Here is a 112377-nt window from a genome sequence, read left to right as displayed (position 1 = left end):
TTTTCGCCCTCAGGGTCGGCACGCGTGCGCTCATCACCGGCGGGATGGCCCTCCTCGCTGGCGGGCTGTTCTGGATGGCGGGAACGCTGGCCGCCGACGCGACCTTCCTCACGCTGCTGCCGGGCTTCGCACTCGCGGGAATCGGAATGGGTGCTGTGTTCGGACCAATCTCGACCGTCGTGCTCGCCCGGATGCCCCAGCACGACCACGCGAAGGCGTCCGGAGCGAACTCCACCCTTCGCGAGATCGGGGTCGCGCTCGGGATCGCCGTCCTCACTGCGGTCTTCACTGGCAACGGCGGCCAACTCACGCCCACCGGGTACGTCGACGCGGCGCAGCCGGCCGTTATGGTCGGTGCCGCCGTGGTCGCGGCCAGCGCGATCATCGCTGTGTTCCTACCCTCTGGGCGAGGAAGCGCATCCAACGGTACCGCTGCACAAGACCCTGCGGCAGCTGCACCGGAGCCCGCTTCTGCTGCCCTGCGCTAGAGCCCGTAGCCACCGAGGTCGAGCCCGCGCAAGTACCAATGGCCGCTAACCAGAAGGCCGACGAGGACCCGCGGCAGCCGCAGGTCGTTGATGATGAACTCCTGCCCGGCCTCCCCGTGGCCCGCCAGGTCGGGCAACCCGCTGGTCGCTGTCGCGCCCCAACTCCACGACGTGGTGGTGCTTTCGGGCCGCGGTTACTGGAGGCGGCAGGAGCGTTCCGCGGAGACCAACGCCGCACGCCTGGACTTCCTCGCCCGCGTCGACGGCCCTGCGCCCCCACGACACTGCGCAGAATTCGCCTGGCTGGGCACGGGTCGGCGGGAGAAGGGCCCAAGGCCCGGGTGCAGGCGGCCATCGAGTCTGGCGGCTTTGCCGTCATCGACCCCTCCTGCGGGCATGGCCACCTCTCCGAATCCGACCGACACCCTTGCCTGCCACCGCGCCGAGCGACGGCATAGACATCCCAGGCGACCGAAGCGACCCAAAACGATCGCCAGCCGCATTCCGTGGTCTTTCCATACAGCTGACCACCCAACCAGATAGGGGAATCACCGATGTCAGAGCGCCATCCCATCCTGATCACCGGAGCCGCTGGCCACGTCGGCGGTGTGAGTCGAACGATCGTCGACATGCTGCTTGACCAAGGCCACCCCGTGCGCGCGTTCGTGCGGCAGGACGACGACCGCGCGCAGGCACTCCGCCAGGCCGGCGCCGAGGTCTTCGTCGGAGACCTGCTCACCATCGCCGACGTGACAGCCGCACTGAAGGGCGTCCGGCGCATCTACTTCAGCATGAGCCTGACGCCGTACTACACCGACGCCGTCAGCCTCATGGCCGCGGCGGCGCGGACCCAGGGCGACATCGAGATCTTCGTCAACATGTCCGAGTACGAGCAGTCGTTCATGACGTTCGAGAAGATGACCGCACCGGAGCAGGAACGACGTGCATGGCTCGGCGGACTCGTCGCGGACTGGTCGCCGCAGCAGCGCGCCCACTGGATCGCCGAGCAGGTGCTGGAGTGGTCCGGCCTCCCGACCGTCAACATCCGGGCGGCCATGTTCGTCGAGAACCCCCTGATGACCTGGCTGGCACTGGAGCCGCTGAGCAACGGTGAACTGCGCCTGCCCTTCGGCCACCACCGGCTCGCGCCCATCGCGGGTTACGACGTGGCGGAGGCGTGCGCGAAGATCCTGGCCGACCCCGCTCCGCACATCTCGAAGTCGTACGAGCTCAACGGTCCGGAACTTAAGGACATGCACGGGTTCGCAGAGGACTTCGGGGCTGTGCTGGGACGCCAGGTCACCTACGTACCCGAAGAGGTCGAAACCTGGAACGAGACCTACGTGGACCCTGCCATGGCAGAGATTCCCCACACCGCGGAGCACATGAAGACCCTGACCCGGCTGGTGGGCGGCGGCGGATACCTCGGCGTCAGCGACCAGCTCCAAACCCTGCTCGGGCGACCGCCAAAGACCGTGCGCTGGGCGCTGGAGAACCATCTGCGCATCCAGAATCTGGCGGCCGGTTAAGAGGTCGTTTTGGCCAAGCAACGGCCTCACGACGTCATGACGTCATGAAGGCGGAGCCATGCGCCGCCGCAGATGCCCATAGGGGCCCTCGTCGGACTGGCCGTCATCCGCGGCGCCCGGATAGGCGGGAGAGTGTGAGCCGAGGGCCCCACGGGCCCGGAGGCCGTCAAGGTCGGGCAGGTAAATCCTGGCAGGGACTGGAGCGGGGCGGCTTCGGTGGCACGGATGTGCGTCAGGTCCTCGGGGCTGGCACCAAGAGGGCCGCGAGCGGTCACGCGGTGCATCGTGCGGGGGCGCTTGGCTCACTATCACGCTCCTGCCCCCGACATCCTGGCAGCGCTCCTCAACGACATCGGCATCCCCACCACCGCCGGTCGCACCGCCGCGATTCGGCAGCACGTGCTGGAGATGGCCGCCCCGGTTGTCGCGGAGGCTCGGAGCTATCACCGGGTCACCACGGCCAAGCTGGCCTCCGAAGCCTGAGGCACCTGGAGCCGATACGCCTCTGGGGACCACTGGCGGTCACCACCAGGCTGGACTCCTCGGAGAACTGGTGACAGTTGAATACGCGAGCCCACCAGTACCGAGGCCGTAGCAGTTCCGTTCGCCGAACGGTCACGGTGACCGCTCTGCGAACGCTTCGGCGAACTTCGCGTTTGGGACACTGGCGGGTTGGCCTGCGGCTTCTGGGTTCAGAAACAGGCACTTAGAGGTCGTTTTCGTCTGAACTGCACAGGTATCCAGCGGTTTTTGTGCTGCCGGGTTGTGGTGCTCGCGATGCTGGCGATTCTTGCTGGTCAGGTGGGGTGACGGATGAGGCGGGCGGTGTCTTGCGCCTGTCTCATCCCAGGACGCCCGGCTTTCGCGGCCGCGTGCTTCCATTGGCGTCGCTGTGCGCCTGGGCGCACTCGGTTCACGGCTGTACGTCTGGAGAATGCCGACGCGACGCCCGTATCCGAGTGATCTGTCCGATGCCCGCTGGGAGTTGATCGAGCCAGTGCTTGCGGCCTGGCGCTTCGAGCGCCGCGGAAGGGCTCTGGACTTCGGCCGGCCGCCGGAACACGACCTGCGCGACATCATGGATGCGGTCTTGTACGTGGATCGCACCGGGGTTCAGTGGCGCTACCTCCCGCACGATTTCCCGCACTGGAACACGGTCTACGGCTACTTCGCCAAGTGGCTGCAGGACGGCGTATTCGCCCAGCTCAACGGTCTGCTCAGGCAACTCCTGCGGGAGAAGGAAGGGCGGAACGGCGAGCCATCGGCCTGTGTGCTCGACGCCCAGAGCGTCAAGACGTCCACCAGCGTCCCCTCCTCCAGCCAGGGCACCGATGCCGGGAAGAAAATCGTGGGACGCAAGCGAAGTATCGTCACCGACACGCTCGAACTCCTGCTCGCGGTGCTGGTCGCCATGACCGACCTCATGGCCCGCCGCCTCACCGGCGAGAACACCGTCTCCTGGCGCGACCCGACAGCACGGACCAAGCACCCGATTCCGGGATGAAACATCGGGCGAAAACGACCTCTTATTACCCACCGGACCATGAGGGCATGACATCGAAGTGCCGCCGAGGCCCGCCAGCGCTGGCCCCGGTGGCATGCTTGCGTGTCATCGCTCAGGCCATGGCAACACCCGAGAGAGTTCCATCACCCAGGGCACCCCGGAGCACGTGGGCGATCTCCTCGGGCTTGAGATCGATACCGTCGATCCCTTCCAAGGACAGCGGGACCTCCTCCAGTGCGTATTCGCCCCGGCCCTCTGCACTGAACTCGGGCCCGATGCGGTCGTCGAAGGACCAGGTGGCGATGCGGGTGAGGTAGAAGAGCTGGCGCTCGTCGTCGGACTCCATCGTGTGCAGAAGGCGGACGATCTCGGCTTTCCCTGCGATCTCCTCGTGGATCTCCCGATGGAGGGCGGCCTCACGGGACTCGTCTTCGGCTTCGACTCCTCCACCAGGAAGCACCCAGTACACGGGAACTCCCGGTTTGGTACGGCGGATGACCAGCATCGTGTCGTGCTCGGTGACGAGGACGGCTCGGACTCGTTCGATCATTCGGCTCTGTCTCCTTGCTTGTTGACGTTCTCAGTGCATCAGCCAGCCGCCATCGACGTGGACTGATTGCCCAGTGATGAACGATGCGGAGGGCCCGACGAGGAAGGCCACGAGCGCCGCCACATCTTCGGGCCGCCCCCGGCGGGGAACACACTGGCGCTTGATCTGGTCCTCCGGGCTGGCGCGATGGCGGGCGGGGATCGCGGTCTCGGCCTCGACCTGGATGGCGCCGGGCAGGACCGTGTTGACGCAGACTCCGTACGGGCCCAGTTCACGAGCGAGGGATCGAGTGAGGCCCAGGAGTCCGGCCTTCGCGGTGCTGTACGCGACGAGGTTGGTCCGGCCGGCGCGGGCGTTGACGCTGCCGATGTTCACGATGCGGCCCCAGCGCCGTTCCACCATGCCACGGGTCACCGCGTGGCAGGCGCGGTAATGCGCGGTGAGGTTCGCGTCGAGGGAGTAGCTCCAGGCAGCCTCGTCGGTGTCCTGCCACGGGACTCGCGGGTAGGCCCCGGCGTTGTTCACGAGGATGTCGATGGGGCCGGCCTCCGCACGGATCCGGTCGGTCATCGTCTGGACGGCATCAGGGTCGGTCAGGTCGGCGTCCATGGCCACGCCAGGGCTTCCGCCGCGGTCGAAGGCGGCGAGAAGTGCCTGTGCCGCCCTCTCCTGACCGAGGTGGTTGATGGCCACGGTCGCTCCTGACATGGAGAGGGCGCGGCCGATCTCGGCGCCGATGCCGGTGGCGCCGCCGGTGACAAGGGCCGTCCGGCCTTGCAGCGGCCGGGCCTGGAGGTGAGTCTCAAGCAGGGGCAGGGACATTGCGGCTCCGTTCGGTGAGGTCGGGATGAAGAGCCGGTGCGGTCGGGAGGAAGGTGCCGAGCTCAGTGCCGGGGTGCTGGCTCTCGGCGAGCTTGACCAGGACGAGCAGCAGGTCGTGGCCGGTCAACCGGGCGGCGGGAATGACGCCGAGGATGCGCAGGGCGAAGAAGGCACGGAGTTCATCCATGCCGATGCCTCCTTGGCCGCAGAGGCCGTGAAGGGCTCCGGCGATGGCGGCATGGCGACCGGGGCCTGTGCTCCAGGTGTACTGGATGTCGATGTGCCGTGTGGTGGCGTCCAGTTCCAGGTGGTCGATGCGAGGACGGGTGTAGGAGGGCAGAGCCAAGCGAAGGGTGCGTGCGTACACGTCGGGCTGGTAACGGGGAACGAGCCAGCCGCCCAGGGCCATGAGGTACCAGAGCAGGTTCGCGGCTTCGCCCGCGATGGTGTTGCGACCGGCGAACTCGAAGTCGAGCCAGCACAGCGGGTCGGCGATGTTGGGCTCCGTGGGATCGCCCTGCGTCAGCCCTGTGGGCCAGCGCCGGTCGGGGCTCAAGGCGTGGCGGACGCTGCCGATGGTTTTGGCGACGTTCAGTGTGAGCGGTCGGCCGTTAGCCGTGACCGTGTAGCTGGCCAGCTCGTGGACAGTGAGCGTCACGGCTGTATGCGGCAGGGTGATCGGCAGATCCCGTCGCGTGTACCAGCGGTCGAGCCGACCGCCGGGCCGGATCCGGTCGAGGTAGAGGTCCGGCACGCACTCGGCGAGCGGAACCACCTTTCCGGTCTCGTCGGCCGCCGCCCGCAGGTCGTGGCAGACGCCGCCCACGAGTCGGGCCAGACGCGGCAACTCCTCCGGATCGCGATCGGCCAAGGCGATCAGGTCGCCAAGCAGCAGCTCGCACCGTCCGCTCGCAAAGACATCCTCGTACGCCAGTAGATGGCGGCCCGGCAATGCCGGACGCCCCCGCAGGGCCGGGACCTCGATCCGGGAGGCGAGCTGCGACCAGCCCCGCACTTCGGCTTCGGCAGCCTCCCGGGTACCTGCCGACGTAGCCGAGGCGTATCAGCGACTCCGCCAAGCCGGTTTCACCAGCCGCCTCCTGCCGAACGATTCGCCCTCTGCTTGACCGCCGTCGAGAGCTGTTACAGGTTTCTCTACCTCATCAAGGCACCCGGCTGCGCTCCGCTCCGCCGGGCGCGCTTCCCGGCTCTGGCTGCGCCCGCGCTCCTGCCTCCGGCCCGCTCGGCGCTGCCGCCGCCGACGCGCGCCCACGAGTTGGTAGGCCCGTTGGGCATGAGACGAGAACCAAGCCCGCGGCTTCAAGAGGATGCCTCCGGCGGGGGCGCTCAGACTCCGGGATGGGAGGGGCGCCGTTCGCGAGTACCGGCGGATTCGTGGTGAGCGTTGTGGGCTCCCATCCCGACCACCTCCGACCCAGGCAAAGCCGAGCAGTCGCGGCCCAGGGCGTCAAGGTCGTTCGTACAGTGGCGCGCTCCACTTTGACGCCCTGAACCACGACCGCTCCACGGAGTGTGGGTCGAAGGCGGACGGGATGGGAGCCGGGGTGAGTGGTGGGTTGAGGAGAGCAAGCAGGCGCGGTAAGCCAGATACTCAGACGAACGCAAAGGATTACCTGCTACCGCGTCAAGCTCACCAGCCCGACGATCACCAACACGGCTCCCATGAATCCGAACTGCAGTCTCATGCGTTCAAGGCTTTTCCAAGGCGTCCCCCATCGAGTCCTGTAGTTCGGTGTGAAGGTCACGTCTGCCCAGTCCCACACCCAGACATCCACGCCGCGATAGCCACAGGCCACTACGGTGAAAGCGCCGCCCGCGAGCAGTGCAAGCACCCCATAGAGAAGCACGCCGTTCCTCCCCGTCTCATGGCCAGCGTCACTGTCGCGGCATTGTCGCAGGAGGCGCGTAGACAAGGGAGGTCCCGGCAGGGTTGAGAGAGTGGCCGCGCTGTCAAGGCTGCGTGCGGTGGCTGACATCAGCAACTGACACCAACAAGTACGAACAGCAGCGGTCGACCTCGGACCTCTGCAGACGATCGGCCGAGATACAAGCCCGGTTGAACGATGCCGACGGTCCCCTGTGGTCGACCTGATAAGGATGACGCCCGAGGCTAAAGTCCTGCGGCCAGCCAGAGGCCCCTAACCAGACACAAGGGGAGCCTCTGGCTGGCCTCGGTACCTCACAGCTTTGCGTTGAGGGTCATGAACGAACGGCGCTCGATGAAGTGCTCAAACGTCGGCTCGGGGGACCCGCCTGACAGGTCTAGGCCGCAAATGTAGAGTTCTGGGCGGTTCGACAGCAGCTCGAAGTCACGGACAGCGTCATCGAAAGCACAGATGACACCGGGCTCGCTTGCAGAGTCGATCACCAGGACGTGGTCATGGGTTCCCAGCGGCGTTGCTCTCGCCCAACGCACTGCCTCATCGTCTGAGACGCCATCGAGCGCGAGGGACCTGCACGGTAGCCCCCGCCAGTCGATGCCTTGGCCCGCCCAGGGGAGGGTGCAGAGATAGGCGTCGAACGCCGCAGCAAGCTCGACTGTGCTCATCAAAGCGTCGCGGTCCGCGATCCAGGTGGAGATCTCTTCGGCGCGCACTCGCGTAGGTTAGCCGAGCCGCCCACCAAGCCAGTGACGTGCCCCTTGCGTGCCCGTTCGGTCGGGAAACAGCGGGGAACAACGGTCGCTGGCGGGCGACGCTCACGAGAACGCCCCTGACCGATTCACCTGGTCAGGGGCCGTTCATCTGCGGTGGGTGTGGGATTTGAACCCACGGTCACATCGCTGCGACGACGGTTTTCAAGTTCGATTAGGTCGCCACCATGCGCTTCGAGAGCGAGCCCGCTTCACCGGTTCGAGCAGCGACGACAGCCAAGGCCTACTGCGTGTCTAATGTTCCAGAGCCGTACATTCTGATCTTCATCGGTGCTCATACTCGGTGGGGTGGACGTACGGGTGAAGACCTTCGTGGCTGAGTCCAGGAGTCGATTTCTCGCCGCCTTGGAGGGGTTGGGGTTCGCCAGCCCGGAAGTGCATCAAACCCAGGACATGTATCCACTGGTGATGCATGTCCGGTACCACCGGGCTGATGTCACAGTCGAGACGTCTTTGGTCTTGGCGTATGCCGGTGAGGAGTACGTGCGTACGTCGCTGCTGTGGGCTGTGGATGCTCCGCCCAACACTCGCCGTGTCACGGTAGGCGAGGACACCGCTCACACCGGGTATCAGATGCGACGGGCTCTTGATAAGCATGCTCAAGCCACTCCCGATCTGATCAGCCACAGGGATCGCGGCGAATGAAGCGACACTTGGGAACACCGGCATGCCGACCCGTGCCACATCCGCGCCAGATCAGGCGGGGAGCTACGGGGAACTGCGGTCGCCAACAGTGCGCGCAGCCTGTGTCGGTCGAAGTCGGCATGCCGCAGGTCAGGCCCCAACTCGCCCCACCTCGCTCCTAAAGCGGGTGTCGCAGGTTCGAATCCTGCCGGGGGCACAGCGCAACAAGCCGCTGACCTGGGGTTTCTCTCCCAGGAAGGCGCTCCACTCGGCCCCGGAGTCGTCGTCCGGGGCCGTTTGCGTGAGCAGGAGGACGTCGCCTTCGCAGTGGGCCGGAGGCTCGGCCGACCCGAGTTGGGGCGACAGACCATGGACATCTGGTACCCACACGTATTCGGGCATGCTCAGGAAGTCCACGCCGCGAGGAGTTCCGCCGGGCCGTACGCAGCGTCGAGGCCCGCGCAGTCGGTGCCGCTGCGCGAGACAGCGATCGCGGGCACGGGCCCAGGCGTGAGCGCGGCGCGGTGTCGGTGCAGCGCCGCAAGATCGTGCCGGTCGAACGGAGAGTTCTCCAGCCACTTCACCGAGCCGACGAACAACAACTCCTTAGCGATCGGCGCGCGATCCGCTCCCACGATGTCGATCTCCACATCGTTGGTACGGGTCCAGTAACCGCCGATGGCGGGGGCAGCGGGGAGGATCGCGTCAGGCAGCAGCCGTGCCAGCGCCTCTCGCACCAGAGGCTCAACGGCCCTACCACGCCAGCTGGTCCAGTTTTCGCGGATGCGCTGGAGTGTCAGGTCACCCCGGCCCCTCTCGATCTCCTCCATCGCGGGCCCCAGAAGCTTCAGCCAGAAGCGGAGGTAGGGATCCGCGACCCGGTAGCGACGATCCCTCGAAGGCCGTGTGGACACGGGAAGTTCCGCCGCGATCACCCGCTTGTCCAAGAGCATCCTCAGCGACCGCTGTAGCGGGGTCGCCCCGATGCCGCCGGCGGCGCGGGCAACATTGGAGAACGTCCGCTCACCACTGCCGATCGCCGAGAGGACGGTGCGGGCTTGGACCTGCTGGGGAAACTCTGCGGCGAGCGAGCGCTCCGCCGACACCAGCAAGGCCGAGACCGGATCGCTGAGTGCCGCCTGCAGGAACTCCCACATCCCCGCACCGTGCGTCCACTCCGCACAGATCAGAGGCAGGCCACCGGTGATCAAGGACGCATCGAAGGCCGAGGGAGGATCGAGGCCGAGCATCTCGCCCACCTCCGCCGGGTTGAGCGGCCCCAGCACCATCTCCCGTCCACGCTGGTGGAACGGACGCCCATAGTTGTTCAGCGCCTCCATCATCGACAGGTCGGAACCGATGAGAACCAGCAGAACCGGCTTCTTCTCCAGCACTCGGTCCCAGGCCCGCTGAAGCATGCCCTCGAAGGCGCCCTCCGCATCCATCAAGTAGGGCACCTCGTCCATGACCACCACGCTCGCCCGGTCGGGCGGCAGTGCCGCCGCGAGTACGTCGAACGCGGCATCCCAACTCACCGGATGGGCCGCGGCCAGCAGATTCGCCAGCGGAAGGCTGGATGAGTGCGCATCCTGGCTGAGTCGCTCCAGGTCCGCCCCCGGCGACGCCCCTGTGGCGGCGTAGAAAAGGAACGGCGCACCGGATCCCTCGGCGAACCGCTCCACCAACCGCGACTTACCCACCCGGCGGCGCCCTCGAAGCATCACGCACCGCCCGGGCCGCTCCCCACCGACCCCGGCCGTAACCTTGGCCAGCTCGCGATCCAGCGTCTCGAGTTCGTGCCGCCTGCCCACGAAATCTGCCATTGCCTCCGCCTCCCCGGTGTCACTTCACACCCCAGAGACTAACATCATAGTTAGTAACATTAACGTTAGTTACAGGAGAGTTCAGTGACGCCACTCCCCCGGTGCACCCGACTGCGTGAGCAGCGCGTGAGCGGACTACGTTCCTCCGATTGCGCGTCTTGGCCATGAGGTCGACGCAACCGACGTCCTCATGGAAACGGGCCGCGACATTCCCGGCCCCTGGGGGTGACGGTCAGGGAGCCGACGACGCCGCCGCCGCCGATGCCGAACACCACGGCCTTCAGCCCGGCGCGGGCAGTTCAGAGCGCGGCGGTGCGACCGGCGGGGCCGGAGGCGGTGGTGGCGACGTCGCCCACCCCGCTCACGCCGTGGCCTCCGGGGCGATCTCGGCGATCAAGTCCTCGACGAGGGCCTTGATCTCGTCGCGGATCGGGCGCACGGCGGCCACGCCCTGGCCGGCGGGGTCCTCGAGCTTCCAGTCGAGGTAGCGCTTGCCGGGGAAGACCGGGCAGGTGTCGCCGCAGCCCATGGTGATGCACACGTCGGATACGCGGACCGCGTCGACCGTGAGGACCTTGGGTGTCTCGGCGGAGATGTCGATGCCGACCTCGGCCATCGCCTCGACGGCGGCGGGGTTGACCGCGTCGCCGGGATTCGAGCCGGCGGAGCGGACCTCGACGCGGTCTCCGGCCAGGTGGGTAAGCCAGGCGGCGGCCATCTGGGAGCGGCCGGCGTTGTGGACGCAGACGAACAGGACGGACGGCTTGTCGGCCATGGTGATCGTTCTCTCCGGTGGCATGACGGCACTCGGCCGTCGATGACTTCAGCCCTCGCTGATATCAGCGAATGGTGACGTGAGAGTATCAGCGCATGCTGACTTCAGTCGATCCTGATGTGATGAGGGTTCTGGGCGATCCGCTCCGCCTGAGAATCGTGACCCTGCTGGCGCGCGAGACGCTCTGCACGACGCACCTGGTGGAGGAGACCGGCGCGAAGCAGACCAACCTGTCCAACCACATGAAGGTCCTGCGCGAGGCCGGAGTGGTGGAGACCGAGCCGTGTGGCCGCTTCACCTACTACAGGCTGTGCCCCGAGGTCCTGGCCGGCCTGTCCGAGCAGTTCGCCGCGCTGGCCGCCTCCGCCCGCGCCGCCGCCGGGAACAAGAGGGCCTGCCCGTGACCTCCGCCGAGCCCACGACCGTCTCCACCGAGGGCGCCGGCCCGGCGGGGGCCGGCTCGATCGTCAGGAAGCTCTCGACGCTCGACCGCTACCTGGCGGTGTGGATCCTGCTGGCCATGGCCGTCGGCCTGGGCCTGGGCCGCATCGTCCCCGGCATGAACGACGCTCTCGCGAAGATCGAGATCGGCGGCATCTCCCTGCCGATCGCCCTCGGCCTGCTGGTGATGATGTACCCGGTGCTGGCAAAAGTCCGCTACGACCGGCTGGACACGGTCACCGGCGACCGCACGCTGATGGTGTCCTCGCTGGTCATCAACTGGATCGTCGGACCGGCGGTCATGTTCGCCCTGGCCTGGATCTTCCTGCCGGACCTGCCCGAGTACCGCACCGGTCTGATCATCGTCGGCCTGGCACGCTGCATCGCCATGGTCATCATCTGGAACGACCTCGCCTGCGGCGACCGTGAAGCCGCAGCCGTCCTCGTCGCCCTGAACTCGGTCTTCCAGGTCCTGGCCTTCGGCGTGCTGGGCTGGTTCTACCTCGAACTGCTGCCCCGGTGGCTCGGCCTCGGCGACGGGCAGGGCCTGGACGTCCCCGTGTGGCACATCGCCCTGAACGTCGTGGTCTTCCTCGGGGTACCGCTGCTAGCCGGGTTCCTCACCCGCCGCATCGGCGAGAAGAAGATGGGCCGCGAATCCTACGAGCAGAGGTTCCTGCCGAAGATCGGCCCCTGGGCCCTCTACGGCCTGCTGTTCACGATCGTCATCCTGTTCGCCCTGCAGGGGAAGACGATCACCTCGCAGCCCCTGGACGTCGTACGGATCGCACTGCCGCTGCTGGTGTACTTCGCGGTCATGTTCTTCGGGTCCTTCCTCCTCGGCAAGGGCCTCGGCCTCGCCTACGACCGCACGAGCACCCTCGCGTTCACCGCGGCGGGCAACAACTTCGAGCTGGCCATCGCTGTTGCCATCGCCACCTTCGGCGTCACCTCCGGCCAGGCGCTGTCCGGCGTCGTCGGCCCGCTGATCGAGGTCCCCGTCCTGATCGGGCTCGTGTACGTGGCGCTGGCCTGGCGCAAGAGGTTCGCCCCCCACGCGGTCACCACCCCCGGAAGGGAAAGCTGACGCACTGTCCGGAACGCCACGCCGGAGGAAGGGGCTGCGCCGCTTGACCCGCGGGCTCCGGCCGGAGGTCAGCTGCGCAGATCGAGCATGGCGGACATGGCCGCCACGACGGACGGCGCGACCTGGTAATAGACCCAGGTTCCGCGCCGCTCCGAGGTCAGCAGGCCGGCCTCGCGCAGCTTCTTCAGGTGGTGGGACACGGTCGGCTGGGAGACACCGACGTCCTGGATGTCACACACGCACGCCTCGCCACCGGGGTGCGAGGCAACCCTGGAGAACAGCCGCAGTCTCACCGGGTCGGACAGCGCCTTGAACATCACGGCCATCTTCTCGGCGTCGCCCTGCGACAGCTCCCCGGCGGTGATCGGCGGGCAGCACGGCACCACCGTTCCAGGATCCAGAACCGGCAGCTCCCCAACCTCTGACTTCGACATGCGTCTATGTTGACACTCATCGATACGAGTGGCAACCTTCGAATATAGACAACAGTCGAAACAGCGACGCGGTACGGTCGCCCGTCCCGGAGGACATCACCGCCATGACCACCTCTGCAAACCTTCCGGTAGTCGTCGTGGGCGCCGGCCCTGCCGGGCTCGCAGCCGCCGCCCACCTCGTCGAGCGAGGCATCGAACCACTGGTCCTGGAAGCCGGGCCCTCCGCGGCAACCGCGGTGCGCGACTGGTCGCACGTACGGCTCTTCTCCACCTGGAACGAACTGACCGACCCCGCCGCCGAGAAGCTCCTGGCGCCGACCGGCTGGACCAAGCCCGCCGCGGAGATCTACCCCACGGGCGGAGACTGGGCCGAGCAGTACCTCCAGCCGCTCGCCGACGTCCTCGGGGACAAGATCCGCTACGGCGCCACCGTCACCGGCGTCTCCCGCCTCGGCCGTGACCGGATCGTCGACGCCGACCGGGACCAGCAGCCCTTCACCATCCGCATCGAGCTCGCCGACGGCGCCGAGGAACGAATCATGGGCCGTGCCGTAATCGACGCGTCCGGTACCTGGTCCACCCCCAGCCCTGTCGGCGCCGACGGCCTCCCCGCTCTGGGCGAACACTCCGCATCCGCCCACGTCTCCTACCGCATCCCCGACCTCAAGGACCCCGCGGTCCGGGCCCGGTACGCGGGAAGGCGCACCGCCGTCATCGGCTCCGGGGCCTCCGCGTTCACCGCCCTGGCCACCCTCGCCGACCTCGCGAAGGACGAACCCGGCACGCACTCCGTGTGGATCCTGCGCCGTGGCATCAGCGGCTCCACCTTCGGCGGCGGCAGCGCCGACCAGCTCCCCGCCCGCGGCGCCCTGGGCCTGGCCGCCAAGGCCGCGGTCGACGACGGGTACGCCGACGCCTTCACCGGCTTCCGCACCGAAGTCCTCGAGCCCGCCGACAACGGCCGCCTGACCCTCGTCGGCGAGGACGGCCGGCGCCTCGACCCGGTGGACGAAGTCATCGTCCTGACGGGCCTGCGCCCCGACCTGACCTTCCTGTCCGAGCTCCGCCTCGCGCTGGACGAGCGCCTGCAGGCGCCGGTGGAGCTCGCACCGCTCATCGACCCGAACCAGCACTCCTGCGGCACCGTCTACCCGCACGGCCACCGCGAACTCTCCCACCCCGAAAAGGGCGTCTACCTCGTCGGCATGAAGTCCTACGGCCGCGCCCCCACCTTCCTCGCCATGACCGGTTACGAACAGGTCCGCTCCGTCACCGCCGCCCTCGCCGGCGACACCGAGTCCGCCGACCGCGTCGAACTCACCCTTCCCGAAACCGGGGTCTGCGGCGGCGCCGGACTCTTCGACGACCCCGCCGCCGGACCGGCCGACGAAGGTGGCTGCTGCGCTCCGGCACCCGCCCTCGTACAGATCGGCACCGGCATCTCCGCTCCGGTCGCAGCCGCCGAGGACACGGCGTCCGGTGGGTGCTGCGGCTCCTGAAACACCGCGCCCCGGTCACTCCCGGCCTGGGCGCTACCGCTCCGAGTCCGGAGGAACGTCATGTCACGCGTACAACTCGCCTTGCGCGTCCCCGACCTCCAAGCGTCGATCGCCTTCTACAGCAAGCTCTTCGGCACCGAGCCGGCCAAACTGCGCGACGGCTACGCCAACTTCGCCATCGCCGATCCACCCCTCAAGCTGGTCCTCGTCCAGGGCGCACCGGGCACCGGCACGCGGATGGACCACCTCGGCGTCGAAGTCGCCACCACCGAAGAAGTCCACGCCGCCACGACCCGCCTCCAGGACCAAGGGCTGGCGACCGACATCGAGACCGACACCACCTGCTGCTACGCCCGCCAGGACAAGGTCTGGGTCCGCGGTCCCGGCCAGGAACCGTGGGAGATCTACGTCGTCAAAGCGGACACCGACTCGATGGCCGAGCAGACGGACAGCACCTGTTGCGCGGACCCGGCCGCCGCGGAAGCAGGCCGCCCGCCGGCCGAGGCCGAAGACCGCTGAGCACGAGAAGCGCACAGTCAGGGCCCCCTGGAAACCGCCGGCGGGCGCGAGGGCCCCTGAGGGCGGGCGGCGGCGCACCGCTCGTTGTGGGTGCCACCGCGGCAGCCACCCGGTGTACGGGGAGTCAGCCCGCCAGGGGCAGGACCGCCGCTATCGCGTTCCGGTCCTTGCGGCCCACCAGCGGGAAGACGACCTTCAGGCCCTGCTCGTTGTCCGGCGCGGATACGACGAAGGACGAGTTGAGCAGGCGCTCCCTGATTTCGGAGCGAACGAGGCCGGCGCGCGGAATCGTCATCAGGTGCTCCTCGGGCCGGGCGAACGTCGGGTTGGCCCGGAAGACGAAGAGGCGGCGGTCGGTCATGGCCAGGTACATGGGGGCCGGGGCCGGGATCACGGCCATGCCTCCACCGCTCATGATCGCCGAGGCTGCCGCGAACGCCGCGGTCCGGCGTACGGAGACCGAGCTCAGGTTCACGATGGTCGTCACCTCGACCTGCTCACCTGGTTCGAGCATGGGATCGATGGCGGCCAGCAGCAAGCGGCGGCGCTTTCCGTTCATGGGTGTTCTCCTGCAGAAGGGGATACGAACCGGGGGACACTCCGCCCGGGACTCCGCTCGGCCGTCTCCGGAGGTCGCTGCGGGATGCCGGAAGCCTGGGAGACGTTCCCGGTCCGACCCCCTCGCGAGGCCGGGCCGGCGTGAGCTGTCGGCACACCTTGCCACACACGGTCCAGGCCCCGCCCGGTCCCCTGGAGCGGTGCGACCGCGGTGCCTTGGCGTGCCGGCGAGACGTCGTCGGACCCGGCCCGGTCCTCAGCCCGCCTCCTCCAGGATCTCGCCGATCACATGCCGTGCCGTCGCCGCCATCACCGGGTTCGACGTCCGGTAGTACGAGAGTTCCATGAGCGCGACCGACAGGGCCCAGCCCCGGCCCCGCGCCCAGTCCGCGGCGTCCGCCCGCACCTCCGTACGGAAGAGGCGCCTCGCCCCGGCCGACAGCAGGTACCAGCCCGCGAGCAGGTCGACGGAGGGGTCGGCCAGACCCATGCAGCCGAAGTCGATGACCGCGCCCAGGCGGCCGCCCGAGACCAGGACGTTGCCCGGCTGGAGATCTCCGTGGACCCATACGGCCGGGCCCCTCGGGGCGGGCGCGCGCAGGGCGTCGGACCAGGCGGTGGCCGCCGCCTTCGTGTCGATGACGCCGTGGAGCGCCTCCAGGGCGTCCCGGGTCGCAGCGTCCCGTGCGGCCAGCGGTTCGCTGCGGTAGGCCGGCGGGGCGCCGGTGGTGTCGGCGCGGCGCAGAGCGAGGACGAACTCCGCGACGTCGGCGGCGAGTCCGGCACCGCCGGAGCCGGCGGCCGGGTTGTCGCCGTCGATCCAGCGGCAGACCGACCAGGACCAGGGGTAGCCCTCGCCGGGCACACCCTGGGCCAGCGGGGCGGGTACGGGGAAGGGAAGGTACTCGGCGAGGTGGGGCAGCCAGCGGTGTTCCGTCGCCACGTCCTTGGATCCGCCTTCGACGCGGGGCAGTCGCACCGCCAGGTCCGGCCCCAGCCGGTAGATCGCGTTGACCGTCCCGTGGGAGCGGACCGGCTCGACGGGAAGATCCGCCCAGGCGGGGAACTGCGCGGCGAGCAGGCGACGTACCAGTGCCGCGTCGGTCTCGGTCTCGTTGGCGTGCATCCGCCCCATGCAAGCCGACCGGGCGCGGGCTGTCGAACGAAATCCGGTGGGCCCGCACGTGCCCGCTGCGGCAGGATCGCTGTCCATGCCCCTCGCACTCGTATTCCCGCCCCGCCTCACCGCCTCCGCCCTGATGCTCCGCGACACCGCCCGGCTGCGGGGCCTGGACACCGTGCGGCTGACCGGCGGCGAGGTGCCCGAGGGGCTGCGCGGCCGGAGCGCGCATCTGCACGCCGGTCCCTCCTTCGCCGACGCCGTGGCCCCCGTACTGGGGATCGCGCCGCTCGAAGCTCCCGCCGACTGGCTGGCCCGGCTGCCCGACGCGTTCGTCCGGCGCGAGATCCGTGCCGTCCCCATCCGTGAGGTGTACGGGCTCCGTCGGCCGGCCTTCGTCAAGTCGCCGAACGACAAGAGCATTCCGGCACTGGTCTACGCGGACGGTTCCCGGCTGCCGGGGCCGGACGCGGTCGACCCGGAGACCGTGGTGCTGGTGAGCGACGTCGTCGCGTTCGACGCGGAGTACCGGCTGTACCTGCTGGACGGGCGGATCCACACCGGCAGCCGGTACGCCGTGTCGGGACGGCTGTCCCCGGCTCCGCTGTCCGCTCCGGCACGTGCGTTCGGCTCGGAACTGCTCGCCGCCGCGGGGCACACGCTGCCGTCCGCGATCGTCGTCGACGTCGGGGTCACCGACGCGGGGCAGTGGGCGGCCGTCGAGGCCAATGCGGCTTGGGCGAGCGGCTGTTACGCCTCCGACCCGGAGCGGGCGCTGGATGTGGTGCTCAGGGCCGCCGGCCCGGCCGCACAACTGAAGGAACGGGACCGCGCGTTCGTCCGGGCGGTGGTGTGAACCCGTGTGAGGGGCCTGCGCGCGGTGCGCGCCGCGTGAACCCGTGTGGCCCCGTGCGCGCGAACGTGCCGCCCGCCCGGAGGGCGGGTTCCCGCACTATTGGCGCAGTTCCTCGGGGCAGGGTGTGCCGGGCTGCAGCTGGTACGGGGCCGCCAGGCGGTAGACACCCGCGCGTGGTGCGAGGAGTTCGGTCCACTCGTCGCCGTCGCCGTCCTCCTCCACCTTGATCAGACAGCCGTGGGCGTTGGTGAAGTCCTTCAGGGCGTCCCCGTCCTCCGCCGTGCGCTTCTTGGACTCCTCGGTCTCCTGCGGCCGCTCCACGCTCTTGCCCTCGCCGTCCACGACGGCGAGCCACCGGGAGTAGGGAATGCGGATCAGGACGCGCCCCGCCGACTGCACGTGGATCGTCAGCTCGTCGGCGCCGGCCCGCTCCACCGTCGCGGGCAGGTCGGCGAGCGGCACCGGGTCCACGACCCGGAACAGCTTCCAGTTCGCGTCGCTCCAGACCTTCTTCAGATACGGCTGGCCCTTCTCGACGAGCGCCGCCTCCTGTTCGGCCCCGGAGTCCGGCTTCCCGGTCGGCAGCACCACGTAGTGCACGGCCCAGCGGTCCAGCCACTCCCGGTAGTTCACCGCGTCGAGGGTGTCGTCGTAGAAGAGCGGGTTGCGCTTCATGTCGGCCTGCCGGTTCCAGCCGCGGGCCAGATTCACGTACGGCGCGAGCGCGGAGGACTCGCGGTGGCTGCTGGCGGGGACGACCTCGACCCGGCCCCGGTCCGCACCCGCCTTCTGCAGCTGGTTGACCAGCGGGGCCAGCTCACGGGTCCAGGACGCGGTGGGTGCGGTACGGACGATGTCGTCGACGCCCTTGAAGCAGATCCAGAAGTTCAGCCCGGCGAAGACGATGACCAGGGCGTACCAGCGCCGGGTGCGTGGCGCCGTGTAGGGCAGCGCGGCGAGCAGGACCACGCCCGCGAACAGCATCGCCATGCGCGACACGTTCGAGCCGATCTGCGAGTCGACCACATAGGTCAGCAGAGTCCCGGCGCCGTAGACCGCGGCGGCCGTCCGCACGGTGTGCCAGTCGCGGGGCACCAGGAAGAACACGAACACGGCGTACAGGAAGGGCAGTGACAGGGTGCCGAGTGCCATCGGCTGGGTGCCGGAGAACGGGAACCACCACGCGGAGAGGACCACCACCACGACGGGGGGCAGGCCGATCGCGTACGCCCCGGGGCGCCGTTTGTTCAGGAAGAGTGCCGCGGCGACCACACCGAGGAAGAGCCCGGCGACGGGGCTGCCCGCGGTCGCGAGCCCGGCCAGGGGCGCGGCGATGACGGCCTTCGCCCAGCGCTTGTACCGCCAGCGGTGGGGCCAGCAGAAGACGGCGGCCACGGCACCGAGCGCGAACATCATGCCGAGCCCGAAGGTGACCCGCCCGGACAGGGCGTTGCACAGATACGCGAAGACCCCGGCGAGCGCGCACGCGACGGGGTTACGGACGGCGGGCACCCGCACCAGGATCAGTGCGGTGAGCGCCGAGGACACGGTGCCGACGATCATCATCGTCGTACGGACGCCCAGCACCGACATCAGGTAGGGCGACACCACGCTGTACGAGACGGGGTGCATGCCCCCGTACCAGGCCAGGTTGTACGCGGTACCGGGGTGGCGGCCGACGAACTCGGCCCAGGCGTCCTGGGCGGCGATGTCGCCACCGCTGTTCGCGAAGAAGAAGAACCAGAGGAGGTGCACGGCCGCGGCGACCGCGGTCGTCAGCAGCACCGGGTGGCGTCGGAGGCGCCTGCGTATCGAGCCGTCGGCGCCGCCGCTGCCTCCGCCGGGCTGGGCCGGGATCCGGACGGAGAGGCTCGGGACGGGCGGGCCGGTGTCCGCCCGTGTCGGCTCAGCCGTGGTCACTGCGACTCTCCCCGTCCTCGCCCGGGCCTGCCGAACCGTCCGTGTACCGCACGGGCCCATCCATACTCGGAGGGACGCCTCCCGGCGCGCCTCCGTTGCCTTCGGGACGCTAGCACGCGGCATTTTCCACGCGCTGCCCTATCGGCGGACGGCCCCCTGCCCCGTGGGAACGGGACAGGGGGCCGGACCGGTCGGTCAGGTGATGCGCGTGAGCTTGTCGCCGAAGGACGGCTCGGCCAGTGCGCCGCTCAGCGTGACCGCGACCTCCACCTGGCTCGCGCCTTCTCCTACGGTCATCGTGCCGACCCTCGTGCCCGCCGGCGCCGTGTTCGGAATCGTCTTGCCGTCATCGGTCAGTTCGAGCTTGACCGTGAGGCCGGGCCAGCCGACCGCCTTCACGTCCTCGGCCACGACTACGTCGGTGGTGTGGCCGAATCCGTCGTCGACGACGCCGACGACCTGCCCCTTCTTCACGACGGCACGGCTCTCCAACAGGCCCTGCGTCGCGATCATGGCTTCCTTGCTCACCGCGTTGACCGTGTCGATGATCGACGGCTTGTGCTGTCCCAGGATCGCGCCGACGATCAGCTGGTCGGTGTCTCCGACCTGCTTGTGCGCCGCGAAGAGCAGGTTGCCACCGGCCTTCGTGGTGGAGCCGGTCTTGATGCCGAGCGCGCCGTCGTACGGGACGAGGGTGTTGTAGTTCCGGTGGAAGTGCCCCGACGGGTCCGTCCAGGACGGCAGCTTGGTGATGTCCATCAACGCCGGGATCTCGACCAGCTTCTCGCCCAGCTTCACCTGGTCCTCGGCGGAGCTCACCGTGGTCGCGTTCAGCCCGGACGGGTCGGTGTAGGTGGTCTTCGTCATGCCGAGTTCCTTGGCGGTGTCGTTCATCTTCTTGACGAACGCCTCCTCGGAACCCGCGTCCCAGCGGGCGAGCAGCCTGGCGATGTTGTTCGCCGAGGGGATCATGATGGCCGAAAGGGCTTCCTGCTGCGTGATCGTCTCGCCGGCCTTGACCGTGTTGAGGGTCGACTCGCCCACCGAGTCGAGCTTGCCCTCCTTCTCCGCCGTCGCGTCGATCTTGACGGCGGGCCCGTCCTCGCCCTTCTTCAGGGGGTGGTCCTTGAGCACGACGTAGGCGGTCATCGCCTTGGCCACGCTGCCGATCGGCACCGCCTTCTGCTCACCGAACGAGTCGACCGTGCCGAGGCCCGTGGCCGCCATGTAGCCCTGGCCCTCGCCCGGCCAGGGCAGGGAGGGCTTGCTCCCCTCGAAGTCGTACGTCTGCTTCGTCGTCAGTTCGAGAACCGGCTCGGGAAGCGGGCGCACACCCTGTGCGATCGCAAATCCGATCAGGAGGAGCAGGACCAGCGGCGTCCAGATCTTGACGCGCCGGACCGCGGTGCGGACCGGCGTCTCCTCGGGCGGCGGGGTGTTCGTGAGCTCGGCGAGCAGGTCGAGCGGCGGCCTGGGCGGCATGGGCTGCTGCCTGGTCCGCTCGGCCTCGGTGAGACCGGCTCCGGGGCTCGCTGGAGTGCCGGGTCCTGCCGCGACGTCCGGGGTGACCGTGGGACCGACCACGGCCTTGGGGCGTACGTCGTCCGAGCGCAACGGCACGAACTTGCTGGTCCGCTCGGCGGAGGCCTTCGCGGCCCAGGACGCGGGCTTACGCGGAGCCTCGCTCTCCTTCGCCGGGAGCTTCAGCGCGGTCGTCGGCTGGTCGAGCTGTTCGGCGCGCGGCGCCTTGAAGACGGCGGTCGGATGATCGATTCCCCGGCCGTCGCTCGCGGGCTCCGGCTCCTTCGCCGGGGAGGCTTCCTCGCGGGTCTTCGGGACGCGGGGGCCGTCGGCGGAAGCGCTGACGGCCGGTACGTCGCCGGTCTCCTCGGGGGCCTCGGTGTCGCTCCCGGCCGGGGCCTCGGTGTCCGGAGCCTCGGTGTCGCTCGCTGTCGGGGCCTCGGTGTCGCCGGTGGCCTTCGCGGCGTCGCGGGTATCCGCCGCCTCACCGTCGGCGACAGCGGCAGCGGAGCCGGTGGCGTCGTCCGACGACGCGTCCCGCGCCTCGGCCGCACCGTCCTGAGCTGCGCTTTCCTCATCGGAATCGGTCGCCACCCACGCCGCCACGGCTGCACGCAGCCGGGAGTCGCTCGGCTGCGCCCCTGCGCCCGGTGCGGAGCCGGAGACGGGCCCGGCATCCGGCTCGGTGCCGGATTCGCCATCCGTGTCGGCCGCATCGGCGCGGGAGTCGGAGCCGGCTCCCGATGCGGTCGGCGCGGCCACCGGGGCCGCCTCGGGAGCATCCTCGCGCTCGGCGCCGGAGGCGGACCGGCCGCCGGACGCGGACATGACCTCCTCGGCGTCGGCGGCACCGGCCTCGGAACCGGGCTTCACATCGGCGTCGGACCGGCTGGACTCAGCCGTGTCCGCGTCGGCATCCGTGTCGGCCTCGGCTTCCGTGTCGGCATCCCTGCCGGTTCCGGAACCGGGCTTGACGCCCGAATCCGCCTCCGCACCGCCCGAATCCGCCTCGGCGCCGCCCGAGGACGGCCCAGCAGGGCCCGCAGACGCCTCAGGCGCCGGCGCGGCCTCCCCGGCCGCCTCCTCGACCCCGGAGGGGCTCTCGGCCCCTTCAGGGCCTCCCTCGGGGCCCTCCGCGCCTTCCGCGCGCCCCTCGGGCGCCGATACGCCCTCGGACGCGGCAGGAGCGTCCGGCATGCGGAAGACCGCCGTCTCGCTGTCGGTCGCGGTGCCGGGGGTTCCGCCCGCCGCATCCGCACCCGCCTCAGCGCCCGGTCCTCGGAACACGGCGAAACGCGGATCGCGTTCCTCGGCCGTCCCCGACGACTTCCGCTGCTCCGACATGTCGGGGGACTCGCCCGCCACCGATACCTCCTTGATGAGCCGCGGGGTCACGCCCGCACTGTCCGAACCATTCACCAGTGTCCTGTGTGAACCCTTGAGCGAACCGCTAGACGAGAACGACATACCTAACGGTTCCCTCACAAAGCACCCAGGCACCCTCGACAGACCATTGTGAGAGGGGTCACCCTGTCACTCATCCACGCGGGGAGGCATGGATGGGCAGGAGCCGCAGAACAATTCCGGAGGAGCTTCTGCTGCTCGCTCTGGACCCGACCACGGGTACCACAGCGCAGCCGCAGTCGCTCGACCTCGGCCTGGCCGGGGCACAGCTAGTGGAGCTGGCTCTGGCAGGACGGATAGCCCCTGACGGGGATCGTATCGCCGTGGTGATGCCACGGCCGACAGGAGATCCGACTCTGGACTCCGCACTGGAACTGCTGCGCCGTCGTGGCAGTCCGGTTCGGGCCGTCCACTGGATCGGCGGACCCCGGCTGGGACTTCGCCAGATCTACCTCGCTCATCTGGAGCGGTGCGGCATGGTTCATGCCGTGGCGGGCCAGATGTGCGGAGTGCTGCCGACGACTCGCTACCAGGCGACGGACACGGCAATCAGCCGGGACATCAAAGCCCGGCTGGACAGTGCGATCCGCACCGGCGTACCGCCGGACCCGCGGACCGCGGCGCTCGCCGCACTGGCCCACGCGGTCGGACTCGGCAAGCACCTGTACCCCGGGAACGAGGGGCGCTCGTCGCGCTCCCGGCTCCGGGACCTGATCAGACACGACCCGATGGGCGGCCTCGTGGCGCACGCCGTGATGGACGTCCAGAACGGTGTGGCCGTCCAGCCACGCCGCACCCAGCAGACGGCGAGCGTGCCGTTGCAGCCGCAAGCACACCGCGGCAGCATGGCGCACACCTCCGTCCACTGACAGCACGACCGCGCGGACACTTGCGCGGGCACCGCACACCGCCGCACCGACGTCCCCATGACCCGGTTCGGGAGCCGCACCAGGCGCGGGGCAGCCGGATCCACCGGCTGCCCCGCGCTCTTGCGTGCCGTCGCTGCGTGTGGCCGTTTTCCAGCGCGGCCGGGTGCTCGGGTGGCAATCTGCTGAGCAGCAGACACACACAGCTACAACAGCTGCATAGCCGGAGGTGCCGTTCCCGTGCCGACCAACGTCAATCCCACTGTCAGGCGACGCCGGCTGGGCCAGGAATTGCGCCGCCTCCGCGAGATCAAGGGCATGACGGCCGAGGAGGTGGCGGAGCGGCTGCTGGTCTCGCAGTCGAAGATCAGCCGCCTGGAGAACGGCCGCCGCTCCATCAGCCAGCGCGACGTACGTGATCTCTGCGGGGTGTACGAGGTCGAGGACCACCGCGTCGTCGACTCGCTGATGCAGATGGCGAAGGACTCCCGCCAGCAGGGCTGGTGGCACGCCTTCGGCGACATCCCGTACAGCGTGTACATCGGGCTGGAAACCGATGCCGAGTCCCTCCGGGTGTACGAACCCCAGGTCATCCCCGGGCTGCTGCAGACCCGGGGCTACGCGGAGGCCCTGATCACCGGCGCGCTGCCCGAGGCGCCGCCGTCCGACATCGAGAAGCGGGTGAGCGTACGGGCCCGCCGGCAGGACCGCGTCAACGCCCCGGAACACCCCCTGCGCCTGTGGGCGGTCATCGACGAGTCCGCCCTCCACCGGCTGGTCGGCGGCAAGCAGGTCATGATCGAGCAGCTCGAGCACCTCGTCGAGCAGTCCCAACTGCCCCATGTGACCGTGCAGGTACTGCCCTTCGACATGGGGGCGCACCCGGGCATCAACGGTCAGTACGCCATTCTGGAGTTCCCCGACGCGGCGGACTCCAGCGTCGTGTACATCGAAGGGGTGACCAGCGACCTGTACCTGGAGAAGGCGAACGACGTGCAGCGCTACAGCGTCATGTACGAGCACCTGCGGGCACAGGCGCTGAACGTGGACCAGACCCGCCAGTTCATCGAGGACATCGCCAAGGGCTACACACGCTGAGCGCCCTCCGGGGCCAGCCGGAACAGGACAGCCCGGCAACGTCTGATGCGCGGGTGATGCCCTGATGTAAGTGAGGTGGGGGCGGGAAGATACACCGCCACCACCTCACAGCGGAAGACCCGCATGGAATATGCCATCCGGTCGAGTGAACGGCCCCACCACCAAGCGATGTTGGCGAGTAGCGTCGATCACGCCAACAGGAACGAAGTTGGTGCCTCTCACATCAACTCTCTGAACCGGAGTGAACATGGCTATTCTTCAGGGCGCTACGGAAAACTGGACGAAGTCGTCGTACTCCGGCGGCAACGGGGCCTGCGTCGAGGTGAAGTCGCCCGTCACACAGGCCATCGCCGTGCGTGACTCGAAGGCTCCCGAGGGCCCCTCGCTCTCCTTCGTGTCCGGAGCGTGGAACACCTTCGTGCGTGACGTCGCATCGGGTTCGATCAACGCCTGACCGGCGACCGGTCACATCCGGCTCTCGCGCGCCGCATGAGTCCGGTTCACCGCGCACGATCGTTCAGGAGCCCTCTCGACCGGCCCGCCGTCCTGGCCGAGGGGGCTTGACCCGCCTCCGGACACACACGTGACCGATCGGCGTGGCACGCCCGTCACGACCTCAGCAGTCGACACCGGCAGCGCAGTTCGGCGCCATCGGTGCGTGAGCGTCACGTCGTGCAGCTTTCCCCCTTCTCCGGCCGCACGGGACCCGCATCCCGTGCGGTCGTTCTGCGTTCTCGGGTACTTTCGCGCGTTCCTGCATTGCGTCGATCCGTGCACAGCCTGACGAAGTGCCCGCTCATCGTGTGGCCGTGGTCACGTTCACGACAACGCCTCGCAAGGTCAAGACCCCGTAAAATCGTTCGCCTTGCTGATCCCCGTTCACATCCCTGATCGCTTAAACCTTGACCGTGGACCCGGACTAGCGGTTCAATCCCCGAAGTCCCGTTCCCGCACGGGGCCCCGCTGAACGGCCGTACTGACGAAGTGCGTTCCCGTTCACAAGGCGGACCCCTGGAGGGGGCACATGAACAGTCTCGACTGGGCCGTGCTCATCGGATACTTCGGTGTGATGGTCGCGATCGGACTCTGGTCGCACAAGCGCGTGGACAATGTAAGCGACTTCTTCACCGCCGGCGGCAAGATGCCATGGTGGCTGTCGGGCATCTCGCACCACATGTCCGGGTACAGCGCGGTGATGTTCACCGGCTACGCGGGTATCGCGTACCAGTACGGCGTCACGTCCTTCGTGACGTGGTCGCTGCCGATCGCGATCGGCATCGGCATCGGCGCGAAGCTCTTCGCGCCCCGCCTCAACCGGCTGCGTTCGCGGCTGCACGTGGCCTCGCCGCTCGAGTACCTCAAGAACCGCTACAACATCCCGACCCAGCAGGCTCTGGCCTGGTCCGGGCTGCTCCTGAAGATCGTGGACGTCGGCGCCAAGTGGGCCGCCATCGCCACGCTGCTCTCCGTCTTCACGGGCATCACCCTCACCCAGGGCATCTTCATCACCGGCGCCATCACTGCCGTCTACTGCACGGTCGGCGGGCTGTGGGCGGACGCCCTCACGGAACTCGGCCAGTTCATCATCCAGCTCTTCGCCGGCCTGGCCATGCTGGTCATCGCCATGAAGGAGCTGGGCGGCTTCAGCTCGCTGTGGACGGTCTGGGACAAGCTGCCCGAGGGCCACACGGACCCGACGGCCGGCCCGTACACCGTGACCTTCCTGCTGGCCTATCTCTTCATCAAGACCTTCGAGTACAACGGCGGCATGTGGAACCAGGCCCAGCGCTACATGGCCACGGACTCCGCCCGCTCCGCTACCCGTTCGGCCCGGCTCTCGGCCGTGCTGTGGCTGGTCTGGCCGGTTGTCCTCTTCTTCCCGATGTGGGTGGCACCGCTGCTCGTCGAGGCGAAGAAGCCGGACGCCTCGGACAGTTACGCGCTGATGACCGAGCAGCTGCTGCCCCACGGGCTGCTGGGCCTGGTCGTCGTCGGCTTCTTCTCGCACACGATGGCCATGTGCTCGTCCGACGCCAACGCCATCTCGGCGGTCTTCACCCGGGACATCGCGCCGGTCTTCTCCAAGGCGGCCCGCACCTGGAGCAACCGCAGCGGCCTGCTGGCCGCACGGCTGTCGACGCTCGCGTTCCTCGGCCTGTCGATGGCCCTGGCCACACAGATCAACTCGCCGACGTTCAAGGACATCATCTCGGTCGTCATCAAGTGGGTGGCCGGACTGATGGGCCCGATCGCGATCCCGTTCATGCTGGGCCTGCTGCGCAGGTTCCGCAGGTCGGGTCCGACGGCGGCGCTCACCAGCTGGGCGGCCGGCCTGATCGCGTTCTACCTCACCAACTACAACTTCGACGGCTCGGTGAAGACGGACGTCGCCCTGCAGTACCAGGTGGCCCTGCCGCTGGCGATCTCCCTCGTGCTCTACATCGTCATCGGGTTCGTCAAGCCCGAGGACACCCCGGAGCGCGACGCCGTCATCGAGATGATCAACACCGACGACGGGGGCCCTGCCGGCGAAGGCGCCGCGGCGGCCGTTCCCCTGCAGAAGCCCGGCCCGGAGAACACGGGGGTCCCGGAGGGTGTGAAGGACTGACGGGCCAGCACACGAGGGCACCTGGGCGGTGGGCGGGCGCGGCGGCGTCCACCCACCGCTGTCCTGTCCTGACGCCCGCTCCGGCCGGGTCCCGGAACGGGGACGGGCCCGTCCCCGTTCAGTCCCGCGGGTAGCGGGCCAGCCACCCCGGCGCGACCGCGGCCGGACTGTGCAGGGCGGGCCCCTGGGTCATCTCCATCGCGAAGTCGTCGGAGAGTTCGAGGAGGGTCGAGCGGCCCTCCAGCTCCGCGAGCCAGGCCGGCGGAAGCGCCGTCTCGCCGTGCAGCGCCCCGAGAAGGGCCCCGCAGACGGCCCCGGTGGCCGCCGAGGGCCCGGAGTGGTTCACCGCGAGCCGCAGCCCGTGGCGTACGTCCTCGCCGACCAGGGCGCAGTACAGCGCCACGGCGAGCACCTCCTCGGCTGAGTCGGTGTCGCCGAGTGCCTCGATGAGGGCGGGCCCGGGGATCCCCTGGCGTACGGAGCCGAGGGCCTGCCGGAGCGCATCGGTGACCTGCTCGCCGCCCGGGCGTTCGGCGAGCAGCGCCAGTGCGTGCTGGACCGCTCCGTCCAGGGTCTCGCCGCGGGCCAGCCCGTGCACCAGGAGCGCGAGGGCCCCTGCCGCGAGCTGGGCGGTGGCGTGGCCGTGGGTGTGGGCGGCGCACTCGACGGCCAGCTGGAGCACGAGCTGGGGTTCCCAGCCCACGAGCAGCCCGAAGGGCGCGGAGCGGGTCAGCGCGGCCGAGTCCCGCGCGGCCGGGTTCTTGGGCACGGCGAGCGTGCCCATCGTGCCGTCACCGAAGCCGGCCAGGCATTCCCTGGTGGGGGCGCGGCGGGTGTACAGCCACTCCTCCCTGGCCAGCCAGCCGTTGTCCTTGCGCCGCTCGTCGGGCCCCCAGGCGCTCTGGGTGGCCGCCCAGCGCAGGTGGGCGCGGTGCACGTCGGTCGGCGGGTGCCAGGCACCGGTGTCACGCCGGACCTGGGCCCGGATGAGCCCGTCGACGGTGAAGAGGGTGAGCTGGGTGGCGGCGGTGACGGCACCGCGTCTGCCGTGCGCGGGGACGAAGTCGGCCACGCCGTCCACGCCGTGTGCGGCGCGTATCGCCTCCAGGGTGAGCCCCGAGACGCCTGCCCCGAGCGCGTCCCCGATGGCGCCGCCGAGCAGGGACCCCCGCACCCGGCCGCGGAAGTCCTGCTGCTGGACACGGCCCCAGACAGCTGTGGTTCCCGTACTCACCGTGCCCCTTCCGTCCGGCCTGCGGTGCGACTGCGCAAGCACTGTAATCGAACCGGAACTGTGGGCTCATGGCCGGAACAATTTGTACGGACTAGCGCGGCGGAGCACTTTTGAACGGCATTCCTCACGTTTTCCGGGACCATTTCGCCTGCGGGTATCCGTACGGAATTCCCGGCCACGGAACCGTCACGGACAGGGGCTCACCCCCGCGTCCGCCAGCACCCCCCGGAGCGTCCGGGCAGCGGACAGGCCGTCAGCCGAACTGACCGGGCCGGTAGTTCCCGGCCGGCTGCCGGATGATGACGTTCAGCCGGTTGTAGGCGTTGATGACGGCGATGAGGGCCACCAGGGCGAGGAGCTGGTCGTCGTCGTAGTGCTCGGCGGCATCGGCCCACGCCTCGTCCGTGACCCCGGCCGTGTCGGCGATACGCGTGCCCTGCTCCGCCAGCTCCAGGGCGGCCCGCTCGGCGTCGGTGAAGACCGTGGCCTCCCGCCAGGCCGCGACCAGGTGCAGGCGTGTCGCGGTCTCGCCGGCCTCGACGGCTTCCTTGGTGTGCATGTCCAGGCAGAATCCGCAGCCGTTGATCTGACTGGCGCGGATCTTCACGAGTTCCTGCGTGGCCGCCGGTACGGCGGAGTCGGTGACCGCTTTACCGGCCGAATTGATGTGCTTGAGGAAGGTGGCCGCGAGCGGGCTGCCGAAGACGTTGAGACGCGCTTCCATCAGGTGCTCCCCTTGTTTCCGCTGGTTGGTTACATCCCTTCGACGGAACGGGCTCGCCCGGATGTGACACGGGCGCGATGTGACCTGCGTCTCCGGTCGCGGGGCGGCGCGCGCGAGGGGCCCGTGACCGCCGGCCGCTCTGAGCCCCGGTCCGGGTCAGGCGTCGGCGGGGAGGGCCGGATAGTCCGTGTAGCCCGTCGCCCCGCCCACGTACATCAGGTACGCGTCCCGGACCTGGTTCACCGGGGCGCCCGTGCGCATGCGGTGGATCAGGTCGGGGTTGGCGAGGAAGGGGCGGCCGAGCGCGATCAGGTCCGCGCCGGAGGCCAGGAGCCGTTCGCCGTGGGCGAGGCCGCCGTCGTCCGGGATGCGGTCGGCGGGCAGGAGCGGGTTGGCGATCAGGGTGCCCGGCCAGTCCTTGCGGATCCGCTGGAAGACGGAGTCGTCGGGGTCGGCACGCACCACGTGCAGATAGGCGAGCCCCCGGCCGGCCAGCGCGCCGAGGAGCGCGGGGTAGAGCCGCTCGGTGTCACCCTCCTCGATGCCGTTGACGGTGCTCCCCGGCGAGACACGCAGTCCCACCCGTTCCGGCCCGATCGCCTCGGCGACGGCGTCGACCACCTCCACCACGAAACGGATGCGCCCGGCCGGGGAGCCTCCGTAGTCGTCGGTGCGCCGGTTGGTCCCCCCGGCCAGGAACTGGTGGAGCAGATAGCCGTTCGCTCCGTGCACCTCGACGCCTTCGAAACCCGCCTCGACCGCGTTGCGCGCGGCGGCGGCGAAGTCGGCGACGGTCGTGCGGATGTCCTCGGGGGTCATCTCGTACGGGACGACCGAGGGCACCCGCCCGGCCGGGGTGTGGATCGTCTCGGGCAGTGCGACCGGGGAGGGGGCGACGGGCGTCAGCCCGCTGTTGTCGGGGTGGCCGACGCGTCCGCCGTGCTGGATCTGGAGGAACATCCGGCCGCCCTCGGCCCGCACCGCGTCGGTGACCTGGCGCCAGCCCTCGACGTGGGCCGGGCTGTGGATGGCCGTGATGTTCGGGTAGGTCTGCCCCACGGGGTTCGGGGTGGAGGCCTCCGCGATGATCAGCCCCGCCGAGGCGCGCTGGGTGTAGTAGGCGGCCATCAGCGGGGTCGGCACGCCCTCGGCCGTGGCGCGGTTCCGGGTCAGCGGCGCCATCACGAGGCGGTGGGGAAGGGTGAGGGGGCCGAGCCCGGCCGGTTCGAAGATCTGCGGGGAAGCCGCTGCGTTCGTCATACCGGCACGGTAAGAATTGACACTGATGTCAGGTTCAAGTCCGGAGGCGAGGAAAGCATGCGGATCGGTGAGCTGGCCCGGCGGACGGGCGTGAGCGAGCGCTCCCTGCGCTACTACGAGACCCAGGGCCTGCTGACGGCCGACCGTACCCCCGGAGGCCATCGCGACTACGCCGAGGGCGCGGTCGACCGCGTCATCCGCATCCAGGAGTTCTACGCCGCCGGCCTGTGCAGCGCGAAGATCGCCGACCTGCTGCCATGTGTGCGCGACTCGGACGGCGGCCCCTCCGAGATCGCCACATCGACCCTGGTCAGAGACCTCTCCGTGGAGCGCGACCGCATCGACAGGAAGATCGAGGAACTGCGCCGTTCGCGGGATGTGCTGGACGACGTGATCGCCACGGCTGCGGGCGGGACCGCGAGCGGCGGCTGAACACGCGACGGCACTCCACCGCGTCCGGAGGATCCGCGTCCCGGGCTCGTGCTCGCTCCGCAGAATCACGACACAAGATGTCGGGATTCTTGTGGAACATGGTTTCACCGGTCGTCATCGATGACACAGGTGGACCGGGACACATCCAGGCACAGGACCTCAAGGGGATTCATGTCCGACACTTCGCCCACTTCGGCATCCGCACTCCACGGAAGGATCGCGCTGGTCGCGGGTGCCACGCGTGGTGCCGGGCGCGGGATCGCGGTCCGGCTGGGCGCGGCGGGTGCGACCGTCTACGTCACCGGCCGCACGACGCGGGAACGGCGCTCGGAGTACGACCGGTCCGAGACGATCGAGGAGACCGCGGAGCTCGTCACCGCGGCGGGTGGAACCGGTATCGCGGTACCGACCGACCACCTGGTGCCCGAGCAGGTCCGTGCGCTGGCCGGGCGCATCGACGCCGAGCAGGGGCGGCTCGACGTACTCGTCAACGACGTCTGGGGCGGCGAGCGGCTGTTCGCGTTCGGCAAGCCCGTCTGGGAGCACGACCTCGACGACGGACTGCGGCTGCTCCGGCTGGGCGTGGAGACGCACGCGATCACGAGCCACTTCGTGCTGCCCCTTCTGGTACGGCGGCCGGGCGGGCTCGTGGTCGAGATGACCGACGGCACCGCCGCGTACAACACGGCGAACTATCGCAACTCCTACTTCTACGACCTGGTCAAGAACAGCGTGCTGCGCATGGCGTTCGTGCTCTCCCACGAGCTGAAGCCGCACGGCGGAACGGCTGTGGCGCTCACCCCGGGGTGGATGCGCTCGGAGATGATGCTCGACGCCTTCGGCGTGGCCGAGGAGAACTGGCGCGATGCACTGACCGAGGTGCCGCACTTCTGCATCTCGGAGAGCCCGGCGTACGTCGGGCGGGCGGTCGCCGCTCTGGCGGCCGACGCCGACCTCGCCCGCCGGAACGGGCAGTCGTTGTCCAGCGGGCAACTCGCCCGGGAGTACGGCTTCACCGACCTCGACGGTTCCCGCCCCGACTGCTGGCGCTACCTGACCGAGGTGGCCGACGCCGGCCGGGCGGCCGACGCGACGGAGTACCGGTGACGGGCCCCGTGCGCCGACCGGTCTGCCTCAGCCCGGCAGCACCGGCAGCAGCTCCGGGAGGTGGCCGTCCGACGCCGCCGCGGCCGTGACGCGTTCCTCCGGGACCTCGCCGTACAGCGTCGTACGCGGCTTCGCGGGACGTCCCGCGAGTTCGGCGATGGCCACGAGGTCCTGGACGGACCGGTACGAGCCGTAACTCGATCCCGCCATACGGGAGATGGTCTCCTCCATCAGGGTCCCGCCGAGGTCGTTGGCACCCGAGCGCAGCATCTCGGCGGCCCCCTCCGCGCCGAGCTTCACCCAGCTGGTCTGGATGTTGGTGATGTGCGGGTGGAGGAGGAGGCGGGCCATCGCGGTGACGGCCCGGTTGTCCCGGTCGGTGGGGCCGGGGCGGGCGATGCCCGCCAGGTAGACCGGGGCGTTGGTGTGGATGAAGGGGAGGGTGACGAACTCCGTGAAGCCACCGGTCTCCTGCTGGAGGCGGGCAAGCGTCCTGAAGTGGCCGAGCCAGTGACGGGGCTGGTCGACATGGCCGTACATCATCGTGGACGAGGAGCGCAGGCCCGTCTCGTGCGCCGTCCTGATGACCTCCAGCCAGGTGGCGGTCGGCAGCTTCCCCTTGGTGAGGATCCAGCGGACCTCGTCGTCGAGGATCTCCGCTGCGGTACCGGGGATCGAGTCGAGGCCCGCCTCCTTGGCCGCGGCCAGCCAGTCGCGGATGGACATGCCGGTGCGGGTCGCGCCGTTGACGACCTCCATCGGGGAGAAGGCGTGCACGTGCATGCCGGGCACGCGCTCCTTCACCGCGCGGGCGATGTCGAAGTACGCGGTGCCGGGCAGGTCCGGGTGGATGCCGCCCTGCATGCAGACCTCGACCGCACCGACGTCCCAGGCCTGGGCCGCACGGTCGGCGACCTGGTCCAGGGAGAGGGTGTAGGCGTCCGCGTCCGTACGCCGCTGGGCGAAGGCGCAGAAACGGCAGCCGGTGTAGCAGACGTTGGTGAAGTTGATGTTCCTGGTGACGACGTAGGTGACGTCGTCTCCGACCACGTCGCGGCGCAGGGTGTCCGCGATCCGGCAGAGCTCGTCCAGTGCGGGCCCGTCCGCGTGGAGCAGGGCGAGGGCCTGGTCGTCGGTGAGCTTCGTGGGGTCGTCGGCGGCCTGGCCGAGGGCCTGGCGCACGTCGGCGTCGATCCTGGACGGGACCATGCCGGGCGCGGCGGCCTCCCGCAGGGCCTCCCAGTCGCCGTACACCTCGTCGAAGTCGTCGCGCCGGTCGCCGGTGCGCCCCTCGGTGTCGATGGTGCGGTGCAGATCGGTGCGACCGGAGGCGCCGAAGCCCTGGTCGGGCTCCTGCCAGGGCAGCCCGGCCGGGATCGCGCCCTCCTTCGCGAGGCCCGTCTCCGGGTCGGCGAGGGCCCGCACGTGCGGGAGGAGACGCGGGTCGAGCCAGGGCTCGCCGCGCTGGATGAACTCCGGGTAGATCGTGAGGCGTTCGCGCAGCTGGAAGCCGGACTCGGCGGTGCGGGCCGCGAGCTCGTCGATGTGCGGCCAGGGGCGCTCGGGGTTCACATGGTCCGGAGTGAGGGGTGATACGCCGCCCCAGTCGTCGATGCCCGCACCGATCAGCAGGGCGTACTCGGCGTCGACGAGGTTCGGCGGGGCCTGGATGCGGGCAGAGGGGCCGAGGATGTGGCGGGCGACGGCGATCGCGGCGGCCAGCTCCTCCAGCTCGGCGTCCGGCATCCCGCGCATCGCGGTGTCCGGCTTGGCGCGGAAGTTCTGGACGATGACTTCCTGGATGCCGTGATAGGCACGGGCCGTCCTGCGCAGCTCGAAGAGGGAGTCGGCACGCTCCTCGTACGACTCGCCGATCCCGATCAGGATGCCGGTGGTGAACGGCACGTTGGACCGGCCCGCGTCCTCCAGCACCCGCAGCCGGACGGCCGGCTCCTTGTCCGGGGAGCCGTGGTGGGGGCCGCCCTTCTCCGACCACAGCCTGGTCGCCGTCGTCTCCAGCATCATGCCCATGGAGGGGGCGACCGGCTTCAGCCTCTGCAGGTCGGTCCACGTCATCACACCGGGGTTCAGGTGCGGGAGCAGTCCGGTCTCCTCCAGCACCCGGACCGCCATGGCCCGCACGTACGCCAGGGTGTCGTCGTACCCCTCGGCCTCCAGCCACTCCCGCGCCTCGGGCCAGCGGTCCTCGGGCCGGTCGCCGAGCGTGAACAAGGCTTCCTTGCAGCCCATTTCGGCACCCTTACGGGCGATGTCGAGGACCTCGTCCGGCGACAGGAACATCCCGTGTCCGTCCCTGCGGAGCTTCCCCGGCACCGTGACGAAGGTGCAGTAGTGGCAGGTGTCACGGCAGAGGCGGGTCAGCGGGATGAAGACCTTGCGGGAGTACGTGATCACTCCCGGCCGGCCGGCGGCATCGAGGCCCGAGTCCCGGACCCTGGCGGCGGACGCGGCGAGATCGGTCAGGTCCTCTCCCCGCGCCTGGAGCAGGACGGCGGCCTCGGCCACGTCGAGGGCGACACCGTCGCGGGCCCGCCTGAGGGCGCGCCGCATGGCGTTGGTCGTGGGGCGCTGAGGATCGGTCATGCTCCGAGCATACGAGCGCCCCACTCCTTCCGGACCAGGGCATCTGTCCGGCGTAACCGCCCGTCCCGCACTGGCGCCTTGGCCGTTATGTCCCACTTGGCCCGTAGGCTCGGAGAGGTGATGAAAACGATCGTCTTCGACATCGGAGAAACCCTCGTCCGCGACGACCGCCACTGGTCCTCGTGGGCCGACTGGCTCGGGGTCCCGCCGCACACCGTCAGCGCGCTGGTCGGCGCAGCCGTCGTACGGGGCCGCGACTGCACCGACGCGCTGCGCGTCCTGCGACCCGACATGGACGTCAGCGAGGCGTACCACGCACGAGCGGCGGCAGGCCGCGGCGAGCACCTGGACGAGACGGACCTCTACCCCGACGTCCGCCCCGCCCTGGCCGAACTCCGCGCTCTCGGGCTGCGGGTCGTCGTCGCGGGCGACCGGACGGCCCGCGCCGGAGAACTGCTGCGGGCCCTGGACCTGCCGGCCGACCTGGTCGTCACCTCCGGTGACTGGGGCGTCGGCAAGCCGGACCGGGAGTTCTTCTCCCGCGTGCTGGAGGTGTCGGGCGCGGCACCGGAAGCCACCCTGTATGTGGGCGACCACCCCGCCGACGACCTCTTCCCGGCGAAGTCCGCGGGGCTGCGGGCTGCCCACATCCGCCGCGGCCCGTACGGTCACTGGTGGGCGGACCACCCGGACGTCGTGGAGACGGCGGACTGGCGCATCAGCTCCCTGACCGAGCTGCCGGGGCTGCTGGGTGGCGCCGGGAGGCGGAAGCCGGCCGCCGGCCCGCGCAAGCTGCACGCACTTCCCGCACCGACCGCCCCGGCCGGACCCGAGCAGTCCGAGCGGCCCGGATGCGAGCGCAAGGAACGGTCCGAGCAGTCCGAGCGGCCCGGACCCGAGCGGACGGAACGGGCCGAGCAGTCCGCCCCGCCCGGACCCGAGCGGACGGAACGGGCCGAGCGGCCCGAGCAGTCCCGGGCCTGATCCCTACTCCCCCTGGCCCTCGTCCCCGCGCAGCGAGAGCCTCAGCCGGTCGCTCGCCAGCCGCATGTGCTCGGCCATCGCCGCGTCCGCGCCCTCCGGGTCGCCCACCCGGATCGCGTCGAGCACGGCAGCGTGCTCGTGGAGCGTCCCGCTGACCGTGCCCTCGATGTCCCGGCCCGCTCCATCCACACCTGGAGCAGGGCCCGGATGGAGTGCAGGATGTCGCTGAGCACGGTGTTGCGGGCGATGTTCGCGGTCTCCAGGTGGAACGCGATATCGGCGTCGATGAACGCCTTGACGTCCGTCCCCGCGTCCCGCATCCGCTCCAGGTGCTCCTCCAGCCGCTCGACGTCGGCCTCGGACGCCCGGTCGACGGCCAGCCGTGCCGACATCCCCTCCATGAAGGTGCGGACCTCGACGAGATCGTGCGTGCGGCGCTGACCGAGCATCAGGCCCCAGTTGATCGCCCGCGGCAGGAACTCCGAGGTTCCTTCACGGACGTACGAGCCCGAGCCCGGCCTGATCTCGATGATGCCGAGGACGTCCAGCGCGGACAGCGCCCCGCGCACGCTGGAGCGCGCGACGCCGAGGGCGTCCGCCAGCTGGCGCTCGGCGGGCAGGCGCTGCCCGGCTTCAGGTTTCCCTCGGACAGATGATCAGCGACTTCACCACCCTGTTCGCCGAGAACTCCCCCCAGGGCCAGGAACTCGTCCGCGAGCTGGGCCGCGAGCTGACGGACAGCGCCGAGCCGCCGCACAGGCCGACGTCGTGATCCTCGCCGTCCCGGACGTCGTCCTCGGCACGGTCTCCGAGCAGCTCGTCCCGGTCATGAAGCCGGGCGCGATCCTGCTGACCGAGGCCCTGCACGAGACGGTCCACACGGTGGGCGTCCCGGAGAAGGCCGCCCGCGCCATGCTGCTCGGCCACACGCAGGTCGCGCCGGCGAACACCCTCAAGGGCTCCAACCCGTTCTCCGACGCGTGCCTGATCGCGATGGACTACGGGCGCGAGTCGATCGTCCGCGACGACTGGAAGAACGTCTTCGAGGACGACGAGCTCGACAAGGTCATCACGCGGATGCTGAAGATCAAGGAGATCAGGCGCTGACCCGGTCCTGACACCGGCACCGACGCTCGGATCCCGCGAAACGGGCCGGGCCCTCCATCAGGGATGGAGGGCCCGGCCTTTCGTCTGCGCGTCGACGGCTCACGGTCTCAGCGGACGACCGCCCTGGTCGCCTTGCTGACGGCGGATCCGTCGCTGTGTCCGGTGCGGCGCGCCGTCACCTTGACCGTGATCTTCTTGCCCTTCTGTGCGGTCTTCAGCGTCAGGGAGGTCTTGGTCGCCCCCTTGATCGCCTTGCCGCCGGCGTACCACTGGTAGGTGTACGAGGACGGAGCGGGCGTCCACGTGCCGCGGGCGACCTTCAGCACCTTGCCCACCTTCGCGGTGCCCGAGACCGAGGGCGCCTTGGTGGCCTTGGGAGCGGTGCCCCTGGCCACGGTCACCGCCGCCGTCGTGACCGCCCCGGCGGTGTGGCCGGTGCGCCGGGCGGTGACGGTCACCGAGATCTTCTTGCCGAGGAGCGACGCCGGGACGGTGTAGGCCGACGCGGTCGCCCCCGCCACCGCCTTGCCGTCCGCCTTCCACTGGTAGGCGTACGAGGTGGCGGCCGGGGACCAGGCGCCCGGTGCGGCGGTGAGCTTGGAGCCGACCTTCACGGTGCCGGTGACCTTCGGAGCCGTGGTGGCCTTCGGTGCCGCGCCCTGGGCGACCACGACTGCCGCCGAGGTGCCCGTGGCCTCCGGGGTTCCGGTCCTGCCGGCGCCGACGGTGACGGTGACCTTCTTGCCGAGCAGCGATGCCGGAAGGACGTAGGCCGACGCGGTGGCACCGGCCACCGCCTTGCCGTCGGCGTTCCACTGGTAGGTGTACGACGAAGGACCGCCCGACCACGTGCCGGTTCCGGCGGTCAGCGTGCCGCCGACCTTCCCGGTGCCGGTGATCGCCGGCGGCGTCAGGTTCAGCAGGGGGGCCGCGGTGACCGTGAAGGAACCCTTGCCGTACTCCCACGCGTTGTGCGTGACGACGCTGAGACTCCAGGTGTCGACGGCGGCCCCGGTCAGGTCGAGGACGGCCGTCAGGGTCCTTCGGTCGGCCGACACCGAGGTGGTGGTGGCCTCGACGATCTTGCCGGACCTCTGGATCTGTACGGTGTCGTCCTCGTGCAGAGCCGTGCCGGTGACCTGGAGGGTCACCTTGCTTCCCGTGGCGCCGGTGGTCGGCGTCACCGTGCCGACGGTGACCTTCTCGGTACCGCAGCGGACGGACGTGCAGACCGCCTCGGCCGAGTAGGACGTCCGTGACGCGGTCTCGGGAAGGGACAGCACCAGGATGCTCGACGTGTCGTCCGCGCCGTACGGTTCGTTGACGTAGCACTGGTATCCGCTCGGCACGAAGCGGATGCAGCCGTTCTCGCGGCTCGCGTCGTACAGCGCCGGGACCGCGGTCGTGGTCGCGCCCGTGGTGTCGCTGATCTTCATGTCGAAGCGGTCGTTGTACGCGGTCGGCAGCGCCGCGCACACCGCGCTGTGCTGCTCGTCCAGCGTGCCGGTGACCGGGCCGTACCCGTAGCTGACGTCGGGCGCCTTCACGCACTCGTCCGCCGGACCGGTCGCCGTGGCGACGCGGAGGGCGTCGAAGCGGTAGGAGGGCGCCGCCTTCAGGCCCGCCCGTACGGTGACGAGCACCTGGTAGCGGGTGGAACCGGTCACCGCGCACGCCTGGTTCCTGTTGCACAGGGCCTCGCCGTCGGCGCCGTAGGCGACGACGTTCGCGGTGCCCAGGTCATCGCGCACGTCGAGGTGCAGGGTGTCCTTCGCGTCGGCCGTGGTGACCTGCCGGCAGACCAGGGTGCCGGGGGCGCCCATGGTGCCGCCCGTGGACGGACCGCCGACCTTGGCAGCGGGGTTCGCGGTGCAGCCCTTGGCGGTCGAGGTGACGTCGCGCCGGGTCAGGGTGTACTCGGCGGCGGTGTCGCGGCCGGTGACGAGCACCGTGTGGCCGACTCCGGGTGCCAGGGCGCAGGTGGTCCAGGTGGAGAGGGAGGAGTAGATCGAGCAGACCTGCTTGCCGTCGGCGTCCAGGACGCTGAACTGAGCTGTGGACGTGGTGCCGGGAGCCGCCTGGAGCTGCAGATTCTCCTGCGCGCTGTGGTCGTCGGCCGGAATGCTCAGGCACCGCGAGAACACGCCCTCGCCGGTCGAGAAGCGCGCAGTGGGGCTGTCTGCGGAGAAGTCGCCCGCCGGAATGGCCGGGCAGCCGCTCGCCGCGTCCGTGCGGTGCAGGGCGAACGTGTAGCTGCCGGTGGGCTTTTCCTCGCTGTCGGTCGAGACCAGGAGCCGGAAGGGCGCCTTGCCCGTCAGCTCACAGGTGCCGCCCGAGAGGTCGCTCCCCTCGCACCGCTGCACGCCGTCGGCGTCCACGGCGGTCACGTTCGCGCGTGGGGAGGAGCCGCTGAGAGGCTTGAGCACGGCCATGCGGGCACCTGCCGGGAACGGCAGCGAGAGGCAGTCGATCTCGCCGACCGCCGTGAACGCGGAGGTGTGGAGACCGGGTTCGGCCGGTACGCAGCCGTCGGCGGAGGACCGGTCGATGATCAGGGTCGAGTCGTCGGTGAGGACGGTGTAGGCACCGGCCGCCGGAAGTGAGCATCCCGACCATGTGGTGCAGACGGTCTTTCCCTCCCGGTCGTACACGGCGAGCGTGGTGCGGCTGGACGAGCCGACCCCGTACACGTCGTAGCGTCCCGCGGCCGGGGCCTGGAAGGTCTTGCACCCGGTGGCCGAGCCCGCTGCCGTGGGCGCGGAGCCGTAGGTGTTGAGCGGGACACTCGCGCAGCCGGCCGGTTCGGAGAGTCTGCGGATCTTGAGGGTGTACTCGGCGGGGAAGCCCTGCTCCGCGTCACTGACCTGCGACAGAACCCTGTAGGGCCCGTCGCCGGGCAGCACGCAGCCCTCGCTGTCGTCCTCGTTGAACCGGGGGCAGATGTGCGCCCCGGTCCCGTCGGTGATCCAGGACCCGCTGCCACCCGACACGGTGGTCCTGATCGTGTGGGTGATCCGCTCGCCGGGCTTCGCGGCGAAGGGCTGGCACTGGATGGCCGTGGGGCCGGCCGCCGCTCCCGTGAGCGGGGCGCTGTCCCAGGCGGTGCCGGTCTCGGGGGAGCAGCCCTCGTCCGTCCGCAGAGGGGTGAGAGCGACGGTGGGCCTGCTCGGGTCCGGCCAGTTGTTGTACAGCTTGAGCGTGTACGCGCCCTTGTGGTTCAAGTCGCACCAGCCGGCGCCCCACTGGGGGTCGTAGCAGTCGACCTCGGTCTCGCCGTCGAAGACGGACGGGTAGGTGTTCTCCGTACCGGATCCGCTCACGATCAGCCGGTGCAGGCCGGGCCGCTCCACGCTGACGGTGAAGCAGACGGCCCCCTCTCCCGGAACCTCCACCGTGCCCTCTGCGGGAGCGGCTTCGCCGAAGGCGGACAGCGGAAGCCGGGTGCAGTCCTCGGCAGCCGCAGTGGTGCCCGGCGTACCGGTGGCGGAAGCCTGCGCCGTCCCCGCGGGCAGTATCAGTGACAGCAGAACCGACAACGTGAGCACAAGGGCGGTAAGGACCGCGGTTCTCGCGGCCGTACCCAGGCGGTGTGGCATTCCGTTCCCCCCGGAGCGGTGAAGTGGGCCGTGCGCCGGAGCCGCCGCGTGCCGGGCGGGCTCGACGACGCCGAGCGCGCACCTGTCATGTGTAGAACATGTAGAGAGCGCATGTGATGATCGCACAGATGCGCGCTCCCCCACCTGCCGATTCCCGTCCACCGGACAGCGCCCGGCGCGCAGGCCGCGGCCGGCCACCACGGGTCGGCGCCACCGTGATCCACGCGTGATCACCGCCCCGTAACCTCCCATCGGCCAGGGGGAATTCACGGGATGCGATCGATTCGGGGGCAGTTCATGACATACGGACGCGCGGCGATACCAGTATTGGCCGGGGCGCTGTTGCTCACGGCACTGCTGTGGTGGGCGGGGGCGAGCGTGAACGCGCTGCATCTCCGGGGCACCGCCGAGGTGATCGGCAGCCAGGCGGCCGGCGATCTGGAGCACTGGCTCACCCCCTGGTCGTACCATCCGCCGGAATCGGTCCGGCTGGGCACCGCGGTGTCGGGCACGACCGTGGGCGCCGGCTATCTCGCCCTGTACGTGACCGCCATGCAGATCAGGTTCGCCGCGGTCTTCGCCTTCTTCGTGCCCGGGGCGCTGCTCCTCGTACGCAGGCTGCCCCCGGTGAACCGCAGGACGCCGGCCACGCTGGCGGCGGTGTGGGCCTGGGGCATGGTGGCCGGGACCCTGGCCGTCACCGTCTCCGCACCGTGGGTGATCGCGTCGCAGGGGCGCGGCAGTTACCGCTTCCTCCCTCAGCTGGCGGGCATGATGACCGCCGGACGGCAGATCCTGGTGCCGGCCGCACTGGTCGCCGCGGTGGTCACCGTGCTGGTCGCCCGGATCACCGCCAAGGGCGCCGGTGACCTGCCCCGGGCGGTCGTCCCCCGGCGCGCCGCGCGGACGGCGGCCACCGTGGGGACCCTCGTCGTCGCACTGTCCCTGGTCGTCCTCTCGTACCAGCCGGTCGCCGCCGAGATCCAGACCGTCTCCCTGTCCGGGCGGCTGTTGTCCGAACCCGGCGACTTCCTGCGCCAGTGGCTGCTGCTCGGTGGCTGGGCCGGGCCGGCGGGCACGTCGATCGGCCACTGGCTGCTGTACCGCGCCGCCGACGGGCTGCTGCTCGCCGTGGTGTGGTGTGCGCTGCGGTGGCTCCCCGGGCTGCTGACCCGTGTCACGATCCCGGCGATGGCGGCCGGGGCGGTCTGCGCGACCGTCACCGGGCTGCTGGCGGGTCAGTTGCTGCGGATCGCGCTGGACTCGACGGGTCTGAGCATGCTCTACGGACCGGTGCACGTGATGTCGGCCATCGGGACCGGAGTCCCCGCCGCCCTGGCCGTCGGCTCGGTGGCGGGAGCCGTCGCGGCCCTGCCCCTGCGGTGGGCGGACAGCCGCACAGAGGACCGCGGCGCCCCCGAACCACCCGCCACGGTGCCGGACCGCCCCGCCGCCGTATGACGCGACCGCCCGCCCGGCGATGCGCCGGGCGGGCGGTCATGGACGAGGGCGGGCCTACTTCCCCAGCACCGACTGCATCACGCTGCGGGCGATCGGTCCGCCCAGGCCGCCGCCCGAGATGTCCGAGCGGGAGATGTCCATCGCGGTCGGGTCGATGAACACCGCGACCGCCACCGACTGGCCGTCGGGGTTCTTGCCGTACGAGACGAACCAGCCGTAGGGGACTTCCTTGCTCACGTCGTCGCCGCGCTGCGCCGTACCGGTCTTGCCGCCCACCGTCACGCCGTCGATCAGTGCGCGCTTCGCACTGCCCTCCGCGGCGGTGAACTCCATCATCTCCTGGACCTTCTTCGCCGTCTCCTCCGAGACCGCCTGGCTCTTGAGCTGCGGTTCGTGCTTCTCCAGGGTGGACAGGTCCGGGCCGCGCAGCTCGTCCACGATGTACGGCTGCATCAGCTTGCCGTTGTTCGCGAGGGCGGCGGTCACCATGGCCATCTGCATCGGCGTGCTGGTGAGGCTGCCCTGGCCCATGCCGGTGAGGGCGGTGCCGGGCTTGTCGAGCTCCTGCGGGTAGAGGCTCTTCGAGGCGAGCATGTCACCGAAGGCGTCCGAGTAGACGTCCTTGTTGAAGCCGAACTTCTCGGCCGTCTCCCTCATCCCCTCGTCCCCGACCTTGAGGGCGGCGTCCAGGAAGACGTTGTTGCAGGAGTACTGCATGGCCGTCTTCATCGACGCCTTGTTGCACGTCGCGTCGCCGGCCTCACTGCTGATCCTGCTCGACGACAGCGGCAGCGGGTACGGGGAGACCGCGTCGGTCCGCGCGTCGACGTCGTCGACGACACCGTGCTCCAGTGCCGCGGCGGCCGTCAGGATCTTGAAGGTGGAACCGGGCGGGAAGGTCTCGCGCAACGGCCGGTTGGCCAGCGGCTTGCCCTTCTCGTCGATCAGGGCCTGGAACTTGTCGCCCTCCTTGAAGGAGTTGCCGGCGAAGACCGAGGGGTCGTACGAGGGCGTCGAGACCAGTGCGAGGACCTTGCCGGTCGCCGGTTCGAGGGCGACGACCGCACCCCGGGCTTCGAGATCGGTCAGGCCCTTGTAGGCCGCCGCCTGCGCCTTCGGGTCGATGGTGGTGACCACATCGCCGGCACGCCGCTCCTCGCCGGTGAGGATGTCCTTGGCGTGCCGGAAGGCGAAGCGCTCGTCCTGGCCGCTGAGGATGCTGTCGTACGTCTTCTCCAGGAGGGACATGCCCTGCGCCTGGGAGGCGTAGCCGGTGACCGGGGCGTACATCGGGCCCTGTTTGAAGGTGCGCTGGTACTTGAAGTCGGTCCCCTCGACCAGCTTCGACCCGGTGACCGCCTTGCCGCCCACGATGATGTCGCCGCGCGGAGTGGCGAACTGGGTGATCTTGACCCGGCGGTTGTGTTCGTGGGTGGCCAGCTCCTCGCGCTGGGCGTACTGGAGCCAGTTGGTCCGTATCAGTAGAGCGAGCATCAACAGCCCGCAGAATATGGCTATGTGCCGCAACGGCCTGTTCATCGTGCTCCCGCTCCCCAGGCAGCCGAGCACACACGCACACGGGCCGCACCATCGATGTCCGGAGGTGATAGATGCGATTTTAGCTCTGCCGGTTGCACCGGAAGATCACCCCGCCAGGTTATCGGCCGGAGGTATCTCACAGATACGCCGCATAGGCGTCCAGCGCGCGCAGCACCTCGGCCTCCGGGGCCGGGGGAAGTTGCAGGACGACCTCGGCGACCCCCAGATCCGCGTAGTACGCCAGCTTCCCCGGAGACGGCACGACGGCGTAGGGAACCACCTGGAGCTGCTCCGGGTCGCGCCCCGCATCCTCCCAGGCGGCTCGCAGCTTCGGCACGGACTCCGGCAGACCGCGCCCGCCGATGGGCAGCCAGCCGTCCGCCTCCTGGGCGATCCGCGCGAACAGCTTCGGCCCGGCCGCCCCGCCGATCAGGGTGCGCGGACCGTTCACCGGACCGCGCGGCCTCTGCACCGGCTTCGGATAGGCGTGGCTCGCCCGCACGGAGGCGAACTCACCCTCGTATGCCGTCGGTTCGTCCGCCCACAGCGCCCGCATCAGGGCCAGCCGGTCGCTGCCGAGCGCGCGGCGTGTCGCCCACTCCACGCCGTGGTCGGCGGCCTCCTCCACGTTCCAGCCGTAACCGATGCCGAGCGTGAGACGGCCGCCGGAGAGGTGGTCGAGAGTGGCGGCCTGCTTCGCCAGATCGATGGGGTCGTGCTGGGCGATGAGCGTGATGCCGGTGCCGAGGGCCAGCCGCTCGGTGACGGCTGCGGCCTGTCCCAGCGCGACGAAGGGGTCGAGGGTGCGGCCGTACTCGGCCGGCAGCTCACCGCCCGGCGGATAGGGCGTCTCCCGGCTCACCGGGATGTGGGTGTGCTCGGGCAGGTACAGCCCGGCGAACCCCCGCTGTTCCAGCTCGCGCGCCAGCCGTACCGGTGTGATCGTCTCGTCGGTGAGGAAGATCGTTGTGGCGATCCGCATGCCAGGCACCTCCGTCGTCGTCCGTGGCGGCTCCACGGTATGCGGTCGAGCGCACCGTGGAGCCCACTCACGCAGAGCCTGCCACTCCCGGGGCCCGGGTCCTCACGCAGGTCCGTCGCCGTGCCGGACCCCCGCCCCGCGGCCGTCGGGGTGCTCGGGCTACTTGCGGTACAGCTCCTCGATCTCCGCGTCGAAGTCCCGCGTGATCGCGTCCCGCTTCAGCTTCAGCGACGGGGTGAGGTGACCGCTCTCCTCGGTGAAGTCCACCGTCAGGACCGTGAACTCACGGATGGACTCGGCGCGCGACACGAGGCGGTTGGCCTCGTCGACCGCGCGTTGCAGCGCGGCGCGCAGCTCCTCGTCGTGGACGAGCTCGCGCAGCGGGACGTCCTCCTTCTTCCGCATCCGGCGCCAGTGCGCGAGGCCGTCCGGCTCCAGGGTGATCAGGGCGCTGATGAACGACCGGTTGTCCCCGACCACCATGCACTGGCTGACCAGCGGATGGGCGCGCAGCCAGTCCTCCAGCGGGGCCGGGGTGACGTTCTTGCCGCCGGACGTGATGATGATGTCCTTCTTGCGGCCGGTGATCGTGAGGTAGCCGTCCTCGTCCAGGGCCCCGAGGTCACCCGTCGCGAACCAGTCGCCCTCCGAGTACGGCACGGCCTCGCCGCGTTCGGTGTCCCAGTACCCCTTGAAGACCTGGCCACCGCTGAGCAGGACCTCTCCGTCGTCCGCGATCCGCACGGCGGTGCCCGGCAGCGGCCAGCCCACCGTGCCCAGCCGCGGTTTGAGGGGCGGGGTGACCGTGGCGGCGGCGGTGGTCTCGGTCAGGCCGTATCCCTCGAAGATCTGCATGCCCGCTCCCGCGTAGAAGGCGGCGAGCCTGCTCCCCAGCGGTGAGCCGCCGCAGATCGCGTACCGGACGTGGCCGCCCAGCGCGGCGCGGATACGCCGGTAGACCAACGGGTCGTAGAGGGCGCGTGCGGCACGGAGTCCGATGCCGGGGCCGGGACCCGTGCCGTGTTCGGCCGCCTCGACCGCCTCGCCGTACCGCTGCGCGATCCGGGCGGCGCGGTCGAAGGACGAGACGCGGCCCATCTTCTCGGCGGTGGCCCGGCCGGTGTTGAAGACCTTCTCCAGGACGTAGGGGATGGCCAGCAGGAACGACGGCTTGAAGCCGGCCAGGTCCGCGAGCAGGTCCTCGGTCCGGATCGACGGCCCGTGCCCGAGCCGGACCCGGGCGCGCATGCACCCGATCGCCACCATCCGGCCGAAGACATGGGAGAGGGGCAGGAACAGAAGGGTGGACGCCGGGTACTTCGACACCGACTTGAAGACCGGGTGGAGCAGTTCGATGGCGTTGTCGACCTCGGCGAAGAAGTTCCCGTGGGTCAGGACACAGCCCTTGGGCCGGCCGGTGGTGCCCGAGGTGTAGATGAGCGTGGCGGGGCTGTCCGGTTCCAGTGAGCCGCGACGAGCGGCGACGACCGCGTCGGGGACGTCCTTACCGAGCGTCTTCAGCCGGCCTATGGCGCCCGTGTCGAACTGCCAGAGGTGGACGAGGTCCCCGAGCTGCTGCCGCTCCTGACTGACCAGCCGGCCCTGTTCCTTCGTCTCCACGGCGCAGGCGACGGCCCCGGAGTCCTGGAGGATCCAGCGCGTCTGGAAGGCCGAGGAGGTGGGGTAGACGGGAACGGTGACCAGCCCGGCCGCCCAGGACGCGAAGTCGAGCAGCGTCCACTCGTAGGTCGTACGGGCCATGATCGCGACCCGGTCACCGCGCTGGAGGCCCTCCGCGATCAGGCCCTTGGCGACGGCCGTCACCTCCGCGGCGAATGCGTCGGCGGTCACGTCCAGCCAGCTGCCGTCCCCCTGCTTACGGCTGAGGACCGCCTCGGAGGGGGCCTCCCGGGCGTTGTCGAAGGGGATCTCGGCGAGCGAGCCCCGCCGCACGGTCGGCGCGAGCGGCGGCACGGAGACCTCCCGTACGGTGCCGTCGGCCGACCGGACCATGGTCGGCTCGACCAGGACGGGAGCGGTGGGCGCGGCGGGTACGGCGGCGGGTTCGGGCGTGGACACGATCGGCTCCTCGACATGGGGTCCGGCGCCGGGCCCGTCCTGGGGTCCGGCGCCGAGGCGGCTGCTGGGTGCGCGGGGTCGTTCACGTTCGGATGTGCAAAGGTGCGGCCGGGGGACGGGTCAGGGGCGTTCAAGGATGGCGGTGACGCCTTGGCCGCCCGCGGCGCAGACCGAGATCAGGCCCCTGCCGGGCGCGCCCCGCTCCGCGAGGAGCTTCGCCAGGGTCGCCACGATCCGGGCACCCGTCGCGGCGAAGGGGTGGCCGGTGGCGAGGGAGGATCCGGCCACGTTCAGCCTGTCCCTGTCGACGGGGGCGAGGCCCTGCCCCTCCCAGGAGGCGAGGGTCGCGAGGACCTGGGAGGCGAAGGCCTCGTGGATCTCGAAGAGGTCGAAGTCCTCCACGGTCAGCCCGGCACGCTCCAGCATGCGCGGTACGGCGTACGCGGGCGCCATCAGTAGCCCGTCCTCGCCGTCGACGTAGTCCACGGCGGCCGTCTCGTAGAGGGACAGATACGCCAGCGGCTCCAGCCCGTGCTCCTCGGCCCACTCCTCGCTCGCCAGCAGCACGGTGGCGGCGCCGTCGGTGAGCGGGGTCGAGTTGCCCGCGGTCATCGTCGCGTCGGGGTGTCCGGCGCCGAACACCGGCTTCAGCGTGGCGAGTTTCTCCACCGTGGAGCCTGGGCGCAGGTTCTGGTCACGGTCCAGGCCGAGGTACGGGACGACGAGGTCGTCCAGGAAGCCCCGCTCGTACGCCGCGGCGAGCCGCTGGTGGCTGGTGGCGGCCAGCAGGTCCTGGTCCTCGCGGGCCACGCCCCACTTACGGGCGGTGACCGCGGCGTGCTCGCCCATCGAAAGCCCGGTGCGGGGTTCGGCGTTGCGCGGGATGTCCGGGACGAGGTGGCTGGGGCGGGCGGCCGCCAGCGCCTTGATCCGGGCGCCCGTCGACCGGGCGCGGCGCGCCTCCAGCAGGATTCTGCGGAGCTTGTCGTTGACGCCGAGTGGAGCGTCGCTCGTGGTGTCGGCGCCTCCGGCGATCGCCGAGTCGACCGCGCCGAGCGCGATCTTGTTGGCCGCGGCGACGACGGCCTGCAGGCCGGTGCCGCACGCCTGCTGGATGTCGTACGCGGGGGTACACGGGTCGAGGGCGGAGCCCAGGACGGTCTCACGGGCCAGATTGAAGTCCCGGCTGTGCTTGAGGACCGCGCCGGCCACGAACTCACCGACCTGCTGCCCCCGCAGGCCGAAGCGCTCGACGAGTCCGTCCAGCGCGGCGGTCAGCATGTCCTGGTTCGACGCCCGCGCGTACGGGCCGTCCGAGCGGGCGAACGGAATACGACTGCCACCGATGACCGCGACCCGGCGCGGCTGCGGAAGTGCGAGGGGAATCAACTCGACCAACTCATCTCGACAACTCCTGACCCTTGAGTAACCTTACTCTGGAGTAAATCTACGACCGAGCAGGAGTCCAGACAATGGCCGATCGCTATCTGCACTTCACCGGCACAGCACCCGGCCGCTTCCTGAGCCGCAGGCTCGGCCTGCCGCAGCCCGCGCCGCTGCGCCGCTGGACACTGGAAACCCCTTCCCTCGAAGGGCCGTTGCTCCACCTCACGGCAGGTGACTCCGACCACTCGGACACCCTCGGCCCGGTGCTCGCCTCGACCGGCCTGAAGGTCACCGGACAGGCCGAACGCCCCGCCGCCGTCGTCCTGGACGCCACCGGCGTCACCACGGCCGCCGGGCTCGCCGACGTACACGCCGCTCTCCACCCTGTCGTACGGTCACTGGCCGGCGGCGGCCGTGTCGTGGTCATCGGCACCACACCGTCCGCCGACGACCACCACCAGGCGGCGGCCCAGCAGGCTCTCGAAGGGTTCGTACGCTCGCTCGGCAAGGAGATCGGCCGGGGTGCCACCGCGCAGCTGCTGCGGCTCGCCCCAGGGGCGAGTGCCGCCTCGGCCGAGTCCACGCTCCGCTTCCTGCTGTCCCCCCGCTCGGCGTACGTCAGCGGCCAGGTCGTCGAGTTCACCGCCGACGCGCCTGGCGAGGTGGCCGACTGGGCGGCGCCGCTGTCCGGGCGCACCGCACTGGTCACCGGCGCGGCGCGCGGCATCGGAGCGTCCGTCGCCTCCGTCCTCGCCCGGGACGGCGCCCGGGTGATCTGCCTGGACGTCCCACAGGCCCAGGAGGAACTCGTGCGCACCGCCGACCGGCTGGGAGCCACCGCCCTGCCGCTGGACATCACCGCACCCGACGCCGCCGACCTGATCGCCGCGGCCGCCCCGGGCGGCCTCGACGTCCTCGTCCACAACGCGGGCATCACCAGGGACCGGCGGCTCGCCAACATGCCGGCCGACCGCTGGGCCTCGGTCATCGACGTCAACCTCGACAGCGTCCTTCGCACCACGGACGCCCTGCTGGAGGCGGGCACCGTGAACCGCGGTGGCCGGATCGTCGCCACCGCCTCCATCGCCGGGATAGCGGGCAACGACGGCCAGACCAACTACGCGGCCAGCAAGGCCGGCATCATCGGCCTGGTCCGCTCCCTCGCCCCCCGCGCCGCGGCCGAGCACGGCGTCACCGTCAACGCGGTCGCACCCGGCTTCATCGAGACCAGGATGACGGCTGCCGTGCCCCTCTTCATCCGGGAGGCAGGACGCCGCATGAACTCCCTCTCCCAGGGCGGGCTGCCGGTCGACGTCGCCGAGACCACCGCCTGGTTCGCCCAGCCCGCGTCCGGCGCCGTCAACGGCCAGGTCGTACGGGTCTGCGGCCAGAGCCTGCTGGGGGCGTGACCATGACCGGCCTGAGCATGTCCCTCGTCCGCGGAGCCGTCACCTCCCCCTTCAAGCGAGCCGGACGCCCCGGCGCCACGCTGCCGGCCGGCCGCGAGATACTCCCACCCGGACGCGTCCCGCCCGGCCCGCTCGCCGCCTACAGCAGGGTCTGCGGCTTCGCCGAATCCGGCCCGCTGCCGCTCACCTATCCGCACGTGCTGGGCTTCCCGGCCGCCATGCGGCTGATGACGGCCCACGACTTCCCTCTGCCGGTTCTGGGACTGGTCCACACCTGGATCGAGATCACCGGGCACCGGGCGCTGCACCCCACGGACGAGCTCGAACTCACCGTGTACGCGGCCGGCTTGTCGCCACACCGCCGCGGCACCGAGGTCACGGTGGTGACCGAGGCGCGCCTCGCGGGCGAACTCGTCTGGGAGTCCCGCAGCGGATACCTGTCCCGCCACCCGACCGGAGCGGCGACGACTCCACCGGCCACGCCCCCCGCCCCACCGGCCGCGCCCCCGGAGCTGCCCGCCGTCGCCGAGTGGCGGCTGCCCGCCGGCCTCGGGCGGCGGTACGGAGCCGCTTCGGGTGACCGCAACCCCATCCACCTGCACCCCGTGACGGCACGCCTCTTCGGCTTCCCCCGGCACATCGCACACGGGATGTGGACCGTGGCCCGCTGCCTGGCGGAGGCCGGAGGCGGGAACGCTGCGGATGAGCCGGGCCGGATCCGTTCCGTGCGGGCGGACTTCAGGGCCCCCGTCCCCCTGCCGTCCACCGTCACCTACGCAGCCGACGGCGTCGCCTTCCAGGTGCGGGGCGGCAGCCGCGTCCACCTCACCGGCCGCGTGACCCGGGAGGTATGAGCCCTCAGTCCCCCCGGGACTGCCAGCCACGCCCGTGCATGAGGTTCTCCAGGCCGGCCCACGAGAAGTTCATCAGGGTGGTGGCGGCCTCCTTGGCCGAGACGCCGGGAGTGGCGTTCGCCCATCCGGCGAGCGCCTCCGCCGCCCCCACCAGCGCCTGTGCGAGCCCCGCCACATCCCGGTCGGGCAGCGTGCGATCGCGGTGCGCCTCACGCGCCGCCGCACCGATCAGACCCGTCACGAACGCAACGATCTCCTTGCGCAGCGCTCCCACCTCGCTGACGAACGGCTCCCCGTGCGAGCTGGCCTGCTGGTGCAGCACGGCCCAGCCGTCCGGGTTCTCCGCGGTGTGCGTGAAGAACGCCCGCAGCCCCGACCACAGTTGCCGATCGGCCGGAAGCCCCGGCTCCACCCCTGCCTGCACGGCTTCCACCAGCGCTTTCGACTCGCGGCGGATGCACGCGGTGAAGAGCTCCTCCTTGGAGTTCAGATACAGGTAGACCAAGGGCTTGGACACACCGGCCAGTTCGGCGATCTCGTCCATCGAGGCGGCCCGGTAACCACGCTGCGCGAACGTCCGCACGGCCGCGTCCATCATCTGCTGCTCACGCACCGCGCGCGGCATGCGTTTGCTCTTCACTGCACTCACGTCAGACGTCCCTCCCACCCCCCGCTGCGAACTCCCCGGTAAGAGTACGGCGCGGCCCACCGTGCGGACGGGAGACGGCGAGGCCCGCCCTGGCCGGCAGTCGTCCCACAGGACCATGGAGCGGCGCTTCGTACATCCCTGGTCCCCTACGGGGGTCACACCTCGGACCGATGCTTTCGCCCGATTCCGCCGTCTAGTGTCCCGTACATGACGATCAGACCACGCGTATCCACGATGGCCGCTGCCGCCCTCACCACCATGCTCCTCCTGGCCCCACCCGTCGCCACCGCCCACGCGTTATCGGGCCCCGCGAGGACATCCGCTCCGACCGCGACCGCCGCCGCACTCGAACTGCCGCACCCCACCGGACCGTACGCCGTCGGAGCCGAGGTGCTGCACCTCGTGGACCGCAGCCGCACCGACCCCTGGGTCCCTGCGGCGGGGGCCCGGGAGCTGATGGTGTCGCTCCACCACCCCGCCCGCCCCGGCAGCACCGGCGCCTCCGCCCCGTACATGAGCACGGAGGAAGCGCGGCTCATGCTGGTGCAGCGCGGGCTGGAGGACGTCGTGCCCGCCACCGCCGTCAGTTCCGCCACCACCCACGCCCGCCTGGACGCCCGCCCCGCCCCGGGCCGGTTCCCCCTGGTACTGCTCTCCCCCGGCTTCGGCACACCGCGCGCCACTCTGACCTCCCTCGCCGAGGACCTCGCGAGCCGGGGCTACGTCGTGGCGAGCGTGGACCACGCGTACGAGTCCACCGGGACCTCTTTCCCCGGTGGGCGGATACTCACCTGCGCCGCCTGCGACGCGGACAACGCCACACCGGACGAGGCGGCGGCACGGGCACTGCGGAAGAGGGTCTCCACCGGGCGGGCCGCCGACCTCGCCTTCGTACTGGACCGGCTGACCGGCCACCGTCCCGTCCGGGACCACGCCCGCATGATCGACCCGCGCCGGGTCGCGGCAGTCGGCCATTCCATCGGCGGCAGCGCGGCAGCCTCCACGATGCTCGCCGACTCCCGCGTGGACGCCGGGATCAACATGGACGGCACCTTCTTCGAGGAGATCCCGGCCACCGGCCTGGGCGGCCGCCCGTTCATGATGCTGGGCACCGACGCCCGCCACAGGCCCGGCACCACGGACACCTCCTGGAACGACGGCTGGAAGCAACTGGACGGCTGGAAGCGCTGGCTGACCGTCAAGGACTCGGGGCACTTCACCTTCACCGACACCCCGTACCTGGCCGAGCAGGCGGGCCTCCCGGTGGACCCCACGGCCCCCCTCTCCGGTGCCCGCTCGACGGGGATCACCCGGACCTACGTCGCCGCCTTCCTCGACCAGCACCTGAAGGGCCGGCACCAGCGGCTCCTGGACGGCCCGACGCCGGGCAATCCCGAGGTGGTCTTCAACAACCCCTGACTCGAACCGGGGCCCGTCCGTCCTCAGACCCGGACAGCCTCGATCACCACGTGCGGATCGCGGAGCCGGACGCGCTGCCCCCGGTCGGTCACGGTCAACCCGAACTGGTCGTGACCGGGCCGGCCGAGGGCCTCGTACTCCAGCCAGGTCTGCTCGATGTCCTCCCAGAGGAGCCCGGGGCCGTACTGCCGGACCTCCCCTCCGGTCGCGGCCGTAGCAGCAGCCCCGTCCGCGCGGGTCACCCACACCTGGGCGCCCTCGGCGGTTCGCTGGTGGGTGAGGCGTACGCCGGGCAGCCGGGCCCCGGCGTACAGCGCGAACCCGAGCGTGAGGAGCCGGGCCGGATCCACGCCCGCGGCGCGAGCCCGGCCCCCCGCTCCGTCGACCTGATGCGGGCCGGCACGGTGGGCCCGCATCGGCATGTACGACGCACCACCGCAGAAGGGCCCGAGCGCGGAGCCGTCCTCCTGGACCTGGAGCCGGACCAGGGCGCCGGACCAGAAGTCCCGCGCGAGCGGGGCGACGACGACGCCGCCGGTCCTGACCTGCCGGACGAGGGCATGTGGGACGTACCGGAGAGCGCAGGTCGCGATCAGCCGGTCCATCGGCCCCGTGCCGGGCCACGGCTGCTCGCCGTCCCCGACACGCAGATGCGGCCGGTACGATCGTGACGACGGATCAGGCGCTCGCCCGGATCAAGATGGGCGATCCCCGCTCGGCCGCCGACCTCCTGCATGAATGCGTGCTGGCGGCGGTCACCACCGGCGGGCGCGTCCCGGCCATCCGCCTGCGCCGCGCGCGGACCGAGCTCCGCCCCTGGCGTCGTGAGAACTTCGTCGCCGAACTGGACGACCACCTCATGGACGTACTGGGCACCTGACCCGGACGCACGAAACCGCCCCGCCCCCGGCGGGAGCCGGGGACGGGGCGGTTATTCGCGCGGGGCGCGGTGTCGCTAGGCCGTTACGGGGACGCCCTTCGGCTCCGCGTCGCGGACCTCGGGCGCCACGACCGGGGAGGCCGACGCGGAGTTGTACGCGTCGTGGTCGAGGATCTTCTCGCGGGCCGCGACGATCACCGGGACCAGAGCCTGTCCCGCCACGTTCGTGGCGGTGCGCATCATGTCCAGGATCGGGTCGATGGCGAGCAGCAGGCCCACACCCTCCAGCGGGAGGCCCAGGGTCGACAGGGTGAGGGTCAGCATGACCGTGGCGCCGGTGAGGCCGGCGGTGGCCGCCGAGCCGATGACCGAGACGAACGCGATCAGGATGTAGTCACCGATGCCCAGCTGGACGTCGAAGATCTGCGCGATGAAGATCGCCGCCAGCGCCGGGTAGATCGCGGCGCAGCCGTCCATCTTGGTCGTGGCGCCGAACGGGACCGCGAAGGAGGCGTACTCCTTCGGGACGCCGAGGCGCTCGGTGACCTGCTGGGTGACCGGCATGGTGCCGACCGAGGAGCGGGAGACGAAGGCCAGCTGGATCGCGGGCCAGGCACCCTTGAAGAACTGCAGCGGGCTGACCTTGGCGACCGTGGCGAGCAGCAGCGGGTAGACGCCGAACATGACCAGGGCGCAGCCGATGTAGACGTCCGCGGTGAAGGTGGCGTACTTGCCGATCAGGTCCCAGCCGTAGTCGGCGATGGCGTAGCCGATGAGGCCGACGGTGCCGATGGGGGCGAGGCGGATGACCCACCACAGAGCCTTCTGCAGGAGCGCCAGGATCGACTCGCTGAAGGAGAGGATCGGCGCGGCCTTCTCACCGAGCTGGAGCGCGGCGATACCGGCGACGGCTGCCATGAAGACGATCTGCAGGACGTTCAGTTCGGTGAACGGCGTGATGACGTCGGTGGGGATGATGCCGGTGAGGAAGTCGAGCCAGGAACCGGCGCTCTCGGGCTTGGCGCCGTCCTTCGGGGTGAGGCCGGTACCGGCGCCCGGGTTGGTGACCAGGCCGATCGCGAGGCCGATGGCGACGGCGATCAACGAGGTGATCATGAACCAGAGCAGCGTGCGGGTCGCCAGCCTCGCGGCGTTGTTGACCTTGCGCAGGTTGGTGATCGAGACCAGGATCGCGAAGAAGACGAGGGGCGCGACGGCCAGCTTCAGCAGCTGGACGAAGATGTGGCCGACCTGGTCGAGCGTGGTGTAGAGCCAGCCGATCTCGAAGCTGCGGGTGATCCAGCCGAGCAGCACGCCGAGTACCAGACCGGCGACTATCTGTATCCAGAACGGAATGCTGGGCAGGCGGAAACCGGAACCGGACGGCTTGCCGGCTTCGGTCTCGGCGGGGGACGCGGAATTCGCGGACACGGACACACTCCAGATGTGACGCATCGGGACGTACGGAGACAGACGTACGGTCGTGCGGTCGAACAGGGGGACGGGGGTGCGGCGCCCGCGTCAGGGGCGGCGCCGCTGCATGATGCCGGTCAGACGCTGCGGCAACAGACCGCGGACATACAGCGGCAGAGATCGATGTGCAGGCGCGCCACGAGCGGGACGCCCAAGGCGTGACGGGTGCGCACTGCGGTCATCATGTCGAATACGTTAACACTGCAACTTTGAGAACCTCAAAGGTCCACTTCTTGATCAACTCTGCCCTCGGGGGTCCCGGACACGCCGAAGCCCCGGTCCGGGAGCGGCTGCTCCGGTCCGGGGCTCGTTTCGTACGAAGTGCGGGTGTGAGGAAGCTTACGCGGCGCCTACCGGGCGACACTGTCCTCGCGGGTGCGGTTCGCCTCGAGCCTGGCCTTGGTCCGGTCGACCGACGAGACGATCTGCTCGGACATCTCGTCGCGCTGCTTGCGCAGCAGGATGAAGCTGAGGGGTGCGGACAGCAGCAGGCCGAGCAGGAGGACCCAGACGACGTTGGATCCGCCGACGCCCGAGGGCAGCACGCCGAAGTGGACCGCCACGCCGGCGACGAAGAAGCAGCCCACGAAAATCAGCAGGCGCATGGCGGTGTACCGGATCGTTGCGCTCGGCTTGGCAGCGGACACGGCTGGCCTTCTCTCTACGTCCGACGTTCCTGCGGTCGTGCAGTCTGGAATCCTGCCCGACCAGTGAAGCATGCCCCGAATTCGATCAGTTCGCTGGGTTGCTCCCCGCACTCCTATCGGAGGCCTACCGGAAGAGCGGGAGCAGCATGATGACGTCGTCGCGGTAGTCGTCCTCGGAGACCCGGATGGCGTTCGGGACCCGGCCCACCTCCTTGTATCCGCAGGAGGCGTAGAAGCGGTCCGCCCCGGTGCCGCCGCGGCAGGTGAGCCGGATGGCGTCGATGCCGTCCAGCCCCTGGGCGGCGTCGGCCGTGGCCGCCATCAGGGCGCGGCCGAAGCCCTTGCCCTGGTGGCGCGGGTGGACCATCACCGTGTAGGCGCCGATCCAGTGCCGCATCAGCCGGTGGGTGTTGTGGATGAGGAAGGCGGTGGCGGCGACCGTGCCGTCCTCGTCGCGGCCGATGACGAGGTGGGTGCGGCCCTCGGCCATCGCGGCGAGGTGTTTGACCAGTTCGGGCCGGACATCGTCCTCGGTGACGGGCGGCACGAAGCCGACGGCTCCGCCCGCGTTGCTGACGTCGGTCCAGAGCGCGGTGATCCCGTCCCGCAGGGGCCGGTCGAATGTGGGGTCCACGGTGAAGGTAAGCGCCATGCACGCAGATTAACTATTACGAGAAGTGCTCTTCAAACCGCGTCCACCACGCGAGAAAGCCCCGGCCCGGGGACGGCGGGCCGGGGCTTCCGGACAACGGGACGCCTCGGGCACCCGCACCCGGTGCCCGACGGGCGGAACCTCAGACCCGCATCGGCTGCGGCGTCTCGCGCCGGCCGGCGTCCGGACCCGGGTACTCGCGCAGGATCTCGTACCGGGTGTTGCGCTCCACGGGCCGGAAGCCCGCGTCCCGGATGAGGTCCAGCAGGTCCTCGCGGCCGAGCTTGTTCGGGGTGCCGTAGTCGTCGGCGTCGTGCGTGATCTTGTACTCGACGACCGAGCCGTCCATGTCGTCCGCACCGTGCTGGAGCGCGAGCTGCGCCGTCTGCACTCCGTGCATCACCCAGAACACCTTGACGTGCGGGACGTTGTCGAAGAGCAGACGCGAGACGGCGAAGGTCTTGAGGGCCTCGGCGCCGGTCGCCATCGACGTCCGCGCCTGGAGGGTGTTACGGACCTTGCCGTCCTTCATGTCCACGAAGTCGTGCTGGTAGCGCAGCGGGATGAAGACCTGGAAGCCGCCGGTCTCGTCCTGCATCTCCCGCAGCCGCAACACGTGGTCGACGCGGTGACGGGGCTCCTCGATGTGCCCGTACAGCATCGTCGCCGGGGTCTTGAGACCCTTCTCGTGCGCGAGGCGGTGGATGCGCGACCAGTCCTCCCAGTGGGTGCTGTGGTCGACGATGTGCTGGCGGACCTCCCAGTCGAAGATCTCCGCGCCGCCGCCGGTCAGGGACTCCAGACCGGCCTCGATCAGCTCGTCGAGGATCTCGGAGGCGGAGAGCCCCGAGATCGTCTCGAAGTGGTGGATCTCCGTCGCCGTGAACGCCTTGAGCGCCACCTCCGGCAGAGCTTCCTTGAGCGCGCTGAGCGATCGCGGGTAGTAGCGCCACGGCAGGGTGGGGTGCAGCCCGTTGACGATGTGCAGCTCGGTGAGGTTCTCGCCCTGCATCGCCTTCGCGAGGCGGACGGCCTCCTCGATGCGCATGGTGTACGCGTCCTTCTCGCCCGGCTTGCGCTGGAACGAGCAGTACGCGCAGGACGCGGTGCACACGTTGGTCATGTTGAGGTGGCGGTTGACGTTGAAGTGGACGACGTCGCCGTTCTTCCTCGTACGCACCTCGTGGGCCAGCCCGCCGAGCCATGCGAGGTCGTCGGACTCGTAGAGCGCGATCCCGTCCTCGCGGGTCAGCCGCTCGCCGGCCCGGACCTTCTCCTCCAGCTCGCGCTTGAGTCCCGCGTCCACTAGGGCGCCTCCCATATCTCCGTGTAACAGATCAGACGGCCCACGTTACTCCCCCGCCCTTCCGGTGGAGGACCCCCGCCCTCCCCCGCGGGGGGACCTCCGCCGCCGCTCCGCGTCACTCCTCCTCGGGGAGCTCCCCCACCCGGTTCTCCCACTTGGTGGAGAGCACCACCGTCGTACGGGTCCGGGACACGCCCCTCGTGCCGCTGAGCCTGCGGATCGTCCTCTCCAGGCCGTCCACGTCACCCACCCGCACCTTGAGCATGAACGAGTCGTCGCCCGCGATGAACCAGCAGTCCTCGATCTCGGCGAGGTCCTTCAGCCGGTGCGCGACGTCCTCGTGGTCGGCGGCGTCGGAGAGGGAGATGCCGATCAGCGCGGTGACGCCGAGCCCCAGCGAGGCGGCGTCGACGGTCGCGCGGTAACCGGTGATGACGCCGGCGGTTTCGAGCCGGTTGATGCGGTCGGTGACGCTGGGCCCGGAGAGCCCTACGAGCCGTCCCAGCTCGGCGTACGAGGCCCTGCCGTTCTCTCTGAGGGCCTGGATGAGCTGCCTGTCCACCGCGTCCATATGACTGGAACCTTCCATTGTTCAACAGTACCGCAAGCTTACGTGTAGAATCTAAGGCGTGACAGGGTCAGACCCTGCAAATGTTCTTCATCATCCAAGAAAAGCTTTCGAATCTTCAGGAGTGACTTCACCGTGTACACGATCGAGATGGCCTACGCCCGGATGCGCGAGATGCAGGACCTGGCCAACCGCTCGCGTGCCCACCAGTCCGCCACCGCCCACCGGGCCGACCGCACCCGCACCCCTCTCCTGGGCCGCAAGAAGCGCTGACCCGGCCGGTTCAGTCCCGGGAGGCGCCACCGAGCTCCCCCTCCCACCGGCGGTACAGCTGGTGCGGCACTCCCGCCGCGTCCAGCACCCGCCCGGCGACGAAGTCCACCAGGTCCTGGATGTGCGTCGCCCCCGCGTAGAACGCCGGAGAGGCGGGCAGCACCACGGCGCCCGCCTCGTCGAGCGCGACCATCTGCTTCAGCGTCGAGCCGCTGAGCGGGGTCTCGCGCACGGTCACGACCAGCTTCCGCCGCTCCTTGAGCGTCACGCTCGCGGCCCGCTGGAGCAGGTCCTTCGAGAGCCCGAGCGCCACCCCGGCCACACACGCCGTCGACGCCGGGACGATCAGCATCCCCTTCGCCGGATACGACCCCGAGGACGGCCCGGCCGCCAGGTCTCCGGCCGCCCAGTGGCGCACTCCGCCGATGTCGGGCCCGAAGGTGTCCGGCTTCCCGTCCGCGCCCCGCGCCAGCCAGTTCCGCAGGTCCTCCTGCCAGTGGGCGTCACGGAAGGCGATCCCCGTCTCGTCCAGCAGCGTCAGCCGTGAGGCACGGCTGACCACCAGATCGACACTCTCCCCCGCGGCCAGCAGTCCGCGTAGCACCGAGGCAGCGAAGGGCGTGCCCGATGCGCCCGATACCCCGACAATCCAAGGCCTGCGCTGCGTCTGACTCATCGAAATCCCGGCTCTCACATCGCCGAGCCTATCCGGCACCCCGCTCCAGGAACCGAGTCAGGGCCCTCGGACGTTGCAACGGATGAGAGAACGGCCATGAACAGGGGGTGACCATGAAGGGCACACGCGCGAGCGCCACCGCACGGGCCGTCACCGCCGGCGCGGTGATGCTCGCCTGGATCGCGCTCCTGTGGCTGCTGGAGGGCATCGACACGGCGACGGGCCACTCCCTCGACACCCACGGCATCAGCCCGCGCGAGCCCGCGGAGCTGGCCGACATCGTGCCGTCGGCGTTTCTGCACAGCGGCTGGGAACACGTGGCGTCCAACAGCGTCCCGCTGCTGGTCCTGGGCTTCATAGCCGCGCTGGGCGGGGCGGCGAGGTTCGCGTCCGTGGTCCTCGTGGTGATCGTGACGAGCGGTCTCGGCGTCTGGCTCACCGCGCCACCGGACACGGTCACCCTCGGGGCATCGGGCGTGGTCTTCGGCCTGCTCGGCTATCTGCTGGTCCGCGGCTTCGTGGACCGCAGCCCGCTGGACATCGTCGTCGGCGTGATCGTGGCCGCGGTCTACGGCTCCCTGCTCTGGGGCGTGCTGCCGACCGACTCCGGCATCAGCTGGCAGGGCCACCTCTTCGGGCTCGTGGGCGGGGTGGCGGCGGCGTTCCTCTTCCGCCGGCCCCGTCGCCCGAAGGAGCCCGAGGGCTACGTCACGGTGTGAGGCCGCGCACCAGCAGGTCGAGCAGGGCGCAGGCGAAGAGCGCGATCCCGATGAAGCCGTTGACCGAGAAGAAGGCGCGGTTGAGCCGGGACAGGTCGTGCGGCCGCACGACCCGGTGCTCGTACACGAAGGCCACGGCGACGATCACCATGCCGATCCAGTAGAAGATCTCCGCGTCCGTCGCCAGCCCGAACCACACCAGCAGCCCGGTCGTCACCACGTGGCAGACCCGCGCACCCCAGAGTGCGGCCGGGATCCCGAAGCGCGCGGGGAAGGAGAGCACTCCGTGGGCCCGGTCGGCCCGCACGTCCTGGCAGGCGAAGATCAGGTCGAAGCCGCCGATCCAGACACCGACGGCCAGCCCCAGGATCACCGCGTCCCACGACCAGCTCCCGGTCACCGCCAGCCAGGCACCGATCGGGCCGATGGCCTGGGCGAGGCCCAGGATCGCGTGCGGGAAGTTCGTGAACCGCTTGCCGTACGGGTAGACGACCATCGGCACCACGGCGACCGGTGCCAGCACCAGACAGAGGGGGTTCAGCAGGGCGGCGGCGCCGAGGAAGAAGGCGAGGGCCACGATCGCCCCCGTCCACGCGGACCGCACCGTGACGGCGCCGGTCACGAGCTCCCGGCCCTCCGTACGCGGATTGCGGGCGTCGATCTCCCGGTCGATGATCCGGTTGGCGGCCATGGCGAACGTACGCAGCCCGACCATCGCGATGGTCACGAGCAGGAGCGTGCCCCAGTGGATCTTCCCGTCCACCCGGAACATCGCGGTCAGCGCGGCGATGTAGGCGAAGGGCAGCGCGAAGACCGAATGCTCGATCATCACCAGCCGCAGGAACGCGCGGGACTTGCCGCGCGGCTGCGGGACAGCCCCCGCCGAGGCCGATGCACTCACAGGCCGTACTCCTTCCACCGGCGGTCGACCTTCGCCGCCGTCTCCGGGTCGGACTCGACCATCTCCGGCCAGCCCCCGTCCCGCGTGTACCCCTCCTCGGGCAGCTTGCGCGTCGCGTCGATGCCCGCCTTGCCACCCCAGAACTGCTGGTAGGAGGCGTGGTCGAGATGGTCGACCGGGCCTTCGGCGACCGTCAGGTCACGCGCGTAGTCGGTGTTCCCGAGCGCCCGCCAGGCGACCTCGTGCAGATCGTGGACGTCGCAGTCGGAGTCCACGACCACGATCAGCTTGGTCAGCGACATCATGTGCGCCCCCCAGATGGCGCTCATGACCTTCTGGGCGTGCTTCGGGTACTTCTTGTCGATCGAGACGATCGCGCAGTTGTGGAAGCCACCCGCCTCGGGCAGGTGGTAGTCCACGATGTCCGGGACGATGATCTTGAGCAGGGGCAGGAAGAAACGCTCGGTCGCCCGCCCCAGCGGACCGTCCTCGGTGGGCGGCCGTCCCACCACGATCGACTGGAGCAGCGGACGCTTCCGCATCGTCACGCAGTCGATCGTCAGCGCGGGGAAGGGCTCCTGCGGGGTGTAGAAGCCGGTGTGGTCGCCGAACGGCCCCTCGGGCAGCATCTCGCCCGGTTCGAGCCAGCCCTCGATGACGACCTCCGCCTGCGCGGGAACCTGGAGCGGGACGGTCTTGCAGTCGACCATCTCGATCCGCTTGCCCTGGACGAAGCCGGCGAAGAGGTACTCGTCGATGTCCCCCGGCAGCGGCGCGGTCGAGGCGTACGTGACCGCGGGCGGCGCGCCGAAGGCGATGGCGACGGGCAGCTTCTCTCCGCGCCTGGCAGCCACCTGGTAGTGGTTGCGGCTGTCCTTGTGGATCTGCCAGTGCATCCCGATGGTGCGCTTGTCGTGGCGCTGCAGCCGGTAGAGCCCGAGGTTGCGGATGCCCGACTCGGGGTCCTTGGTGTGCGTGAGGCCCAGATTGAAGAAGGAGCCGCCGTCCCCGGGCCAGGTGAAGAGCGCGGGCAGCTGGTCCAGGTCCACGTCGTCGCCGGTCAGGACGACTTCCTGGACGGGGGCGCTGTCGGACTTCACCTTCTTCGGCGGCAGGTGGGTCACCGCGCCGAGCTTCCCGAACGCCTCGCGGATGCCGACGAACCCCTGCGGCAGCTCCGGCTTGAGGAGCCCGCCGATCTTGTCGCTGATCTCGGCGTAGGACTTCAGCCCGAGGGCCTTGAGCAGCCGCCGGTCGGTCCCGAAGACGTTCATGGCCAGGGGCATGGACGCGCCCTTGACGTTCTCGAAGAGCAGCGCGGGGCCGCCCGCCTTGTTGACACGGTCGACGATCTCGCCGACCTCCAGATAGGGGTCGACCTCGGCCTTGATGCGCTTGAGATCGCCCTCGCGCTCCAGAGCCCGGAGCAGGGAGCGAAGATCGTCGTAAGCCATAACGTTCAGTATCGGACACCGGCTACCCTGGGCCCGTCACCGGGGGCGGTCAGTGCGCCTCCTCACCTCACCTCGGGAGATCTTGCACCATGCTCAGGGCCCTGATCTTTCTTCTGCCGCTGGCGCTGACGATCTTCGCGTTCATCGACTGTCTGAACACTCCGGAGGACGAGGCCAAGCACCTGCCGAAGGTGGCCTGGGTCTTCATCATCCTGCTGTTCTGGATCGTCGGACCGGTCGTCTGGCTCGCCGCGGGCAAGGTGCGCAACGCGCCGGACGGCGGCCGCACCCCCTCGGAGTGGCACCGCGGGCGCCGCACCACGTGGGTGGCACCCGACGACAATCCGGACTTCCTCAAGTCGCTGAAGGACGAGAGCGAGAAGGACGGGACGAAGAAGGACGAGTCGCTCCTCAAGGACTGGGAGGCAGACCTGCGCCGCCGTGAGGACGAGATCAAGCGTCGCGAGAGCGGTACCGGTCCCGACGACCAGGCCCCGCCCGCGGCTTCCTGACGCCCTCCTCATGACGTCGTGACGTCATGAGGACAGCAGGCGCCCCAGCCGGTCGAGCAGGGGCAGCAGGGCCGTGCGCTCCTCGGGCGTGAGGGCCTCCAGGGCGCCGTGCACCACACGCATCTCGGAGCGGATGCGATGCGCCAGCTCGGTGCCCTCCGTCGTGCGGGAGGCCACCTTGGAGCGGCGGTCGCCGGGGGCCGGGGTGCGCGTCACCAGGCCGCGGGTCTCCATGCGGCCGATGAGGCCGGTGGCGTTGGAGGCGTCGCACACCAGATGACTGGCCAGCGCGCTCATGGGCATGGGTTCGTTGAGGGCGATCAGCGCCCGGGCCTGCGAGGTGCTGAGGCCGTGGCGGCCGGCGACGGCCGTGAGGTCGTCGTGGTGACCGCGGACGACGACCGCGAGGGGTTCCAGCAGTTCGTCCGGCGTAGGGACGGCGCGGGGTGCCGGTTCCTTCGTCATGGTCGGTCATCCTTCGTTCGGTACGCGCGGTCCGGAGGCCCGGACGCTGTCCGCCACACACCCGCATTCATTTGACATGCTCAACTTTAACCCGTTACATGAACAGTGTTGCTTGAGCATATCAAGCTTCATGTTCACGCGTCTCACGTCTCGCGTCTCGTAGGGAGCACCCCGTCATGCCCTCCGTACTCTTCGTCCTCACCGGTGCCGACCACTGGACCCTCAACGACGGCACCGCCCACCCGACCGGCTTCTGGGCCGAGGAGCTCGCCGCCCCGCACCGCGTCTTCGCGCAGGCCGGCTTCGACATCACGATCGCCACGCCCGGCGGCGTCGCCCCCACCGTGGACAGCGCCAGCCTCGCCGCCGAGGCCAACGGCGGCCAGGAGCAGGCCGACGCCGTCGCCTCCTACCTCGCCTCGATCGACGAGACGCTGCGCATCCCGGCCCGGCTGGAGGACGTCGTGCCCACGTCGTACGACGTCGTCTTCTATCCCGGCGGCCACGGCCCCATGGAGGACCTGGCCGTCAGCGAGGTGTCCGGCCGGCTGCTCACCTCCGCCCTGGACTCCGGCACCCAGGTCGCCGTCCTGTGCCACGCGCCCGCCGCGCTGCTTCCCGCCCGCCGGGAGGACGGCAGCTGGCCGTTCGCCGGCTACCGCATGACCGGCTTCAGCAACGCCGAGGAGACCCAGGCCGGACTCGCGGCCAAGGCCCCCTGGCTGCTGGAGAACCGCCTCGTCGAGCTCGGCGCCGACTACACGGCCGCCGACCCGTGGTCGGTGCACACCGTGCACGACCGCAACCTGCACACCGGTCAGAACCCGGCCTCCTCGGAGCAGCTGGCCCGCGAGATCCTGGAAGCACTGTGAGCGCCGCCGAGACCGCGCGGGAAGCCCCGGCCGACGTCGTCGCCAGGCTCCGCGCCACCTTCCGTACCGGCCGCACCAGGGACCTCGCCTGGCGGACCGCTCAGCTGACGCGGCTGCGCGCCCTGCTCACCGAACGCGGCGACGAGCTGGCCGACGCTCTCCGGGCCGACCTGGGCAAGAGCCGCAAGGAGGCCTACCGGACCGAGATCGACTTCACGGTCCGCGAGATCGACCACACCCTGGAGCGTCTGGAGGCGTGGCTCGAGCCCGAGCCCGCCCCCGTACCGGCCGTCCTCGCCGGGGCCACCGCCCACACCGTGCAGGACCCGCTCGGGGTCGTCCTCGTCATCGCCCCGTGGAACTACCCGGTGCAGCTGCTGCTCGCCCCCGTCGTGGGCGCGCTGGCCGGGGGCAACGCGGTCGTCGCCAAGCCGAGCGAGCTGGCGCCCGTGACCTCCGCCACCGTGGCCCGGCTGCTGCCGGAGTACCTGGACACGGATGCCGTCGCCGTCGTGGAGGGTGCGGTCCCTGAGACCACCGCCCTGCTCGCCGAGCGCTTCGACCACATCTTCTACACCGGCAACGGCACGGTCGGCCGGATCGTGATGGCCGCCGCGGCGAAGCACCTCACACCGGTGACCCTCGAACTGGGCGGCAAGTCACCCGCGTTCGTGGACCGGGACACGGACCTGGAGACGGTGGCCGCCCGGCTGGCCTCAGGGAAGTTCCTCAACGCGGGCCAGACGTGCGTCGCCCCCGACTACGTCCTGACCGACCCGGAGACCGCACGAGCCCTGGAGGACGCCCTCGCGACGGCGGTCGAGGGGCTGTTCGGGAACGACGCGTCCACCAGCCCGGAGTACGGCCGGATCGTGAACGAGCGCCACTTCGACCGGCTGGTCGGCCTCCTGGACTCGGGCCGTACGGTGACGGGCGGCGCCCACGACCGGGATCAGAAGTACATCGCTCCGACCGTGCTCGCCGACGTCGACCCGGACTCCCCCGTGATGCGGGAGGAGATCTTCGGCCCGGTCCTGCCGATCATCACCGTGGACGGGGTCGACGGGGCCATCGGCTTCATCAACGACCGCGACAAGCCGCTGGCGCTGTACGCGTTCACCGGCGACCCCTCCGTGCGCGAACGGCTGCTGACGGGGACCTCGTCCGGCGGGGTCGGCATGGGTCTGCCCCTCGCCCATCTGACCGTCTCGGACCTGCCGTTCGGCGGGGTCGGCGAGAGCGGCATGGGCAACTACCACGGCCGGTACTCCCTGGAGACGTTCAGCCACCGCAAGGCGGTCCTGGACGTCCCGCTCGGCTGACCGCGCGTACGACGGGAGGGCGCGACCACGGATGGTCGCGCCCTCCCGTCGTGTGCGGGTGCGGCGGTCAGACTCCCGCGTAGGAGTGCTTGCCGGTGACGAAGATGTTCACGCCGTAGTAGTTGAACAGCCAGCAGCCGAAGGCGACCAGGGCCAGGTAGGCGGCCTTGCGGCCCTTCCAGCCGGCCGTCGCGCGGGCGTGCAGGTAGGCGGCGTACGCGACCCACGTGATGAAGGACCAGACCTCCTTGGGGTCCCAGCCCCAGTAGCGGCCCCAGGCGTCGCCCGCCCAGATCGCGCCCGCGATGATCGTGAAGGTCCAGAGCGGGAAGACGGCCGCGTTGATGCGGTAGGAGAAGGTGTCCAGGGTCTTCGCGGCCGGCAGCCGCTCCATGACGGAGGTCGCGAACTTCCCGGGTGTGCCCCCGCTCGCGATCTTGTTCTCGTAGCTGTCACGGAACAGGTAGAGCAGCGTGCCGACGGCGCCCAGGTAGAAGACGGCGCCGCAGATGATGGCGGTGGAGACGTGGATCCACAGCCAGTAGGAGTGCAGCGCCGGGACCAGCTGGTCGCTGTCGGTGTACAGCGTGGTGGTCGCGATGCCGAGGTCCAGCAGGACGGTGGTGACCAGCAGCAGGCCGATCCAGCGGACGTTCTTCCTGAGAGCCAGGAGGGTCAGGTAGGCACCGACCGCCACGGTGGAGAAGGTGATCGAGAACTCGTACATGTTGCCCCACGGGGCACGCTGCACCGACAGGGCGCGCGCGACGACTCCGCCCGCCTGGACGGCGAAGGCGACGACGGTCAGGGAGACCGCGATGCGCCCCCACAGGTCACCCTTGAAGGTGCCGCCGGCCGCGCCGGGGCCGTCCGGGACGTCCCGGGTACCCGCGGCGGAACGGGTGACGATCTTCGGGCGTTCCAGCACCGTGGTGCCGCCCGCCTGCGCGGCCTTCACCGTCACCGGCGAACCCCCGGTGGACGAGTCCCCCTTCAGCGCGGCTGCCGTGCGGCCGACCTTGCTGCGGCTGCCGAACACCCACTCCGCGATGTGCGCGAAGAAGGCCAGGGTGTAGACGGCCATCGACGAGTAGATCAGCGTGTTGCTGATGTTCGCCAGATTCTCGTTGGTTGCGGCGGCGAGATTCACTTCTCAGCCCCTTCGGCAGGTTCTTCGGAGGGTTCTTCAGGCTCGGGTTCGGGGTCGGGCGCGGTCGGCGCCACGGTGTTGAGGGCGACCGCGAGGCCGGCCAGCTCCTCGGGAAGCTTCGCGGACTCGCTGCGGCCGAGGCCCGCCATCTCGACGACGGTGACTCCGTCCGGCCCCCGTACGGCCCGCACCCACACCCGGCGGCGCTGGATGAAGAGCGAGCCGGCGAGCCCGATGATGGCGGCGACGGCGCCGGTGAGGGCCCAACCGCTGGCGGGCTGGCGCGAGATCTGGAAGCTGGCCCATTCGTCGACGCTCTCGAAGGTGACCGAGCCCGCGCCGTCGGGGAGCTTCATGGTCTCGCCGGGGCGCAGCCGCTTCTTCAGCTTGTCCCCGTTGCTGTCCTTGAATTCCTTCATCTTGGACGTGTCGAGCTGGTAGACGTTCTGCGGCAGCCCCGAGTCGACGCCGAGGCTGCCGTAGTAGCCGTTGAGCGCGAGCACCGGGTAGTCGAGGCCGGGGTACTGCGAGAACATCGTGCCCTGGCCGTCGCCGGCGAACGTCGGGACGAAGAAGGCCTGGAACCCCAGCTGGGTCTTCTTGCCGTTCTTGTCCTTGTAGCCGTCCATCACCTTGATCGCACCGGTCGAGGTGACGTTGTTGTCGATGGGCAGCAGGGGTACGGCGGTCCTGTAGACCTCCTTGCCCTTGCCGTCCTTCACCGAGATGACCGGGGCGTAGCCGTGCGCGTTGAGGTAGACCTTCGTGCCGTCGACGGCGAGCGGCTTGTTGACCTCGATGACCTTCTTCTTCGTCTCGCCGTCCGCGCCCTCGGCGTACGTCACCCTGGCCTCGTAGGTCCGGGGCGTACCGCGCTGGGGGCCGCTGCGCTCGTACGTACCGACGAAGTCCTGGAGGTCGAAGCTGAAGGGGGCGAGGTCGTCGTTGTCGAAGAGCGAGCCGGACTTGAAGTCGTCGTACTGGGTGATCGTGTTGGCGAATCCGTCGCCCTCGACGATGAGCTTGCCGCCCTCGGACTTGAAGAGCTGCCCGCCGGCGAACGCGACGAGCATGACGATCAGCGCGATGTGGAACAGCAGGTTCCCGGTCTCGCGCAGATAGCCCTTCTCGGCGGCGACCGCGTCACCCGCGGTGTGCGAGCGGAAGCGCCGCTTGCGCAGGATGGTGAGCGCGGCCTCGTGGACCTGCTCGGGTGCGGCGTCGGTGCGCCAGGTGGTGTATGCGGGCAGGCGGGTCAGCTTCTTCGGTGCGCCGGGCGGACGGCCGCGCAGCTGGCCCACGAACTGCGCGGTGCGCGGGACGATGCAGCCGATCAGCGAGACGAACAGCAGGATGTAGATCGCGGAGAACCACACCGAGCTGTAGACGTCGAAGAACTGCAGCTTCTCGTAGACCGGCGTGACCGTGGTGTGGGCCTCCTTGAAGGTCTGCACCTTCAGTTCGTCCACGCTGTTCTGCGGGATCAGCGAGCCGGGGATGGCGCCGAGGGACAGCATGAAGAGCAGGATCAGCGCGACCCGCATCGAGGTGAGCTGCCGCCAGAACCAGCGGGTCCAGCCGATGACGCCCATCGCGGGCACGGATGCCGCGGACTCCTCGCGCGGGGCGGTGGAGAGCTGTTCCCCGGCCTGGCCGAGGTCGCGCTCGTCCGTGGTGTTCGTGTTGCTCATGAAAACTCAGATCCCCACAGTGAAGCCGTCGGACCAGACTCGCATCTCCTGCATGAGCGCGTCCCAGGCGCCCGTCAGCAGGAGCACTCCGGTCACGATCATCATGCCGCCGCCGATCCTCATGACCCATGCGTAGTGGCGCTTGACCCAGCCGAACGCACCGAGTGCCTTGCGGAAGGCGACGGCCGCCAGGACGAACGGGACACCGAGCCCGACGCAGTAGGCCACGGAGAGCACCGCTCCGCGGCCCGCGGTCCCCTGGTCCACCGCGAGCATGCTGACGGCGGAGAGCGTGGGGCCGAGGCACGGCGTCCAGCCGATCCCGAAGAGCGCACCGAGAAGGGGCGCGCCGGCCAGTCCGGTCACCGGGCGCTTGTGGATACGGAATTCGCGCTGGGTCATCCAGGGCATCAGGCCCATGAAGAAGACGCCCATCAGGATCATCAGTACGCCGAGGACCTTCGAAAGCGTCCCGCTGTAGTCCTGGAGGGTCTGGCCGAAGTAGCCGAAGAGGGCCCCGCCGGAGACGAAGACGGCGGTGAAGCCGAGCACGAAGAGGGAGGCGCCCGCCACGGTTCTGCCGCGCCGGCCCTGGGCCAGGTCGGTGCCGCTGACACCGGTGACGTAGCTCAGGTATCCCGGCACGAGCGGCAGGACGCACGGCGAGAAGAACGAGACGAGACCGCCGAGCAGGGCGATGGGCAGAGCCACCAGCAGCGCACCGTTGAAGACGGTGTCGTTGAATCCGGTTGCCGCGGCCAGCTGGAGCACGGCGTCACTTCTCCGCGATCAGCGGGTCGATCATCTTCCGCAGCTTCTCCGCGTCGAGGGCGGCGAGCGTACGGGCGGCGAGCTTCCCGTCCCGGTCGACGACCACGGTCGACGGGATGGCCTGGGGGTTCAGCGTGCCCTTCGGGAAACGCAGGAGCAGCTTCCCGGTCGGGTCGTAGATGCTCGGGTAGGTGACCCCGAAGTCCTCCTCGAAGCTGACCGCGAGGGACTTCTTGGGGTCTCGGGTGTTGACGCCGACGAACTGGACGCCTTCGTCCTCGGTCTCCTTCGAGACCTTCTGGAAGTGCTTGGCCTCGGCACGGCAGGGGCCGCACCACGATCCCCAGAAGTTCAGGACGACGACCTTGCCCTTGTAGTCGGCGATGTCGAGGGGCGTGCCGTCCAGCGTCGCCCCGTCGAGCTTCGGCGCGTCGGTGCGTTCGCCCTTGGCGACGGTGGAGATCCCCCCGCTGCCGGTGACGAAGTTCGTGTTGCCGCCGCCACCCGCCTGGCCGCCGTCACCACTGCATGCGGACAGGGTCAGGGCACCGGCCACGGCAGTGGCGGCGAGCAGGGTGGAGCGGCGTCGGGGTGCACTGCCAGAGCTCATGTGAAAAGTTTCGCATGGCAGTTCCAGGGATCTTGGGCACCCCCCTCGGTGCCCGTAAAGACCCTTGTCAAGCCTGTTTAAAGAAGGTGTTCCAGCCGCCCTCGGGTGCCTGGCCGACCTGAAGCGTACGGAGCTTCGCGAGTACCGCCGGGTCCTGTGCGTCGAGCCAGTCGACGAACTGCCGGAAGGAGACGAGGCGCACATCCGGCTTGCCCGCGATGTGTTTGAGCGTGTCCTGAACGGCGTCCATGTAGATGCCGCCGTTCCACTCCTCGAAGTGGTTGCCGATGTAGAAGGGCGCGCGATTCGTCTCGTAGGCGCGGTCGAATCCGGCGACATAGGCCCCGGTGGCCTGGGTGCGCCATCCCGGATAGCGCGAGGGCATGCCGTTGGTCGAATTCATCGACTGGTTGGCGAGGATGTTGTAGTCCATGGAGAGGACTTCGAACGTGTGGCCGGGGAAGGGGATGCCCTGCAGCGGAAGGTCCCAGACACCCTGGCGCTTCCCGGGCCACACCTGGGTGCCGCCGGGCGAGCTCGCGTCGTAGCGCCAGCCCAGCTGCTTCGCGGTGGGCAGCAGATTGTCCTGTCCGAGCAGACAGGGCGTGCGGCCCCCGACCAGTTCCTTCCGGTAGTCGAAGGGCAGCGGGTCGATGTCCTCCCAGCCGCTGTTCGTGCGCCATTCGGTGACGAACGACACGGCCTGGTCGATCTCGCTCTGCCATTGCGCGGGCGTCCAGTCGCCGACCGATCCGGAACCGCCGCAGAAGTGCCCGTTGAAATGGGTGCCGATCTCGTGCCCGTCGAGCCAGGCCTGACGGACGTACTTCAGGGTCTGCTTGACGTGGTCGTCGGAGAGATAGCCGATGTCGGAGGCGCCCCGGGGGTTGTTGGGGGGCCGGTAGAGGGACTTCTTCGACTCGGGCAGCACGTAGAGCCCGGAGAGGAAGAAGGTCATCGCCGCGTCGTGTTCCTCGGCGAGTTCGAGAAAGCGCGGAAAGAGCCCGTTGCCGACCTCGCCCGCCCCGTCCCAGGAGAAGATCACGAACTGCGGCGGCGTCTGGCCGGGTTCCAGCCGGACCGGAGCGGCGGGCTGATTCGGCTGCTTTCCGGTGTCCGCGGTGGAACCGTCGCCGATCAGCCTGACGTGTTTCCCGGAGGAGCCGCCGCTGCCGTGCGTCCCCTTGCCGCCTTTGCCGCCCTTCTCGGGCTCCGGCCCACCGCCGTCCGATGACCCGAGGGAGCCGCAGCCGGTCATCGTGAGTGCGGCTGCGGCTCCGAGTCCGGCCCCGAGGAGGCCCCTTCGGTTCATTTCACGCATAGCGTCCCCATCTGCGGTCGTATTACCTCATTGCCATACAAACTGGCGATGGCTTAGATGAGGAAACCAACACGGGGGTTCCGCCGATAATCACAAAAGTTGTTACGTGAGCAGACCCTTACAGGTGCTGCACATGACATACAGAAGGGTGGGGGCGAGGGCCCGGCGAACCCTCAGGCTCCGAACGCCTTGGACTTCCCCTTGACCGGCTTCGCACCCGCGAGCAGATGCGCCGGCACCAGATCCCGGGCGGGCTCGGTGTACCCGACGGACACGATCTTGTCCCCCTGGTACGTGAAGCTCGTGAGCGAGGCCAGGGTGCACTGCCGCTTGCGCGGGTCGTGCCAGAGCCGGCGCCGCTCCACGAAGCTCCGCACGATCCAGATCGGCAGCTGATGACTGACGCAGACCGCCTCGTGGCCGCGCGCGGCGTCACGCGCGGCGTCCAGGGCGCCCATCATCCGTACGACCTGGTCGACGTACGGCTCCCCCCAGGACGGCTTGAAGGGGTTGGTGAGGTGCTTCCAGTTCTCGGGCTTGCGCAGGGCGCCGTCGCCGACGCCGAACGTCTTGCCCTCGAAGACGTTGGCCGCCTCGATGAGACGCTCGTCGGTGGCCAGCTCCACGCTGTGCGACTTGGCGACGGGCATGGCCGTCTCCTGGGCCCGCTCCAGCGGGGAGGCCACGACGTGCGTGATGTCGCGCGCCTCCAGGTGCTCGGCGACCCGGTCCGCCATCCGGCGGCCGAGCTCCGACAGGCTGTAACCGGGGCGGCGCCCGTAGAGGACGCCGTCCGGGTTGTGCACCTCACCGTGTCGCATCAGGTGGACGACGGTGATGTCCTTCTCCGTACGCGCGCTCATGCCGTGGCCTCCGATGCGGCGCGGGCGGCGGCGGGCAGCGCCGCTGCGATCCGCTCCAGTGCCCGCGCGTCGTGGGCGGTCGAGACGAACCAGGACTCGAAGGCGGAAGGCGGCAGGTACACGCCCTGCTCCAGCATCGAGTGGAAGAACGCGGTGAAGCGGAAAGCTTCCTGCTTCTTCGCGTCCTCGTAGTTCCGGACGGGTCCCTCGGTGAAGAAGACGGAGAACATGTTGCTCGCCGCCGACACCGTGTGCGCGACGCCCTCCTTGGTGAACGCCTCGCCGACCAGGGAGCGCAGCTCCGCGGAGACCGCGTCGACCTTCGCGTACGCCGCGTCGTCGAGCAGCCGCAGCTGGGCGAGGCCCGCCGCGGTGGCGACCGGGTTCCCGGAGAGGGTGCCCGCCTGGTAGACGGGACCGGCGGGAGCCAGGTGCGCCATCACGTCGGCACGGCCGCCGAAGGCCGCCGCCGGGAAGCCGCCGCCCATGACCTTGCCGAAGGTCATCAGGTCGGGCCGCACCCCGTCGATGCCGTACCAGCCGGCCTTGGACGTACGGAAGCCGGTCATCACCTCGTCGGAGATGTACAGCGCGCCGTCGGCCGCGCAGATCTCCTTCAGCCCCGCGTTGAAGCCGTCCAGCGGGGGCACGACGCCCATGTTGCCCGGCGACGCCTCGGTGATCACACAGGCGATCTCACCCGGCTGTGCCGCGAAGGCGGCCCGCACGGCATCGAGGTCGTTGTACGGCAGCACGATCGTGTCGCCCGCCTGGGCGCCGGTCACGCCGGGCGTGTCGGGCAGGCCGAAGGTGGCGACGCCGGATCCGGCGGCGGCCAGCAGGGCGTCGACGTGGCCGTGGTAGCACCCGGCGAACTTCACGACCTTGGCGCGCCCGGTGAAGCCACGGGCGAGCCGGATCGCGGACATGGTCGCCTCGGTGCCGGACGACACCAGCCGCACCTGCTCCACGGGCTCGATCCTGGCCACGATCTCCTCGCCGAGCGCGACCTCGCCCTCGCCGGGCGTACCGAACGAGGTACCCCGGGCCACCGCGTCCTGGACGGCGGCGATGACTTCGGGGTGCGCGTGGCCGAGGATCATCGGCCCCCACGAACACACGAGGTCGACGTACTCACGGCCGTCGGCGTCGGTGAGGTACGGGCCCGTGCCGGACACCATGAACCGGGGCGTACCGCCCACGGCCCGGAAGGCACGCACGGGTGAGTTCACTCCGCCGGGCGTCACGAGGGACGCACGGTCGAAAAGCGTCTGCGAAACTGGGGCTTCGTATGAATACGCCACTTTGGTCCTGATCTGCGATTCGGTATTCGGGGGGCCCGGCCGGTGATCCCGGCCGCCGGTGAGCGGGGAGCGCGCTCTCCCCGTATGAGGCTCGTACAACGAAAGGGCGTCAGTCTCCTCGCGTCTGCGAAACTGGGGCGTCATGGGGAAAGCTCACACATGCCATGGTGTCAGAGGCGTCGGCCGTCTCGCGGACAGGTGTTTCGCCGCACGCCCGTGGGGGAGGTCACTGACGATGATCGGGTTGCGCGGCGGGGCTGAGTCTCCTAAGAAGTAGTCGGGTGGATGAGATATGCATCGCGGTGGCGGAGTGGGCGAAGGGACCGACGACCTGGGGCCCGAGCCTGACCGGCGAGGGCGGCACCGGCGCAAGGCCGAGCGCGTACGGAATGCTCGGGCGGAAGGTGCCGATGGTTCGGGGAGCAGGAGCAGTGGACGGGTGGGGGTGACCTACAAGTACTTCGGTGCCCCTGACGGGGCCACCGCCGCACGTGTGCCCATTTCGATGCGTCCCGAGGAACTGGGCGGCGACGAGCTGGGCATGGGCGGCATGTTCAGCAAGATCAAGCCCGAGACGGTGGCGGCCATGGTCCTCACCGGCATACAGGGCATACCCCTGAACAAGGTCCCTCCGCTGGAGCTGGTCGTGCTCCACCCCGACTACGCGGTGGTCAAGCTGCCGATGACGGTGGTGGACCCGCTGCGGGAGGTCGGCGAGGAGTCGGTCGGCGCGGCGGCCTTCATCTGGTCCACCGTCCCGGACCGCGGGGGGCCGCGCGACGCGTTCAACGTCTACCAGTTGCTGCACGAGTGGCAGGACTTCTCCCACCGGCTGCACGACGCGGGACACCAGGCCTACTGCCTGGTGTGGCCCTGATAGGCGTGGGCGTGTCGGAGGGCGGGCATGCCGTCGTCCGGCGCCGCTTTCGCCCTGGTCCTCGAACAACGGCCTGCTGAGCCGGCAGGGGAACCGACCGGGTCCTGCCGCCCATCGACGGGGCGAAGGCGCGCTCGATGCCTATCAGCCGTACCTGGCGGTTGGCGTGGATCGCCCACCGTTCGCGGTGTGGCCCTTCGGGTCACGCAGCCGCGCCGTCCCGGCCGGCGGCAGCCGGTGTGCGGTCCGGGCTGCACGGCAGGCAGCCCGGCGCCGCGCAGGCCGCTGCTCGGCCCTGCCGGTCGGGACGGCGAATCGAACGCGTGAAGCGGGGCGGCGGAGCCACTATCGCTCCGCGTAGCGCAGGAACTGCCGGCCCAGTACCGCCAGGGCGAGTATCTGTGCGAGGGAGACGGTCACGAGGAGTGGCGGGACGTCGGGAGAGCACAAGAACGCCGTCACGCAGATCATCGGCAAGGCCACGTACGTGAACAGATCCACTGCGGTCTGCAGTCGCTTGCGCATGGTGCGGCTCGCGTCGTCACGGTGGTAGGTCTCCCAGCCGAACACCGCGCCGGGGGCGCCGCTGAGCTCGGCGAGCCGTGGTCCCAGCCGGTCGCGGATGTAGCAGCCGACCGCCGAGATCTTCTCGTCGTTGACCAGATAGGTCCAGCCCAGGACCAGGCAGATCACGGGGACGGCGAGCAGCAGTTGAGCCTGCCCGCTCTGGACGGCGATCGCCAGGGCCCCGGTGGAGGCGGCGAGCGTGAAGTAGAGCAGGTTGTCACGGAATCCTATTCGGGTTTTCTGCTCCTCCTTGATGCGGTCGTACTCGGCCAGCAGCAGTCTGCTTTCGGTGACGTCTTCTGTAGCGGCCACGACCAACCATTCCTGAGTTCGGGTTCCGGTGGGCTGACGAGTGGGCGGGCAGGGACCGGCGCTGCGGAGTCCTGCCCGCCCGGAAGGCCCGAAGGACTCAGTCGGCAGGACGGAAGGACGGAAGGTTGTTGGGGTTGTTCCGTTCGATCCATCCCTTGCCGTCCGCCGCGATCCCTTCCAGGAGGCGGAAGGTGTGGATGAAACCGGCCGAGTTGAGGTTGATCTCGGCGATTTCCTGAGCGTTTTCGTCCGGTGCCAGTTGATGGGTGTCGGCGTCCTTGACACGGATGTTCCTGGCCGGCCCGTTGGTGAGGACGAGCTCCAGGTCGTAGCCGACATGGGTGCGTTCCGTGACCTGCACCGAGGACAACGCGTCGAACCGGTAGTTGCTTCGCTGCTCGTTCCCGCGTCGTGCGTCGGCGAATTCGAACTCCGTGCTGATTTCACGAACGCCGTCCTGTGTGACCAGGAACAGACGGAAGCTGTAGCGCGAGTACCGCCAGGGCCCGCCCTTCACACGCCCCCGCTTATAAGGGCGCGCGGGGGTCGTCAGGATGGTGTGGGTGATGAGGTCACGCCAGGTCAGCTGGTAGTGGCGGAGCGCTTCGTCGACGAACAGCGTCTTGTCACAGGTGAGCCAGGTCTCCATTTCGAGCTCAGTGGGTCGCGTGGTGTCCAGGAACGACTTCCAGTTCTGATACGCGGTCTGCCGCGCGGTCAGCCGCTCTTGGTACTCCTGGGTCTCCTCGGCCAGCCGGTGCTCTTCGCCCCGGGCCTCCAGCCAGAAGGACGCGGCTGCGCGTCCGGACCAGACCGCACCGGCCACGGCCAGGACGGCCAGCAGCAGCTGCGACGCGCCGGCACCTGAGGCCACTGTTCCGAGCAGGGCCAGAGTCGTGATGCCGAGAACGATGAGGGCGGACACGCACAGCGTCTTCGCCACCGCCGCCGTCTGCTTCTGTTGGCGGCCGAACAGAGTGCCCTGGTTGTGGCGGTCCCGGGCATCCTCCGCCAGGTAGCGGATCAGCCAGTTGACCCGGTCCACACTGATCCGGCTCTCCCGGTAGAGAAAGGCGATCTCCGCGACGAGGCTGTTGCGGAGGTGAGCGGTATGACCGAACCATTCGTGCGGGGCGCATCCGTGGGGCACACGGGTACTGAAGTAGTGGTCGAACGAATGACGGACGCGGTTGGTGAATCCGTCCCCGGCGAAGGCGGGATCGCGCGTGTGCGGGATGTGGGACTCACGGTTCCCGGCCTTCAGCTGACGTTCCTGGTAGAACCACCGGCGGCCGAAGTGAGCCGCGGTCAGGCCCGCACCGAGCCCCACCAGCAACTCGAGGACTGCCGCAGCCGGATCCGCGACCAGCGCCAGGATCCAGAGGAGCGCGGTGACGACGACGAACAGGCCGGCTCGGAGAGGGAAGGCCGCCTGAGCGGCAGCGGCGGTGCTCGGACTCGGCGGCACGGCCCGCGGCCCGATGGGGTCGGGTTCGAAATAGGCCCAGACGCGTTGGACCCGGTCGTTGCCGAAGCGAGCCGTCTCGGCCCGCTCGCGGTTCTCTGCCCACAGGCTGTCCTTCAGCCCTCCGGTGAGTACGAGGTCCAGGTGATGGAGGATGGCGTCCCGCCGGAGAGGTGAGAGGGCTCGCAGCCGCTCCAGTACCCGGCCTGTTTCGCCGTCCGCGGTGCTGAGCATCGCCAGCAGTTCGAAAGCGACGCGCAGGGCGTCCTTCCACTCTCCCTCGGCGTAGGTCCGTACGAGCCCGGAGGCATGGTGCAGTCGCTGGATCTCTTCGGTGCTGAGGTCGTGGTAGGCGCGTGCGCTGAGCATGGCGAGCACCCAGTGGAAACGAACCTCCGCGTTGTCGTGTCCGTGCGCGATCGCGTCACTGATCATGTCCCGGGCACGACTGGGGATTCCGTCTTCCAGGAACCGCACGCCGACCTTGTACTTCTCCTGAGGCGATGCGTCCGGCTGGACGAAGTACACGTTGGAGTTGTGTACGGTCTCGGCCTGGATACCGACGGTGGAGCCGTCCGCGGCCGAATTGTGCGTGCCGTTGCTGCCACCGTTCATGACAAGCCACCCGCCGCAACCACCAGGGGTGCCAGCCTTGCCACCAGCTCGGGGAGCTCTGCGATCAGACCGCGTAACCTCTTCAGTGCCATCGTCGCCTTCCTGGACGATCCGGCAGTGTTCTCCCTTGCCGCCCGGCGGGCACAGTCCAGCTCGGCCAGTGCCTCGGGGTAGGTGTCGTCGTCGAGGGCACCCTCCGCGTGGTGACGCTGCAGGCGCTCACGTAAACCGTCCAGTTCCGCGACCAGGTCTGCCGGACCGGTCACCTTCGGGTCCGCGTTCAGGTGGACGCTGCTCTCCTTGACCGAGCCGGCCATGATGCCGACGGTGCTGTTGTGGGCGGTGTTGGTGACGTGCTTTTCGAGCCTGTCGGCCGTATCGGCCCTGTCCTGGGACATTGCGATCTGCTCCTGTTCTCCCACCAGTTCCACGGCCAGCCGTGCGGCGAACGCCGCCGCGTTCGCTGCGGCCCGTGGTTGCCAGTTGCGGTCCTCCGCGCTGCTCTTCGTCCCGTCCGCTCGGTCGCTGATTCCCCGGATGACGGCTACCGGCGCCCCGTTGAGATGACCGGCCTGCGCCACACCGGCGGCCTCCATCTCGATCGCGAGCGCGTCGTTGTAGTGCTGGCGGATCCACCGCGCCTCGGCCGAGATCTTCGAGTTCTGAACGACCTCGCCGGCGGCGATCGCACCGAAGCGCACCTGCGGCGCGCGCCCGTCCGGCGTGTCGTCGGCCCAGTCGTTCACGCGGGCCAGATGCGAGCCCAGCTGGCTGATACCGTGCGCCGCCTCCCACACCCGGGGACGGGCCTTGAGCCCGTCGTCCTCGCTGGTACCGCCGTGGTAGGCGTACACGTGCGTCGCCATCACCACGTCGCCCAGCCTGGCGGTGTCCCACAGGGCACCGGCGACGCCTACGAACAGGACGGCCACCGGTGAGAACTCCTGTATGGCCCGCTCGGCGATCACTGCGGCGGAATGATTCCCCTTGTTCGTCAGGCCGAGCGCGACACGGCACGAAGTGCCCTGCACGGTTCCGACTTCGAACAGCGTCCCCCGCTCATGGCGGTGCACCTGCGGACCGGTCAGTTTCCGGCGCACGGCCTGGTACTCGAGATTGAGGGCGGTGAGAATCACCACCAGGTCTTTCGGCATCTATTCGTCTCCCTTCCTCATGTCCTCTTCCGTCGTGGACGGCACAGGCCGGATCAGCGGTGGGAACAACACCGTCTTCGGATCGGCCCGGTACAGCCGCGCGGGCCGTCCGCCCGTGTTTCTACGCCCCGAGCCGGCAGGAGTGATGAATCCCTTTATGGCCTGGACTTTCCGGTAGAAATTACGGATGTCGAGCTCGGTTCCCCAAACCGCCTCGTACACCTTTTGCAACTCAGCTATCGTGAAGAGTTCTCCGCAGAATGCCGTGGCCAGCGCCGAGAATTCGATTTTGGTGCGCGCGCGTTCGACTCCGTCCGTCACGATCCGGCGGTGGTCGAAGGCCAGTTGCACCTCACCGGTCAGGACGGCTTCCGCCGGAACCCACGCGGCATCCATGGCATCCGTTCCCGCGACCGGCTCGGGGAGCCCCGGCGCGATCGCCAGGTGCGCCACGGATACGACTCGCCCCCGCGGATCTCGGCCTGCCGCACCGTAGGTGGACAACTGCTCGAGATGCACCCATCCGGCGACCAGAGCGGTTTCCTCACTCAGCTCACGGTGGGCGGCGTCCAGGATCTCCTCACCATCGTGATTGAGGAATCCGCCGGGCAGAGCCGGCATGCCCTTGAAAGGATCTTCACCCCGCTCCACGAGCAGGACGCACAGCTGTTCCTCACGCAGCGTCAGGATCACAAGATCGACCGTCAGCAGCACAGGCGTGGGTTGCCACGCATCAACTTGCATGCCAATGACGGTACTTCAGTTACTGTCACTTCAACAAGAAGGCCGACACGACGACTGTGGTGCTGTATGCGGAGGCGCTTCGACCAACAACCGGGCGTCTGCCCCCTCAGCCAGGCTCGGGCCGGCCGTGGGCTGCTGGTCCTCCAGTGGTCTCATCTCGTCCGTCAGTGACCGGAGTTGGGGGGAGGCATGCCGGGCTCGGTGAGTCGCGTGGCTGTCGTGGAAGCTGCGCGGGCGCTCCGGACGGAATCTCCGCTGCGGCACTTGGGGGAAAGCCGGCGCTGGAGGCTCGGTGCCTCCGCCAGGTCGTGTCGGCCGCTCCGGCGTCCCGGTCCGTGAGCGAGCGCCCAGGGCACACGAGCCCGGAAAGCGGCGTCGACTCGCGAGAACAGCGGACGGAGGCCCCCGGCTCAGCGCCCGCTCCCGCGCGAGGCGCCCGTTCAGCGCCCCGCCGCCTCCCACCGCTCCGGAAGGGGCGAACCCCTCCCACCGGCCACACGACAAGGGCCACACCATGCGCACCGCATGGTGTGGCCCTGATCCGGGACTCCAGCGGCCGACCGGCCCCCGCGGAGACCGGCCCGCGGGCTCCGGGCGTGGCGGTGCCCTCGACGTGGCGGGGCTCGGGGCGTCCTTGGCCGGACGGGACCCGACCGGCGTCCGACGGGACTCAGTGGTAGCTGAAATCACCCACGGTCCAGGCGTCCACGTCCTCGATCGCGACTCGGTACATCCCTCCCGTCTCGGGGATGCCCACCGTGCCCTGAAGGATGCGCGCGACGTGGAAGTGCAGATGCGTGGGCGGCCCGTCCCTCCCCGCGCGCCGCGCGAAGACGGCGGAGAACGCACCCAGGTGGTCCGAGTCGTCCAGGACCTCCGAGACTCGTCGGCTCCACACCGCTTCGGGAGCCAGCCGGCCGGTGATGACGGCTCCGCCGGTGACCACCGTGAGGGACATCTGATTGCTGCGCCCGGACTCCACCAGTGCGGCGAGGTCAACGAGCAGCTCGTCAGGCTTCGACATGGGAGCGGATTCTATGCACGCCCTCGACGGCGCCCCCGTCCGGGACACCCGGACCGTCCCCCGCGCACCGACGGGAGGGGCCGGTACCTCCGCCGGAGCGGTGTAGGAAGATACAGCCATGACGGGAGATGATCTGAGGGTGGTCGTCGAGACCGCGCACGACGGAGTCGTACTGATCCGGGTGCGTGGCAACCTTGACGCGTGGTCCAGCTCCAAGGAACTGGTCGGCGCGCTGACGGGGGCGGCCAGGGGTGGCGGACGCCGCACGGTGGTGGACCTCTCGGGGGTGGAGTTCGCCGACTCGGCGGGGCTGCACGCACTGCTGCACGGCCGTCGGAAGCACGGCGATGCCGGGATGCCCCTGGTGCTCGCGGGGCCGATGACAGCGACCCTGCACCGGCTCTTCGAGGTCACGGGCACGCTCGACGCCTTCGAGATCGCGGACTCCGTGGACTCGGCGTTCACCTGGTGACCGGCGGCGCCCACCGCCGACCGCTCCCGGGCGGATGGTGTGACCTACGGCTCACCGGGCAGTCGGCGAGGTCATGAACGGGGAGATGAGACATCCGGTGGACGGCGCGATTCCGGGCAACGGTCCGGGAGACCCCGCCAGAAGCGCTGAACCGTCGTACACGGCGGGCGGGACGGGCCTCGCACCCCGGAACGCGGCAGCGGCCCGCGAGGCCGTCACGCACCTCCTGGCCTCATGGCCGTCCGGGCCGGCAGCAAAGGGACTGGCGGAGGTCGTCGTCGCCGACGCACTCCTGGTCACCTCCGAGCTGGTGACCAACGCCTTCCGGCACGGGGGCGGTCTCACCGGCTTCACGGCCGAACTCACCGGAGAAGGTCTGCTGCTGGCCGTGGCCGACGCCAGCACGGACGCACCCGTCACGTCCCCGCACCCACCGCGGACGGCCCACGTCGGAGGCTACGGATGGCCGTTGGTGTGCCGTCTGGCCGAGCGGGTGTCCATCACGTTCCACCCCGGCGGCAAGCGCATCACCGCTCTGATCGCTCTGACCTGAGCACCGGCGGAGAGCCACGGCACAGGGGCGCCCCGGCAGCGCCCACCGTTCCGCCCGCCGGGCCCGGCACACACGGCATAATCTGCGGCATGTCCAGTTCGCCTCCGCCACCGCCGCTTCCCGGATCCCTGCCGGCACCGGCCCCCGTGGCGGCCGAATTCGAGAGCCACGGCTGCTGGGTCGTCCGGGCGCGGGGCGACCTCGACAGCGACACCGTCGACCCGCTGTTCCTCGCCATGTGGGAGGCCGCGGCCAGTCACGAGGTCGTCGTCCTGGACGCCGCCGACGTCACGTTCGCGGACTCCTCTTTCCTGAGCCTGCTCATCCAGGTGCACCAGCAGACGAAACTGCGCATAGCCGCTCCGGGAACGGCCATGCGGCGTCTGCTCACCACGGCGGGCGTCGACCACCTGCTGGACTGTTACGGCACTCTCGACGAGGCCCTGGCCGCGCCCCGCTGAGAACGGTCAGCCCGAGGGCGTGCGGGGCGGAACCCCGTACATCGTCCCCTCGTCCGCCTGCGCCTGCTCGGGCTGTTCGTCCGCCCCGCTCGTCTCGAAGAGGTGGCGGGTGCCCGTGACCGCGAGGATCCGTTCGAGGAACGGCGGCGGAGAGTCCAGGTGGAGACGTACGCCGCGCGCGGCGGTGCTCCGGTGGATCAGAAGCAGCGTGGAGACACCCATGGAATCGCACATCCGCAGCTCGGTGCAGTCCAGGTGCAGGGCGTCCGGACCGTGCGCCTCGAGACAGGCGTCCGCCCGCGCGGCGAGCTCACCGCTGGTGTCGTAGTCCAGGTCACCACCGATACGAAGATGTACGGTGCCCGGTCCGGTCTCGACGGTCACCGTGAAGAGCGGGTGGGGCAGAGTCGTCATGCGGAGGCTCCGGAGGTGTGACCGGCCGACGCCAGGGTGGCGTCCAGCGCGAGACGGGCGTGATCGAGCAGCCGGACGCTGCGGGGGAAGTCCTGGAGTTCGGCTGCGAGAACGTCCAGGACGGGGAGCAGGGAGACGGCCGGGACGTCACGAGCGGTGAGGATGCCCGCCGTCCAGTCCAGGAACGTCGGGAGCAGCGCGTCGTCGTCCGTGTAGAGGCCGACCGCGAGGTGGTCCACGACGTGGGCGATGTCCTCGGCCGTGTGCTCCCGCTGCTGAGGGGTGTAGGCGCTCATCGCCGGGAAGCGCTTCTCCAGCTGGGTCAGGACCTCACGGACGAGCAGTCCCTGGCTGCGTGCCACGTAGGTGTACTCCTGGTCGGCCAGGTGGGGCAGGTCGTCCACCTGCGTACGGCCGATGGCCAGATCCGGGGCGGGGATGCCGTCCGCCAGCTGCCGGACCGCGGTGCGCGCGTCGGGGGCCCAGGCGTTGGCACCCAGCAGGCGCGCGTAGCGCCCGTCCGGTCCGAAGGCCGCTCCGCCCACCAGGACGGGAACGCCCACGGCCTGGCAGGCGGTGATCGCCGCGTGCGCGGTGGGCAGCCGGGTGGGCAGGGACGAGGAGAGCGCGACGGTCTCCGCACCGCTGGTGTGGAGGTGCGCGATGAGGTGCGTGGTGGGGACCTGGGCGCCGAGGAAGTCGACACGCCAGCCGCGCAGCGTGAGGACCTCCGCGAGCAGACGGGCCGGCAGCACGTGCCACTCCTTGTCCACACAGGCCACGGTGATCCTGCCCAGCCCCGGCTCCCGCCGGGTGGACGGGTGGTGGGCGAGGGCCGCGATGACACGCTCGGCTATCGCGCTGGCGGCGTGCTCCTGCGCGACGGTGAGGCGGTTGGCCGCCCACTCGGTGCCCACCTTCGCCTGGACCGGCGCGATGACGTCCAGCAGGGCGGTCTCGGCGTCCATCCCGCCGTCCAGCGCGGAGAAGACGACTCCTGCGGCGCCGTGTTCGTCCCGGTCGCTCACGGCGGCCCACAGCTGATCGCGCAGCGTCCGGAAGTCGTCCGTACCCGTGATGATGACAGGCGTGTTCATGCGGTGTACCTGCCCCGCGTGTGCCCGTTCACCGCACTCAGGTGCGTGGTGCGCGGGGCCGTGATCGCCACGAGGGCCATGTCGTCGTGCCTGCCCTCGCGCAGCCACTGGGACGCGAGCATCTGGATCCGTTCCACCACTGCCGCGCCGGGAAGGCCCGCGCACCCGGCCAGCGCCCGTGCTAGGCGTTCCTCGCCGAAGAGTTCGTTGCCCATGGGGCCTCCCCGGGCCTCGGTGACCCCGTCGGTGTACAGCAGGCAGGTCTCGCCCGGCTGCAGATGGACCTCCACGGTGCACGCGTCGACGTGCGGGAGGGCCCCGACCAGGGTGCCGTGCGTGGCGACCTCCTCGACCCGGCCGTCGTTGCGCACCACCAGGGGGGCCGGGTGGCCCGCCGAGGTGAGACTCAGCCGCACCTGGCTCTCCGTACGCAGGACGGAGGCGAGCACCAGCGTGGCGAAGCGGGTGTGATGCGAGTTCAGGAGCGCTCCGTTGAGGAGCTGCAGCATCTTCCGGTGGTCCTCCGCCATCGGCGTCAGCGCCTGGAGCGTGTTGCGGATCTTTCCGGTGAGTACGGCGGCGTCCAGGCCCTTGCCGCAGACGTCGCCCAGGACCACCAGGGACGGCTCCGCATCGGTGCCGCCCGGATGGACGTCGTAGAAGTCACCGCCCACCCGTTCCCTGGCTCCGGCCGGCTGGTAGCCGCCGGCGAACTCGACGCCGTTCACCCGGTGGAGTTCGGGGGGCAGGAGGTCCCGCATCAGCGTCCGGGTGATGTCGCTCTGCTCCGCGTACAGCCGCGCGGCGGAGAGCGCGGCCCCGGCACGGGCCGCGAACTGCCGGGCGAAGAGCTCCTCGCTGTCGCTGAACTCCGCCCGCCCGTTGCTGCGCAGCAGGATCAGGGCACCCGCGGGCACCCCGTGTCCGGGCAGCGGGGTGACGGCGACCGATGCGATCGGTCCGGTGAAACCCTCGGGAAGCATCCAGTCGGGCAGGGTGACGGGGTCGATCCACCGCGAGGGCACGGGAGGGAAGCCCTGGAGTGCCTCGCTCAGTCCCGGCACGAGGGACGGGTCGGCCGCGATCAGGGACTGGGTGGCCTCCTGGCCCGCCACCGCGTGCGCGACGGGCGTCGTGCGTCCGGAGGCCGGCGCGACGACGACCGCCGCGTCGGCGAGGTACCGGGCGGCGAGCCGCGCGGTCGCCAGCATGCACCGCTCGGTGTTCAGCGAGGCCATCAGCACGTTGGACGCCTCGGCGAGGAACGACGCACGCTCGCGCTCCGTGGTGAGGGCCGCTTCCGCGAGCCGCTGGTCGGTGTCGTCGACCAGCCACCACACGACGTGCCCGTCCGGGCCCCACGAAGGGTGGGCCTCGAAACTGTGGTCCCCGATGTGGCCGCGTGCGGAGGGGAGTACACCCACCCCGCCCGGGCTGTTCAGGAGCGCGCCTGCGACGAGGATGTCGGCATGCGCCTCCGCCAGCCAGGAAGGTGCCACATCCGGCATGCCCGCTCCCGGCACCACACCGTCCATCAGGAACGCGGCCGCCGCGTTCACCTCGACGACCGTGCCGGAGCCGTCGGCGACGACCACGGGGTAGGGGGCGGCGACCCACACGCCGCCGGCGGGCTGCTCATGAATGACCGTGGCTGTACTTTCCTTCGGAGGAGCCATGAGGGGGGGCCCGCCTGGGGCGAGCCGCACCACCTTCCAACTGGACGAAAATTACTTTCCCTCCGGCAACCATCACCCAGAGGGACTCCGAATAGCAACCTGCCCTCCGGGGGGCCCTTCACCCGCAGGGTCCTGACCGGCCGCCACCCACACGGCCGCTTCGGTACCTTCACCGCGCCTGCACGATTCCGGCCTCCGGTGCCGCTGACGGGGCCCCCGCGACCCGCTCAGCCCCCGGCGGGCCGGCCCTGCCAGTCCAGACACAGGACCAGCGCGTCGTCCATGGACGGCCCCGGACCGCGATGGCCGAGCAGCTTCTCCAGCACCGCCCGCGGCACCTGGGTCGCGGGCAGCAGACGGGTCTCGGTGATGGCCCTGAGGAGTGCGTGCAGGCTGTACTTCTCGCCTGCGGGCGACAAGGCGTCGTACACGCCGTCGCTGACGAAGAACAGGCGGTCCCCGGGCTCGACGGTGAAGTGCTGCGGCGTGTAGACCGTGTCCTCGAACATCCCCAGCGGCATCTGCGCCTCCAGCTCGACCGCCTCGACCTCTCCGCCGCGCAGCCGCCAGATGCGCGGCGATCCCGCGTCGATGATCTCCACGTTTCCGGTGGGGAGGTGGAACCGGAGCAACAGCGTGGCCAGGTAGCTGCCGCCCTGGTACTGGCCGTAGATGGCCTGATCGGCCAGGTATGCCTGGTCCGCCAGACTCAGACCGGCACGGCGCGCGTTGCGCAGGGCGTTGACCGCGAGGTTCGTCAGCAGCGCGGCCTCGATGCCCTCCCCCATCCCGTTGTTGACGGTCAGGGTCAGGTCGTCGGCGGACGCCGACCAGTCGAAGTTGTCCCCATGGACGGCGTAGGCGGGTTCCAGCTGGGCGCCGATGCTGTACTCGGGCCGGGCGCACGACCGGCCCGGCAGCAGCTGCCACTGCATCTCGGCCGCGAGGGTCAGGCGTTCGGCCCGCCTAGCCCGCAGGAACAGATCGGTGTCCCGTTCCGCGACGACCAGCTCGTGCGCCAGCGCGTCCGCGCAGGTGCCGAGGTCCTCCACCAGAGCATCGTCGGGACCGCTCCCACCGTTGGGAAGTGTGACGCTCAGCACTCCGTGCCGGTCGCCGCGGACACTGACCGGTACGTACACGGTTACAGTGGATGCACCGGGGTTGCGCACAATGTGCGGCTCCTGAGCACCGAAGGCCCGGCCCGGATCACTGCCGTGGACCGGAACCGGCCTACGGGTGTGAGGAAGGACACCGACGGGCTGGAGCATGGTCATCGCGTAGTCGGCGACCAGTAGTTCCACTCGCGAAGCGCCGTAACGGCTCCTGATCAGGCCGTGCAGCGCGTCGAAGACCTGGTGCGGGGCAGCCTCGCGGAGTACACGCTCGATGCCGTTGGGTCTGTCCACCTGTACCGGTCCTTCTTTCTTTGACATATTTTCTTTGTCCGACTGTTCACATCGGCCGGCCGGAACGGGCAAATGCCCCACACGGGAGTGTCACATGAGCGAGGAGCCAATACCGCTCGACCGGTATGCCCCGGGCGAGGCACCCGAGGTCAGGAGGGTTCTCGAACTTCTCGAGATCGCCTGGGAACGAGGGCGTCACACACTGGCGCCCGCGCCCGTCTCCGCTGCACAGCTCCGAGTGATGTACCTCATCGAACGCGAGCCGGGAATCAATCTTCGGACACTCGGGCGCCATCTGGACGCGGCGGCCCCCTCGGTCAGCCGTTTGTGTGACCGCCTGCAGGCGGCCGGATTCGTCGGCAGGACCCCTCGCCCCGATGACCGCCGCGAGATGCTGCTGGAACTCACGGAAGCCGGCGCGGCGCACTTGCGCGACGTACGCCGCCGCCGCGAGCAGGCCCTGTACCAGGCGATGAAGCGTATGACCCCCGCCGCGCGGGAGGCCCTCTCCACCGGGCTGTCGGCCTTCTCGGAAGCGGCCGAGGAAGCGCTCCTGCCGGAGGTGTCGCCGCAGCGGCGGGAGACCGTCTGAGTGACGGGGCAGCAGGTGGCGGCGGGGCTCGACCGCCCCGGCGAAGTCACGCGCCCGGCACCGCGTGAAAGCCGGGGGCGCCCCTCGGACGGAGAGCGCCCTCCGGCCGCACGGCGAGGCCGGCGGACGCGAGAAGGACAACTTCCGAGAGGCCCCCTGCGTGGATGATCTGTTGCTGGCCCTGACCGTCCCGGCCGTGGTCGCCGCCGGCGGGCTGTACGCCGTCTACGACGCGCGTCGGCAGCGTCGGCGGCCGCCCCTGCCCTACACCCACCGGGCGGCCCGTCTCGCGGCGGCCGACGCGACGGCCCGGGCCGAGGCCGTCGTCGACAGCGCGTACGCCGGCCTCGGCGGTCTCTACGCCGACCCGGCCGCCCCCGGGGCCGGGAGCACCCCGGCCGTCAGTGGCCGGCCGGGCGCCGGCCGGGAGCGCGGCCCGTCACGGCCGGCACCGGCTCGAAAGCGGTAGCTCCGGGCGCGCGCCGGCACGGGCCCGGAGCCCGACCGGGCGGAGCTCGCCGCCCCTCTCGGTCACAGCGACCAGGACCGTCTCGTCAGGGACGTCACGGCCGCGGCCGGTGTCCCCCCGGCCGCCTTCGCCCAGCGCTGACACACGCGCCCGCGCAATGGCATCCTGACCGGGTGAACGGACCCGAGATCACCCTCGAAGTAGCCCCCGAACTGCGGCTCTTCGTCGCCCACGACCGCCGCCACGGCCGCACCGCCGTCACCACGGACGGGTCGTCGACCCTCGGACACGTCGTGGAGTCCCTCGGTGTCCCGCTGACCGAGGCCGGTCAGCTCCTGGTCGACGGACGCCCCGTGCCCGTGTCCCACATCCCCGGCGCGGGCGAACTGGTCGAGGTGCGTGCGGTGCGGCGCCCGCAGCAGGTTCCGGGCGCGCCGCTGCGCTTCCTGCTCGACGTCCACCTCGGCACACTCGCCAGGCGGTTGCGGCTCCTGGGCGTGGACGCCGCCTACGAGAGCGAGGACATCGGCGATCCGGCACTCGCCGCCCTCTCCGCGGAGCAGCGGCGCGTCCTTCTCTCCCGGGACCGTGGGCTGCTCCGGCGCAGGGAGATCTGGGCGGGGGCGTACGTCTACAGCGACCGTCCCGAGGAGCAGCTCCGTGACGTCCTGGGACGGTTCACCCCCGTACTGGCTCCGTGGACCCGGTGCACGGCCTGCAACGGGGAGCTCGCGGCCGCGGACAAGGACTCCGTGAGCGCCGGCCTGGAGCAGGGCACGCAGGCGTCGTACGACGTGTTCGCGCAGTGCGCCGACTGTGGGCGGGTGTACTGGCGGGGTGCCCACCACGCCCGCCTCGAAGCCGTCGTGACCGACGCCGTACGCGAGTTCGGCGGGGCGGGGGACCAGGCGCCGACCCCCTGAGACCAGGAGCGCCCGGCCGGGGCCGCGGACTCAGAAGACGTACGGGTCGCCCGTGGCGAGGGCCAGTACCTCCTGCGTGTCGTTCTTCCGGTTCCGGTCGCTCGCTCCGCCGTTCCACACGGTGTCCACCCGCACGGCGACCTCGGTGGGCCGGCCCGTGAAGCGCAGGCCGAGGGCGGTGCGACGGGCCGGCCCGTCGACCCGCAGCGGCCCGGTCGCACACAGCACCGTCCGGCTGCCGCCGCGCAGACAGCCCTGGGGCAACCGCTGCCAGGCCGCGAGCGGTACCGAGAAGCGCAGCCGCACCGTCACGTCGGCGAGCGGCGACGGCCCCCGGTTACCGGTCCGCAACTGGATCCCGATCCGCTCCTCCCCGAGGGAGACACGGCCGTGGTGGGACACGTCCGCCTCCGGAGCGATCACCCGCGGTGCCGGCTCGGCCACGGCGGACAGCCCCGGGCCCAGGACCACGGCTGCCACCGTCGCCGCCACGGCGGGCACCTTCAGCACTGCTCTACGCGTCAGTCGCATGCGGCGAAGGTACCGATATCTCACTAATCGCCCCTGTATGAGGCCCGGTTCGTCGCGCGCGCCCACCCGCACGGCTCACCGCTCCCGCGTGACACGCTGGTCCCATGCTCGTGGCCCGTTCCATCGCCCTCTTCGTCGTAGCCGCGCTCTTCGAGATCGGAGGCGCCTGGCTCGTCTGGCAGGGCGTGCGCGAGCACCGCGGCTGGGTCTGGGTCGGCGCGGGCGTCATCGCGCTCGGCGCGTACGGATTCGTGGCCACGCTCCAGCCGGACGGTGACTTCGGGCGCATCCTCGCCGCGTACGGCGGAGTGTTCGTCGCCGGTTCGATCGCCTGGGGCATGGTCGCCGACGGCTACCGCCCGGACCGCTGGGACGTGACCGGCGCACTGATCTGCCTGGCCGGCATGGCGTTGATCATGTACGCCCCCCGCAACCACTGAGTGGCCGCGAAGGACGCACGCCTATCCTGGGCCCCGTACCGATCAGCTGTCCGAGGAGTTCGCATGGCCGCCACCCCCATCGCCGTCATCACCGGCGCGAGCAGCGGCATCGGCGCCGCGACCGCCAGGCAGCTGGCCGCCGCCGGATACCGCGTAGTGCTCACCGCACGCCGCAAGGACCGCATCGAGACACTCGCCGCCGAAATCACCGCAGCGGGCCACCAGGCGACGGCGTACGCCCTGGACGTCACCGACCGCGCCGCGGTCGACGAGTTCGCCACCGCGTTCCGCTCCCTCGCCGTCCTGGTCAACAACGCCGGCGGCGCACTGGGCGCCGACCCCGTCGCCACGGGCGATCCGGCGGACTGGCGCCAGATGTACGAGACCAACGTCATCGGCACCCTCAACGTCACCCAGGCCCTGCTCCCCTCCCTCACGGCGAGCGGGGACGGCACCGTCGTGATCCTCTCCTCGACGGCCGGCCTCTCCACGTACGAGGGCGGCGGTGGCTACGTCGCCGCCAAGCACGGCGAGCACGTGCTGGCGGAGACCCTCCGCCTGGAGATCGTCGGCACCCCGGTCCGCGTGATCGAGGTCGCTCCCGGCATGGTCAAGACCGAGGAGTTCGCCACCACCCGCTTCCGCGGCGACACCGAGAAGGCCGCCAAGGTCTACGCCGGCGTCGACGCCCCGCTCTCCGCCGACGACGTGGCCGACACGATCACCTGGGCCGTCACGCGCCCGAGCCACGTCAACATCGACCTCCTGGTGGTACGACCCCGCGCCCAGGCCTCCAACTCGAAGGTCCACCGAACCCCCTGAGGGACGACGGCTGACGATGCGGGCGAGCCCCGGACCCCCGCCGAGGGGTCCGGGGCTCGCCCGCGTCAGGACCACCCCGGTGCCGCACGGGGCCGATCGGCCATTCGGCTGCGGTCGCCTCGCGCGCGGGGCCGGACCGTTGTGTCGTGGACACGAATGCGTGCCGGGATTCAGGTCGTCGGCGGTCCCGGGCGCTCAGCCACAGCAGGAGAGAGAGCCCGGCCATGCCTCGAAACCCCCGACACGGACACATAGCCACCCGGCGTCGTCACGCCGCAGCCCTCGCCGCGGCGATGGCCTGCTCGACGGTACTGACCGGGCAGGGCCCCGTCGCCGCCGACGGTGCGCCCACCCCCTCCGTACCCGCCCCGCACCTGGACTGGAGTCCCTGCGTCCAGAACAGCCCCTTCGACTGCGCCACCGCGAAGGTGCCACTGGACTACGGCAACCCCGGTGGCCGCTCCGTCGAGCTGGCCGTCGTCCGGCACGAAGCGACCGGCCCGGGCCGACGCATCGGCACCCTGTTCTTCAACCCCGGCGGCCCCGGCGGCCCCGGGACGGTCCAGATGCCGCAGAACTACGAGTTCTTCCCGCGCGAGCTGCGGGAACGGTTCGACATCGTCAGCTGGGACCCCCGCGGCATCGGCAACAGCACCGCGGTGAACTGCTTCACCGGCCCCGAGCAGGCCGCCGACTGGACCGCGGGCAAAGCGGCGGGCTTCCCGGTGGGCGAGAAGGAGCGGGCGGCCTTCGCAGCCGCGTACAAGGATCTGGTCCAGCGCTGCGAACAGAAGGACCCCGAGCTCCTGCGCCACGTGTCGACCGCCGACACCGCCCGAGACCTCGACGGGCTCCGCCGGGCGGTGGGAGAGCCGCAGCTCAACTACTACGGGATCTCCTACGGCACGATCCTGGGCGCCACCTACGCCAACCTCTTCCCCGCCAAGGTCCGGGCCATGACGCTGGACAGCAACATCGCTCCGTCGGCCTGGACGAACAACGCCTCCGAGGACGCCCGGCTCACGACCTTCCTGCGGGTGGGCTCGGACCGCAGCGCGGCGGCGACCCTGGACAGGTTCCTCGACCTGTGCGGTTCCACCGGCGAAGCCCGCTGCGCCTTCTCCGCCGGCAGCGCGAAGGCAACCCGGGACAAGTTCGACCAGCTGACGCAGCGGCTCCGGAAGGAGCCCGTAGGCACGTGGACCTACGCCGGCACCGTCGCCGACGTGGTGAACAGCCTCTACCTCGTCAGCGGCTGGGCCGGCCTCGCCGAGCGGCTGGAGGCACTGTGGCAGGGCCGCACACCGGAGCCGGCCCCCTTCCCGCCCCCACCGCCGGTCCGGGGCCCGAATCCGTATCTCGGCGAGGAGCAGGCCGCCGCGGTGCTCTGCGGCGACAGCCCCAATCCGCGCGATCCCGGGGCCTACCACGCCCTGGAGGAGGCCGCCGCGGCCCGCGCGGGTGACACCGGACGCTTCTGGACCTGGGCTGCCGCCGGCTGCGCCACCTGGCCGGCCTCCCCCGACCGCTACGACGGCCCCTGGAACAGGCGGACCGCGAACCCCGTCCTCGTGGTCGGCACCGCGTACGACCCCTCGACGGCCTACCCGAACTCGCAGGCCATGGTGAAGGAGCTGGCCGACGCCCGGCTGCTCACCAACGAGGGTTACGGGCACACCGCGCTGCTCAATCCCAGCAGCTGCGTCCAGGACCACGAGAGCCGCTACTTCGTCGACGGCGTCCTTCCGCCGGTCGGAACGACATGCAGGCAGGACACGCCGCCCTTCCCGGCCCCGGAGCCGCGCGGCGGCGTAGCCACCGGAGGCGGCGGGATGGCCGGCCTCCTCCCCTGAGACCGCGCCGCGCCTTCTGCTCACACGGTGACGGGCCCCGGACCGCAGTCGGTCCGGGGCCTGTCCTGTGTCCGGGTGCGGTGCCGGGCCTCAGCCCTTCACACACACGACCTGCTTGAGCTTCGCGACGACCTCGACCAAGTCCCGCTGCTGCTCCATGACCTGCTCGATCGGCTTGTACGCGGCCGGGATCTCGTCCAGGACGCCTGAGTCCTTGCGGCACTCCACGCCCCGTGTCTGCTCCTCCAGGTCGCGCGTCGTGAACGTCCGCTTGGCCGCGTTCCTGCTCATCCGCCGGCCGGCGCCGTGCGAGGCGGAGTTGAAGGACTTCGCGTTCCCGAGGCCCTTCACGATGTACGAGCCGGTCCCCATGGAGCCGGGAATGATCCCGAACTCCCCCGAGCCCGCCCGGATCGCGCCCTTCCGGGTGACCAGCAGGTCCAACCCGTCGTACCGCTCCTCCGACACGTAGTTGTGGTGGCAGGAGATGACCGGCTCGAACGTGACCCTGGCCTTCTTGAACTCCCTCTGGACCACGTCCTTGAAGAGGCCCATCATGATCGCGCGGTTGTACTTCGCGTACTCCTGCGCCCAGAAGAGATCGTTGCGGTACGCCGCCATCTGCGGGGTGTCGGCGACGAAGACCGCCAGGTCACGGTCGATGAGGCCCTGGTTGTGCGGAAGCTTCTGGGCCTGCCCGATGTGGAAGTCGGCCAGCTCCTTGCCGATGTTCCGGGAGCCGGAGTGCAGCATCAGCCACACCGTTCCCGCCTCGTCGAGACAGAACTCGATGAAGTGGTTCCCGCTTCCGAGCGTTCCCATCTGCTTGGTGGCACGCTCCTGGCGGAACTTGACGGCGTCGGCGACCCCGTCGAACCGTGCCCAGAAGTCGTCCCAGCCGCTGGTCGGGAAGCCGTGGAGCTTTCCGGGGTCGACCGTCTCGCCGTGCATCCCCCGGCCCACCGGAATCGCCTGCTCGATCTTCGACCGGAGCCGCGAGAGGTCCCCCGGCAGGTCGTTGGCCGTCAGCGAGGTCCTCACCGCCGACATCCCGCAGCCGATGTCCACGCCCACCGCGGCGGGGCAGACCGCGCCGTGCATCGCGATCACCGAGCCGACGGTCGCGCCCTTGCCGTAGTGGACGTCCGGCATCACGGCGAGGCCCTTGATCCAGGGCAGTGTGGACACGTTCCGCAGCTGCTGCATCGCGCCGTCCTCGACCGACGCCGGATCCGCCCACATACGGATGGGAACCTTCGTACCCGGTACCTCTACATACGACATAACCCCTCGATTCCCCCGAAAAGACTGAAAGCGCAAAACTGGTGCCTAGATCGGCATACAGGTCGGCCGACCGGCATTCACAGCGGCGCGTGCGATACACATTGTGTCCATCGGCCGCCATCGAGCGGCAACCCGTTTTCGTACCGAAGGGAGCCTGGGACCGTGCGACACATGGCGTACGTACCCGGCGTCGCGCTTCTCGTGGCGCTCGTCGCCGGCTGCAGCGCCGGCTCCGACGCAGCCGACTCCGACGCCGACAGGAAGCCCGGCAGCCCGACGGTCTCGGCCGCGCCTCCCGGAAAGTACCGGACGCTGCCCGAATCCTGCCGTGCCGTACCGCGTTCCACGCTCAAGGACCTGCTGCCGGGCGCCGCCGAACTGCCCGAGGCGCAGCAGGAGAAGGTGTACGAGGGCACGGCCACCGCCACCTACGACACCGACCGCAAGGTCGGCTGCCGCTGGAAGTCGGACGCCCAGGACGCCTCCCGGAACCTGTCCATCGACTTCGAGCGCGTCGTGTCGTACGACCCCTCGGTGAGCGACGACGACCGGGCCCGGGATGTGTACGCGAAGAAGGAGGAGGCCGCCGACCTCCCCACTGCGGCCGGTGTCACGCCCAGTGAGACCCCCAGCGGCTCGGCCTCCGCGTCGCCCGGAGGCAAGACCTCCGGCGCGTCCGCCTCCCCGAGCGGCACCCCCTCCACAAAGTCCTCCGCGGACCAGTCCGGCAGCGACGACGCGGCGGAGGGCGCGTCGGGCGGCACCACCGACGCCGACCCCGACCTCGATCTGCGGCCGCGGCTCCTCGACGAGCTCGGCGACGCCGCGTTCCTGGACGATGCACTCGCCCGTGCGGGCTCCACCGCGCAGCGCCGCACCGTGAGCGTGGTATTCCGCACATCGAACGTCATCGTGACCGTCCTGTACACCGAGCAGCCGGCCCGCGTCACCGAGGTCCCCGACAGCAGGGAACTGCAGGAGAAGGCGCAGGCCCTGGCCCGGAAGCTGGCCGAGACGATCTCCGAGTAGCCGGTCCGGACGGTCCCGGCCGTGGCCCCGGCCACACCTCCGGGGCCCCGGCCGGAGGCGGCATCCGGTCGCCGTCCGACGTACCGTGGCCCCCGGCCGACGAACCGCGCGGCCTGCCGGGCGGCGAACGGACGACGCACCGCCCGACCGCCGCACCACCCGGCAGCCCGACCCACCGCCCGACCGCCCGCACGACCGAGACCGCCGTGCCGTTTGAGTGAAGGAACCATGCACCGATCAGCCCCGCGACTGTCCCGCATACTCGCCTGCGCCGCCGTTCCGGTGATGCTCGTCGTCGCCGGCTGCTCGTCGGACTCCGGCGACGCGAAGAGCTCGGGCGCCTCGGCCTCCCCGAGCGCGAAGAAGTCCGAGCCGACCGTCGAGGCCGCGAAGTTCTCCTCGCTGCCCGACGCCTGCGAGTCGATCGGCAAGAAGACGATCGAGGACCTGGTTCCGAAGACCAAGAACAAGGGCGGCACCCCCGGCAAGTCCAGTGACACGATGAGCCGTGGTGGCTGCTCGTGGAACGGCCTGGACGACAACGGCGTCAAGGGCTCGCAGTACCGCTGGCTCGACGTCGGCTTCACCCGCTTCAAGTCGGACCAGTCCCTGGGCAGTGGTGCCGAGCGCGCGACGGCCGAGTACACGAAGCAGGTCGCCAAGGCGCAGGCCACCGAGGGCGCCAAGAAGGTGTCGGCCGAGCCCGCCACCGGTCCCGGCGAGCAGGCCACCTCCGTCACGTACGGCCTCAAGAAGTCCGACGAGGACTTCGAGTACGCGACGATCGTGGCCCGCACGGAGAACGTCGTCGTCACCCTCACCTACAACGGGGCCGGGTTCGCAGGCGCCAAGTCCCCCTCTGCGGCCGACATCCTCAAGGGTGCCAAGAAGGCCGCCGAGGAAGCCGTCTCCGCGGTCGGCGGCCAGAAGAAGTCCTCGGCGTCGCCCTCGGCCGAGGCGTCGTCCTCCTCCTCGAAGGCGTCCGACAAGTCGTCCTCGAAGCCGTCGGACAAGTCGTCCTCGAAGGCGTCGGGCAAGTCGTCCTCGAAGGCCGGCGACAAGTCGTGATCCGGGCCCGGCAGGAGTAGCAACTCCCCTGCCCGAAGGTGCGTTGCCGAAGCCCGGTGCTCCCACGAGTACCGGGCTTCGGCCCCTCCCCACGCGACGGGCCCGGCCGGGCATGTGCCAGGCTGTGCCCGCGCCGGATGCCGAAGTGGAGCCGGTTCGTCGAAGTCGGGAGGGGATCGCGGGTGGCCGCAATGCAGCTGACACGCACACACCGCGTACTCATCGGGGTCGTCGTCGCCGGGGCCGTGCTCATCGCCGCGATCGGCTTCGCGGGCTCGTACGCCGCCGTGCGCGAACTCGCGGAGGAGAAGGGCTTCGGCCAGTTCTCCATCGTCTTCCCGATCGGCATCGACGCGGGCATCTGCGTCCTGCTCGCGCTGGACCTGCTGCTGACGTGGATGCGCATCCCGTTCCCGCTGCTGCGTCAGACCGCCTGGCTGCTGACCGCGGCGACGATCGCCTTCAACGGCGCCGCCGCCTGGCCCGACCCGCTGGGCACCGGCATGCACGCGGTGATCCCCATCCTGTTCGTCGTCGCCGTCGAGGCCGCACGGCACGCGGTCGGCCGGATCGCGGACATCACCGCCGACAAGCACATGGAGGGCGTCCGCCTCACCCGCTGGCTGCTCTCCCCCGTCCCCACGTTCAAGCTCTGGCGCCGGATGAAGCTGTGGGAGCTGCGCAGTTACGAGCAGGTCATCAAGCTCGAGCAGGACCGGCTGATCTACCAGGCCCGCCTCCAGGCCCGTTTCGGACGCAACTGGCGCCGCAAGGCGCCCATCGAGTCGATGATGCCGCTGCGTCTGGCCAAGTACGGCGTCCCGCTCGCCGAGACCGCCCCGGCCGGCCTGGCCGCCGCGGGCATCGAGCCGGCTCTGCTGCCGCCGGCCCCGGCCGCCGTGGAGACCGCGCAGCACCCCGAACTCCCCTACGTCCCCGAGTCGCAGAGCGAGCCGGAGCACGGCCCCCGGCAGGACCGGGGCCACCGGTACGAGCAGGACGAGTACGACCAGCAGGACCGGTTCGTCCAGCAGGACGAGTTCGAGCAGCAGTACCCGCCCGAGGGCCCCGGCTCGCACAACAGCCCGTGGTTCGCGGCGCCCAAGGACGAGGTGTACGAAGGCGGGTACGACCCCGCGTACGACGAGGGCACGGAATCCAGCCCCGTGATGATCCCCTCGGGCCCGGGCCGGACCCGCCCGCTCGGCAACGTGGGCACGATCGGCGCCTTCCCGCACCCCCGCTCGGCCGAACCGGAATCCGTGGAACCGCCGCAGCAGCAGCCGGACCGGAACGGCGCCCAGGACGCGGACCCGGCCGAATGGGCCCAGACCGAGATCGAGTTCGGCGAGATCGCGTACGACGTGTTCACGGCGTACACGCACCAGCACCAGGACTACCCGAGCGCCGAGGTGCTCGACATCCACCTCTCGGACGGCCACAACGTCCGCCACCCGCACAGCGCCGCGCTGCTCCGCAAGCTGCTGCCCGGCTTCAAGCAGCGCTTCGACAACGAGATGGCCGCCGACCACATCGCCTAGGGGCGACGGCGGACATGAGGACGGGCGGGCCGCTGAGCGGCCCGCCCGTCCTCATGTCCGTGGTACTACGCGCCGAGCAGCGTCCGCACCCGGTCCGCCCCGACCGCGAGCAGCAGCGTGGGCAGGCGGGGGCCGGTGTCCCGGCTCACCAGCAGCCGGTACAGCAGGGCGAAGAACGACCTCTGGGCCACCTTGAGTTCGGGCGTCGGCTTGGCATCCGGCGCCAGGCCCTCCAGCACCTTCGGCACGCCGTAGACGAGCGTGGTCAGGCCGTCCAGCGACCAGTGCGAGTCGAGCCCTTCCAGCAGCAGCCGCAGCGACTCGCGGCCCTGCTCGTCCAGGGAGCCGAGAAGCTCCTTGTCCGGCTCGTCACGGACGATGGTGCGGGCCTCGGCCGGCACCTGGGTGGTGATCCAGCTCTCGGCGCGGTCGAGCCGGGGCCGTGCCTCGTCGAGCGAGGTCAGCGGGCTCGAAGGGTCGAGCTCGCTGAGGATGCGCAGCGTCTGCTCCTCGGCGCCCGCCGTGATGTCGGCGACCGACGCGAGCGTGCGGTACGGCAGCGGACGGGGAGTGCTGGGCAGCTCACCGGCGGCCGTGCCGACGGCCCGCGCGTAGGCGGCGGCGTCGGCGGGCAGCACCGAGCCGTCTGCGACCTTGCGGGCCAGCGAGTCCCACTCGTCGTACAGCCGCTGGATCTCCTGGTCGAAGGCGATCTTGAAGGACTGGTTGGGCCTGCGGCGCGCGTACAGCCAGCGCAGCAGCGGCGCCTCCATGATCTTCAGGGCGTCGGCCGGGGTCGGCACGCCGCCCTTGCTGGAGGACATCTTGGCCATGCCGGAGATCCCGACGAACGCGTACATCGGTCCGATCGGCTGGACACCGTCGAAGATCTCGCGCACGATCTGGCCGCCGACGACGAAGGAGGAGCCCGGCGAGGAGTGGTCCACGCCGCTGGGCTCGAAGATCACGCCCTCGTAGGCCCAGCGCATCGGCCAGTCGACCTTCCAGACCAGCTTGCCGCGGTTGAACTCGTTGAGCCGGACCGTCTCGGCGAAACCGCAGGCCGAGCAGGTGTAGTTCAGCTCGGTCGAGTCGTCGTCGTAGGACGTGACGACGGTGAGGTCCTTCTCGCAGTTGCCGCAGTAGGGCTTGTACGGGAAGTAGCCGGCGGAGCCGGAGCTGCCGTCGTCCTCGTCCGCCGCGCCCGATCCCTCGGCCGCTTCCAGCTCGGCCTCGTCGACCTTCTTCTGCTGCGGCTTCTTGCCGCCGGAGCCCTTGGCGCCCGCCGCGCCGTCCTTCTTGGTGCGGTAGCGGTCCAGGACGGCGTCGATGTCGGCGCGGTGCCTCATCGCGTGCAGGACCTGCTCGCGGTACGTGCCCGCGAGGTACTGCTCGGTCTGGCTGATCCCGTCGTACTCGACACCCAGCTCGTCCAGCGCCTCGGTCATCGCGGCCTTGAAGTGCTCGGCCCAGTTCGGGTACGCCGACCCGGCCGGGGCGGGCACGGACGTCAGCGGCTTGCCGATGTGGGCATGCCAGGAGTCGTCGACGCCCTCCACACCGTTCGGCACCTTGCGGTAGCGGTCGTAGTCGTCCCAGGAGATCAGGTGGCGCACGGTGTGACCGCGGCGGCGGATCTCGTCGGCGACGAGGTGCGGGGTCATGACCTCACGGAGGTTGCCCAGGTGGATCGGGCCCGAAGGGGAGAGCCCGGACGCGACGACGACCGGTTTGCCAGGCGCACGTCGCTCCGATTCGGCGATGACATCGTCCGCGAAGCGGGAGACCCAGTCGGTCTCGGTGCTGCTCTGACTCGAAGCCACGGTCGGCACGTCCTTCTCTCGTGTAGGACTCGTAGGGGCGTCCCCCAGCAGGGGCACCCCCATTCTCCCAGGTACCACCCGCAGCGCGAAAACGGCTTTACTCCCCGTGGGATACTGGGGTGATCCCTTGTCCTCTACCGAAACGGCAGCCGGCTCATGGCTTCGGTCCCCTCCCTCGCTTCCACGCTCCAGCAGCAGCTGGCGGACGCCCTGACGGCAGCACTGCCGGATGCCGGCACCGCGGACCCGCTGCTGCGCCGAAGCGACCGGGCCGACTTCCAGGCCAACGGCATCCTCGCGCTCGCCAAGAAGCTCAAGGGCAACCCGCGCGAGCTGGCCTCCCAGGTCACGGCGGCCCTCCCGGCCGGTGACCTGATCAAGGACATCGAGGTGTCCGGGCCCGGCTTCCTGAACGTCACGCTCACCGACCGGGCGATCATCGAGACGCTCGCCGCCCGGGCCTCGGACGGCGACCGGCTCGGCGTGCCGCTGAAGCCCGCCCCGGGCACGACCGTGATCGACTACGCCCAGCCGAACGTGGCGAAGGAGATGCACGTCGGCCACCTGCGGTCGGCGGTCATCGGTGACGCGATGGTCCAGATCCTCGAGTTCACCGGCGAGAACGTCGTCAGGCGCCACCACATCGGCGACTGGGGCACCCAGTTCGGCATGCTCATCCAGTACCTCTTCGAGCACCCGGGCGAGCTGGAGCACGAAGGCGGCAAGGCGGACGGCGAGGCGGCCATGTCGTCGCTGAACCGCGTCTACAAGGCGTCGCGGGTCCTCTTCGACTCCGACGAGGAGTTCAAGGCACGCTCCCGTGACCGGGTGGTGGCCCTCCAGGCCGGTGACCCGGAGACGCTGGCGCTCTGGCAGGGCTTCGTCGACGAGTCGAAGATCTACTTCTACTCCGTCTTCAACAAGCTCGACATGGAGATCGCCGACCCCGACATCGTCGGCGAGTCCGGCTACAACGACATGCTCGAGGAGACCTGCCGGATCCTGGAGGAGACGGGCGTCGCCGTCCGCTCCGAGGGCGCGCTGTGCGTGTTCTTCGACGACGTGAAGGGCCCGGACGGCAACCCGGTCCCGCTGATCGTCAAGAAGACCAACGGCGGCTACGGCTACGCGGCCACCGACCTCTCCGCGATCCGCGACCGGGTGCGGAACCTCAAGGCCGACACCCTGCTCTACGTCGTGGACGCCCGGCAGTCCCTGCACTTCAAGATGGTCTTCGAGACGGCCCGCCGCGCCGGCTGGCTGAACGAGGACGTCAAGGCGCACCAGCTGGCCTTCGGCACCGTCCTCGGCAAGGACGGCAAGCCGTTCAAGACCCGTGAGGGCACCACCGTCCGGCTGGAGGACCTGCTGGACGAGGCCGTCGAGCGGGCGACCTCCGTGGTCCGGGAGAAGGCCGAGAAGGTGGGCCTGTCCGAGGAGGAGATCGTCGAGAACGGCCGGTACGTCGGTGTCGGCGCCGTGAAGTACGCGGACCTGTCGACCTCGGCCGTGCGGGACTACAAGTTCGACCTGGACCAGATGGTGTCGCTGAACGGCGACACGTCGGTGTACCTCCAGTACGCCTTCGCCCGGATCCGCTCCATCCTGCGCAAGGCGGGCGACGCCAAGCCCGCCGCGCACCCGGAGCTGGACCTGGCCCCGGCCGAGCGCGCGCTGGGCCTGCACCTGGACCAGTTCGGCGCGGTCCTGGAAGAGGTGGCCGAGGGGTACGAGCCGCACAAGCTGGCCGCCTACCTCTACCAGCTGGCCTCGCACCTCACCACGTTCTACGACCAGTGCCAGGTGCTCAGCGACGAGAACCCGGCGGAGGTCGTCGAGAACCGCCTCTTCATCGTCGAACTCACCGCCCGCACCCTGCAGCAGGGCATGAAGCTGCTCGGCATCAGGACGCCCGAGCGCCTCTGACCAGGCAGCCGGCCCCGCGCCGGGCCACACCACCGGATCGCCCATGCGGGACACCGTCCCGCACGGGCGGAGTCCTATGCGGGCGGGGTCCTACACGGGCGGGGTCCTACGCGACGGTCAGGAGTTCGAGCACCTTCCTGACCGCTTCGACCACCGGCTCCCCGACCGTCGACACGGTGGCCGCGATCCCGGCCACTGCCATCAGGGCGCGATGCCGCTCCTCAGGCTGGTCCGCGCCGGCCTCGCCGGTGAGGGCGGGCAGGTTGTCGTCCAGGACCCGGGCGCTGACCGGCGGGAGCTGCTCCCGCAGATCGACGAGCAGCCGCAGAAGTTCCCGGACCGCCTCCTGCAGCTCCGGGGAGGCCGGCTCGGCACCGGAGGGACCGAGGGTGTTGTGCACGATGCCCTGGTTGCCCGTGCCGCCGTACATGCTGACGCGGTCGCCGATGTGGTAGCTGTCGCCGCTCATGAATTCGCGATCCCCACGTTCCCCGAACCCCCGTACATGTTGATGTTGTCCCCGAAGTGGTAGATCTGCGGACTCGCGCTGATCCCCTCCACCCGCACCGTGAACTCGGCCTCCGGATGGTCGATCGCGTACGAGATGTGACCGACGAGCTGCCGCAGTTGGTTGGGGTCGGCGCTGGTCACCATCGCGGTGGACTGACCGGACGTCTCCACGGCCAGCACGAAGTGGGAACGGGCCGTCAGGACGGGGGTCAGCTCCGTCACGAAGTAGACCAGAACCGCCAGCGTCACCATCCACACGAAGGTGATGAGCCCGCCACCACCGCTGTCGCCCGGCTGCCCGAATGACGCCAGGGCCGTCGTCAGCCAGATGAGTACGGTGAAGCCCGTCGCCACGGAGACGGCCAGCGCCACCCGCTTGCAGAAGAGCGCCGTCGCCTCCTTGCGCCGCGGGCGCAGGACGAAGGTGAAGACGCGGGCGATGTTGTGCAGTGGATACGCGGCCTCCCCCACCCACAACAGCCTCTTGACGACCCGCAGGTCGACCGCCTGCGCCAGAGGCGGTGGAGGAGGGGCGCTGCTGGGTCTCGGCGGTACGGCCGGCATCTCCATCGGTTCCCCCTGAGTCGCGTGGTCACGGCGGCCCTGCGAAACGACAGCACCATCCCGCGCCACGGGAGACCCATTAAGCATGCCGTCGCTCCTCGGAACAAGCGATAAATTACACAACACCCGTGTCGAGTAACGCAGTTGGCGAATTCTCGCCCTCCGCCCGCCGTGGGGAGGCCGCCCCCTCCCCCGCCGTCACCACTCGGCCGGGACCCACTGAGCGGTATCCGACCGGTAGTAGTACTCCGGTCGGGCTGCGAGGCTGCTCGTGCGGAACGGCTCGCCGCCGTCGTCGATGCGCAGGGTTCCGCTCCGGCCGCCGCTGGTCCACTCCAGCTCCAGGTACCAGGTCACGTCGTGCCCCTCCACGTGCGCGTCGAGATTGAACACCTCGACGTCGGTGGAACTCACCCGGTACGGGAAGTCCTTGGCGGGCACGACCTCACCGGCGTCCTCCCCCGCGACCGGCTCGGCACGCGGCCGGCCGTCGTCCAGGTCGATGTCGAAGGTCTGCGGCGTGATGCCTCCACCGCAGCCGTTTCCCATCGAGTACGCCGACCGGGCGAGCGCCGCGTTGCGCCCCAGCACCCGCACATGCAGCCCGTTCAGCACGACCGCCTCGCCGGACTTCCCCTGGAGGGTCAGTTCGAGCTTCATGTCCCCTCCGTCCACACCACCGAGGGCCCGCGCCCAGCCACGGGTGTCCTGTGGCGCGGGGGGCGGCGGCACGTCGTCGGGCTTCTGTTCGAGCATGTAGTACTGCCCGCAGGGCGATTCCCAGTTGTACGAACTGATGGTGGCGTTCACGGGCACGCCACCGTCCTCCGGCCCGTCCGAGGACGGCGAGGGCCTGGCGGGATCACTCACTCCGGCCGACGGTGAGGCGCTCGCACTCGGACTCTTCGACGCGTCGGCGCTTCCACTCGGCTTCACGCTCGTGCTCACCCGCCCGCTGGGGACGACCGGCGCGTGGCTGAACGCCGCATCCGGCTTCCCGTCGTCGGCGGGTTCGTCCTTCCCCATGCTGTGGACGACCAGCGCCGCCGGGACGGTGAGGGCCACGACCGCCACCGCGGCCAGCAGGACGCGCAGCCTCCGGGTGGCGCGGGGGCCGCGGCGGGGCACGTCGCCGGCGCCGGGCCCCTCGGGAGTGACGTCCTGCGACGGGAATCCGGCCGCGGGCCGTGATTCCGCTTCGGCTGCCGCCTCGTGCGTTCCGGCCTCCGCCCCGGTCCTGGGCGCGGCGGGTTCGGGCGCGGCGGGTTCGGGCGAGGCCGGTTCGGGCGAGGCCGGTTCGGGCGAGGCCGGCTCGGCAGCGGGGCGGTCAGCAGACTCGGCAGCGGGTTCGTCAGCAGGCTCGGCAGCCAGTCCGGCAGGGGTCCCGCCCGCCTCCGGCCTCCGCGTCCCGCGCCGCTTCGCCTCGTCGGCCAGGATCCACTTCCGGTGCAGGGCGATCAGCTCGCCGGGGGACGCCCGGCACACCCGTGCGAAGCGCTCGACGGGCGCGTAGTCATGAGGAACGGCGTCGCCGTTGCAGTAGCGGTGCACGGTCGAGGTGCTCATGTGCAGCTTCTTCGCGAGCGCCCCGTAGCTGAGACCGGACCGCTCCTTCAGCTCCCCGAGCAGCGCCGCGAAGTCCTGGATCTCTGTGCCCACTCCGACCGTTCTCCTTCTGTTCCTTCCCGGAACGGCGTCCCAGGGAAGCGATGTTCGCGCAGGTCAGAGTACGTAAGGCCGTTCCAGCGTCCCGCATGGCACGGCAACCGTTGTGACGAGGATCCGGACCTGGAAAGGATGTGGACATGCCGCGGCGTCCCCACGATCCGCACATCCCACCGCCACCCGTCCGGGGAGCCGCCATGCGTACTCGACCTGAGCCCGACCTGCTCGACGCGGTCGCCACGGGGGTACTGATCGCCTGCATCGCAGCCGTCATCGCACTCCTGTATCGCCTCTGATCCCACGTCAAGACCAGTACACCCGCCCGCACCGCAAGGTGCCAACCGGCACCCCGGGCACCCTCACAACCGAACGGGGAGAACCTCATGCGCAGCATCCGATTCAGCCGCACCACCCGCACCTCTGTCCTGGGAACTGCCGCACTGCTCTCCGCACTGTCCCTGACGGCGTGCCAGAGCGGCAGCCCGGCGGCCGCGGACACGTCGACCGCCTCGGAGTCCCGGAAGCCGGCCGGCACCTCGGCGGCCCCGGCGGCGGACACGGACGAGAAGGCATCCGAGGACTCGGGTGCTTCCGGTTCGTCCAGCGGGGAGCCCGAAGCGAAGCAGCCGCAGGCCGGCGGCACCAACGGCAAAAGCGACAACGGCAACAGCGACAAGGGCGACGGTGACGGCAGCCGTGACGACAGCGGGAAGCTGCCCACCTGCACCGACGCGAACACCGAGCTCACGGTCACGAGCGTCAAGCGCCCCGTCAACCACATGCTGCTCACGGTGACCAACACCGGTTCGAAGTCCTGCTACGCCTACTCCTACCCGTTCCTGCGGTTCGGCGAGGCGCAGTCGGTTCCCCCGGCCGTCGAGGACAGCCGGCCGCAGTCCGTCGTCGTCCTCACCCCGGGTCAGTCCGCCTACGCCGGCATCCTGACCTCGTCCGCCGACGGCAGCGGCGACGGCGGGTACTCCACCGAGGACCTGGCCGTCGGCTTCCAGGGTGCGGACGGCTCCTCGGCGGGCGGCCTGGTGGACGTCCCGCTGAGCCCGAAGGTGTTCGTCGACAGCACGCTGGCGGTCACCTACTGGCAGACCGAGATGGACGACGCCCTCATGTACTGACCCTTCGCGACGGGCGTGACACCGGGGCTGCGCGCCTGGCCGGTGTCATGGCGAGGGCGACGTCGCCCGGGCCGCCTCGGCGGCCCGGGCGACGTGCTGATCGGCCGGCTGTCAGGAGAGCCGCGGGCTCCGGTCCGTCGCCGGTCTCGGCTGCGGGACGCACAGGGCTCGACCCCCCGTCCCGCAGGGGCGAGCACGGCGGCATGTCCCCGGTGATCACCGGAGCAGCCGACGGCCTCGCCCCGATACGGTGATCCGCGCCTCGTCCAGGGTGGTCAGCCGATCCGTACGCCGTCACTCCCGCCGTCGGACAGGAACAGGGCCAGTCGGCTGCCCTCCTCGGCGACCGCGCCGCGTTCGGTCCGGGTGAGTCCGCGCCGCGGGCTGACGGTCACGGCACCGGCGTCCACGGTCCAGGTCGCGGAGACCCGGCCGTCCACCAGTACCACCCGCGCCCCCTCGACCGACAGGCCGCGGTCGGCGTCGTCGATGATCCGGCTGCGGTCGTGATACCCGAGGATCGCGTTGTCGAACGCGGGCAGGAACCGTACGGGCGCCGGGGTCCCGGGGTCGGGACGCGGTGCATCGGGCAGGTCGAGCATTTCGCGCCCACGTTCGTCGCGGAAGCCGACCAGTTCCCCCCGTACGGCCGCCACCGCGGCGGGCAGCCCGGCAAGACCGCACCAGGCGCGCAGGTCGGCCGACGCGGCGGGCCCGTACGCGGCCAGGTAGCGGCGTACGAGTGCCTCGCCCGCAGGGTCGGTCCCGGGCGGAGCAGGAGCGTCGGGTTCCTGATCCAGCCAGGGGCCGAGCGGAGTGTTGCGGACCCCCGCCTTCACGCGCCACAGCCCACGCGGCGGCATCTGCACCATCGGGACCAGGGCGGCGACCGCCATCTCGCCCAACGCCCTGCGGCCCGGAGCGGGCCACCGGCCGGCGAGCGCATCGGCCACCTGGGTCATGGTGCGTGGCACGCCGTCGGCCATCACCGCTCGGGCCGCGGCGGCGAGTTCACCGAGGTCCACCCCGTCGAGCTCACGGCGGTACGTGCCCAGCACCCGCTGGCGGAGCATCGGATCGTGCCGCGCCCGCCAGGCCAGCACGTCGGCAGCGGTGACGAGATGGACGGTCCGCCGCATCAGATGCGTACGCACGACACTCCGTCCGGTCAGCAGCCCGTCCAGTGCCGCCGGTTCGAACACGCGCAGCCGGGACCACAGCCCGATGAACGGTTCCTGCGCCTCCTGCGCCTGAAGGCCGCACAGGTGCGCGATCGCATCGAGCGGCTTCATGTCCGCGCGCTCGAGCAGCAGTTGTCTGGCCAGGGTCGCCCGGTTCAGCGACCGGTTGTCGAGGACGGCCACGACATCGTTCCTTCCACTGTCGTACGGGTACGGGGACCGGAGGCGCGGACCGCCTCATCCGTTGTATTCGCTCACGACGTCCAGGACCCACACGACGCCGTAGCGGTCCTTGAGCATTCCGTAGAGCGGCGCCCACCGGGCGGGTTCGAGCGGCTGTACGACGGTCGCCCCGACGGAGAGCTTCTCCCAGTACGCGGCCACCTCCTGCGTGGTCCCGCCGCGCAGCGACACGAAGAAGGAGTTCTCCCCCCGGTCCCAGGGCAGCTGCGACGGCACGTCGTATGCCATGACGCGGAATCCGCTGTCGGCTGCCACGTGACCCCACATCACCTGGTCGGCATCGGCGGGATTCCGGGTGTCCCCCGCGTCCTTGTACGACACGACGGCGAGATCACCGCCGAACACGGAGTGGTAGAAGCCGAGGGCGGCCCGGGCGTCTCCCCGGAAGTTCAGATGGGTCACGGACGTGACGGACATGAGTGGCTCCTTGCCTTCGGCGGCGATCGGATCGAAACAGGAATCGATACAGGGAGGGCCCCCGGAACCGGCAGCGATTCCGCACTGTGGCCGCCCCTGGAACCACCGTCGCAGGGGTAGCGGACAGGGAGTGTCCGCTACATCGGGCACGATGGCGCCATGCCGAAGACCTCAGCCCGCCTGCTCGCGTTGCTGTCCCTGCTGCAGGCACGCCGGGACTGGCCGGGGGCGCTGCTGGCCGAGCGGCTGGACGTCAGTCCGCGCACGGTGCGCCGCGACGTCGACCGCCTGCGTGAACTGGGGTACCCCATCGCGGCCTTCAAGGGACCGGAGGGCGGCTACCGGCTCGAAGCGGGCGCGGAGCTTCCCCCGTTGCTGTTCGACGACGAGCAGGCCGTCGCCCTGGCCCTCGCCCTCCAGGTCGTCAGCACGAGCGGCGCCGGGGTCGAGGAGGCAGCCGCCCGCGCGCTGACCACGATCCGGCAGGTCATGCCCGCCCGTCTGCGCCACCGGGTCGACGCCCTGAAGGTCACCACCGTCGAGCGGACGGCCACCGGACGGGGCGCCCAGGTAGGCAGCGGCACCCTGACGGCGCTCAGCAGCGCCGTCCACGCGGGCGAGGAGCTGCGCTTCGACTACGCCGCCCCCACTGGCGACCGCGCCGACCGCCCACCGCGACGGGCCGAGCCGCACCACCTCGTCACCTACGGAGGACGCTGGTACCTCGTCGCCTGGGACCTCGACCGTGACGACTGGCGCACGTTCCGCGCCGACCGGATCACCCCACGCGTCCCCGCCGGCCCCCGGTTCTCCCCGCGCGAGGTCCCCGGAGGCGATGTGGCGGCCTTCGTGGCCGACCGGTTCCGCGGCTCCGGAACACCCGGCGACTGGCCCTGCCGGGGGGAGGTGATCCTCCACGCGGCCGCCGCTTCGGTGGCCTCCTACGTCCTCGACGGAATCGTCGAGGAGCTCGGCCCCGACCACTGCCGGCTCGTCCTGGGCGCCTGGTCCTGGACCGGACTGGCCGCCACCCTCGGCAGGTTCGACGCCGACATCGAGGTCGTCGGCCCGGCGGAACTGACAACCGCATTCGCACACCTGGCCCGCCGCTACGCCGCAGCCGCGCGTGGCCCGGCCGGGGAACGGGCGGCTGCGGGCTGAGACCGATGATCACCGAAGTGACGGCCGGATGCGCCAGCGGGAAGGCGACGGCCAGTTCCGGCAGCGTGCAGCCGCGTGCGCCGTCCTCGTGGTCGGGGTTGCCGACGGCACCGAACATCATCGTGCCGAGGCAGTGGGTGCTGACCTCGATGCCGGTCCTGCCGAGAACTCGACAGCGCATAGCCGTACTCCGTCGCCGGTCGGATGAGGAGTGTCGGCCTAGGGGCTGGAGTGCACTCGATGGCAAAGGTCCGGGCTCCCTCGAGAAAGCTCAAGAAAATCGGACGGCGATGTCGAGAACCCGGGTCCGGCTCCGTCCCCGGGGTGGACGCGACCACAATGGGTCGCATCAGCGAGGAGGACCACCGATGGCCAAGTACCTGATGCTCAAGCACTACCGCGGCGCTCCGGCTGCGGTCAACGGCGTACCCATGGACCGGTGGACGCCGGAGGAGATCTCGGCCCACATCCAGTACATGAACGACTTCGCGGCCGGTCTGGAGAAGACGGGCGAGTTCGTCGACGGTCAGGCGCTGGCCCCCGAGGGAGCGTGGGTCCGCTACGACGGTGAGGGGCGCCCGCCGGTCACCGACGGACCGTTCGCCGAGACCAAGGACCTCATCGCCGGCTGGATGATCATCGACGTCGACAGCTACGAGCGCGCCGTCGAGCTGGCCGGGGAACTGTCGGCCGCCCCCGGCGCGGGCGGGAAGCCGATCCACGAGTGGCTGGAGTTGCGCCCGTTCCTGACCGCGCCGCCCACCATCACGGAGTGACCTCATCGATGGACGAGGCCCTGCTGAGGAACCTCACACCGAGCGTGCTCGGTGTCCTCGTCCGCCGCGGAGCAGACTTCGCGGCGGCCGAGGACGCTGTGCAGGAGGCGCTCGTCGAGGCGCTCCGCGTCTGGCCGGCCGACCGGCCGCGTGACGCGAAGGGCTGGCTGGTCACCGTGGCCTGGCGAAAGTTCCTCGACGCGACACGCGCCGACACCGCCCGGCGCCGGCGTGAGGACCTCGTGGACGAGGAGCGGTCGCCCGGTCCCGCGCCCACGGTGGACGACACACTCCAGCTCTACTTCCTGTGCGGCCACCCCTCTCTGACGCCGTCGTCCGCCGTCGCGCTCACGCTGCGCGCCGTCGGCGGGCTGACCACCCGCCAGATCGCCCGGGCCTACCTGGTGCCCGAGGCGACCATGGCGCAGCGCATCAGCCGCGCCAAGCGCACCGTCTCCCACGTGCGCCTCGACCGGCCCGGCGACGTCGCGACCGTGCTGCGCGTCCTCTACCTGGTCTTCAACGAGGGCTACTCCGGTGACGTGGACCTCGCCTCCGAAGCGATCCGGCTCACCCGTCAGCTCGCGGCCGTGATCGACCACCCCGAGGTGGCGGGGCTGCTCGCCCTCATGCTGCTCCACCACGCCCGGCGTGCGGCCAGGACCGCACCCGACGGCAGCCTGGTGCCGCTCGCCGAGCAGGAGCGCGGCCGGTGGGACACCGAGTCGATCGCCGAGGGCGTCACGATTCTTCAGGCGGCCCTCGCCCGTGACCGGCTGGGCGAGTTCCAGGCCCAGGCCGCCATCGCCGCACTCCACGCCGACGCGCCCACCGCCGAGGAGACCGACTGGGTGCAGATCGTCGAGTGGTACGACGAGCTCGTACGCCTGACCGACAGCCCGGTCGTCCGGCTCAACCGCGCCGTCGCCGTCGGGGAGGCCGACGGGCCACGCGCCGGCCTGGCGGCGCTCGCCGCGCTGGACGCCTCACTGCCCCGGCACACGGCGGTGGCGGCGTACCTCCACGAGAGGGACGGCGACCTGGCGAAGGCGGCACGGCTGTACGCCGAGGCGGCCCACAAAGCACCCGACCTCGCCGAACGCGACCATCTGACGCGCCAGGCCGCCCGGCTCAACGCCCGCCGGCCCCGGTGAAGGACCACGACCGAATCGACCCGGCGATCGTCCACGCCCATCACCAGGCCCCTGTGTCCGGAACCATCAGGCTTTCTCGCTCGGCCGCGTGAACGCGCACCACACGACCTTGCCGGGATCCCGTTCTCCCACGCCCCACCGATCGGCGAGCGCGTCGACGAGCAGCAGCCCACGCCCCGACTCACCGTCGGGCCGCCGCACCGCAGGCACCCCGCCCCCACTGTCGTGCACCTCCACGCACAGCGCGTATCCCTCCGCCTCCAGCCTCAGCCGGACCAGATACCCACGCCCCGGCGGCACGCCGTGCAGCAGCGCGTTGGTCGCCAGCTCACTCACGCACACCAGCACGTCGTCGAGCCGCGCCCCGAACCCACAGTCGGTCACGGCCTCGCGCGTGAACTCCCGTACCGCAGCGACCGAGCGGCGTTCACGCCGGCAGAAGCGCTCACGGAACAGCGAGAGTTGCATCGTCTCGTTCATGAGACGAGCGTCACTCTGTGTGCCTATCGTTCAGCAGTAGGTGAGCACGTACAGATCTCTTGTACGGGTCGCCGACGTGTGAAGTACGCACCAGGGCGGGGAGGCCGCACCGTATGCACCCCAGGAATCGGCAGCGCAGGAACGCGTCCGCCATGAAGCTCGTCGGCAAGCTGGTCGGCCTGTTCCGCGTCACGGCGGACCTGACCCAGGCCCAGCTCGCGGACCGGGCAGCCGTACAGGTCGAGACGATCGCCTCCATCGAACAGGGCCGCCGCGCACTGCTCCCCGACCTGGCCCGGCGTCTGGACGCGCTGCTGGACACGAAGGGGGCGCTGGAGACGGCGGTGGACAACATGCCGGAGGTGGACCTGATCCCGGCGTGGGCGGAGCAGTACATGGACCTGGAGCGGGAGGCTTTGGCGTTGTCCTGGTTCGAGAACCAGGTACTGCCGGGGTTGCTCCAGACGGAGAGCTACGCGCGTGCGGTGTTCCGTAGCAAAGTTCCGGTGCTGAGCGTGGAAGAGATCGACGTACAGGTATCGGCGCGCCTGGCACGCCAGGCCATCTTGCGTCGGCCTGTACCTCCCACCACAAGTTTCGTGGTTTCGGAAGCCGTCCTCCGAGACCGTCTCGGCGGCGACGACGTGTACTCAGAGACGCTCCACCACCTCCGCGCATGCGCAGACCTTCCTGGCATCACGCTGCAAGTCATGCCTCTCGGACGGCGGACACACGCCGGACTGAACGGCCCTTTCATCTTGCTCGAGACACCGGACTACCAACACCTCGGCTACACGGAAACCCAGCGTGGTAGCCAACTCGTTGCCGACCCGGACGAGGTCAGCATCCTGGCGCAGAAATATGCGATGCTGCGAACGCAGGCTCTGAACATCGAGGATACGAAAGGCCTGCTGGACCGGCTGCTAGGAGAGTCATGAGCACCGCACTTGAGTGGTTCAAGTCGAGCTATAGCGGCGACGAGGGCGGGGCCTGCCTCGAAATCGCCACGCACCCCACCGCCGTTCATATCCGCGACTCCAAGAACCCCGAAGGCCCCACGTTCACCGTCGCCCCCACCGCCTGGTCGGCCTTCGCCGGATTCGCAGCCAGGAGCTGACTGGACGGGCAGGCGTTCAGGGGGCTTTGAGCAGGTCGCGAAGCTCGGCAACGTAGGTACGGACGTCCCGTTCGGCGGGCAGTTCGACGGAGACCTCCGACGCCCCCTCGTCCGGCTGGCGACAGGCACGGCAGAGGCCATCAGGAAGGGCCTCCGCGCGGCCGGGCACACCGCACTTGGTGCACTCCATCATCACCCGCCGGACCGGCGTACCGGGCGCGGGCGGCACCGGCGCGACGGGCACCTGGGGCGGGAGCTTGTCCGTGAGGCGGCGGCGGACGAGCCCGACCGGCGAGCCGACCTCGGCGGGAAGTCCGGCGACAAGAGCCCGTACGAGGTAGTCGGCATCCACTCCGCGCGTGAACCACTCGGCGGCCAGCGGCTCCAGGACCGCACAGTCGGCGGCGGAGAGCGCCAACCGGGCATCAGCGCGGCCGAGTTGCGCCAGGGCCGCGTACGCGGGCGAGGGGCCATCCGTGACTGGCTCCGGTTCCTGCGTCCTCTGCTCGGGCACGACCGGGGCGGCAGGAGCAACGACCGCCACAGGCTCGGGCACAGCCGCCCGCTGGACCTCGGCAGCCATCAGCGCGCCCCACCACTCGTTGTCGCGGGCCGTGCGGGACCAGAACGTGCGGAAGACCCAGCGCACTTGCCCACCCTCACCGGTCACCAGACAGCGCACACGGCGCAGGTACCCGGCGACGGACAGGGCTTTGAGGGCCGAACCGACCGCCTGCTGACCGTAGAGCGGCAACTGCTTCGCCAGCCCCTTGACGTCCATGGCCGCACCCTCGGGGAGCTGGTCGATGAACCCGGCGATGTGCCGCTCCCGCAGCGGCAGCAACATGAAGTCGTCCGCGCGACGCGGCTGTTGGTCCGGCGCGGATCGCTTGCCGTAACCGGGACTGGCCATCGGGTACGGGCGCGAGGAGGCGGAGGTACGCAGGGCGGAGCTACTCTGCTGGATAGCCACGGGATCGCTCTTTCGATCTTGCGGTGAGACCCCGGCCTGGTGTTGCTAGCACCGCGTCGGGGTCGTTCTAGTTTCCGCACCGTAAGCATTCGCGACACTCAGCTGCAAGTCGGTCACGATTAGTCATACTTGCTGGCCGTGACGGGTCAGGGAGGTCGGGGAGGTTTACCCAAACCCTCTTCTCCCTACCGGGTAAAGAAGGCGCTCGAATCCCGAAGCCCGTATCTCGCCGCCCGGGTCCCGAAGCTCAAGCATCGGGCCCACGCTTCCAGAATGTCCCCCGGGAGAGTGATCGCACCCCTCCCGAAGCTCGTCCCCCGAATCCCGGCGCTCGAAGCCCGAGCTTCGAGCCGTCGCCTCGTGACAGCCGGAAGCGGGCCACGACCTGTCGTGACCCGCTCCACCGCACCCAGGGCGTCAGCGCCCGAGCTTCTGCGCGACCTCCGTCGCCCAGTAGGTCAGGATCATCCGCGCGCCCGCACGCCGGATACCCGTCAGGCTCTCCAGGATCGCCGCGTCCCGGTCGATCCAGCCCTTCTCCGCGGCGGCCTCGATCATCGAGTACTCGCCACTGATCTGGTACGCCGCGACCGGCACGTCCACCGACTCGGCGACCTTCGCCAGGATGTCCAGGTACGGTCCGGCGGGCTTGACCATGACCATGTCGGCACCCTCATCCAGGTCGAGCGTCAGCTCGCGCATCGACTCGCGGATGTTCGCCGGGTCCTGCTGGTACGTCTTACGGTCACCCTGGAGCGAGGAGCCGACGGCCTCGCGGAACGGACCGTAGAAGGCAGAGGAGTACTTCGCGGTGTAGGCGAGGATCGACACGTCCTCGTGGCCCGTCTGGTCCAGCGCGTCGCGGATCACCCCGACCTGGCCGTCCATCATGCCGCTGGGGCCCACCACGTGCGCGCCCGCGTCCGCCTGGACCTGGGCCATCTCGGCGTACCGCTCCAGCGTCGCGTCGTTGTCCACCCGGCCGTCCCCGGTCAGCACCCCGCAGTGGCCGTGGTCGGTGTACTCGTCCAGACAGAGGTCGGACATGATCACGAGGTCGTCGCCGACCTCCTCCCGCACCGCCCGCAGACCGACCTGGAGGATGCCCTCCGGATCGGTCCCCGCCGTGCCCCTGGCGTCCTTCTTCTCGTCCAGCGGGACGCCGAAGAGCATGAGCCCCGACACGCCCGCCGCGACCGCGTCGACGGCGGCCTTCCGCAGCGTGTCCAGGGTGTGCTGCTGCACGCCCGGCATGGCCGAGATGGCGACCGGCGCATCGATTCCCTCGCGTACGAACGCGGGCAGGATCAGGTTCGCCGGGTCGAGCCGGGTCTCGGCCACCATGCGCCGCATGACGGGGGTCGTCCGCAGCCGGCGGGGCCGCGAGCCGGGGAAGCTTCCGTAATCGGTCATCCTTCGAGACTAGACCCGCACACACCAGCGGTTTACCGACAGCCGAGCCGGAAAACCCGACTGGGGCGACCGGCCCGCTCCCCGTCCTCTCCTGAGGCAGGGCTATTACCTCATCGGCTAGCCCACAAAAATCTATGTCAGCCAGAGTAGACATTGGGCGGTGGTGTGGTTATGGTTTCTCTCGTAGCCCAGAGAGACAGCAGGGCCTGGCAGAGATGAACTGCCGGTCAGCAGTACCGCAGTTGCAGTTCGCAGGACGGTGCGGTGGTGGAGTTCCGAAGCCAGGGTTTTCGCAGGACGGCGACGGGACTGACGACCGGACCGGGTGGCCCGCAGTCATCAGGGGCCGCCACGAGCAGTACCGCAGTTCGCATCACGGTGCGGTGGTGGAGTTCCGAAGCCAGGGTTTTCGCAGGACGGCGACGGGACTGACGACCGGACCGGGTGGCCCGCAGTCATCAGGGGCCGCCACG

At 70.1% G+C, this 112377-nt stretch carries 103 protein-coding genes and 5 pseudogenes (1 of these 108 running past the window's edge); 49 read left to right on the top strand and 59 right to left on the bottom strand.

Going from position 1 to position 112377, the window contains the following annotated elements; translation table 11 throughout:
• The 4 genes and pseudogenes from ABZ441_RS19940 to ABZ441_RS19925 form a co-directional block, all read left to right on the top strand.
• On the top strand, window positions 1-488 hold the 3' end of the coding sequence (locus ABZ441_RS19940) for a DHA2 family efflux MFS transporter permease subunit (RefSeq protein ID WP_358975622.1). It extends 952 nt beyond the left edge of the window; only the last 488 of its 1440 coding nucleotides appear in the window; its start codon lies beyond the left edge, outside the window; its stop codon occupies window positions 486-488.
• A gap of 554 nt (window positions 489-1042) precedes the next feature.
• Window positions 1043-2017, top strand: a complete 975-nt coding sequence (locus ABZ441_RS19935) for an NmrA family NAD(P)-binding protein (protein WP_356307344.1) — start codon at window positions 1043-1045, stop codon at window positions 2015-2017.
• Window positions 2018-2314: 297 nt separating this feature from the next.
• Window positions 2315-2500, top strand: a complete 186-nt coding sequence (locus tag ABZ441_RS19930) for a hypothetical protein (RefSeq protein ID WP_358975619.1) — start codon at window positions 2315-2317, stop codon at window positions 2498-2500.
• Window positions 2501-2951: 451 nt separating this feature from the next.
• A pseudogene (locus tag ABZ441_RS19925) lies at window positions 2952-3425 on the top strand (IS5 family transposase); the annotation flags it as partial.
• Between the two features lie 208 nt (window positions 3426-3633).
• On the opposite strand, the gene ABZ441_RS19920 reads toward ABZ441_RS19925, so the two are convergent.
• From ABZ441_RS19920 to ABZ441_RS19905, 4 genes are all read right to left on the bottom strand, one after another.
• Complete coding sequence (locus tag ABZ441_RS19920; RefSeq protein ID WP_358975616.1) at window positions 3634-4071, bottom strand: NUDIX domain-containing protein; 438 nt, start codon at window positions 4069-4071, stop codon at window positions 3634-3636.
• Between the two features lie 30 nt (window positions 4072-4101).
• A complete protein-coding gene (gene fabG / locus ABZ441_RS19915) occupies window positions 4102-4893 on the bottom strand; it encodes a 3-oxoacyl-ACP reductase FabG (protein ID WP_358975613.1) in 792 nt (263 codons plus the stop codon).
• On the bottom strand, window positions 4874-5908 hold the full coding sequence (locus tag ABZ441_RS19910) for a hypothetical protein (protein ID WP_358975610.1): 1035 nt from the start codon (window positions 5906-5908) through the stop codon (window positions 4874-4876). The genes fabG and ABZ441_RS19910 overlap by 20 nt, the downstream gene beginning before the upstream one ends.
• A 1185-nt stretch (window positions 5909-7093) precedes the next feature.
• Window positions 7094-7510 (bottom strand): hypothetical protein, encoded by a 417-nt coding sequence (locus ABZ441_RS19905; RefSeq protein WP_358975607.1) that lies wholly within the window; start codon window positions 7508-7510, stop codon window positions 7094-7096.
• Between the two features lie 357 nt (window positions 7511-7867).
• Here ABZ441_RS19905 and ABZ441_RS19900 point away from each other — a divergent pair, with 357 nt between their 5' ends.
• A complete protein-coding gene (locus ABZ441_RS19900) occupies window positions 7868-8212 on the top strand; it encodes a hypothetical protein (RefSeq protein ID WP_358975604.1) in 345 nt (114 codons plus the stop codon).
• A gap of 383 nt (window positions 8213-8595) precedes the next feature.
• Here ABZ441_RS19900 and ABZ441_RS19895 read toward each other — a convergent pair whose 3' ends face one another.
• Together ABZ441_RS19895 and ABZ441_RS19890 are read right to left on the bottom strand one after the other, a co-directional pair.
• Window positions 8596-10014: a DUF234 domain-containing protein gene (locus tag ABZ441_RS19895; protein WP_358975601.1), complete on the bottom strand. Its 1419-nt coding sequence runs from the start codon at window positions 10012-10014 to the stop codon at window positions 8596-8598.
• Window positions 10015-10375: 361 nt separating this feature from the next.
• Window positions 10376-10789: an arsenate reductase ArsC gene (locus tag ABZ441_RS19890; RefSeq protein WP_358975670.1), complete on the bottom strand. Its 414-nt coding sequence runs from the start codon at window positions 10787-10789 to the stop codon at window positions 10376-10378.
• Window positions 10790-10884: 95 nt separating this feature from the next.
• Here ABZ441_RS19890 and ABZ441_RS19885 point away from each other — a divergent pair, with 95 nt between their 5' ends.
• Both ABZ441_RS19885 and arsB read left to right on the top strand, forming a co-directional pair.
• Window positions 10885-11193, top strand: coding sequence for a metalloregulator ArsR/SmtB family transcription factor (locus ABZ441_RS19885; RefSeq protein WP_358975598.1), 309 nt, complete (start codon window positions 10885-10887; stop codon window positions 11191-11193).
• Entirely contained in the window at window positions 11190-12317 is a 1128-nt protein-coding gene (gene arsB, locus ABZ441_RS19880) for an ACR3 family arsenite efflux transporter (RefSeq protein WP_358975594.1), read from the top strand. The genes ABZ441_RS19885 and arsB overlap by 4 nt, the downstream gene beginning before the upstream one ends.
• A gap of 68 nt (window positions 12318-12385) precedes the next feature.
• On the opposite strand, the gene ABZ441_RS19875 is transcribed toward arsB, so the two are convergent.
• Complete coding sequence (locus tag ABZ441_RS19875; RefSeq protein ID WP_358975591.1) at window positions 12386-12751, bottom strand: metalloregulator ArsR/SmtB family transcription factor; 366 nt, start codon at window positions 12749-12751, stop codon at window positions 12386-12388.
• 104 nt (window positions 12752-12855) lie between these two features.
• Between ABZ441_RS19875 and ABZ441_RS19870 the strand changes: the two genes are divergently transcribed.
• Both ABZ441_RS19870 and ABZ441_RS19865 read left to right on the top strand, forming a co-directional pair.
• Window positions 12856-14250, top strand: a complete 1395-nt coding sequence (locus tag ABZ441_RS19870; RefSeq protein ID WP_358975588.1) for an NAD(P)-binding domain-containing protein — start codon at window positions 12856-12858, stop codon at window positions 14248-14250.
• A 60-nt stretch (window positions 14251-14310) separates the two neighbouring features.
• Window positions 14311-14769 carry an ArsI/CadI family heavy metal resistance metalloenzyme gene (locus ABZ441_RS19865; protein ID WP_358975585.1) on the top strand — a complete coding sequence of 153 codons (459 nt, stop codon included), beginning with the start codon at window positions 14311-14313 and terminating at the stop codon, window positions 14767-14769.
• A gap of 124 nt (window positions 14770-14893) precedes the next feature.
• Here the strand turns inward: ABZ441_RS19865 and ABZ441_RS19860 are convergent, their stop codons facing one another.
• Together ABZ441_RS19860 and ABZ441_RS19855 are read right to left on the bottom strand one after the other, a co-directional pair.
• Window positions 14894-15328 carry a hypothetical protein gene (locus ABZ441_RS19860; protein ID WP_358975582.1) on the bottom strand — a complete coding sequence of 145 codons (435 nt, stop codon included), beginning with the start codon at window positions 15326-15328 and terminating at the stop codon, window positions 14894-14896.
• Between the two features lie 255 nt (window positions 15329-15583).
• A complete protein-coding gene (locus tag ABZ441_RS19855; protein ID WP_358975579.1) occupies window positions 15584-16453 on the bottom strand; it encodes an aminoglycoside phosphotransferase family protein in 870 nt (289 codons plus the stop codon).
• 85 nt (window positions 16454-16538) lie between these two features.
• Here ABZ441_RS19855 and ABZ441_RS19850 point away from each other — a divergent pair, with 85 nt between their 5' ends.
• Window positions 16539-17303: an ATP-grasp domain-containing protein gene (locus tag ABZ441_RS19850; protein ID WP_358975577.1), complete on the top strand. Its 765-nt coding sequence runs from the start codon at window positions 16539-16541 to the stop codon at window positions 17301-17303.
• 96 nt (window positions 17304-17399) lie between these two features.
• On the opposite strand, the gene ABZ441_RS19845 is transcribed toward ABZ441_RS19850, so the two are convergent.
• The gene (locus ABZ441_RS19845) at window positions 17400-19223 is read right to left on the bottom strand and encodes an MFS transporter (RefSeq protein ID WP_358975575.1); all 1824 of its coding nucleotides are present in this window, start codon (window positions 19221-19223) and stop codon (window positions 17400-17402) included.
• A 195-nt stretch (window positions 19224-19418) separates the two neighbouring features.
• Complete coding sequence (locus ABZ441_RS19840) at window positions 19419-22139, bottom strand: D-alanyl-D-alanine carboxypeptidase (protein ID WP_358975572.1); 2721 nt, start codon at window positions 22137-22139, stop codon at window positions 19419-19421.
• 164 nt (window positions 22140-22303) lie between these two features.
• On the opposite strand from ABZ441_RS19840, the gene ABZ441_RS19835 reads away from it, so the two are divergent.
• The 4 genes from ABZ441_RS19835 (at window position 22304) to ABZ441_RS19820 (ending at window position 26720) form a co-directional block, all read left to right on the top strand.
• Window positions 22304-23017 (top strand): GPP34 family phosphoprotein, encoded by a 714-nt coding sequence (locus ABZ441_RS19835; protein WP_358975570.1) that lies wholly within the window; start codon window positions 22304-22306, stop codon window positions 23015-23017.
• 237 nt (window positions 23018-23254) lie between these two features.
• Complete coding sequence (locus ABZ441_RS19830; protein ID WP_358975567.1) at window positions 23255-24112, top strand: helix-turn-helix transcriptional regulator; 858 nt, start codon at window positions 23255-23257, stop codon at window positions 24110-24112.
• A 247-nt stretch (window positions 24113-24359) separates the two neighbouring features.
• Complete coding sequence (locus ABZ441_RS19825; protein ID WP_014155679.1) at window positions 24360-24566, top strand: DUF397 domain-containing protein; 207 nt, start codon at window positions 24360-24362, stop codon at window positions 24564-24566.
• A 570-nt stretch (window positions 24567-25136) separates the two neighbouring features.
• Window positions 25137-26720, top strand: a complete 1584-nt coding sequence (locus ABZ441_RS19820; protein ID WP_358975563.1) for a sodium:solute symporter family protein — start codon at window positions 25137-25139, stop codon at window positions 26718-26720.
• 118 nt (window positions 26721-26838) lie between these two features.
• Here the strand turns inward: ABZ441_RS19820 and ABZ441_RS19815 are convergent, their stop codons facing one another.
• The 3 genes from ABZ441_RS19815 to ABZ441_RS19805 all read right to left on the bottom strand — a co-directional run bounded on the left by ABZ441_RS19815 (window position 26839) and on the right by ABZ441_RS19805 (window position 29938).
• On the bottom strand, window positions 26839-27954 hold the full coding sequence (locus tag ABZ441_RS19815) for an ADP-ribosylglycohydrolase family protein (RefSeq protein ID WP_358975560.1): 1116 nt from the start codon (window positions 27952-27954) through the stop codon (window positions 26839-26841).
• A gap of 253 nt (window positions 27955-28207) precedes the next feature.
• Entirely contained in the window at window positions 28208-28678 is a 471-nt protein-coding gene (locus ABZ441_RS19810; RefSeq protein WP_358975557.1) for a carboxymuconolactone decarboxylase family protein, read from the bottom strand.
• A gap of 156 nt (window positions 28679-28834) precedes the next feature.
• Window positions 28835-29938, bottom strand: coding sequence for an alkene reductase (locus ABZ441_RS19805; protein ID WP_358975554.1), 1104 nt, complete (start codon window positions 29936-29938; stop codon window positions 28835-28837).
• 57 nt (window positions 29939-29995) lie between these two features.
• Here ABZ441_RS19805 and ABZ441_RS19800 point away from each other — a divergent pair, with 57 nt between their 5' ends.
• Together ABZ441_RS19800 and ABZ441_RS19795 are read left to right on the top strand one after the other, a co-directional pair.
• Window positions 29996-30370 carry a MerR family transcriptional regulator gene (locus tag ABZ441_RS19800; protein WP_205022504.1) on the top strand — a complete coding sequence of 125 codons (375 nt, stop codon included), beginning with the start codon at window positions 29996-29998 and terminating at the stop codon, window positions 30368-30370.
• 171 nt (window positions 30371-30541) lie between these two features.
• Window positions 30542-31477 (top strand): SDR family oxidoreductase, encoded by a 936-nt coding sequence (locus ABZ441_RS19795; protein ID WP_358975551.1) that lies wholly within the window; start codon window positions 30542-30544, stop codon window positions 31475-31477.
• Between the two features lie 27 nt (window positions 31478-31504).
• Here ABZ441_RS19795 and ABZ441_RS19790 read toward each other — a convergent pair whose 3' ends face one another.
• Entirely contained in the window at window positions 31505-34081 is a 2577-nt protein-coding gene (locus ABZ441_RS19790; RefSeq protein ID WP_358975549.1) for a bifunctional FO biosynthesis protein CofGH, read from the bottom strand.
• Window positions 34082-34201: 120 nt separating this feature from the next.
• Here ABZ441_RS19790 and ABZ441_RS19785 point away from each other — a divergent pair, with 120 nt between their 5' ends.
• Window positions 34202-35065, top strand: coding sequence for an HAD-IA family hydrolase (locus tag ABZ441_RS19785; RefSeq protein ID WP_358975667.1), 864 nt, complete (start codon window positions 34202-34204; stop codon window positions 35063-35065).
• Window positions 35066-35068: 3 nt separating this feature from the next.
• Here the strand turns inward: ABZ441_RS19785 and ABZ441_RS19780 are convergent.
• A pseudogene (locus tag ABZ441_RS19780) lies at window positions 35069-35768 on the bottom strand (FadR/GntR family transcriptional regulator).
• Between ABZ441_RS19780 and ABZ441_RS19775 the strand changes: the two are divergent.
• Window positions 35739-36172 (top strand): annotated as a pseudogene (locus ABZ441_RS19775) (phosphogluconate dehydrogenase C-terminal domain-containing protein); the annotation flags it as partial. The pseudogenes ABZ441_RS19780 and ABZ441_RS19775 overlap by 30 nt on opposite strands.
• Window positions 36173-36279: 107 nt before the next feature.
• Here ABZ441_RS19775 and ABZ441_RS19770 read toward each other — a convergent pair.
• Window positions 36280-39768: a hypothetical protein gene (locus tag ABZ441_RS19770; RefSeq protein ID WP_358975547.1), complete on the bottom strand. Its 3489-nt coding sequence runs from the start codon at window positions 39766-39768 to the stop codon at window positions 36280-36282.
• 297 nt (window positions 39769-40065) lie between these two features.
• Here ABZ441_RS19770 and ABZ441_RS19765 point away from each other — a divergent pair, with 297 nt between their 5' ends.
• Window positions 40066-41229: a hypothetical protein gene (locus ABZ441_RS19765; protein WP_358975544.1), complete on the top strand. Its 1164-nt coding sequence runs from the start codon at window positions 40066-40068 to the stop codon at window positions 41227-41229.
• Window positions 41230-41283: 54 nt separating this feature from the next.
• Here ABZ441_RS19765 and ABZ441_RS19760 read toward each other — a convergent pair whose 3' ends face one another.
• From ABZ441_RS19760 to ABZ441_RS19745, 4 genes are all read right to left on the bottom strand, one after another.
• Window positions 41284-42768, bottom strand: coding sequence for a penicillin-binding protein 2 (locus ABZ441_RS19760; protein ID WP_358975541.1), 1485 nt, complete (start codon window positions 42766-42768; stop codon window positions 41284-41286).
• Window positions 42769-42904: 136 nt separating this feature from the next.
• Window positions 42905-43750: an LLM class F420-dependent oxidoreductase gene (locus tag ABZ441_RS19755; protein WP_358975538.1), complete on the bottom strand. Its 846-nt coding sequence runs from the start codon at window positions 43748-43750 to the stop codon at window positions 42905-42907.
• 159 nt (window positions 43751-43909) lie between these two features.
• Complete coding sequence (locus tag ABZ441_RS19750; protein ID WP_358975535.1) at window positions 43910-45829, bottom strand: AMP-binding protein; 1920 nt, start codon at window positions 45827-45829, stop codon at window positions 43910-43912.
• Window positions 45830-45949: 120 nt separating this feature from the next.
• A complete protein-coding gene (locus ABZ441_RS19745; RefSeq protein WP_358975532.1) occupies window positions 45950-47227 on the bottom strand; it encodes an acetyl-CoA C-acetyltransferase in 1278 nt (425 codons plus the stop codon).
• Between the two features lie 74 nt (window positions 47228-47301).
• Between ABZ441_RS19745 and ABZ441_RS19740 the strand changes: the two genes are divergently transcribed.
• On the top strand, window positions 47302-48624 hold the full coding sequence (locus ABZ441_RS19740; RefSeq protein WP_358975530.1) for a 3-oxoacyl-ACP reductase: 1323 nt from the start codon (window positions 47302-47304) through the stop codon (window positions 48622-48624).
• 2 nt (window positions 48625-48626) lie between these two features.
• On the top strand, window positions 48627-49478 hold the full coding sequence (locus tag ABZ441_RS19735) for a MaoC/PaaZ C-terminal domain-containing protein (RefSeq protein ID WP_358975527.1): 852 nt from the start codon (window positions 48627-48629) through the stop codon (window positions 49476-49478).
• Window positions 49479-49482: 4 nt separating this feature from the next.
• Here the strand turns inward: ABZ441_RS19735 and ABZ441_RS19730 are convergent, their stop codons facing one another.
• Entirely contained in the window at window positions 49483-50103 is a 621-nt protein-coding gene (locus ABZ441_RS19730) for a TetR/AcrR family transcriptional regulator (protein WP_358975664.1), read from the bottom strand.
• A 231-nt stretch (window positions 50104-50334) separates the two neighbouring features.
• Here ABZ441_RS19730 and ABZ441_RS19725 point away from each other — a divergent pair, with 231 nt between their 5' ends.
• On the top strand, window positions 50335-51546 hold the full coding sequence (locus tag ABZ441_RS19725; RefSeq protein WP_358975524.1) for an alpha/beta hydrolase: 1212 nt from the start codon (window positions 50335-50337) through the stop codon (window positions 51544-51546).
• Between the two features lie 23 nt (window positions 51547-51569).
• Here ABZ441_RS19725 and ABZ441_RS19720 read toward each other — a convergent pair.
• Window positions 51570-52208, bottom strand: a pseudogene (locus tag ABZ441_RS19720) (methyltransferase); the annotation flags it as partial.
• A gap of 5 nt (window positions 52209-52213) precedes the next feature.
• Between ABZ441_RS19720 and ABZ441_RS19715 the strand changes: the two are divergent.
• A complete protein-coding gene (locus ABZ441_RS19715; RefSeq protein WP_358975521.1) occupies window positions 52214-52426 on the top strand; it encodes a hypothetical protein in 213 nt (70 codons plus the stop codon).
• 75 nt (window positions 52427-52501) lie between these two features.
• On the opposite strand, the gene ABZ441_RS19710 is transcribed toward ABZ441_RS19715, so the two are convergent.
• The 5 genes from ABZ441_RS19710 to ABZ441_RS19690 form a co-directional block, all read right to left on the bottom strand.
• A complete protein-coding gene (locus tag ABZ441_RS19710; RefSeq protein WP_358975518.1) occupies window positions 52502-53857 on the bottom strand; it encodes a dicarboxylate/amino acid:cation symporter in 1356 nt (451 codons plus the stop codon).
• A 392-nt stretch (window positions 53858-54249) separates the two neighbouring features.
• Window positions 54250-54546, bottom strand: a complete 297-nt coding sequence (locus ABZ441_RS19705; RefSeq protein ID WP_358975515.1) for a DUF4229 domain-containing protein — start codon at window positions 54544-54546, stop codon at window positions 54250-54252.
• 124 nt (window positions 54547-54670) lie between these two features.
• On the bottom strand, window positions 54671-55198 hold the full coding sequence (locus ABZ441_RS19700) for a GNAT family N-acetyltransferase (RefSeq protein WP_358975512.1): 528 nt from the start codon (window positions 55196-55198) through the stop codon (window positions 54671-54673).
• Window positions 55199-55340: 142 nt separating this feature from the next.
• Window positions 55341-56504: an aminofutalosine synthase MqnE gene (gene mqnE, locus ABZ441_RS19695; protein WP_358975661.1), complete on the bottom strand. Its 1164-nt coding sequence runs from the start codon at window positions 56502-56504 to the stop codon at window positions 55341-55343.
• A gap of 115 nt (window positions 56505-56619) precedes the next feature.
• On the bottom strand, window positions 56620-57075 hold the full coding sequence (locus tag ABZ441_RS19690) for an Lrp/AsnC family transcriptional regulator (protein ID WP_053928892.1): 456 nt from the start codon (window positions 57073-57075) through the stop codon (window positions 56620-56622).
• Between the two features lie 132 nt (window positions 57076-57207).
• Between ABZ441_RS19690 and ABZ441_RS19685 the strand changes: the two genes are divergently transcribed.
• Window positions 57208-57345 carry a hypothetical protein gene (locus tag ABZ441_RS19685; protein WP_358975509.1) on the top strand — a complete coding sequence of 46 codons (138 nt, stop codon included), beginning with the start codon at window positions 57208-57210 and terminating at the stop codon, window positions 57343-57345.
• 10 nt (window positions 57346-57355) lie between these two features.
• Here the strand turns inward: ABZ441_RS19685 and ABZ441_RS19680 are convergent, their stop codons facing one another.
• A complete protein-coding gene (locus ABZ441_RS19680; RefSeq protein WP_358975507.1) occupies window positions 57356-58021 on the bottom strand; it encodes a UbiX family flavin prenyltransferase in 666 nt (221 codons plus the stop codon).
• A 113-nt stretch (window positions 58022-58134) separates the two neighbouring features.
• Between ABZ441_RS19680 and ABZ441_RS19675 the strand changes: the two genes are divergently transcribed.
• Window positions 58135-58740 (top strand): rhomboid family intramembrane serine protease, encoded by a 606-nt coding sequence (locus tag ABZ441_RS19675; RefSeq protein ID WP_358975504.1) that lies wholly within the window; start codon window positions 58135-58137, stop codon window positions 58738-58740.
• Here the strand turns inward: ABZ441_RS19675 and mqnP are convergent.
• Both mqnP and ABZ441_RS19665 read right to left on the bottom strand, forming a co-directional pair.
• On the bottom strand, window positions 58730-59641 hold the full coding sequence (gene mqnP / locus ABZ441_RS19670; RefSeq protein ID WP_358975502.1) for a menaquinone biosynthesis prenyltransferase MqnP: 912 nt from the start codon (window positions 59639-59641) through the stop codon (window positions 58730-58732). The genes ABZ441_RS19675 and mqnP overlap by 11 nt on opposite strands.
• On the bottom strand, window positions 59638-61095 hold the full coding sequence (locus ABZ441_RS19665; RefSeq protein ID WP_358975500.1) for a menaquinone biosynthesis decarboxylase: 1458 nt from the start codon (window positions 61093-61095) through the stop codon (window positions 59638-59640). The genes mqnP and ABZ441_RS19665 overlap by 4 nt, the downstream gene beginning before the upstream one ends.
• Before the next feature lie 89 nt (window positions 61096-61184).
• Here ABZ441_RS19665 and ABZ441_RS19660 point away from each other — a divergent pair, with 89 nt between their 5' ends.
• A complete protein-coding gene (locus ABZ441_RS19660; RefSeq protein WP_358975498.1) occupies window positions 61185-61607 on the top strand; it encodes a PLD nuclease N-terminal domain-containing protein in 423 nt (140 codons plus the stop codon).
• 24 nt (window positions 61608-61631) lie between these two features.
• Here the strand turns inward: ABZ441_RS19660 and ABZ441_RS19655 are convergent, their stop codons facing one another.
• Window positions 61632-62072: a MarR family transcriptional regulator gene (locus ABZ441_RS19655; protein WP_358975495.1), complete on the bottom strand. Its 441-nt coding sequence runs from the start codon at window positions 62070-62072 to the stop codon at window positions 61632-61634.
• A 176-nt stretch (window positions 62073-62248) separates the two neighbouring features.
• Between ABZ441_RS19655 and ABZ441_RS19650 the strand changes: the two genes are divergently transcribed.
• Both ABZ441_RS19650 and ABZ441_RS19645 read left to right on the top strand, forming a co-directional pair.
• Window positions 62249-62944 (top strand): type 1 glutamine amidotransferase domain-containing protein, encoded by a 696-nt coding sequence (locus tag ABZ441_RS19650; protein WP_358975492.1) that lies wholly within the window; start codon window positions 62249-62251, stop codon window positions 62942-62944.
• A complete protein-coding gene (locus ABZ441_RS19645) occupies window positions 62941-64266 on the top strand; it encodes an aldehyde dehydrogenase family protein (protein ID WP_358975489.1) in 1326 nt (441 codons plus the stop codon). The genes ABZ441_RS19650 and ABZ441_RS19645 overlap by 4 nt, the downstream gene beginning before the upstream one ends.
• A 67-nt stretch (window positions 64267-64333) precedes the next feature.
• Here ABZ441_RS19645 and ccsB read toward each other — a convergent pair whose 3' ends face one another.
• The 7 genes from ccsB to hemL form a co-directional block, all read right to left on the bottom strand.
• The gene (gene ccsB, locus ABZ441_RS19640) at window positions 64334-65416 is read right to left on the bottom strand and encodes a c-type cytochrome biogenesis protein CcsB (protein ID WP_358975486.1); all 1083 of its coding nucleotides are present in this window, start codon (window positions 65414-65416) and stop codon (window positions 64334-64336) included.
• Window positions 65413-67107 carry a cytochrome c biogenesis protein ResB gene (locus tag ABZ441_RS19635; RefSeq protein ID WP_358975484.1) on the bottom strand — a complete coding sequence of 565 codons (1695 nt, stop codon included), beginning with the start codon at window positions 67105-67107 and terminating at the stop codon, window positions 65413-65415. The genes ccsB and ABZ441_RS19635 overlap by 4 nt, the downstream gene beginning before the upstream one ends.
• A gap of 6 nt (window positions 67108-67113) precedes the next feature.
• Window positions 67114-67878 carry a cytochrome c biogenesis protein CcdA gene (locus tag ABZ441_RS19630; RefSeq protein WP_358975481.1) on the bottom strand — a complete coding sequence of 255 codons (765 nt, stop codon included), beginning with the start codon at window positions 67876-67878 and terminating at the stop codon, window positions 67114-67116.
• Between the two features lie 4 nt (window positions 67879-67882).
• Window positions 67883-68488 carry a TlpA disulfide reductase family protein gene (locus ABZ441_RS19625; RefSeq protein ID WP_358975478.1) on the bottom strand — a complete coding sequence of 202 codons (606 nt, stop codon included), beginning with the start codon at window positions 68486-68488 and terminating at the stop codon, window positions 67883-67885.
• Window positions 68489-68555: 67 nt separating this feature from the next.
• On the bottom strand, window positions 68556-69809 hold the full coding sequence (locus ABZ441_RS19620; RefSeq protein WP_358975475.1) for a hypothetical protein: 1254 nt from the start codon (window positions 69807-69809) through the stop codon (window positions 68556-68558).
• 173 nt (window positions 69810-69982) lie between these two features.
• Window positions 69983-70672 (bottom strand): histidine phosphatase family protein, encoded by a 690-nt coding sequence (locus ABZ441_RS19615; protein WP_205022541.1) that lies wholly within the window; start codon window positions 70670-70672, stop codon window positions 69983-69985.
• On the bottom strand, window positions 70669-71976 hold the full coding sequence (hemL, locus tag ABZ441_RS19610; protein ID WP_358975471.1) for a glutamate-1-semialdehyde 2,1-aminomutase: 1308 nt from the start codon (window positions 71974-71976) through the stop codon (window positions 70669-70671). Before hemL ends, ABZ441_RS19615 begins: the two co-directional genes overlap by 4 nt.
• 292 nt (window positions 71977-72268) lie before the next feature.
• On the opposite strand from hemL, the gene ABZ441_RS19605 reads away from it, so the two are divergent.
• The gene (locus ABZ441_RS19605; protein WP_358975468.1) at window positions 72269-72853 is read left to right on the top strand and encodes a hypothetical protein; all 585 of its coding nucleotides are present in this window, start codon (window positions 72269-72271) and stop codon (window positions 72851-72853) included.
• 345 nt (window positions 72854-73198) lie between these two features.
• Here ABZ441_RS19605 and ABZ441_RS19600 read toward each other — a convergent pair whose 3' ends face one another.
• From ABZ441_RS19600 to ABZ441_RS19580, 5 genes are all read right to left on the bottom strand, one after another.
• Entirely contained in the window at window positions 73199-73732 is a 534-nt protein-coding gene (locus tag ABZ441_RS19600) for a hypothetical protein (protein WP_358975465.1), read from the bottom strand.
• 97 nt (window positions 73733-73829) lie between these two features.
• The gene (locus ABZ441_RS19595) at window positions 73830-75812 is read right to left on the bottom strand and encodes a hypothetical protein (RefSeq protein ID WP_358975459.1); all 1983 of its coding nucleotides are present in this window, start codon (window positions 75810-75812) and stop codon (window positions 73830-73832) included.
• The gene (locus ABZ441_RS19590; RefSeq protein WP_358975454.1) at window positions 75809-76966 is read right to left on the bottom strand and encodes a 5'-methylthioadenosine/S-adenosylhomocysteine nucleosidase; all 1158 of its coding nucleotides are present in this window, start codon (window positions 76964-76966) and stop codon (window positions 75809-75811) included. Before ABZ441_RS19590 ends, ABZ441_RS19595 begins: the two co-directional genes overlap by 4 nt.
• On the bottom strand, window positions 76967-77710 hold the full coding sequence (locus ABZ441_RS19585) for an NUDIX domain-containing protein (protein WP_358975451.1): 744 nt from the start codon (window positions 77708-77710) through the stop codon (window positions 76967-76969). It lies immediately after the preceding gene.
• A gap of 670 nt (window positions 77711-78380) precedes the next feature.
• A complete protein-coding gene (locus tag ABZ441_RS19580; RefSeq protein ID WP_358975449.1) occupies window positions 78381-78734 on the bottom strand; it encodes a hypothetical protein in 354 nt (117 codons plus the stop codon).
• Window positions 78735-78852: 118 nt separating this feature from the next.
• On the opposite strand from ABZ441_RS19580, the gene ABZ441_RS19575 reads away from it, so the two are divergent.
• The 3 genes from ABZ441_RS19575 to ABZ441_RS19565 all read left to right on the top strand — a co-directional run bounded on the left by ABZ441_RS19575 (window position 78853) and on the right by ABZ441_RS19565 (window position 80220).
• A complete protein-coding gene (locus tag ABZ441_RS19575) occupies window positions 78853-79206 on the top strand; it encodes an STAS domain-containing protein (protein ID WP_358975446.1) in 354 nt (117 codons plus the stop codon).
• A gap of 85 nt (window positions 79207-79291) precedes the next feature.
• Complete coding sequence (locus tag ABZ441_RS19570; RefSeq protein ID WP_358975443.1) at window positions 79292-79759, top strand: ATP-binding protein; 468 nt, start codon at window positions 79292-79294, stop codon at window positions 79757-79759.
• 89 nt (window positions 79760-79848) lie between these two features.
• On the top strand, window positions 79849-80220 hold the full coding sequence (locus ABZ441_RS19565; protein WP_358975440.1) for an STAS domain-containing protein: 372 nt from the start codon (window positions 79849-79851) through the stop codon (window positions 80218-80220).
• 6 nt (window positions 80221-80226) lie between these two features.
• Here ABZ441_RS19565 and ABZ441_RS19560 read toward each other — a convergent pair whose 3' ends face one another.
• The 4 genes from ABZ441_RS19560 to ABZ441_RS19545 form a co-directional block, all read right to left on the bottom strand.
• Window positions 80227-80634, bottom strand: a complete 408-nt coding sequence (locus ABZ441_RS19560; protein ID WP_358975437.1) for an STAS domain-containing protein — start codon at window positions 80632-80634, stop codon at window positions 80227-80229.
• Window positions 80631-81731, bottom strand: coding sequence for a B12-binding domain-containing protein (locus ABZ441_RS19555; protein WP_358975434.1), 1101 nt, complete (start codon window positions 81729-81731; stop codon window positions 80631-80633). The genes ABZ441_RS19560 and ABZ441_RS19555 overlap by 4 nt, the downstream gene beginning before the upstream one ends.
• Entirely contained in the window at window positions 81728-83407 is a 1680-nt protein-coding gene (locus ABZ441_RS19550; RefSeq protein ID WP_358975432.1) for a PP2C family protein-serine/threonine phosphatase, read from the bottom strand. The genes ABZ441_RS19555 and ABZ441_RS19550 overlap by 4 nt, the downstream gene beginning before the upstream one ends.
• A 227-nt stretch (window positions 83408-83634) precedes the next feature.
• On the bottom strand, window positions 83635-84816 hold the full coding sequence (locus ABZ441_RS19545) for a PP2C family protein-serine/threonine phosphatase (protein WP_358975429.1): 1182 nt from the start codon (window positions 84814-84816) through the stop codon (window positions 83635-83637).
• 94 nt (window positions 84817-84910) lie between these two features.
• Between ABZ441_RS19545 and ABZ441_RS19540 the strand changes: the two genes are divergently transcribed.
• The 4 genes and pseudogenes from ABZ441_RS19540 (at window position 84911) to ABZ441_RS19525 (ending at window position 86800) form a co-directional block, all read left to right on the top strand.
• Window positions 84911-85408, top strand: a complete 498-nt coding sequence (locus ABZ441_RS19540; RefSeq protein WP_358975426.1) for a MarR family transcriptional regulator — start codon at window positions 84911-84913, stop codon at window positions 85406-85408.
• Window positions 85409-85568: 160 nt separating this feature from the next.
• Window positions 85569-85877 carry a hypothetical protein gene (locus tag ABZ441_RS19535; RefSeq protein ID WP_358975423.1) on the top strand — a complete coding sequence of 103 codons (309 nt, stop codon included), beginning with the start codon at window positions 85569-85571 and terminating at the stop codon, window positions 85875-85877.
• A 9-nt stretch (window positions 85878-85886) separates the two neighbouring features.
• A pseudogene (locus ABZ441_RS19530) lies at window positions 85887-86018 on the top strand (AraC family transcriptional regulator); the annotation flags it as partial.
• A 32-nt stretch (window positions 86019-86050) separates the two neighbouring features.
• Window positions 86051-86800, top strand: a complete 750-nt coding sequence (locus tag ABZ441_RS19525) for a Mut7-C RNAse domain-containing protein (protein ID WP_358975421.1) — start codon at window positions 86051-86053, stop codon at window positions 86798-86800.
• A gap of 30 nt (window positions 86801-86830) precedes the next feature.
• Here ABZ441_RS19525 and ABZ441_RS19520 read toward each other — a convergent pair whose 3' ends face one another.
• Complete coding sequence (locus tag ABZ441_RS19520; RefSeq protein WP_358975418.1) at window positions 86831-87331, bottom strand: hypothetical protein; 501 nt, start codon at window positions 87329-87331, stop codon at window positions 86831-86833.
• A 104-nt stretch (window positions 87332-87435) separates the two neighbouring features.
• Between ABZ441_RS19520 and ABZ441_RS19515 the strand changes: the two genes are divergently transcribed.
• The 3 genes from ABZ441_RS19515 to ABZ441_RS19505 all read left to right on the top strand — a co-directional run bounded on the left by ABZ441_RS19515 (window position 87436) and on the right by ABZ441_RS19505 (window position 90446).
• Window positions 87436-87771, top strand: coding sequence for a YnfA family protein (locus tag ABZ441_RS19515; protein ID WP_358975415.1), 336 nt, complete (start codon window positions 87436-87438; stop codon window positions 87769-87771).
• A gap of 63 nt (window positions 87772-87834) precedes the next feature.
• On the top strand, window positions 87835-88593 hold the full coding sequence (locus tag ABZ441_RS19510; RefSeq protein WP_358975413.1) for an SDR family NAD(P)-dependent oxidoreductase: 759 nt from the start codon (window positions 87835-87837) through the stop codon (window positions 88591-88593).
• Between the two features lie 224 nt (window positions 88594-88817).
• Complete coding sequence (locus ABZ441_RS19505; RefSeq protein ID WP_358975410.1) at window positions 88818-90446, top strand: alpha/beta hydrolase; 1629 nt, start codon at window positions 88818-88820, stop codon at window positions 90444-90446.
• A gap of 90 nt (window positions 90447-90536) precedes the next feature.
• Here the strand turns inward: ABZ441_RS19505 and ABZ441_RS19500 are convergent, their stop codons facing one another.
• The gene (locus ABZ441_RS19500; protein ID WP_358975407.1) at window positions 90537-91730 is read right to left on the bottom strand and encodes an RtcB family protein; all 1194 of its coding nucleotides are present in this window, start codon (window positions 91728-91730) and stop codon (window positions 90537-90539) included.
• A gap of 171 nt (window positions 91731-91901) precedes the next feature.
• Between ABZ441_RS19500 and ABZ441_RS19495 the strand changes: the two genes are divergently transcribed.
• From ABZ441_RS19495 to ABZ441_RS19485, 3 genes are all read left to right on the top strand, one after another.
• Window positions 91902-92759, top strand: a complete 858-nt coding sequence (locus tag ABZ441_RS19495) for a DUF3558 domain-containing protein (protein WP_358975404.1) — start codon at window positions 91902-91904, stop codon at window positions 92757-92759.
• A 228-nt stretch (window positions 92760-92987) separates the two neighbouring features.
• The gene (locus ABZ441_RS19490; RefSeq protein ID WP_358975401.1) at window positions 92988-93827 is read left to right on the top strand and encodes a DUF3558 domain-containing protein; all 840 of its coding nucleotides are present in this window, start codon (window positions 92988-92990) and stop codon (window positions 93825-93827) included.
• A gap of 182 nt (window positions 93828-94009) precedes the next feature.
• A complete protein-coding gene (locus ABZ441_RS19485) occupies window positions 94010-95368 on the top strand; it encodes a DUF2637 domain-containing protein (RefSeq protein WP_358975399.1) in 1359 nt (452 codons plus the stop codon).
• 65 nt (window positions 95369-95433) lie between these two features.
• Here the strand turns inward: ABZ441_RS19485 and lysS are convergent, their stop codons facing one another.
• The gene (gene lysS / locus ABZ441_RS19480) at window positions 95434-97200 is read right to left on the bottom strand and encodes a lysine--tRNA ligase (protein ID WP_358975396.1); all 1767 of its coding nucleotides are present in this window, start codon (window positions 97198-97200) and stop codon (window positions 95434-95436) included.
• Between the two features lie 147 nt (window positions 97201-97347).
• On the opposite strand from lysS, the gene argS reads away from it, so the two are divergent.
• The gene (argS, locus tag ABZ441_RS19475) at window positions 97348-99117 is read left to right on the top strand and encodes an arginine--tRNA ligase (RefSeq protein WP_358975393.1); all 1770 of its coding nucleotides are present in this window, start codon (window positions 97348-97350) and stop codon (window positions 99115-99117) included.
• A 106-nt stretch (window positions 99118-99223) separates the two neighbouring features.
• Here argS and ABZ441_RS19470 read toward each other — a convergent pair whose 3' ends face one another.
• The 3 genes from ABZ441_RS19470 to ABZ441_RS19460 all read right to left on the bottom strand — a co-directional run bounded on the left by ABZ441_RS19470 (window position 99224) and on the right by ABZ441_RS19460 (window position 101850).
• Window positions 99224-99586, bottom strand: a complete 363-nt coding sequence (locus tag ABZ441_RS19470; protein ID WP_358975390.1) for a DUF5955 family protein — start codon at window positions 99584-99586, stop codon at window positions 99224-99226.
• On the bottom strand, window positions 99583-100197 hold the full coding sequence (locus tag ABZ441_RS19465; RefSeq protein ID WP_358975387.1) for a DUF6232 family protein: 615 nt from the start codon (window positions 100195-100197) through the stop codon (window positions 99583-99585). The genes ABZ441_RS19470 and ABZ441_RS19465 overlap by 4 nt, the downstream gene beginning before the upstream one ends.
• 192 nt (window positions 100198-100389) lie before the next feature.
• Window positions 100390-101850 (bottom strand): helix-turn-helix transcriptional regulator, encoded by a 1461-nt coding sequence (locus ABZ441_RS19460; protein ID WP_358975384.1) that lies wholly within the window; start codon window positions 101848-101850, stop codon window positions 100390-100392.
• A gap of 389 nt (window positions 101851-102239) precedes the next feature.
• Here ABZ441_RS19460 and ABZ441_RS19455 point away from each other — a divergent pair, with 389 nt between their 5' ends.
• Window positions 102240-102989, top strand: coding sequence for a DUF4232 domain-containing protein (locus ABZ441_RS19455; RefSeq protein ID WP_358975381.1), 750 nt, complete (start codon window positions 102240-102242; stop codon window positions 102987-102989).
• Between the two features lie 275 nt (window positions 102990-103264).
• Here the strand turns inward: ABZ441_RS19455 and ABZ441_RS19450 are convergent, their stop codons facing one another.
• Window positions 103265-104353, bottom strand: coding sequence for a winged helix DNA-binding domain-containing protein (locus ABZ441_RS19450; protein WP_358975378.1), 1089 nt, complete (start codon window positions 104351-104353; stop codon window positions 103265-103267).
• Window positions 104354-104407: 54 nt separating this feature from the next.
• The gene (locus tag ABZ441_RS19445) at window positions 104408-104830 is read right to left on the bottom strand and encodes a VOC family protein (RefSeq protein ID WP_358975374.1); all 423 of its coding nucleotides are present in this window, start codon (window positions 104828-104830) and stop codon (window positions 104408-104410) included.
• A gap of 159 nt (window positions 104831-104989) precedes the next feature.
• On the opposite strand from ABZ441_RS19445, the gene ABZ441_RS19440 reads away from it, so the two are divergent.
• From ABZ441_RS19440 to ABZ441_RS19430, 3 genes are all read left to right on the top strand, one after another.
• A complete protein-coding gene (locus tag ABZ441_RS19440) occupies window positions 104990-105991 on the top strand; it encodes a WYL domain-containing protein (RefSeq protein WP_358975371.1) in 1002 nt (333 codons plus the stop codon).
• Window positions 105992-106359: 368 nt separating this feature from the next.
• Window positions 106360-106767 (top strand): YciI family protein, encoded by a 408-nt coding sequence (locus ABZ441_RS19435; RefSeq protein WP_358975368.1) that lies wholly within the window; start codon window positions 106360-106362, stop codon window positions 106765-106767.
• An 8-nt stretch (window positions 106768-106775) separates the two neighbouring features.
• Window positions 106776-107921, top strand: coding sequence for a DUF6596 domain-containing protein (locus ABZ441_RS19430; protein WP_358975658.1), 1146 nt, complete (start codon window positions 106776-106778; stop codon window positions 107919-107921).
• Between the two features lie 66 nt (window positions 107922-107987).
• Here ABZ441_RS19430 and ABZ441_RS19425 read toward each other — a convergent pair whose 3' ends face one another.
• A complete protein-coding gene (locus ABZ441_RS19425) occupies window positions 107988-108401 on the bottom strand; it encodes an ATP-binding protein (RefSeq protein WP_358975365.1) in 414 nt (137 codons plus the stop codon).
• 113 nt (window positions 108402-108514) lie between these two features.
• Between ABZ441_RS19425 and ABZ441_RS19420 the strand changes: the two genes are divergently transcribed.
• Both ABZ441_RS19420 and ABZ441_RS19415 read left to right on the top strand, forming a co-directional pair.
• A complete protein-coding gene (locus ABZ441_RS19420; protein WP_358975362.1) occupies window positions 108515-109339 on the top strand; it encodes a helix-turn-helix transcriptional regulator in 825 nt (274 codons plus the stop codon).
• Window positions 109336-109518: a DUF397 domain-containing protein gene (locus ABZ441_RS19415; protein WP_358975359.1), complete on the top strand. Its 183-nt coding sequence runs from the start codon at window positions 109336-109338 to the stop codon at window positions 109516-109518. Before ABZ441_RS19420 ends, ABZ441_RS19415 begins: the two co-directional genes overlap by 4 nt.
• A gap of 16 nt (window positions 109519-109534) precedes the next feature.
• Here ABZ441_RS19415 and ABZ441_RS19410 read toward each other — a convergent pair whose 3' ends face one another.
• Entirely contained in the window at window positions 109535-110431 is an 897-nt protein-coding gene (locus tag ABZ441_RS19410) for a MarR family transcriptional regulator (RefSeq protein WP_358975656.1), read from the bottom strand.
• Window positions 110432-110908: 477 nt separating this feature from the next.
• Complete coding sequence (gene hemB / locus ABZ441_RS19405) at window positions 110909-111904, bottom strand: porphobilinogen synthase (protein ID WP_358975356.1); 996 nt, start codon at window positions 111902-111904, stop codon at window positions 110909-110911.
• Window positions 111905-112377: the final 473 nt, after the last annotated feature.

Source organism: Streptomyces sp. NPDC005752 (assembly GCF_040630715.1).
In the GTDB taxonomy this organism is placed as follows: Bacteria; Actinomycetota; Actinomycetes; order Streptomycetales; family Streptomycetaceae; genus Streptomyces.
This window is presented reverse-complemented; position numbering and strand designations above follow the sequence as displayed.

What these genes read in the sequence shown, in the direction of transcription:
- ABZ441_RS19795 (WP_358975551.1), top strand. Translation starts at nt 30,542, where the DNA reads ATGTCCGACACTTCGCCCACTTCGGCATCCGCACTCCACGGAAGGATC.
- ABZ441_RS19555 (WP_358975434.1), bottom strand. Translation starts at nt 81,731, where the DNA reads ATGAACACGCCTGTCATCATCACGGGTACGGACGACTTCCGGACGCTG.
- ABZ441_RS19560 (WP_358975437.1), bottom strand. Translation starts at nt 80,634, where the DNA reads ATGACGACTCTGCCCCACCCGCTCTTCACGGTGACCGTCGAGACCGGA.
- ABZ441_RS19690 (WP_053928892.1), bottom strand. Translation starts at nt 57,075, where the DNA reads ATGGACGCGGTGGACAGGCAGCTCATCCAGGCCCTCAGAGAGAACGGC.
- ABZ441_RS19740 (WP_358975530.1), top strand. Translation starts at nt 47,302, where the DNA reads ATGGCCGATCGCTATCTGCACTTCACCGGCACAGCACCCGGCCGCTTC.
- ABZ441_RS19825 (WP_014155679.1), top strand. Translation starts at nt 24,360, where the DNA reads ATGGCTATTCTTCAGGGCGCTACGGAAAACTGGACGAAGTCGTCGTAC.
- ABZ441_RS19455 (WP_358975381.1), top strand. Translation starts at nt 102,240, where the DNA reads ATGCGCAGCATCCGATTCAGCCGCACCACCCGCACCTCTGTCCTGGGA.
- ABZ441_RS19425 (WP_358975365.1), bottom strand. Translation starts at nt 108,401, where the DNA reads ATGAACGAGACGATGCAACTCTCGCTGTTCCGTGAGCGCTTCTGCCGG.
- ABZ441_RS19870 (WP_358975588.1), top strand. Translation starts at nt 12,856, where the DNA reads ATGACCACCTCTGCAAACCTTCCGGTAGTCGTCGTGGGCGCCGGCCCT.
- ABZ441_RS19730 (WP_358975664.1), bottom strand. Translation starts at nt 50,103, where the DNA reads ATGCCGCGCGCGGTGCGTGAGCAGCAGATGATGGACGCGGCCGTGCGG.
- ABZ441_RS19725 (WP_358975524.1), top strand. Translation starts at nt 50,335, where the DNA reads ATGACGATCAGACCACGCGTATCCACGATGGCCGCTGCCGCCCTCACC.
- ABZ441_RS19500 (WP_358975407.1), bottom strand. Translation starts at nt 91,730, where the DNA reads ATGTCGTATGTAGAGGTACCGGGTACGAAGGTTCCCATCCGTATGTGG.
- ABZ441_RS19650 (WP_358975492.1), top strand. Translation starts at nt 62,249, where the DNA reads ATGCCCTCCGTACTCTTCGTCCTCACCGGTGCCGACCACTGGACCCTC.
- ABZ441_RS19615 (WP_205022541.1), bottom strand. Translation starts at nt 70,672, where the DNA reads ATGAGCGCGCGTACGGAGAAGGACATCACCGTCGTCCACCTGATGCGA.
- ABZ441_RS19575 (WP_358975446.1), top strand. Translation starts at nt 78,853, where the DNA reads ATGACGGGAGATGATCTGAGGGTGGTCGTCGAGACCGCGCACGACGGA.
- ABZ441_RS19890 (WP_358975670.1), bottom strand. Translation starts at nt 10,789, where the DNA reads ATGGCCGACAAGCCGTCCGTCCTGTTCGTCTGCGTCCACAACGCCGGC.
- ABZ441_RS19865 (WP_358975585.1), top strand. Translation starts at nt 14,311, where the DNA reads ATGTCACGCGTACAACTCGCCTTGCGCGTCCCCGACCTCCAAGCGTCG.
- ABZ441_RS19765 (WP_358975544.1), top strand. Translation starts at nt 40,066, where the DNA reads ATGACATACGGACGCGCGGCGATACCAGTATTGGCCGGGGCGCTGTTG.
- ABZ441_RS19595 (WP_358975459.1), bottom strand. Translation starts at nt 75,812, where the DNA reads ATGAACGGTGGCAGCAACGGCACGCACAATTCGGCCGCGGACGGCTCC.
- ABZ441_RS19810 (WP_358975557.1), bottom strand. Translation starts at nt 28,678, where the DNA reads ATGGAAGCGCGTCTCAACGTCTTCGGCAGCCCGCTCGCGGCCACCTTC.
- ABZ441_RS19735 (WP_358975527.1), top strand. Translation starts at nt 48,627, where the DNA reads ATGACCGGCCTGAGCATGTCCCTCGTCCGCGGAGCCGTCACCTCCCCC.
- ABZ441_RS19805 (WP_358975554.1), bottom strand. Translation starts at nt 29,938, where the DNA reads ATGACGAACGCAGCGGCTTCCCCGCAGATCTTCGAACCGGCCGGGCTC.
- ABZ441_RS19660 (WP_358975498.1), top strand. Translation starts at nt 61,185, where the DNA reads ATGCTCAGGGCCCTGATCTTTCTTCTGCCGCTGGCGCTGACGATCTTC.
- ABZ441_RS19635 (WP_358975484.1), bottom strand. Translation starts at nt 67,107, where the DNA reads ATGAGCAACACGAACACCACGGACGAGCGCGACCTCGGCCAGGCCGGG.
- ABZ441_RS19875 (WP_358975591.1), bottom strand. Translation starts at nt 12,751, where the DNA reads ATGTCGAAGTCAGAGGTTGGGGAGCTGCCGGTTCTGGATCCTGGAACG.
- ABZ441_RS19415 (WP_358975359.1), top strand. Translation starts at nt 109,336, where the DNA reads ATGAGCACCGCACTTGAGTGGTTCAAGTCGAGCTATAGCGGCGACGAG.
- ABZ441_RS19585 (WP_358975451.1), bottom strand. Translation starts at nt 77,710, where the DNA reads ATGCAAGTTGATGCGTGGCAACCCACGCCTGTGCTGCTGACGGTCGAT.
- ABZ441_RS19430 (WP_358975658.1), top strand. Translation starts at nt 106,776, where the DNA reads ATGGACGAGGCCCTGCTGAGGAACCTCACACCGAGCGTGCTCGGTGTC.
- ABZ441_RS19770 (WP_358975547.1), bottom strand. Translation starts at nt 39,768, where the DNA reads ATGCCACACCGCCTGGGTACGGCCGCGAGAACCGCGGTCCTTACCGCC.
- hemB (WP_358975356.1), bottom strand. Translation starts at nt 111,904, where the DNA reads ATGACCGATTACGGAAGCTTCCCCGGCTCGCGGCCCCGCCGGCTGCGG.
- ABZ441_RS19680 (WP_358975507.1), bottom strand. Translation starts at nt 58,021, where the DNA reads ATGAGTCAGACGCAGCGCAGGCCTTGGATTGTCGGGGTATCGGGCGCA.
- ABZ441_RS19885 (WP_358975598.1), top strand. Translation starts at nt 10,885, where the DNA reads ATGCTGACTTCAGTCGATCCTGATGTGATGAGGGTTCTGGGCGATCCG.
- ABZ441_RS19835 (WP_358975570.1), top strand. Translation starts at nt 22,304, where the DNA reads ATGGGCAGGAGCCGCAGAACAATTCCGGAGGAGCTTCTGCTGCTCGCT.
- ABZ441_RS19785 (WP_358975667.1), top strand. Translation starts at nt 34,202, where the DNA reads ATGAAAACGATCGTCTTCGACATCGGAGAAACCCTCGTCCGCGACGAC.
- ABZ441_RS19605 (WP_358975468.1), top strand. Translation starts at nt 72,269, where the DNA reads ATGCATCGCGGTGGCGGAGTGGGCGAAGGGACCGACGACCTGGGGCCC.
- ABZ441_RS19675 (WP_358975504.1), top strand. Translation starts at nt 58,135, where the DNA reads ATGAAGGGCACACGCGCGAGCGCCACCGCACGGGCCGTCACCGCCGGC.
- fabG (WP_358975613.1), bottom strand. Translation starts at nt 4,893, where the DNA reads ATGTCCCTGCCCCTGCTTGAGACTCACCTCCAGGCCCGGCCGCTGCAA.
- ABZ441_RS19920 (WP_358975616.1), bottom strand. Translation starts at nt 4,071, where the DNA reads ATGATCGAACGAGTCCGAGCCGTCCTCGTCACCGAGCACGACACGATG.
- ABZ441_RS19655 (WP_358975495.1), bottom strand. Translation starts at nt 62,072, where the DNA reads ATGACGAAGGAACCGGCACCCCGCGCCGTCCCTACGCCGGACGAACTG.
- ABZ441_RS19860 (WP_358975582.1), bottom strand. Translation starts at nt 15,328, where the DNA reads ATGAACGGAAAGCGCCGCCGCTTGCTGCTGGCCGCCATCGATCCCATG.
- ABZ441_RS19510 (WP_358975413.1), top strand. Translation starts at nt 87,835, where the DNA reads ATGGCCGCCACCCCCATCGCCGTCATCACCGGCGCGAGCAGCGGCATC.
- ABZ441_RS19570 (WP_358975443.1), top strand. Translation starts at nt 79,292, where the DNA reads ATGAGACATCCGGTGGACGGCGCGATTCCGGGCAACGGTCCGGGAGAC.
- ABZ441_RS19505 (WP_358975410.1), top strand. Translation starts at nt 88,818, where the DNA reads ATGCCTCGAAACCCCCGACACGGACACATAGCCACCCGGCGTCGTCAC.
- argS (WP_358975393.1), top strand. Translation starts at nt 97,348, where the DNA reads ATGGCTTCGGTCCCCTCCCTCGCTTCCACGCTCCAGCAGCAGCTGGCG.
- ABZ441_RS19465 (WP_358975387.1), bottom strand. Translation starts at nt 100,197, where the DNA reads ATGGAGATGCCGGCCGTACCGCCGAGACCCAGCAGCGCCCCTCCTCCA.
- ABZ441_RS19540 (WP_358975426.1), top strand. Translation starts at nt 84,911, where the DNA reads ATGAGCGAGGAGCCAATACCGCTCGACCGGTATGCCCCGGGCGAGGCA.
- ABZ441_RS19935 (WP_356307344.1), top strand. Translation starts at nt 1,043, where the DNA reads ATGTCAGAGCGCCATCCCATCCTGATCACCGGAGCCGCTGGCCACGTC.
- ABZ441_RS19700 (WP_358975512.1), bottom strand. Translation starts at nt 55,198, where the DNA reads ATGGCGCTTACCTTCACCGTGGACCCCACATTCGACCGGCCCCTGCGG.
- ABZ441_RS19665 (WP_358975500.1), bottom strand. Translation starts at nt 61,095, where the DNA reads ATGGCTTACGACGATCTTCGCTCCCTGCTCCGGGCTCTGGAGCGCGAG.
- ABZ441_RS19755 (WP_358975538.1), bottom strand. Translation starts at nt 43,750, where the DNA reads ATGCGGATCGCCACAACGATCTTCCTCACCGACGAGACGATCACACCG.
- ABZ441_RS19800 (WP_205022504.1), top strand. Translation starts at nt 29,996, where the DNA reads ATGCGGATCGGTGAGCTGGCCCGGCGGACGGGCGTGAGCGAGCGCTCC.
- ABZ441_RS19895 (WP_358975601.1), bottom strand. Translation starts at nt 10,014, where the DNA reads ATGGCAGATTTCGTGGGCAGGCGGCACGAACTCGAGACGCTGGATCGC.
- ABZ441_RS19620 (WP_358975475.1), bottom strand. Translation starts at nt 69,809, where the DNA reads ATGCGTGAAATGAACCGAAGGGGCCTCCTCGGGGCCGGACTCGGAGCC.
- ABZ441_RS19625 (WP_358975478.1), bottom strand. Translation starts at nt 68,488, where the DNA reads ATGAGCTCTGGCAGTGCACCCCGACGCCGCTCCACCCTGCTCGCCGCC.
- ABZ441_RS19850 (WP_358975577.1), top strand. Translation starts at nt 16,539, where the DNA reads ATGCCCCTCGCACTCGTATTCCCGCCCCGCCTCACCGCCTCCGCCCTG.
- ABZ441_RS19855 (WP_358975579.1), bottom strand. Translation starts at nt 16,453, where the DNA reads ATGCACGCCAACGAGACCGAGACCGACGCGGCACTGGTACGTCGCCTG.
- ABZ441_RS19760 (WP_358975541.1), bottom strand. Translation starts at nt 42,768, where the DNA reads ATGAACAGGCCGTTGCGGCACATAGCCATATTCTGCGGGCTGTTGATG.
- ABZ441_RS19440 (WP_358975371.1), top strand. Translation starts at nt 104,990, where the DNA reads ATGCCGAAGACCTCAGCCCGCCTGCTCGCGTTGCTGTCCCTGCTGCAG.
- ABZ441_RS19520 (WP_358975418.1), bottom strand. Translation starts at nt 87,331, where the DNA reads ATGCGACTGACGCGTAGAGCAGTGCTGAAGGTGCCCGCCGTGGCGGCG.
- ABZ441_RS19435 (WP_358975368.1), top strand. Translation starts at nt 106,360, where the DNA reads ATGGCCAAGTACCTGATGCTCAAGCACTACCGCGGCGCTCCGGCTGCG.
- ABZ441_RS19820 (WP_358975563.1), top strand. Translation starts at nt 25,137, where the DNA reads ATGAACAGTCTCGACTGGGCCGTGCTCATCGGATACTTCGGTGTGATG.
- ABZ441_RS19410 (WP_358975656.1), bottom strand. Translation starts at nt 110,431, where the DNA reads ATGGCCAGTCCCGGTTACGGCAAGCGATCCGCGCCGGACCAACAGCCG.
- ABZ441_RS19470 (WP_358975390.1), bottom strand. Translation starts at nt 99,586, where the DNA reads ATGAGCGGCGACAGCTACCACATCGGCGACCGCGTCAGCATGTACGGC.
- ABZ441_RS19580 (WP_358975449.1), bottom strand. Translation starts at nt 78,734, where the DNA reads ATGTCGAAGCCTGACGAGCTGCTCGTTGACCTCGCCGCACTGGTGGAG.
- ABZ441_RS19490 (WP_358975401.1), top strand. Translation starts at nt 92,988, where the DNA reads ATGCACCGATCAGCCCCGCGACTGTCCCGCATACTCGCCTGCGCCGCC.
- ABZ441_RS19515 (WP_358975415.1), top strand. Translation starts at nt 87,436, where the DNA reads ATGCTCGTGGCCCGTTCCATCGCCCTCTTCGTCGTAGCCGCGCTCTTC.
- ABZ441_RS19590 (WP_358975454.1), bottom strand. Translation starts at nt 76,966, where the DNA reads ATGCCGAAAGACCTGGTGGTGATTCTCACCGCCCTCAATCTCGAGTAC.
- ABZ441_RS19420 (WP_358975362.1), top strand. Translation starts at nt 108,515, where the DNA reads ATGCACCCCAGGAATCGGCAGCGCAGGAACGCGTCCGCCATGAAGCTC.
- ABZ441_RS19495 (WP_358975404.1), top strand. Translation starts at nt 91,902, where the DNA reads ATGGCGTACGTACCCGGCGTCGCGCTTCTCGTGGCGCTCGTCGCCGGC.
- ABZ441_RS19565 (WP_358975440.1), top strand. Translation starts at nt 79,849, where the DNA reads ATGTCCAGTTCGCCTCCGCCACCGCCGCTTCCCGGATCCCTGCCGGCA.
- ABZ441_RS19550 (WP_358975432.1), bottom strand. Translation starts at nt 83,407, where the DNA reads ATGGCTCCTCCGAAGGAAAGTACAGCCACGGTCATTCATGAGCAGCCC.
- ABZ441_RS19445 (WP_358975374.1), bottom strand. Translation starts at nt 104,830, where the DNA reads ATGTCCGTCACGTCCGTGACCCATCTGAACTTCCGGGGAGACGCCCGG.
- ABZ441_RS19790 (WP_358975549.1), bottom strand. Translation starts at nt 34,081, where the DNA reads ATGACCGATCCTCAGCGCCCCACGACCAACGCCATGCGGCGCGCCCTC.